102 protein-coding genes, 1 tRNA gene and 1 pseudogene (1 of these 104 cut by a window edge) are annotated in these 115,343 nt (G+C 35.8%); 9 read left to right on the top strand and 95 right to left on the bottom strand.

All coding sequences use genetic code 11. From position 1 onward, the window contains the following. The 23 genes from BLQ66_RS00965 to BLQ66_RS00855 form a co-directional block, all read right to left on the bottom strand. Positions 1-745, bottom strand: partial view of a sensor histidine kinase gene (locus BLQ66_RS00965; RefSeq protein ID WP_074520501.1) — the 5' portion only. It extends 278 nt beyond the left edge of the window; the window shows 745 of its 1,023 coding nt (coding positions 1-745); its start codon is at positions 743-745; its stop codon lies beyond the left edge, outside the window. A 31-nt stretch (positions 746-776) separates the two neighbouring features. Beyond that, positions 777-1,445, bottom strand: a complete 669-nt coding sequence (locus BLQ66_RS00960) for a response regulator transcription factor (protein WP_074520500.1) — start codon at positions 1,443-1,445, stop codon at positions 777-779. Positions 1,446-1,523: 78 nt separating this feature from the next. After that, positions 1,524-2,129: an ABC transporter ATP-binding protein gene (locus BLQ66_RS00955; protein ID WP_143452963.1), complete on the bottom strand. Its 606-nt coding sequence runs from the start codon at positions 2,127-2,129 to the stop codon at positions 1,524-1,526. Beyond that, a complete protein-coding gene (locus BLQ66_RS00950; RefSeq protein WP_074520498.1) occupies positions 2,126-4,030 on the bottom strand; it encodes a hypothetical protein in 1,905 nt (634 codons plus the stop codon). Before BLQ66_RS00950 ends, BLQ66_RS00955 begins: the two co-directional genes overlap by 4 nt. Then, complete coding sequence (locus BLQ66_RS00945; RefSeq protein WP_074520497.1) at positions 4,000-4,566, bottom strand: hypothetical protein; 567 nt, start codon at positions 4,564-4,566, stop codon at positions 4,000-4,002. The genes BLQ66_RS00950 and BLQ66_RS00945 overlap by 31 nt, the downstream gene beginning before the upstream one ends. A gap of 16 nt (positions 4,567-4,582) precedes the next feature. Further along, a complete protein-coding gene (locus tag BLQ66_RS00940; protein ID WP_456297720.1) occupies positions 4,583-4,900 on the bottom strand; it encodes a mediterrocin family bacteriocin in 318 nt (105 codons plus the stop codon). A 221-nt stretch (positions 4,901-5,121) separates the two neighbouring features. Next, positions 5,122-6,375, bottom strand: a complete 1,254-nt coding sequence (gene sstT, locus BLQ66_RS00935; protein WP_074520495.1) for a serine/threonine transporter SstT — start codon at positions 6,373-6,375, stop codon at positions 5,122-5,124. 184 nt (positions 6,376-6,559) lie between these two features. Continuing rightward, the gene (locus tag BLQ66_RS00930; protein WP_074520494.1) at positions 6,560-6,790 is read right to left on the bottom strand and encodes a hypothetical protein; all 231 of its coding nucleotides are present in this window, start codon (positions 6,788-6,790) and stop codon (positions 6,560-6,562) included. Between the two features lie 109 nt (positions 6,791-6,899). Continuing rightward, the gene (locus tag BLQ66_RS00925) at positions 6,900-7,745 is read right to left on the bottom strand and encodes a hypothetical protein (RefSeq protein WP_074520493.1); all 846 of its coding nucleotides are present in this window, start codon (positions 7,743-7,745) and stop codon (positions 6,900-6,902) included. Positions 7,746-8,530: 785 nt separating this feature from the next. After that, positions 8,531-10,489: a fructose-1,6-bisphosphatase gene (locus tag BLQ66_RS00920; RefSeq protein WP_074520492.1), complete on the bottom strand. Its 1,959-nt coding sequence runs from the start codon at positions 10,487-10,489 to the stop codon at positions 8,531-8,533. Between the two features lie 181 nt (positions 10,490-10,670). Beyond that, positions 10,671-11,840, bottom strand: coding sequence for a glycerate kinase family protein (locus BLQ66_RS00915; protein ID WP_074520491.1), 1,170 nt, complete (start codon positions 11,838-11,840; stop codon positions 10,671-10,673). Between the two features lie 112 nt (positions 11,841-11,952). Beyond that, positions 11,953-13,170 (bottom strand): NAD(P)-dependent oxidoreductase, encoded by a 1,218-nt coding sequence (locus BLQ66_RS00910; protein WP_074520490.1) that lies wholly within the window; start codon positions 13,168-13,170, stop codon positions 11,953-11,955. Between the two features lie 75 nt (positions 13,171-13,245). After that, positions 13,246-14,145: a dihydrodipicolinate synthase family protein gene (locus BLQ66_RS00905; RefSeq protein ID WP_074520489.1), complete on the bottom strand. Its 900-nt coding sequence runs from the start codon at positions 14,143-14,145 to the stop codon at positions 13,246-13,248. Positions 14,146-14,153: 8 nt separating this feature from the next. Next, a complete protein-coding gene (locus BLQ66_RS00900) occupies positions 14,154-15,485 on the bottom strand; it encodes an enolase C-terminal domain-like protein (RefSeq protein ID WP_074520488.1) in 1,332 nt (443 codons plus the stop codon). Between the two features lie 23 nt (positions 15,486-15,508). After that, positions 15,509-16,921: a GntP family permease gene (locus BLQ66_RS00895; RefSeq protein WP_074520487.1), complete on the bottom strand. Its 1,413-nt coding sequence runs from the start codon at positions 16,919-16,921 to the stop codon at positions 15,509-15,511. 48 nt (positions 16,922-16,969) lie between these two features. After that, on the bottom strand, positions 16,970-17,899 hold the full coding sequence (gene garR, locus BLQ66_RS00890; RefSeq protein ID WP_272867053.1) for a 2-hydroxy-3-oxopropionate reductase: 930 nt from the start codon (positions 17,897-17,899) through the stop codon (positions 16,970-16,972). 418 nt (positions 17,900-18,317) lie between these two features. Then, complete coding sequence (locus BLQ66_RS00885; protein WP_074520485.1) at positions 18,318-20,216, bottom strand: PrpR N-terminal domain-containing protein; 1,899 nt, start codon at positions 20,214-20,216, stop codon at positions 18,318-18,320. Between the two features lie 161 nt (positions 20,217-20,377). Then, positions 20,378-20,950: a hypothetical protein gene (locus BLQ66_RS00880; RefSeq protein WP_074520484.1), complete on the bottom strand. Its 573-nt coding sequence runs from the start codon at positions 20,948-20,950 to the stop codon at positions 20,378-20,380. 87 nt (positions 20,951-21,037) lie between these two features. Beyond that, the gene (locus tag BLQ66_RS00875; protein WP_074520483.1) at positions 21,038-21,652 is read right to left on the bottom strand and encodes a class D sortase; all 615 of its coding nucleotides are present in this window, start codon (positions 21,650-21,652) and stop codon (positions 21,038-21,040) included. After that, a complete protein-coding gene (locus BLQ66_RS00870) occupies positions 21,645-26,045 on the bottom strand; it encodes a prealbumin-like fold domain-containing protein (RefSeq protein ID WP_074520482.1) in 4,401 nt (1,466 codons plus the stop codon). Before BLQ66_RS00870 ends, BLQ66_RS00875 begins: the two co-directional genes overlap by 8 nt. A gap of 276 nt (positions 26,046-26,321) precedes the next feature. Then, on the bottom strand, positions 26,322-26,894 hold the full coding sequence (locus BLQ66_RS00865; RefSeq protein WP_074520481.1) for a hypothetical protein: 573 nt from the start codon (positions 26,892-26,894) through the stop codon (positions 26,322-26,324). Between the two features lie 87 nt (positions 26,895-26,981). Then, positions 26,982-29,198 (bottom strand): glycoside hydrolase family 2 protein, encoded by a 2,217-nt coding sequence (locus tag BLQ66_RS00860; RefSeq protein ID WP_074520480.1) that lies wholly within the window; start codon positions 29,196-29,198, stop codon positions 26,982-26,984. Beyond that, positions 29,191-30,708 (bottom strand): MFS transporter, encoded by a 1,518-nt coding sequence (locus BLQ66_RS00855; protein ID WP_074520479.1) that lies wholly within the window; start codon positions 30,706-30,708, stop codon positions 29,191-29,193. The genes BLQ66_RS00860 and BLQ66_RS00855 overlap by 8 nt, the downstream gene beginning before the upstream one ends. 234 nt (positions 30,709-30,942) lie before the next feature. Here BLQ66_RS00855 and BLQ66_RS00850 point away from each other — a divergent pair, with 234 nt between their 5' ends. Next, a complete protein-coding gene (locus BLQ66_RS00850) occupies positions 30,943-32,064 on the top strand; it encodes an AraC family transcriptional regulator (protein ID WP_180364673.1) in 1,122 nt (373 codons plus the stop codon). On the opposite strand, the gene BLQ66_RS00845 is transcribed toward BLQ66_RS00850, so the two are convergent. The 17 genes and pseudogenes from BLQ66_RS00845 to BLQ66_RS00765 form a co-directional block, all read right to left on the bottom strand. Continuing rightward, on the bottom strand, positions 32,065-34,296 hold the full coding sequence (locus BLQ66_RS00845; RefSeq protein ID WP_180364672.1) for an HD domain-containing phosphohydrolase: 2,232 nt from the start codon (positions 34,294-34,296) through the stop codon (positions 32,065-32,067). Between the two features lie 153 nt (positions 34,297-34,449). Continuing rightward, complete coding sequence (locus tag BLQ66_RS00840) at positions 34,450-35,052, bottom strand: manganese efflux pump MntP (RefSeq protein WP_074520476.1); 603 nt, start codon at positions 35,050-35,052, stop codon at positions 34,450-34,452. A gap of 306 nt (positions 35,053-35,358) precedes the next feature. After that, a complete protein-coding gene (locus BLQ66_RS00835; RefSeq protein WP_074520475.1) occupies positions 35,359-36,006 on the bottom strand; it encodes a glycosyltransferase family protein in 648 nt (215 codons plus the stop codon). Positions 36,007-36,009: 3 nt separating this feature from the next. Then, on the bottom strand, positions 36,010-36,708 hold the full coding sequence (locus BLQ66_RS00830) for a WbqC family protein (protein WP_074520474.1): 699 nt from the start codon (positions 36,706-36,708) through the stop codon (positions 36,010-36,012). Between the two features lie 36 nt (positions 36,709-36,744). Next, a complete protein-coding gene (locus BLQ66_RS00825) occupies positions 36,745-37,743 on the bottom strand; it encodes an NAD-dependent epimerase/dehydratase family protein (RefSeq protein ID WP_074520473.1) in 999 nt (332 codons plus the stop codon). After that, positions 37,740-38,720, bottom strand: coding sequence for a hypothetical protein (locus BLQ66_RS00820; protein WP_074520472.1), 981 nt, complete (start codon positions 38,718-38,720; stop codon positions 37,740-37,742). Before BLQ66_RS00820 ends, BLQ66_RS00825 begins: the two co-directional genes overlap by 4 nt. Positions 38,721-38,742: 22 nt before the next feature. Further along, entirely contained in the window at positions 38,743-40,692 is a 1,950-nt protein-coding gene (locus tag BLQ66_RS00815; RefSeq protein ID WP_074520471.1) for a glycosyltransferase family 2 protein, read from the bottom strand. Positions 40,693-40,701: 9 nt separating this feature from the next. Continuing rightward, positions 40,702-41,805, bottom strand: a complete 1,104-nt coding sequence (locus BLQ66_RS00810; protein WP_074520470.1) for a DegT/DnrJ/EryC1/StrS family aminotransferase — start codon at positions 41,803-41,805, stop codon at positions 40,702-40,704. A 21-nt stretch (positions 41,806-41,826) separates the two neighbouring features. Beyond that, positions 41,827-42,489 (bottom strand): hypothetical protein, encoded by a 663-nt coding sequence (locus tag BLQ66_RS00805; RefSeq protein WP_074520469.1) that lies wholly within the window; start codon positions 42,487-42,489, stop codon positions 41,827-41,829. Positions 42,490-42,503: 14 nt separating this feature from the next. Further along, positions 42,504-42,848 carry a DUF1622 domain-containing protein gene (locus BLQ66_RS00800; RefSeq protein WP_074520468.1) on the bottom strand — a complete coding sequence of 115 codons (345 nt, stop codon included), beginning with the start codon at positions 42,846-42,848 and terminating at the stop codon, positions 42,504-42,506. A gap of 201 nt (positions 42,849-43,049) precedes the next feature. Next, positions 43,050-43,700: a phosphate signaling complex protein PhoU gene (gene phoU / locus BLQ66_RS00795; RefSeq protein WP_074520467.1), complete on the bottom strand. Its 651-nt coding sequence runs from the start codon at positions 43,698-43,700 to the stop codon at positions 43,050-43,052. Between the two features lie 76 nt (positions 43,701-43,776). After that, positions 43,777-44,571, bottom strand: a complete 795-nt coding sequence (gene pstB / locus BLQ66_RS00790) for a phosphate ABC transporter ATP-binding protein PstB (RefSeq protein ID WP_074520466.1) — start codon at positions 44,569-44,571, stop codon at positions 43,777-43,779. Positions 44,572-44,583: 12 nt separating this feature from the next. Then, positions 44,584-45,480, bottom strand: coding sequence for a phosphate ABC transporter permease PstA (gene pstA, locus BLQ66_RS00785; protein ID WP_143452962.1), 897 nt, complete (start codon positions 45,478-45,480; stop codon positions 44,584-44,586). Positions 45,481-45,492: 12 nt separating this feature from the next. Then, positions 45,493-46,407 (bottom strand): phosphate ABC transporter permease subunit PstC, encoded by a 915-nt coding sequence (gene pstC / locus BLQ66_RS00780; protein WP_074520465.1) that lies wholly within the window; start codon positions 46,405-46,407, stop codon positions 45,493-45,495. Then, a complete protein-coding gene (locus BLQ66_RS00775; protein ID WP_074520464.1) occupies positions 46,394-47,299 on the bottom strand; it encodes a phosphate ABC transporter substrate-binding protein in 906 nt (301 codons plus the stop codon). Before BLQ66_RS00775 ends, pstC begins: the two co-directional genes overlap by 14 nt. Positions 47,300-47,472: 173 nt before the next feature. Next, positions 47,473-47,622: pseudogene (locus BLQ66_RS11835) on the bottom strand (ATP-binding cassette domain-containing protein); the annotation flags it as partial. After that, entirely contained in the window at positions 47,621-48,484 is an 864-nt protein-coding gene (locus tag BLQ66_RS00765) for an aldo/keto reductase (RefSeq protein WP_334292645.1), read from the bottom strand. The gene BLQ66_RS00765 and the pseudogene BLQ66_RS11835, both read right to left, overlap by 2 nt. 222 nt (positions 48,485-48,706) lie before the next feature. Here BLQ66_RS00765 and BLQ66_RS00760 point away from each other — a divergent pair, with 222 nt between their 5' ends. Beyond that, positions 48,707-49,786, top strand: coding sequence for a M24 family metallopeptidase (locus BLQ66_RS00760; protein ID WP_074520463.1), 1,080 nt, complete (start codon positions 48,707-48,709; stop codon positions 49,784-49,786). A 327-nt stretch (positions 49,787-50,113) separates the two neighbouring features. On the opposite strand, the gene BLQ66_RS00755 is transcribed toward BLQ66_RS00760, so the two are convergent. Next, positions 50,114-51,916, bottom strand: coding sequence for an S-4TM family putative pore-forming effector (locus tag BLQ66_RS00755; RefSeq protein ID WP_074520462.1), 1,803 nt, complete (start codon positions 51,914-51,916; stop codon positions 50,114-50,116). A 32-nt stretch (positions 51,917-51,948) separates the two neighbouring features. Here BLQ66_RS00755 and BLQ66_RS12325 point away from each other — a divergent pair, with 32 nt between their 5' ends. Beyond that, positions 51,949-52,182 (top strand): 4'-phosphopantetheinyl transferase superfamily protein, encoded by a 234-nt coding sequence (locus tag BLQ66_RS12325; protein WP_083330258.1) that lies wholly within the window; start codon positions 51,949-51,951, stop codon positions 52,180-52,182. Here the strand turns inward: BLQ66_RS12325 and BLQ66_RS00745 are convergent. The 21 genes from BLQ66_RS00745 to guaA form a co-directional block, all read right to left on the bottom strand. Continuing rightward, on the bottom strand, positions 52,179-52,625 hold the full coding sequence (locus tag BLQ66_RS00745) for a DUF6591 domain-containing protein (protein ID WP_074520461.1): 447 nt from the start codon (positions 52,623-52,625) through the stop codon (positions 52,179-52,181). The genes BLQ66_RS12325 and BLQ66_RS00745 overlap by 4 nt on opposite strands. A gap of 239 nt (positions 52,626-52,864) precedes the next feature. Next, entirely contained in the window at positions 52,865-53,326 is a 462-nt protein-coding gene (locus tag BLQ66_RS00740) for a hypothetical protein (protein WP_074520460.1), read from the bottom strand. 130 nt (positions 53,327-53,456) lie between these two features. Further along, positions 53,457-55,187, bottom strand: coding sequence for an ABC transporter ATP-binding protein (locus BLQ66_RS00735; RefSeq protein ID WP_074520459.1), 1,731 nt, complete (start codon positions 55,185-55,187; stop codon positions 53,457-53,459). After that, positions 55,184-56,089, bottom strand: a complete 906-nt coding sequence (locus BLQ66_RS00730; protein ID WP_074520458.1) for an ABC transporter ATP-binding protein — start codon at positions 56,087-56,089, stop codon at positions 55,184-55,186. The genes BLQ66_RS00735 and BLQ66_RS00730 overlap by 4 nt, the downstream gene beginning before the upstream one ends. A 31-nt stretch (positions 56,090-56,120) precedes the next feature. Continuing rightward, a complete protein-coding gene (locus BLQ66_RS00725; protein WP_083330210.1) occupies positions 56,121-56,561 on the bottom strand; it encodes an alpha/beta fold hydrolase in 441 nt (146 codons plus the stop codon). After that, positions 56,558-56,851, bottom strand: a complete 294-nt coding sequence (locus tag BLQ66_RS12375; RefSeq protein WP_330389740.1) for a hypothetical protein — start codon at positions 56,849-56,851, stop codon at positions 56,558-56,560. Before BLQ66_RS12375 ends, BLQ66_RS00725 begins: the two co-directional genes overlap by 4 nt. Before the next feature lie 155 nt (positions 56,852-57,006). Continuing rightward, positions 57,007-57,435, bottom strand: a complete 429-nt coding sequence (locus tag BLQ66_RS12370; protein ID WP_330389739.1) for a BRO-N domain-containing protein — start codon at positions 57,433-57,435, stop codon at positions 57,007-57,009. Positions 57,436-57,587: 152 nt separating this feature from the next. Next, positions 57,588-58,538, bottom strand: a complete 951-nt coding sequence (rhuM, locus tag BLQ66_RS00715; RefSeq protein WP_074520457.1) for a virulence RhuM family protein/type II toxin-antitoxin system death-on-curing family toxin — start codon at positions 58,536-58,538, stop codon at positions 57,588-57,590. 21 nt (positions 58,539-58,559) lie between these two features. Beyond that, positions 58,560-58,994 (bottom strand): helix-turn-helix domain-containing protein, encoded by a 435-nt coding sequence (locus BLQ66_RS12210; protein WP_330389738.1) that lies wholly within the window; start codon positions 58,992-58,994, stop codon positions 58,560-58,562. A 4-nt stretch (positions 58,995-58,998) separates the two neighbouring features. Beyond that, positions 58,999-59,343 (bottom strand): hypothetical protein, encoded by a 345-nt coding sequence (locus tag BLQ66_RS00705; protein ID WP_180364671.1) that lies wholly within the window; start codon positions 59,341-59,343, stop codon positions 58,999-59,001. Between the two features lie 219 nt (positions 59,344-59,562). Next, a complete protein-coding gene (locus BLQ66_RS11830; RefSeq protein ID WP_074520456.1) occupies positions 59,563-59,856 on the bottom strand; it encodes a hypothetical protein in 294 nt (97 codons plus the stop codon). 68 nt (positions 59,857-59,924) lie between these two features. Then, entirely contained in the window at positions 59,925-60,536 is a 612-nt protein-coding gene (locus BLQ66_RS11825) for an L-2-amino-thiazoline-4-carboxylic acid hydrolase (protein ID WP_074520455.1), read from the bottom strand. Between the two features lie 403 nt (positions 60,537-60,939). Beyond that, on the bottom strand, positions 60,940-61,248 hold the full coding sequence (locus BLQ66_RS12120) for a hypothetical protein (RefSeq protein ID WP_242869302.1): 309 nt from the start codon (positions 61,246-61,248) through the stop codon (positions 60,940-60,942). Next, the gene (locus tag BLQ66_RS12115) at positions 61,226-61,459 is read right to left on the bottom strand and encodes a BRO family protein (protein WP_074520453.1); all 234 of its coding nucleotides are present in this window, start codon (positions 61,457-61,459) and stop codon (positions 61,226-61,228) included. The genes BLQ66_RS12120 and BLQ66_RS12115 overlap by 23 nt, the downstream gene beginning before the upstream one ends. Positions 61,460-61,570: 111 nt before the next feature. Next, complete coding sequence (locus tag BLQ66_RS12110; protein WP_242869301.1) at positions 61,571-62,029, bottom strand: KilA-N domain-containing protein; 459 nt, start codon at positions 62,027-62,029, stop codon at positions 61,571-61,573. Position 62,030: 1 nt separating this feature from the next. Beyond that, the gene (locus BLQ66_RS12105; RefSeq protein WP_242869300.1) at positions 62,031-62,303 is read right to left on the bottom strand and encodes a KilA-N domain-containing protein; all 273 of its coding nucleotides are present in this window, start codon (positions 62,301-62,303) and stop codon (positions 62,031-62,033) included. Beyond that, positions 62,290-62,493 (bottom strand): helix-turn-helix domain-containing protein, encoded by a 204-nt coding sequence (locus BLQ66_RS00675; RefSeq protein ID WP_074520452.1) that lies wholly within the window; start codon positions 62,491-62,493, stop codon positions 62,290-62,292. Before BLQ66_RS00675 ends, BLQ66_RS12105 begins: the two co-directional genes overlap by 14 nt. 334 nt (positions 62,494-62,827) lie before the next feature. Further along, positions 62,828-63,595: a hypothetical protein gene (locus BLQ66_RS00670; RefSeq protein ID WP_074520451.1), complete on the bottom strand. Its 768-nt coding sequence runs from the start codon at positions 63,593-63,595 to the stop codon at positions 62,828-62,830. A gap of 1 nt (position 63,596) precedes the next feature. Then, positions 63,597-64,262 carry an ATP-binding cassette domain-containing protein gene (locus BLQ66_RS00665; protein WP_074520450.1) on the bottom strand — a complete coding sequence of 222 codons (666 nt, stop codon included), beginning with the start codon at positions 64,260-64,262 and terminating at the stop codon, positions 63,597-63,599. 182 nt (positions 64,263-64,444) lie between these two features. Then, positions 64,445-65,611 carry an MFS transporter gene (locus BLQ66_RS00660; protein WP_242869299.1) on the bottom strand — a complete coding sequence of 389 codons (1,167 nt, stop codon included), beginning with the start codon at positions 65,609-65,611 and terminating at the stop codon, positions 64,445-64,447. 263 nt (positions 65,612-65,874) lie between these two features. Next, a complete protein-coding gene (guaA, locus tag BLQ66_RS00655) occupies positions 65,875-67,416 on the bottom strand; it encodes a glutamine-hydrolyzing GMP synthase (protein ID WP_074520449.1) in 1,542 nt (513 codons plus the stop codon). Positions 67,417-67,661: 245 nt separating this feature from the next. On the opposite strand from guaA, the gene BLQ66_RS00650 reads away from it, so the two are divergent. Then, positions 67,662-68,405: a GTP pyrophosphokinase gene (locus BLQ66_RS00650; RefSeq protein WP_330389733.1), complete on the top strand. Its 744-nt coding sequence runs from the start codon at positions 67,662-67,664 to the stop codon at positions 68,403-68,405. Positions 68,406-68,514: 109 nt separating this feature from the next. On the opposite strand, the gene BLQ66_RS00645 is transcribed toward BLQ66_RS00650, so the two are convergent. The 9 genes from BLQ66_RS00645 to BLQ66_RS00605 all read right to left on the bottom strand — a co-directional run bounded on the left by BLQ66_RS00645 (position 68,515) and on the right by BLQ66_RS00605 (position 81,416). Next, on the bottom strand, positions 68,515-69,171 hold the full coding sequence (locus tag BLQ66_RS00645) for an HAD family hydrolase (protein WP_074520448.1): 657 nt from the start codon (positions 69,169-69,171) through the stop codon (positions 68,515-68,517). 22 nt (positions 69,172-69,193) lie between these two features. Next, complete coding sequence (gene uvrA, locus BLQ66_RS00640) at positions 69,194-72,052, bottom strand: excinuclease ABC subunit UvrA (RefSeq protein ID WP_180364670.1); 2,859 nt, start codon at positions 72,050-72,052, stop codon at positions 69,194-69,196. 15 nt (positions 72,053-72,067) lie between these two features. Beyond that, positions 72,068-74,059 carry an excinuclease ABC subunit UvrB gene (uvrB, locus tag BLQ66_RS00635; RefSeq protein ID WP_074520447.1) on the bottom strand — a complete coding sequence of 664 codons (1,992 nt, stop codon included), beginning with the start codon at positions 74,057-74,059 and terminating at the stop codon, positions 72,068-72,070. 216 nt (positions 74,060-74,275) lie between these two features. Continuing rightward, on the bottom strand, positions 74,276-75,562 hold the full coding sequence (locus BLQ66_RS00630) for a S41 family peptidase (RefSeq protein ID WP_074520446.1): 1,287 nt from the start codon (positions 75,560-75,562) through the stop codon (positions 74,276-74,278). A 20-nt stretch (positions 75,563-75,582) separates the two neighbouring features. After that, on the bottom strand, positions 75,583-76,818 hold the full coding sequence (locus BLQ66_RS00625) for a murein hydrolase activator EnvC family protein (RefSeq protein ID WP_083330209.1): 1,236 nt from the start codon (positions 76,816-76,818) through the stop codon (positions 75,583-75,585). Positions 76,819-77,058: 240 nt separating this feature from the next. Next, complete coding sequence (ftsX, locus tag BLQ66_RS00620) at positions 77,059-77,964, bottom strand: permease-like cell division protein FtsX (protein ID WP_074520445.1); 906 nt, start codon at positions 77,962-77,964, stop codon at positions 77,059-77,061. Continuing rightward, positions 77,954-78,640: a cell division ATP-binding protein FtsE gene (ftsE, locus tag BLQ66_RS00615; RefSeq protein ID WP_027431917.1), complete on the bottom strand. Its 687-nt coding sequence runs from the start codon at positions 78,638-78,640 to the stop codon at positions 77,954-77,956. The genes ftsX and ftsE overlap by 11 nt, the downstream gene beginning before the upstream one ends. A 32-nt stretch (positions 78,641-78,672) precedes the next feature. Next, positions 78,673-79,764, bottom strand: a complete 1,092-nt coding sequence (locus BLQ66_RS00610) for a PucR family transcriptional regulator (RefSeq protein ID WP_027431918.1) — start codon at positions 79,762-79,764, stop codon at positions 78,673-78,675. A gap of 536 nt (positions 79,765-80,300) precedes the next feature. Further along, positions 80,301-81,416 carry an ABC transporter ATP-binding protein gene (locus BLQ66_RS00605; protein WP_074520444.1) on the bottom strand — a complete coding sequence of 372 codons (1,116 nt, stop codon included), beginning with the start codon at positions 81,414-81,416 and terminating at the stop codon, positions 80,301-80,303. A gap of 406 nt (positions 81,417-81,822) precedes the next feature. Between BLQ66_RS00605 and BLQ66_RS00600 the strand changes: the two genes are divergently transcribed. Beyond that, positions 81,823-81,999, top strand: coding sequence for a YjfB family protein (locus BLQ66_RS00600; protein ID WP_074520443.1), 177 nt, complete (start codon positions 81,823-81,825; stop codon positions 81,997-81,999). 188 nt (positions 82,000-82,187) lie between these two features. Here BLQ66_RS00600 and BLQ66_RS00595 read toward each other — a convergent pair whose 3' ends face one another. The 8 genes from BLQ66_RS00595 to BLQ66_RS00560 all read right to left on the bottom strand — a co-directional run bounded on the left by BLQ66_RS00595 (position 82,188) and on the right by BLQ66_RS00560 (position 89,467). Further along, on the bottom strand, positions 82,188-83,246 hold the full coding sequence (locus BLQ66_RS00595; RefSeq protein ID WP_074520442.1) for a CPBP family glutamic-type intramembrane protease: 1,059 nt from the start codon (positions 83,244-83,246) through the stop codon (positions 82,188-82,190). Beyond that, positions 83,237-83,614, bottom strand: a complete 378-nt coding sequence (locus BLQ66_RS00590; protein WP_027431921.1) for a RidA family protein — start codon at positions 83,612-83,614, stop codon at positions 83,237-83,239. Before BLQ66_RS00590 ends, BLQ66_RS00595 begins: the two co-directional genes overlap by 10 nt. Before the next feature lie 152 nt (positions 83,615-83,766). Beyond that, positions 83,767-84,594 carry a CvfB family protein gene (locus BLQ66_RS00585; RefSeq protein ID WP_074520441.1) on the bottom strand — a complete coding sequence of 276 codons (828 nt, stop codon included), beginning with the start codon at positions 84,592-84,594 and terminating at the stop codon, positions 83,767-83,769. Between the two features lie 147 nt (positions 84,595-84,741). Continuing rightward, positions 84,742-84,814, bottom strand: a tRNA-Gln gene (locus tag BLQ66_RS00580). Positions 84,815-84,919: 105 nt separating this feature from the next. After that, complete coding sequence (locus BLQ66_RS00575; RefSeq protein WP_074520440.1) at positions 84,920-85,459, bottom strand: hypothetical protein; 540 nt, start codon at positions 85,457-85,459, stop codon at positions 84,920-84,922. Between the two features lie 231 nt (positions 85,460-85,690). After that, complete coding sequence (locus tag BLQ66_RS00570; RefSeq protein WP_074520439.1) at positions 85,691-87,163, bottom strand: DHHW family protein; 1,473 nt, start codon at positions 87,161-87,163, stop codon at positions 85,691-85,693. A 97-nt stretch (positions 87,164-87,260) separates the two neighbouring features. Further along, a complete protein-coding gene (locus BLQ66_RS00565) occupies positions 87,261-88,583 on the bottom strand; it encodes an MBOAT family O-acyltransferase (protein ID WP_242869298.1) in 1,323 nt (440 codons plus the stop codon). Between the two features lie 218 nt (positions 88,584-88,801). Continuing rightward, on the bottom strand, positions 88,802-89,467 hold the full coding sequence (locus tag BLQ66_RS00560; RefSeq protein ID WP_074520437.1) for a YesL family protein: 666 nt from the start codon (positions 89,465-89,467) through the stop codon (positions 88,802-88,804). A 222-nt stretch (positions 89,468-89,689) separates the two neighbouring features. Here BLQ66_RS00560 and BLQ66_RS00555 point away from each other — a divergent pair, with 222 nt between their 5' ends. After that, positions 89,690-90,382 (top strand): hypothetical protein, encoded by a 693-nt coding sequence (locus BLQ66_RS00555; protein WP_074520436.1) that lies wholly within the window; start codon positions 89,690-89,692, stop codon positions 90,380-90,382. Between the two features lie 132 nt (positions 90,383-90,514). On the opposite strand, the gene BLQ66_RS00550 is transcribed toward BLQ66_RS00555, so the two are convergent. Continuing rightward, positions 90,515-91,459, bottom strand: coding sequence for a GNAT family N-acetyltransferase (locus tag BLQ66_RS00550; protein ID WP_074520435.1), 945 nt, complete (start codon positions 91,457-91,459; stop codon positions 90,515-90,517). A 96-nt stretch (positions 91,460-91,555) separates the two neighbouring features. Here BLQ66_RS00550 and BLQ66_RS00545 point away from each other — a divergent pair, with 96 nt between their 5' ends. Continuing rightward, positions 91,556-92,077 carry a peptidylprolyl isomerase gene (locus BLQ66_RS00545; protein WP_027431928.1) on the top strand — a complete coding sequence of 174 codons (522 nt, stop codon included), beginning with the start codon at positions 91,556-91,558 and terminating at the stop codon, positions 92,075-92,077. A gap of 170 nt (positions 92,078-92,247) precedes the next feature. Here the strand turns inward: BLQ66_RS00545 and BLQ66_RS00540 are convergent, their stop codons facing one another. The 3 genes from BLQ66_RS00540 to BLQ66_RS00530 all read right to left on the bottom strand — a co-directional run bounded on the left by BLQ66_RS00540 (position 92,248) and on the right by BLQ66_RS00530 (position 95,024). Further along, positions 92,248-93,045 carry a TPM domain-containing protein gene (locus BLQ66_RS00540; protein WP_074520434.1) on the bottom strand — a complete coding sequence of 266 codons (798 nt, stop codon included), beginning with the start codon at positions 93,043-93,045 and terminating at the stop codon, positions 92,248-92,250. Beyond that, complete coding sequence (locus BLQ66_RS00535) at positions 93,039-94,115, bottom strand: TFIIB-type zinc ribbon-containing protein (protein ID WP_074520433.1); 1,077 nt, start codon at positions 94,113-94,115, stop codon at positions 93,039-93,041. The genes BLQ66_RS00540 and BLQ66_RS00535 overlap by 7 nt, the downstream gene beginning before the upstream one ends. Positions 94,116-94,724: 609 nt before the next feature. Further along, positions 94,725-95,024 carry a hypothetical protein gene (locus BLQ66_RS00530; RefSeq protein ID WP_074520432.1) on the bottom strand — a complete coding sequence of 100 codons (300 nt, stop codon included), beginning with the start codon at positions 95,022-95,024 and terminating at the stop codon, positions 94,725-94,727. A 515-nt stretch (positions 95,025-95,539) separates the two neighbouring features. Between BLQ66_RS00530 and fba the strand changes: the two genes are divergently transcribed. Together fba and BLQ66_RS00520 are read left to right on the top strand one after the other, a co-directional pair. Then, positions 95,540-96,406, top strand: a complete 867-nt coding sequence (fba, locus tag BLQ66_RS00525) for a class II fructose-1,6-bisphosphate aldolase (protein ID WP_027431932.1) — start codon at positions 95,540-95,542, stop codon at positions 96,404-96,406. A gap of 150 nt (positions 96,407-96,556) precedes the next feature. Then, positions 96,557-97,543: a class B sortase gene (locus tag BLQ66_RS00520; RefSeq protein WP_083330208.1), complete on the top strand. Its 987-nt coding sequence runs from the start codon at positions 96,557-96,559 to the stop codon at positions 97,541-97,543. A gap of 150 nt (positions 97,544-97,693) precedes the next feature. Here BLQ66_RS00520 and BLQ66_RS00515 read toward each other — a convergent pair whose 3' ends face one another. From BLQ66_RS00515 to BLQ66_RS00460, 12 genes are all read right to left on the bottom strand, one after another. After that, positions 97,694-99,805: a glutamine synthetase III family protein gene (locus BLQ66_RS00515; RefSeq protein ID WP_074520431.1), complete on the bottom strand. Its 2,112-nt coding sequence runs from the start codon at positions 99,803-99,805 to the stop codon at positions 97,694-97,696. A 487-nt stretch (positions 99,806-100,292) separates the two neighbouring features. Beyond that, the gene (locus BLQ66_RS00510) at positions 100,293-100,772 is read right to left on the bottom strand and encodes an S-ribosylhomocysteine lyase (protein WP_027431934.1); all 480 of its coding nucleotides are present in this window, start codon (positions 100,770-100,772) and stop codon (positions 100,293-100,295) included. 10 nt (positions 100,773-100,782) lie between these two features. Beyond that, positions 100,783-101,736, bottom strand: a complete 954-nt coding sequence (locus tag BLQ66_RS00505) for an NYN domain-containing protein (RefSeq protein WP_074521034.1) — start codon at positions 101,734-101,736, stop codon at positions 100,783-100,785. Between the two features lie 179 nt (positions 101,737-101,915). Continuing rightward, positions 101,916-102,098: a DUF6472 family protein gene (locus BLQ66_RS00500; RefSeq protein WP_027431936.1), complete on the bottom strand. Its 183-nt coding sequence runs from the start codon at positions 102,096-102,098 to the stop codon at positions 101,916-101,918. 45 nt (positions 102,099-102,143) lie between these two features. Beyond that, positions 102,144-106,031 (bottom strand): thiol reductant ABC exporter subunit CydD/CydC, encoded by a 3,888-nt coding sequence (locus tag BLQ66_RS12320; protein ID WP_074520430.1) that lies wholly within the window; start codon positions 106,029-106,031, stop codon positions 102,144-102,146. A gap of 57 nt (positions 106,032-106,088) precedes the next feature. Further along, positions 106,089-106,961, bottom strand: coding sequence for a tRNA 2-thiocytidine biosynthesis TtcA family protein (locus tag BLQ66_RS00490; RefSeq protein ID WP_074521033.1), 873 nt, complete (start codon positions 106,959-106,961; stop codon positions 106,089-106,091). 178 nt (positions 106,962-107,139) lie between these two features. Then, the gene (locus BLQ66_RS00485; RefSeq protein WP_074520429.1) at positions 107,140-109,050 is read right to left on the bottom strand and encodes an EAL domain-containing protein; all 1,911 of its coding nucleotides are present in this window, start codon (positions 109,048-109,050) and stop codon (positions 107,140-107,142) included. 114 nt (positions 109,051-109,164) lie between these two features. Next, on the bottom strand, positions 109,165-110,217 hold the full coding sequence (locus BLQ66_RS00480) for a cytidylate kinase-like family protein (protein ID WP_242869297.1): 1,053 nt from the start codon (positions 110,215-110,217) through the stop codon (positions 109,165-109,167). A 10-nt stretch (positions 110,218-110,227) separates the two neighbouring features. Next, a complete protein-coding gene (locus BLQ66_RS00475; RefSeq protein WP_074520428.1) occupies positions 110,228-111,574 on the bottom strand; it encodes a sodium:proton antiporter in 1,347 nt (448 codons plus the stop codon). A gap of 186 nt (positions 111,575-111,760) precedes the next feature. Further along, on the bottom strand, positions 111,761-113,242 hold the full coding sequence (locus BLQ66_RS00470) for a hypothetical protein (RefSeq protein ID WP_143452961.1): 1,482 nt from the start codon (positions 113,240-113,242) through the stop codon (positions 111,761-111,763). 144 nt (positions 113,243-113,386) lie between these two features. After that, positions 113,387-114,136 (bottom strand): glycosyltransferase family 2 protein, encoded by a 750-nt coding sequence (locus BLQ66_RS00465; RefSeq protein WP_074520426.1) that lies wholly within the window; start codon positions 114,134-114,136, stop codon positions 113,387-113,389. A gap of 90 nt (positions 114,137-114,226) precedes the next feature. Continuing rightward, positions 114,227-115,288 (bottom strand): DUF3048 domain-containing protein, encoded by a 1,062-nt coding sequence (locus BLQ66_RS00460; protein ID WP_074520425.1) that lies wholly within the window; start codon positions 115,286-115,288, stop codon positions 114,227-114,229. Positions 115,289-115,343 lie beyond the last annotated feature (55 nt).

Below are 115,343 nucleotides of genomic sequence, written 5' to 3'. Positions count from 1 at the left end.
TACCGCCAGCTTCTGTGTGTTCAAGGCAATTCTTAATTAGATTTGCAATGGCCTCAACGCTCCAATCCAAATCTAAGTTTAGGCTAAAATCTTCCTCTTTATAGTTTAGGGAAATGTCCTTTAGCTCCATAACAATCCTAAAATCCTCTAGAGATTTTTTGATTAAATCGGACATCCTAATTTCCTTTATTTCAAACTTAGCTGTCTTAGCATCGATTTTTGAAATCTTAAGAAGAGACTCAATGAGCCAATCGATTCTTTTAAGAGAGGACTTTAACTCCCTTACATGCTCATGTCGTTTTTCTTCAATCAAGTCATCAGATGACAACATATCTGTCACAATATTCATAGAAGTAAGAGGCGTTCTAAGCTGGTGGGAAATGTCATAAATACTGTTAGCTAGCTCCACCTTATCCTCAAGTAACTTATTGGACTTATCTCTTAAATTAGAAGTCATCTTGGAAATTTCGCTTGAAAGAATGGCAAGTTCCCCTTCATTACAGCTTGTAAAGTCGATGCCATCATCACCATTAAGCACTTTACTTATCATCTCCGATAATTTAGCAATTTCTCTATATCTTCTTTTTTCATAAAAATATGTCACTATATCAACTAGCAACAAAACTCCCAAAACTAAAACGAAAGATATTTTATTCACATCAAAGATAAAAAGTATCACAGTTATTAACACTATTGCAAAGCAATTCCACAATAACAATAATCTAAATTCTTTATTTCTTATCATAAGCAACTCCACCCTTTAAGCATTCTGTATACTAATCCATCCTATATCCTCTACCACGTACGGTCTTTATAATGCTAGGATTTGCCGGATCTTTCTCTATCTTCTCCCTAAGTCTTTTAATATAGACCGTTAGGGTGTTGTCATTTACAAAGTCTCCTGCAATATCCCAGATATCATCAAGTAGCTTATTTCTTGATAACAGTATTCCTCTGTTTTGAATAAAAATGACCAACAATCGATACTCTAGAGCAGAGAGATATATTTCTTCTCCTTCTCTAGATACCTGGCCCTTATCTAAATCCACCTTCAAATCCTCAATAAGAGTTACGTTGCTTTTCTTATTGTAACGCCTTAGTACATTTTTAATTCTAGAGACTAGCTCACGCGGGCGGAAAGGCTTAGGAATATAATCATCAGCCCCCATTTCAAAGCCAGCAACTACGCTACTTTCATCTCCAGAGGCAGTTAGAAAAATTACCGGTATGTCTAGCATTTTCTTAATCTCTAAACAAACCCCATAGCCGTTGCCATCCGCAAGGGAAAGGTCTAACAAAACTATATCAAAGGCCTCTTTATTTATAATTTCAATTGCATCTCTTTGGCCATTAACGCTTTTTAGCTGAAAGCCCTCACTTTCAAGGTACTGACCTAGAGAGGCAATGATGCTTGTATCATCTTCAACTAAAAGAATTTTTGACATAAAATTACCCTCTTTAAAAATGTTAAATCTTCTTTCATATTAACATCTATAAAGAGGGTATGCAATTCTTATTATCATTTATAAATAAATCACCTTACTAGCTTCTTTTAAATAGTCCTTATTATGACTTACCATAATCACAGTTTTCCCTTCCTCTGACAATTTTTTCAAAATATCTATTACTATTCTTGCATTTTCCTCATCAAGAGAACCGGTTGGTTCATCTGCAAGAACTATTTTACTTTTCTTTAATAAGACCCTAGCAAGAGCTACTCTTTGCTGCTCACCACCTGATAGCTTATAAACTTTAGTATTTAACTTATCGAGCATACCTACTCTTTCTAGTGCTTCTTTAATACTTATACCAGACCTATTCTTCTTTTTTATAATGCTAAGATTTTGCTTAACGGTCTTATTTTCTATTAAGGCAAAGTTTTGAAAAAGGAAGCTTACATAGTCTCTTAAATACCTGGCATGTCCAATTTTTTCAATTTCTTCATCATCTATTAGTATTCGTCCGGTGTCATGTTTTTCAAGATTTCCAAGGATATTTAAAAATGTAGACTTGCCACAACCACTTTTACCTGAAACCACTACAAAACTTCCATCCTCTATTGTCTCATTTAAACCTTCAAAAAGCTTTTTTTCTCCAAAAGACTTAGATAAGTTTTCTATTTTAATCACAAGCATCCCCCTTTCAAAGTCTTTACCATAGATATTTTCTCCTGCCTTATAATAAATAAAGCAATGATTACATTTTCAATAATATCTAATATAAGGCCTATAATAATTGTCGTAATTATACTAAAAATTCCTGTAGCAACTCCTATTCCTATAGCCACCAATATTGCCAAAACATTTCCAATATTCATCTTTAAAAGCAGATATTTATTTCTTTCAAAGAAACTTAAACCAAGCATTTCTTTTACTGCATGCTCCATTGCGTATTCTCTAAATTCAAGGCCTAACATTTGAATAATCATTACCAATTCCAAAATGATTACAAGCACACATAGCGATGCTAAAAATGAAACCAATCGCTTTATAAAGCTCATCTGATAATCGTAAATATCCCCTACTTTAGATATAATTAAGCTGTCTTTATACTGGCTATCCCCTAAAAGATTTTCTATCTCTTCTTTAGAATGTCCATAAATTACAGTCCTATTAGCAGCGTACATTTGCTTAGGAATATCAACAGTTCCCTTTAAATATATAATTGTAGGATTAGACACATTTTCAAAACGATTATATTGACTGTTGCCAATACAAAGCATAGAAATATTTTGGCTATACTCTAGCTCCTCTAAACTAAAGTCATCCAATTCGTTCATGGACATAATCCCTTCAACTTCAGGTATGAAAATTGTCTTTTTTTTACTATGAATAATCAAACAATCCGATTCCTCATTTTGATTTTCACTTATCAGTTGCTTTATATTATCTGGCAACAAATCTATTGCAGATTCATTTACAATAATATATGGGTATTTCCCATCATTTATTTTCATACATAATTTTATGTTTAAATCAGACTCATTTAACACATCCCATACATCATAATCAATAAAATTAAGTGATGTATCTGTAATGAAAACATCATCTTTTATGCTTTCTATCTGCTTCTTTTGTGCAGTTTTAAATGTATTTTTACCAATTGATGAAATGTTTGTTGCAAGGCTAAAAACTACTAACGAAAATGCTAACAATTTTATGAAATATAAAAACATAAGTGCATTTTTATTGTCATTTATATTAGAAAACACCGCCTTAATATTCATTTTTAACAAAAGGAAATTGCATAAAGCTGCTAATATAACACATATTTGATATATACAAAAAGCTAATATTGCCCTGTAATCACCTGATATAAATTTAAACACAAATAATTTTGCTACAATGTAAATCAATTCATATATTATTAAATCCAACAAAAAAGACTTAATAACTATTTCCTTTAAATTTTCACCATAAACTGCACGTAAAATAATGCTTTTCTTTCTTCTAAAAACTGTAATTAAACTTATTATTAATATCATAATACCAATTAAAGTCCAAACAATTATTATCATATCATTTTCATTAATTAGGCTTTTACCTTGGCTTATTGTTTCATATTTTTCTGATAAGATTTTTTTCGTTTCTTTGCTGTTATTTAAGATAAGAAAACTGTTGTTTGAACTAATTTCGTCTATAGATAGCTCATCCATATTTTTGTAAATAATGGACAAATTTCCATTCAACAATGACTTATATTTTCTTTCTTTTAAGGAGGTTTTCTTTATAAAATAATTTTTTGCTTCATCTGAATTAACATAGATTGAAAGCTTGGTCTCCAATTCGCTTTCTTTTTCAAAGACGGGATAACAAATCCAATTTCCCTCATTTGATAAATTAATCAAATCTTGCTTTAGTTCGCTTAATTGATCTTCATTGTAGTCAATTTTCATGCTTCCAAATTTGCTATATATAGAATCATAAATTGTTATATGAAACAATTCGCATCTCATAACAAATCCCAAACAAACTATCATAAAAATCAAAATGATATTTACTATTCTTTCCAAGGCATCTCTAATCCCCATAAGTCTTCCGCCTTTCTAAATAATATATCTATTTTATCTGTGTTTTCATCTACATAAGGTTGATACTCTTCATATCTTGCTGTTCTACTATCTTCTAGATATATTTGTCTGCCATCTAGTATTACCCCAAGTTCCTTTATATTTCCTGTAAAATCTTCTAGCCAAATTATCAAGCCATGATCTCCCATTACATACATCATCTTCCCAGGATTTTCTGGATCTGGTCCAACAAGTTCCATTGGTGAAGATATTGCTAAATTTCCATCGGCCCATAATAAATATGCTGGCATACATACACTTAAAGTATATTTTTCTCCATCCCAAACAGCATTATCTTTATTATAAGGTTGCCCCTTTGTTCCCGTAAAATAAGGACTCTTTTCCATCAATACATAATATTTATGAAATGGTTTATACTTTCCATAATACCAAGCTATACTTAATGTACTTAGTATCAAAAAAAGAAATGTAAAACATAAAATAAATGCTTTACTATGAAGTATTCTTTTAATTTTTTCTTTCCTATCTTTTTTCATACTACAGCCCCATTTCCTAATAAGTTACTCCATAATAGATGAAATTCCCTGCATGTGTAACTTCAATTTTAGACCATGTTGTTGTTAATGCCGCATTTGCCCTAAATGTTCCATTTGCGTTTATTAAATATGCTTGTGAATACTTACAATTTGAGTGTGAATAATCTTCATTTATTAAAAATGTATTATAGCCATAAACTAATTTACTTCCGTTTCCAAATAGTGCTTTCTCTTCCCATTTACCATTAAAATCATGTCCTGCACTTGAAACTCTAAAATCTCTTGCATAAATCATATTTGTTCCGCTAAATGACATAATTACTACTAATACAATTGCTAAAATTCTTTTTTCATATTGATACCCCCATTAAATAATATTTTCCTCACGCCCCAACATTGTTTATTACTTAACAATGTTTCTATCTAGCTTCATTGTAAGACTGTTAATATATAAAGTAAAGTAGTACTTTATACTTATATATAAAAATAAGCCAATGAAAAAGCATTTTTAAATTACAAAATACTTTTCATCGGCTTGTTTTTTACTATTTATTATTATATTTCTACCTGAGTTTCACCACCAAGGAATGTTGGAAGGGATTTACCTTCTCTTTTCCACTGGGCATATTCAGCTGTTGCAGCAAACATTACATCACCTGCAGAATTAAGGGCAGTTTCAACTGAATCCTGAATTACACCTATAATAAAACCAACTGCTACAACCTGCATTGCTACATCTGCACTTACTCCAAAAAGTGAACAAGCCATTGGTATTAATAATAGCGAACCTCCTGCTACTCCAGATGCACCACATGCTGCAAGAGTTGCAATAAAGGCTAAAATTAAGGCTGTAAAGATCGAAACATGAATTCCAACTGTATTAGCTGCAGCAAGGGACATAACAGCTATTGTAATAGCTGCACCATCCATATTAATTGTTGCACCTAGTGGAATAGAAACCGCATACATTTCTCTATCCATTCCAAGCTTTCTACATAATTCCATATTTACAGGAATATTAGCTGCTGAACTTCTTGTAAAGAAGGCTGTCATTCCTGACTCTCTTAAACATCTAATGATTAATGGATATGGATTAGTACGAAGAGCAATTGCTGCAATTAGCGGATCAACTACTAATGCAACTACTAACATACATCCAACTAAAAGAGCTAACAATCTACCATAATCTGTAAAGATTGAAAGTCCATTAGTCGAAACATTTGCATAAACAAGTCCCATAATTCCAAATGGCGCCATATTAATTATCCATCTAACCGCCATAGAAACTATGTTAGCAAAATCTTCCATCACCTTCTTAGTTTCTGCGCTTGCAACTTTCTTAGCCACAAGGCCTAAAAGTACAGCCCAGAAAAGAATTCCAATATAATTAGCATCCACAATTGATGCAATTGGATTGGAAACCATATTAGTTACTAAATTAGATAAAACTTCCCCTACTCCTGTAGGTACAAGTTCTGCCTCAGCTGCTTCGCTGAGCTTAATTGTCTGTGGGAAAATGTAACTTGCAACCACAGCTACCACTGATGCTAACAATGTACTTACAAGGTAAAATGCAATAACTAGTCCAAATCGTCTATCTAGTTTATCATTACCTCCTGCAAGAGCTGATATTACAAGTACGAATACAAGAATTGGTGCAATAGCCTTTAAGGCACTTACGAATACTGTACCTAGTAAAGTTACTACTGCCAAATTATCAAAGGCCAATCCTAGGATGACACCTAGCAATAAGCCGCAAAGAATTCTAATAATAAGACTTATCTTATTATATGCGTTAATAAGTTTCATGTGTTCCTCCAATCATTTTTACCTTCCTCAAGGTCTGATTAGTCACAATTTTAACAATTCAACCCATTAAAGTAAATAGAAAAAGTAAAATTTTTCTTTATAGGGAGCACACTTGTATTTCTCTAGCGGACTTTCCGCCTCTTTTGTAAGTCTACTACGGATATTTGTTTTTTTAGCGCGGACTCTAACTTAAATTATAAAGAGTCATGAGACCACCAATGAAACCTGCAAAGAATCCTGGATAACCTGTAAAGCACATCATCCAATCAATACCTTCTAAGCTATGACTAAATATTATCTTCCAAACTAAAAAACCAAGTAATGCCCACACTAGAACATTAATTGTTAGGAAAATATATGCCTTTTTTAGGCTATCCCATTGATTCTTGTCTACTAACTTATATAAGATTGTCATTTGTCTTCACCTTCCTTTCATCTATATAATAGAAAGGAAAAGTAAAATCTATAATCTTTGTAAAGTAAAGTTAATGTAAAATGCAAATGAAATTATTTTATTTCTCTTATCATAATAGATAACTTTCAATCATTTTCTCAACTGTCTTAACGTCAAGATTTACGCCTTCTGATTCCATACTAAGAATTAAATCCTTACCTGGAAATAAGTCGTTTCCTATATAGTCTTGTATCTTGGAAAAATTCTTAGTGGCATAATCATATTCTGAAATAAGACCTAAATGCTCCCAGTAATAAGTATGGCCTGTTCTTAGATTTAATGCTGCAAAATCGGGATAAACTGTAGAAAAATTAGATAGTTCTAGACGAGGTTCGTATGCATATGGAATATTATATTTGAAAAGTAAATCAGCTATTATCTTCTCTGACTTTGATCTTACGTACTCATTATTATTTGTCTTATACTGTCCATCTTGTGGATATGTATTTTGCATGGCTGGATGTAGTTTGTACCATTCCTCTATATATTCTTCTTTTGACTTTATTATAGGTACAACAATTTCCTTTTTACTTTTCTTTAAGCCTTCATATGTATTATAGATTTCTTCAATATCATAGATCTTTAGTAATCTTAATAAGCTATTCTGTATCTTTTTTAACTTATCATTAACAGCTAAATCATAATCTCTTTGAATATACTTCTTAAGATTCTTCTCATCTTCTCTTTTTACGTAGCTTTTCTTTTTTGTTCTCTTATCATATATGTAATAATTCTCTTTTCCTTTTATTGTAGAGCTATATACACATAGATTCTTATCATCTTTATCTTTATATCTAGCAATACTTTTATTGGATTCCTTCAACAATCTAGTAATATCACTAAGTTGCTCAGTTAATTCATTCTTGTAATTATAGATATGGTCTAGGTCATTGTTAACTTTACGTTTCTTTGCCATGTGGCTCCTTTCTTTTGTGAGGATAGTGGTCTGGGGGTTTTAGTGGTACGGGATGGGAGAACTTCCAGAAGGTGCTGAAATTCCTGTGGGTTTTAGTGGTACGGGAGGCTACAACAAACTAATTTCTACTGATTTCCGGCGGATTTTTCTATAAGGATTGAGAATTCTCTGAATATAGCACTTTTCCACTTATTTTTCAGAGATTTTCGAGCTCTTAGATTTTTAAGGATTGGGAATTCTCTGAATATAGCACTTTTCCGCTTATTTTTCAGAGATTTTCGGGCTCTTAAATTTTTAAGGATCAAGAATTCTCTGAATATTCCGCTATTTCATCGATTTTTCAGAGATTTTTCATTCCTTATTTTTTTACGACTCTTGATTTCTCTGAATATTCCACTATTTAGTCAATTTTTCAGAGATTTCGCGTTCCTTATTCTTTCGTGATTCTAAATTTCTCTGAATATTCCACCATTTAGTCAATTTTTCAGAGATTTCGCGTTCCTTATTCTTATTTCAGGACTCGCCCCACAAGTTTTTTATCATTATAGTGTTAAAAACAGTACAAACTATACATTAAACTCGCTTATTTGTAAAGTTCTAATTTTATTACTATTATAAAGTCCCAGAAACACTAGTTTCAAAGCCCATAACCCTCAAGCACAGTCCACAACTACAACCTCCAACACAACGTCACAAGTACGCCCCAACACCCCAATAGCGTCACAAGAGCGTCCCAGGCAGCTACAAAAAAGAACCACAGGCCTCTGGCCTGCGGTTCTTTCCCACTAGCTCTTCTCCACCAACTCACCTTTACGGTAGGCTTTTAATAGTTCTTCAAGCTCTTTTATTGTTTCTTTTATTTCTTTTCCTGTATCTGTATCAGCCACTGTTTTTCTTCGTTCTACATGTTGTATAAGTACTGTTTCTGAATGAATATCACTACCTGTTTCCACAGCCTTTTCTACTGATTCGAAAGGTTCATGGGCAGCAAGAAGAAATCCATAAGAATTATAGGTTAAAGTATAACCTGCAATTCCTGTTTTTGGTTGATATGCTTTAGAAAAGCCACCATCTATAACAATTAAACGGCCTCCACATCTTATAGGAAGTTCTCCCTTTTTAGTTTCAACTGGGACATGTCCATTAATTATTCGGCTTTCTTTTGAGCTTAATCCGAATTCATTAAGAATCATTGTAACTGTTTCATCCTTGTCATACCAAGTATAATATGGGTTTTTAACTTCCACATGGCTTTCTTTATCTTCAATAAAATAGCGCTCAAAAGTAGCCATCCTATCCTTACCAAAAACTGGGGAATTTTTATGGCACCATGTATACCAATGCATATCCATACCAAGCTGTTTTTCTTCTGGATCAATAGCGTAATAACCTTTTCGAAGTAGCTTTTCAAGTTCATCATATAAGGCTTTACCCTTATATTTATGGCCACAAAGCTCCACCTCTAAGAACTTACCCTTGTTATTAAGTGGTACACAGCCATGGAATAACAAGTTATTATTGTAAACCTTATAAAGACTACCCTTTCTATAAAGAAAGCGAACATGTTCTTGTAGCTTATCACAATTAATAAAAGCTACTCTTAGCTTCTCCACTACTTCGGCTTCTCTATCAGATAAGGCATATGGATCTTCTGGATTAATTGTTGGAAAATTAGTGTCTTTAAGCTTGTATTCTTTATCAGCTATTTTTATCTTTCCTTTATTAAAATCTATCTTATCAAGAAGTAATCTATCTTCCATCTTAAACTCAGGATGTTTTTTTATCATCTGACCCTCAAGTTTAAATTGAATAATAGCAATAGCTTTATGCATCTTTCTATCCATCAAGGCATTAGATAAGTCATATTCTCCTTCCCTATAATGTAGTTTAAAGCATTCACAAGGATCGTCCTTATATGTATCCATTGCTAGTTTAAATAAAGGTAATAGATTAATTCCATAACCATCCTCTAAAATATCTAGATTACCATATCTTGCAGAGAAACGAAGAACTGTTGCAATACAAGCCAATTGTCCTGTAGCTGCACCCATCCACACAATATCGTGATTTCCCCATTGGATATCCACACTGTGATAGTTCATAAGTGTATCCATGCAAATGTGTGGCCCCGGGCCTCTATCATAAATATCTCCAACAATATGAAGATGATCAATTACAAAACGACTAATAGTTTTAGAAAGAGCTATAATTAAATCAGGAGCTTTTCCAAGACGAATTACAGTCTTAATGATTTCATTAAAATAAGCCTCTTGGTCACAAAGGTCCCTTCTTCCTGTAATAAGTTCTTCTATTACATAAGCGAAGTCTTTAGGTAGTGCCTTTCTAACCTTAGAACGTGTGTATTTACTTGCTGAGGATTTACAAACTCTAATAAGCCTATTAATCATAACAAGATACCAATCATCCAAAGAACTAACCATATGATTTTCTTTAATCATACGAATTCTCTCTTCTGGATAATAAATTAATGTAGCTAATTCCTTCTTTTCCTTTTCAGATAAAATATTGCCAAATTCATCATCAATTTTACGTTTAACAGCCCCAGAACCATTTTTTAAAACATGAGCAAATTGCTCATGCTCACCATGTATATCTGAAAGAAAATGTTCTGTTCCCTTTGGCAAACTTAAAATAGACTGTAAGTTAATAATCTCTGTTGCCGTACTAGCAACATTAGTAAACTGTTTTGATAAAATCTTTAAATACTGTTTTTCATTGCTCATTATAGCGCTCCTCCCAAAGCTAATTACTCTCACCAATTTATACACTTTTTCTAGTTTTCATCAAGCATAGAATTAATTATAACTTATTTAAATTTTTATACAACTATTAGTTTTAGTCTTACTTTATCAAAAACAAAAAAGCTGCTGGTGGCCTAAATAAGCACCAGCAGTCATAAAAATATTAATTATTATAGCTTACATTGTAAATTAATCTAAAAATTTGCTCAACAGATTCTTCTAAGTTTTTTGTTGCATTTTGAGGCATCATAGCTTCATCAAGACTTGTTACACCTCTTACAATAGGGAAAAATGCGTCAATTCCCTCATGATTACAAGCAGTTGCATCTCTTGTAACACCACCGGCAATTGCTAATACTGTACAGCCATATTTCTTAGCTAATTTAGAAACACCAACCGGAACCTTACCCATGGCTGTCTGTCCATCTAACTGACCTTCACCTGTAACTACAATATCTGTATCATTTAATTCTTCTTCAAGACTAATAGCCTTAAGAACAATATCGATTCCTGGGTTTAAGTCTACATTTTTAAAGAAAGTCTTAAAGGCAAAACCTAATCCACCTGCTGCACCTGCACCTTCTAAAAGGTCATAGTTTGTAGACATTTCCTTATCAGCTACGCTAGCAAAATGCTTAACATAAGAATCCATTAATTCCTTTTCATCAGCCTTTACACCCTTTTGTGGTCCAAAGATATAAACAGCACCTCTTTCACCATAAAGTGGATTGTTTACATCACAAGCTATATTAAAATGGCAATCGTCAAAACGCTTATCTAAACCTGAAGCATCGATTTTTTCTACATTTGCCAAGTTTTCAAAATCATAAGATAATTCCTTATTATCCTTATCAAAGAACTTATATCCAATAGCTTGAAGCATACCAAAACCAACTTCTGTTGTGGCACTTCCCCCAATACCAATAATAAATTCTCTACAACCTCTATCTAAGGCATCTTTTAATATTTCACCAAGTCCAAATGTTGTTGCCTTCCAAGGATTAAGCTCTTCTCTTTTTACAAGAGTAATACCTGAAGACTCAGCCATTTCAATGACTGCAGTTTTATTGTCTGCTAAAATACCATATTGGGCAAAAACCTTCTTTTTATCTGGACCTGTAACTTCCAACTTAATTAATTTTCCTCCAAGACCTGTAATTAAGGCCTCTGTTGTTCCCTCTCCACCGTCTGCTAATGGTTTTACCACTATGTCTTCTTTTTTCAACTTATCAGTTTCTTCATAAGCTTTTAAAATACCGCGTTTACAAGCTTCTCCAGCCTCCATAGAAGTTAGACTGCCTTTAAAGGAATCAATTGCCACTAGTACTTTCATATCCTATTCTTCCTTTCTTTGTGTGTTAAAAATTTACTTAAATCATGTCAGTTTCTTTTTTCACTATTGGATTAAGTTGCATAAAGCTTACGCTTTTGAAGCGTGGGATTGCTTACACTGCGTTCAGATAATCCATAATAGCTTTTGCGGCTCTTTTAGATTCATCTACTGCATGAACTACTGTGTTAGAACCATGTACCACATCTCCTGCTGCAAAGACACCAGGAACACTAGTCATGCAATTATCATCAATTAATAATAAGCCTCTTTCACTAGGCTTTAAATCCTTAGTTGTAAGGATAATCTTGTTTTTTGCCACCTGGCTTACAGCTATAATTGTTGAATCAGCCTCAACTTGTACTGGCTCATCTTCATAGCCAACAACTTTGTCATCTTCATCAAACTTAGCAATGTTAAAGACTGGTCCAGCTTCTGTAATCTCCTTAATAGCATAACCAAATTTAAAGTCGGCTCCATCAAATCTTGCATATTCAAGCTCATCATTACTTGCTGCAATTCTTTTTGATCTAGCATATAATGTAACTTCCTTGGCACCATGTCTAATAGCAGTTCTTGCCACATCCATAGCTACATTACCCATGCCAATAATTGCCACCCTTTTGCCTAAATGAAATGCATCCGGATTGGCAAGGTATGCAATACCAAAATGTACATTATCTAAACTTTCGCCAACTATTCCCAAGGTTTTAGGGCGCCATACTCCAGTGCCTATAAATATAGCCTTATAGGAATCTCTAAATAAATCTTCAATCTTTAATGCTCCACCAAGAACTGTGTTTGGTCTTACCTTGATGTCTAATTTTTTCAAAATATCAGCGTACTTATCTACAAGATCATTAGATAATCTAAAGTCTGGGATGCCGTATCTTAACATTCCACCTATCTTATCTTTTTCTTCAAATATAGTCACTCTATATCCTTTTTTAGCAAGAATTATTGCAACTGTAAGGCCTGCGGGACCACTACCAATAACTGCTATTTTCTCATCTCTTTTTTCAATAGGATCAACTTCTATCTTATCTAAATAAGCATCACTAACATATTTTTCAATTTCATAGAATCTAATAGGACTGCCCTTTCTTGCCATGACACAATGTCCTGCACATTGTTCTTCATGGTTGCAAATAATTGCACATACTGCCGATAGTGGATTATTTTCAAAAAGCATCTCTTCGGCTTCATCCCTTTTTCCATTTTTAATTAAGTTAATGGCCACTGGAATATTTGTATGAATGGGACATCCTTCCATACACATTGGTTTCTTACACTGAAGACATCTATTTGCCTCAGTCATTAAATGTATTCCCATAATTTACCCCCGTGTAATAAGAAAGGCGGAAAGGTTTCCCCCTTCCACCTTATCCTTATAATGTTTCTTTAGAGATTATAATAATCCAGCTGTTGTCATCTCAGCTTTGATTTTATCAAGGACTGGACCTTCTGGTGTAGCTAAACTTGGCTTATAAGGAAGACCAATTGCATTGCCTCTTAAATTGGCCATATCCTTAGCTGCTACTGGGAAGCTAGCTCCATCCATTGATAATCTAACTGGATTTAGCTTAAACTGAGCTTCAAGTGAGCCTTTCAAATCTCCTGCTACGAACTTATTATAAACATCTGTTATAAGTTCTGGCATGAAATTTGCTGCAGTACAAACTCCACCTACAGCTCCATGACACATTGAAGCATAAAGGAGGGTATCTTTACCACCAAAGACCTTAAAGTCAACATCTCTTGTTCTTCTAATGAACTCAGATGTCTGAGTAATGTCACCGCTAGTATCCTTCATACCAACAATGTTATCTACCTCATGAGCTAATTTGTCTACTAAGTTGGCAGACATTGTATATCCAACTCTGCCCGGGTTGTTATATAAAAGAACTGGTGTAGAAGGTACTGCATCTGCAATGGCCTTGAAATGTGTAAACAACTCAGTCTCATTTGGTTTTAAGAACATAGGCTGTAAAACAGATACTCCCTTAGCTCCGTTTTCACTAGCCATACGTGCAAGACGAATACACTTCTTAGTGCTAATAGCTCCGATACCAAAGTATACTGGAACTCTTCCTGCAGCCTGGTCTACCATAATTTCAAGGCCACGCTTCATTTCGTCTTCTTCAATCATGTAGAATTCACCGTTACTACCAAAAGCAAGAATTCCTAAAACTCCGCCTTCAATAACGTAATCTACCTGGCGTCTTAACGCTTTTTCATCTATTAATTCATTTTCATCTATTGGTGTAATAATTGGTACAATTACACCCTTTAAAAAATCTGTATTCATATATACTCCTAACGAACTAAACAAGGTTTCTTATTATCGAATTTCCATCCTGGAATTAAATACTGCATTCCTACAGAATCATCTCTAGCTCCAAGATTGTTATCAACATAAAGCTTATTAGCAGCCTTAATCTGATCCATATCTACTTCGATACCAAGACCACCCTTCTTAGGAAGTTCGATACATCCATCAACAATTTCCATTGGCTTCTTAGTTAATCTTTCTAAGCCTTCCTGCCAAATCCAATGTGTATCGATACCATTCATCTTACCAGGGATAGCAGCAGCACACTGAACTACCATAGCAAGTGAAATATCAAAGTGGTTATTAGAATGGCAACCCCACATAAGACCGAAGTCATTACATAACTGACCTACACGTACAGAACCGTTCATTGTCCAGAAATGAGGATCAGCAAGTGGAATATCTACACTTCTAAGTGAGATACAATGACACATCTGTCTCCAGTCTGTGTTAATCATATTTGTTGCAGTTGGCATACCTGATTCACGCTTGAATTCTGACATGATTTCTCTACCTGAGAATCCGTCTTCTGCACCACATGGATCTTCACAATAAGCAAGAACCTTCTTTAATTCAGGTGCAATTTCAAGAGCCTGCTTTAAAGACCAGCAACCATTAGGATCAAGATCAACTCTTGCATCTGGGAATGCTTCCTTAATAGCCTGAACAGCCTTTAATTCTTCCTTAGGTTCTAAAACGCCACCCTTTAACTTAAAGTCTGTGAAACCATACTTTTCATGAGTAGCCTTAGCTTCAGCTAAAATAGCTTCTGGTGTTAAAGCTTCTTCATGACGAATTCTATACCATTCGCAATCTGAATCTTCTTCTGATGCATATGGTAATTCTGTCTTCTTTCTGTCACCTACATAGAATAAGTAGCTTAAGAATCTTACCTTTTCTCTCTGGATACCATCACCCATAAGAGCTGCTGCAGGAACATCTAAATACTTACCAAGTAAGTCAAGACATGGTGCTTCAATAGCTGTAACTACGTGTACACCTGTTCTTAAATCAAATGTCTGTAAACCTCTAACATCATCCTTAATGTTAGTATTTAACCATTCTCTTACCTTATTAAGTGTCTGCTTATAATCTGCAACACTTGTACCAACTACAAGATCTTTAACGCTTTCAAGAGCATCTGTGATTTTCTTTCCACCAGGTACTTCACCAACACCAGTTTCACCGTTATCTGCATATAATACAACAACATTTCTTGTGAAATATGGAGCGTGAGCACCACTTAAATTTAATTCCATACAGTCACGACCTGCTACAGGCCATACTTCCATCTTAGTAATAACTGGGACTGCCATTTTTATTCCTCCTAATAAAACATCTATTTCATAAATATACCAAGTATTAATAATTCAATAACACCGGCTGCTGCCATAATCAAGGACACGGCTGTTTTACATCTAACCTGATCCTTAATGTCATCAACTCCAAACATTCCATTCCATACCCAGAAACCACTATCATTAAAATATGAGAAGGAAATAGCTCCAACACAACATGATAAAGACATTAATAATGGGCTAACTGCAATGACTCCAACAAGTGGTGCTGAAAGTGATGCGGCTGTTGTAATAGCAACTGTTGCAGAACCTAATGCGATTCTCATTAAAGCTGCAATAATGAATGGAATAAGAATTACTGGAATTGGCCAAGCAAGTACTAAATTACCTAAAGCATCACCAATACCTGAAACCTTAATTACATTACCTAAAGATCCACCTGCACCTGTAATAAGCATGATAATACCTGTGCTCTTAATGGCATCATCCATAATGTTAAGTGTTTTTTTCTTATCTGCATGGCCCATAAGACCATAAATAGCAATTATTGTACCAACTGCTAAAGCGACTACTGGATCGCCAATAAATTCAAGAATCTGATTATCAAAACCAATTAATCCAAGAACAGTGTTTACTAAAATTAAAATTAAAGGAACAACAATTGGAGCAATTGAAATAAAAAGACCTGGAAGCTCTTTTTGAGCAATCATATTGTCTAATTCTTCCATAGACTTAATATATTCCTGTTTGAATTCCTTACGATCATATCCACCTTCATCATTAGGTACCTGATAAATCTTCTTACCAATGAATTTACAATATAAAACTGCAACAATAAGCATTGGAATTGAAATAAGTGCACCCAGGATAATCATCTGACCCACATCAACATGAAGCATACTTGCTGCTGTTGTAGGACCTGGTGTAGGTGGTACAAGACAGTGTGTAAGCTGTAAACCTGCTGCCATAGCAAGACCTAAGCCTACAATTGACTTACCTGTAACCTTAGAAATTGCCTTACAAAGTGGAGCAAAAATTACAACTGCAGAGTCAGCAAATACTGGTATAGATATAAACCAACCTGTGATTGCTAATGCCCACTCCTCTTTTTTCTTTCCTACTGCTTTAATGAAAGAATAGGCCATTCTTTCAGCAGCGCCTGATTTTTCAAGAATACCACCCATCATTACGCCTAAACCAATAATAATACCGGTACTCTTTAGTGTATTACCAAAACCATTTTTAATAGCAGTCATTAAACCTACTGTAGTCTGCTTAGTTCCATCATCTAATGTTTTGACAACATCTGCTAGTGGCATTCCACCAATAATACCTGTAACTACACAGGCAACAATTAAAGCAATAAATGTATGTATCTTAGTCTTAGATACTAAATAGATCATAACTATAATACCTATAGCTAAACCTAGTAACATTCTAGTCGATTCACTCATAAGAAAAATTTCCCCCAATACATCATAAAAAAAACTTATTAGAAACAATTACTTACGTTCTACTGATGTACTAGAAATCTTCTCATAGTAACGAACGATTGCACTATGATCTTCCTTTTCGCAACCATCATTCTTTAAGCCCTGCATGATTTCCATTACCTGTGATGTAAGTGGAAGAGCTGTGCTTGTTGCATGAGCTGCGTTAATAGCATTTGCTAAATCCTTAATATGAAGTTCAATTCTGAAACCTGGCTTGAAGTCATGAGCCATCATCATTGGAGCCTTAGCATCAAGTACTGTTGATCCAGCAAGACCACCTCTAATAGCCTGGTATACAAGTTCAGGATCTGCACCGTTCTTAACAGCAAGTGTTAAAGCTTCTGATACAGCTGCAATGTTAAGAGCAACGATAACCTGGTTAGCAAGCTTAGCAACGTTACCAGAACCAAGAGGTCCAACGTATACTACAGAACCAGCCATAGCCATTAATAAATCATAGTACTTATCGAAGCTTTCCTTGTTACCACCAACCATAACTGAGATAGTTCCGTCGATAGCCTTTGGTTCGCCACCACTTACAGGAGCATCCATTAATTCAATACCCTTCTTAGCAAGTTCAGCACCAATCTTCTTGCTTTCTACAGGATCAATTGAGCTCATATCAATAACGATTGTGCCTTCCTTAGCACCATCAATAACACCGTTTTCACCAAGACATACTTCTCTAACGTGTGGTGAGTTTGGAAGCATTGTAATAATAACGTCACACTGGCTAGCAACTTCCTTAGCGTTTGCTGCTGCTGTAGCACCAAGAGCTACTAATTCATCCATAGCTTCCTGACCCTTATTATTTACTACTAATTCATATCCAGCCTTTAATAAGTTCTTACTCATTGGCTTACCCATAATTCCTAATCCAATAAAACCGATTTTCATCTTCAAAATCCTCCTTAATTTCTCTTTAAAATTTTTCTTTATTATTTGGTAGTATGAAATTTAAATTTCATCAACTGACTTTATTCTAATTAGAAATAGCTTTTGATACTATTGACCAAAAGCCCAATGAAGATTTGTTAATTTTGTAACAGATTTACTAATTTTCAAAACTGAAATTTCATTATTGCAATCTCATTCATATTTTTTCATTTTAAAAGGCTTGTATACTATATATTTTATCTTTAAATTGTTTTTGAAATCATTTGAAAAAAAACGAAATATTAGCTGGAATGCTTTTATTCATTTTTGTAAATTTAGATAAATTACACAAAAAATAAGACTGGTTTTTGCATAAAATTACTGTAGAATATTTTTAATATAAAAAAAGCAGTAGCATTATAACTTTTGTTTTAGCTATACATAAATAGCTTTCAAAAGGTTAATACTACTGACTTTTTTCTTATTCTATAGCGTATTTTTTCAGCTTTCTCCAAAGAGTTGTGGTACTTATGCCAAGCTCTGCTGCAATCTTTTTACGATTGCCATTATATTTCATCATTAAATCTTCTAAATGCTTAGCCTCATGTTCTTTATAAACCACAAGAATGTTTTCATCATCATGTTTTAATATATCTGGATATAATTCCTGATATGTTTTAGTTATAGATCTATCATCTACTATTCTCTTATTAGTAACAATTACTAGCTTTTCTGCAAATGTGCGAAGTTGAATTAAGTTACCTGGCCATTCTAACTTCTTTAACCTAATCTTGGCATCTATTGATATCTTAACGAACTTGCTATATTTTCTTGAGAACTCTTTTATATAGCTATCAAAAAATTCCTCTAAGTCCTTAGGTCTTTCCTCTAAACTAGGTATGTTAAGTGTTAATCCGTGTAAATAGTAGAAAAGTTCCTTATTAAAGCAGCCCCTTTCAACACATTTTAAAAGCTGTTCTCTAGAAAGAGCTATGATTCTTACATCATACTCATCCATGGAAAGCATGTCTGTACTTAAGGTCTTTCTAAACATAAGAGTTCTAAGTAGCTGACTTTGTGCTAGTTTAGATAACTTGTCTATATTTCTTATAAATAAAGTACCATGGCTTGCTTTAGCTAGGGCTGACTCTGTTCTTTTAGTTATATCCCCTCCGTTTAAATCTCCAAAAAGGACCTCAACTTGTTGCTCATCTGTTAAGCCTTCCACATCAATACTTACAAAGCTTCCTGCCTTTCTATCACTATTATTATGAATGGCTTCTGCAAAACTCTCTGCCTGATTACCAACTTCTGAATAAATTAAAATGGGATTTGATGATAGGGCATAAACTTTAGCAATTCTAATCTGTTCTTTCATTCCTTCATCATTAGTTATAATATCCTTAAAAGTCCTTTGAGCTATAAATCCATTCTTCATTAACTCAAGATGTTTGTTAGCATCGCCCTTAGAATTCCTTTCTAGTTTTTGTAGAGAAATAATTGCCCCTGTGATTTTCTCATCATATTGTATAGGCGCAATTAATATTATCCATGACTGATTCTTTATATTAACTGATGTTGTATAGCTTTCACGCTCCCCTGTTAATACCTTATCTACTGATGTCTTCTCTATATCAGGAAAAGTTTCAAAAAGCTCTTGGCCAACTGCATCCTCAATTCCTGTCTTTATAAGTGTTTGTGCCCTTTCATTTATAGCTATTATCTTATGATTCTTATTTATCTTAATAATTCCACTAAAAGAATGATCTATTACTGTTGTAAACTGAGCAACATTTTGTTTTTCAATTTCAATAGCCTTAGATATTCTTCTAGCTTCTTCAATTGCTGTGTAAATTGACTCATAAGTAGTTTTATAAAGTAGTGTAAGTAGGCCCATTTTCTGAGCTTCTTCACATATTACCTTACCACCTATAATTAAGTCTACATTATACTTAGCAAGTTCCTTTAATGCTAAAGTACATTCTTCAATCTGAGTTATTGTTTCAACATGAAACTCCACATCAAAAAGCTCAGCCATCATATCAAGATTACCTAGTGTATTAGGAAAGGCAATAAAACCAATGCAAGGCTTTTTATCCTTAATCATAGTCTTAGCCTTCTTAACTAAAATACCAACTTCCTGGGCCTGAAACTTCACAGCTACTGTAGGTATATTAGTGTACTTATCTATTAGCAAATGTTGATATCCCCTGGCAACTATTATATCTGCACCTTCATTAATAGCCTTTCTTGCTTCGCTAATAGCATTCACTGTTTGTATGGCCTTTTTATAAATTATATCCTCTTGAACCTCTGCATCCATTTCAGACACAATATCAAGCATTTCCTCTTCTGGAAATAATACTGCAATATTTGACATAAACCCCTGACTCCATTTCATTATATTTCATACAATTTCACATTAGCATTTCATATTTTTTATGTCAAGGGGATGTGTCAAATTTATAACAATCTTTTTTCTTATAAAAAAGCAGCTAACTGACACTACAATTAGCTGCTCTTAATATATTAATCTATATCTTACTTTCTCTTAATTGTGTAGTGATAGATATCCTCCATCTCTACCATGAATCCTGTATTTTCAAGCATTCCATCCATTATAGATTTACGAAGAAGATAATAATAAGCTCCATCAATATCGCTCCAATACTGGGCATGAATATCCTGATTCATTTCCCAGCTAAGGCTATCCTCTTCTTCACTAGTCACCATATTTACGTGATCACAAGGCATGCCATTAACAAAGAAACCCTCAAAGGCCTTAAAGATTCCTGCTAGTTCTAAATCTGATGAAAGGGCATTGGCCTTACCAAATTCGTAGGCCATCTCCTTTAAATCATCGATATTGTCAGCAATATTAGAAATTAAACTAGCATATCTGTTTTCGGCATCTGCAATTTCTGCCTGTAGCCAACCATGAATGTTACTTTCATCAATAACTGATTCAAGGGCTGGCAATTCTTTAGTGTAGGCGCTTGCATTTTCAATCCAATTCTTTGCCTCGGCTGTAGTTGCCATAAGCTTTGTCAATTCTTCCTGCTTGCCAATTTTATTGTATAGCCAAAAATGTATAGGTCCTAAAAATGTACTCATATCTTTTCTCTCTTTCCTATTTTTGACCATTCTAACAAAAAAGGCCGGGAATTATGTGGTCTAAGCCACATTTTCTTTCTATAATGCTTAATTATTAACCCTAGTTGCTATAATAACTAATCTATGAGTTGCGATATAAATTGGTGTACAAGTATAAAGCGTTAAAGTTTCCTCATCCCCGATATTCTCAAGAATATAGGTATCCGTCGGCTCAACTACCTTAATTTCGGTAACTTCATAGCAATACTCCTCTGTCATAGTTTCTAGATAAAGTTCATCGCCTATTTGCACCTCATTAAGCCTGTTAAAATATTTTCCAAAGCTATAATTTCTGTGACCTGCAATCACGCAGTTACCCTGTTCTCCAGCATAAGCTGTTGAAGGATCATGGCCTAGAGAATCAGATAAAACATTTGATTCCACGCCCTCCTTTACTGGATTCTTTGAATCGATGGAAGGGATTTTTAAAATGTATAGCAATTCGCCTTCTTCATAGTCCTTGCTCTCTTCCTTTTCTTTGTAGGCTTCCTGCAAGTCACTATCATTTTCAATTTCCTCTTTAGTCTCTCTAAACTCCTTTAAGGTCTTAGCCGCCTCCCTGTACTGCCTTACGTTAAGTAAGACTGAAGCTAGGAAAAGGGCTAGACCTATAAAAACCAAGATTAAACCTAGGATTTTAAAAATAACATTTTTCTTAGTCATTATTATCTTCCTTTTTCTTAAATACCAAGGCAAGGCCTGTAAGCACGAGGCCGAGTGAAACTAGATAAGACCATGCTGTACCAATAAATCCACCTGTCTGCTTAAGTCTGTCTGCTTTTTGAGCGTCTACTTTGTTAGTGTCTGTCTCGTCTGCCCCAAGCTCTCCTAAGGCACCAAGATATGCATCCTCAGACTTAGCTACTTCTAGATTCATTATATCAAATTGATAGCTGTGAGTCTCGCCAATTCCATTATCATCGTAATCTCCTGCAACTTCAGCTTTCTTTAAAACTACAAGACTCTGAAGATTTTCTAATGTTGAAGTCACATAAGAATTTGTTGCTGCTGAATAAAGAAGTAATGTGTCTACAATATTTCCCTCTTCATCCACAGAGCCCATGATTTTAAAGCTAATTGCAGGAATTGCTTCGTAACCATCAATTGTATTTTGAGCTAATAAAATGTATTCATCCTGATAATTTAATGCGTAGCTGTATTCAAGATTTTCTTCATCTGCTGCCACCGCCTCAACTGTTATTAACTCTGATGTTTGACTATCTAAATCACCATCTGCATATGTCTTTACTACAAAGCTTAGGGCTGAAAATGTATCATCAGATAGCCCTAGTGTGCTTGGGCTTAGTGTAAAACTTGCTGTTTCGCTAGTGTTGTGCTTATCAATCATAGAGATTGTAAGACTTGTGCTTGAAGTTTCGTCAGAGTCTGAACTAGTCGATGCAGTTGTTTCCACAAGTGTGTTGTTGTCCTCTTCATCAGCCACATAAAGCTTTAAATCTGAATCAATCTTAAACTTTATTGTGTTGGCAACTTCAAAGCCTACTGGTGCACTTTCTTCAATTAAGTAGTACTCGCCTTCTGCAAGAGAAGTCTTATGAGCTGCGCCATTAGTTGTCCATCTTTCTACTAAGCTATCCTCTGTTAATTCAGAAGCAGTTGAGATTGCAAGAGTTGCGCCCTCAATTTCTGTTTCCTGACTATCTGAAAGCTTACTTACGCTAAAGGATAATCTATCCTTTGCCACGTTTACCATGTTGATGGCGTCTACATTTACATAAGAACCATCCACGAGCTGTGTAAGTTTAAGTTCGCCTGTTGTAGCATTCTGAACAAGCTTAAAGCTAATAGCCTCGCCTGATGTGTAGTCTGAAGGAGCTGTAGCTGTTAAACAATACTCGCTATCTAAGTAAATCGTTGCTTCATAAGCATTAGCATCTGTTGAATTCCAACTAGCAACCTCACTTCCGTCTTTAGTTAAAACTAAACTTGTAGCATCAAGCAAATCGCCATCTTCTGTATTTGCTCTATTGTAGATTTTAATAGTTGTTGAAAGCTTCTCATGTGTAAAGGTAAGGGTCTGGGCATTGGACTTACCAAGACCAACAGCCTCTGTTTCCTGACTTTCAACCTCCTTATATGTATCTGGTGTTTCAAGCTCTTCTACAATATAAGTCTTACCTTCAGTAAGCTTTGTAGAAATCGCTGTTGCCACACCATCTGTCTTAGTTGTAAGCACTAAAACTTCCTCGTTAGTATCAGGGTCGATTACTGCAAAGCTAACGCCTGAAAGAGCGTTACCCTTTGAATCAACTGCCTCAATGTAGAGGTAAGCAGCGCTTGTAAATTCTGCACCTGCCTTAAAGGATGTCTTTAAATTTTGGCTTGAACTTGCAAATGAAGATGAATCCTTATAGACAATGCTTATATTATTAGAACAATCTGCAAGGGTTACATCTACTAACTGTGCGCTATATGTAAGCTTGTAAACATAGTTAGTTTCTGGAAGTGTAACATCCATTACTGTCTTGTTCTCGCTATTAATTTCTACAGAAACTGTGTATTCAGATGAATCCACTAAAGTCTCTGCTGTAATATTTCCATCATCATCAGTATCGCACTGGTAAAGGGCGATGGATAACTGATCAAGTTCCATTGAGCTACCAAGTGTATCTCTTACTGTGAAATTGTTTGTTAAATCAAGTCTTGCTCTATTAATGTAAACTGTGTAATCAGCCTGACCTGTACTACTATCTGCCTGGCCTTCCTTCTTAATAATAGAGTTTGTAATTGTAATCTTTTCTGATGTCACCTCAACTGCATTTAAATCAGTAAGCTTTGTAATGTCATCAGTTGTAAGCTTTGCAGTATTGCAAATGCTAAAAGTTCCATTATTAATAGTCTCGTAATTATCACTATTTACCTTGGCCTTAAAGCTAATAGTCTTAATGCTTGAATCTCCCTCATCCTTTGAGATATCTCCAAGGGAAACTACTAGATTTCCCTCATCATTAAGGCTATGCTCTGTTTCTGTGCCATTTACATAAACTGTGTCATCTACGATTTCAAAGCTGTAATCGTCATAGTTTAAACTATCTACAACTACTGCATTTTCCATATCCATCTTATTAGTGTCCACAGTTACTGTCACGTCTACTGTGTGGTCGTTGTAGCTGTAGTTATCTATACTTGTCTTTAATACGTTACTTGTATAGCTAATCTTTGCAGTACTTGCCTGAGCCGATGCATTTTCAGCAATATCAAGGGATACTGTGTTTGAAAATGTAGTGCTTGTGTTATTTGTCCATGTGCTAGCAGCATCATCTGTTAATACAGTTTTAAGTGTGAAAACTGCTTCATAGCCCTTACTGCTATCCTCTGAATCTACTAAACTGCCAAGATTTATTAAAATGTTATTATTATCGCTTAAATCCTCTGTTGGAGTAGGAGTTACAGATAATGTAGAGACTGTCTCCCCATCACTATTTATAAGACTTACCTCGCTTATAGAAGAATCCACGTATGTCTGTTCACTTGGAATTAAATCAGTAATCTTAACCTCAGTAACTGGCTGATAACCCTGATTTACTAAGACCTTCCATGTAAGTTCATGAGTTGATGGATCGTAGCTTACGCCTCTAATCTCAATACCTGAACTTAAGTTAACAGAAGCTTCCTTTGTTACGCTAGGGCCCTTAAACTCTGAAGTGCCGTTGCCATCAAAATCGTATTCGTAAGTTACCCAAGCATCATTTTTAGGATTAGAACTATGATTCTGCTTTAAATAGTCAGCATAGTTAGTAATCTGTGTTGAATAGCTTATTACGATTGTTGTGTCTCCTGTCATGTTGCCAAGAAGAGCAGACCATGTATATTCACTTGAATTTGTCTCATTTAAACTTGCACTAAGACTTGATGTTGTTGTTTCCCCTGTTGAATTGTTTGTTGTTTCAACATTTACAACACCGTCTACTAGTGTCATATTTGCCCCGTCACCTGCAAATAAATCGTATAGTGTTACATTTTGTAACGAATAACCATTGTTGTTAACAGTAATCTTCCAGTTAATAATTCCATCTGTAGTTACACTTCCTGTAACTTCCTTATTAAGCCACTGCTTAACGGACTTTGTAAGTGTCTCTGTGTCAGAAACTGGCTCGCTATAAATGTAAGAATTATCGCTGTTATCAATTAAGTTGGCAGTATCTGTTAAAGCTACTTCCATCTCTGTTACATTGTTTGTAATGTCTGATTCTTTTAATGAAAATGCAGTCGTTGTATCATAAGTAATTTGTGTAACTGCTTTTGAATCTGTAGTAGGGCTATCAATTGAGAATGTTAATGTTTTGCTAGACTCGTCATATGTTGCTGTTTGACTCTCTTGATTTATTTTAAAACTGTCTGAAACGTAAGATTCATCGTCTGAAAGGTCTATTGATATTGTGTAACCATTTTCATATTCAGTAGGTGTCTCGGCATTAGTAATATCTACTTCCCAAGAAACCGTTGTGTCATCTTTTTTTGTAGCTTCGATAGATAAACTAGGAGGTGTTGTTACATATTCTTTAATAGTAAAGGTGTAAACGCTTCCGTCTGGAAATGTTATCTCTCTTCTCTCTGTTGTTAATGTCTCATTTAGGGCTAAAATAATGTCGAAATAAGCATTACTTAGAGTTCCTGCCTGGTCTGAGGTTAAAGTAAACTCTACAGTAGCTAAATCCTTATCTGTGTCAGGTGTAATAACTACTTCACCAAATTCAATAGTGTTTGTAGTGTCATAAACCTTTATAGTTTGTGCGGATAAATTAAACTGTGAAATTCCAGTTATACTTGGAAGTTCCAAAGTCTCTCCCTGCTGTATTGCTCCATCGTCTGTGGTATTAATTGCCACATCCTTAAATTTATAGCTAGCTTTAAACTGAGTTGACTTAGAAATAGTTCCACCAGCTAAAGCCTCATCTGTTTCTGCATTAGTAACTGTTACGGTTACTAAATCACTTGAATTTGAACTAGTATCAGCAAAGGCAATTAAATCCTGACTTAGGGTGCTAAAGATAAGTAAAAATGCCATCACACCCGCCAAAATCTTTCTCTTCATTGTATACTCCTTATTTAGTTTTTATATTTCCCATTTTTTGTCAGCTTTAGTATGATAACATGATGAAATCCAAGCAACAAGTTAATTTTTTGTAAACTGATAAAAGTATTTATATGAAATATATCGGAGTATTAATTTAGATATTTATATACTTTACTATTTTTATAGAAACTAAGTTTTTCTTATGACTATAAAAAAAGGACATAACAAAATTTGTTATGTCCTAAATTACTATTAAAAAATGTCTCTTTTTTACAAAAGTAAATAAGTCTTATCTTACTTTCTCTTAATTGTGTAGTGATAGATATCCTCCATCTCTACCATGAATCCTGTATTTTCAAGCATTCCATCCATTATAGATTTACGAAGAAGATAATAATAAGCTCCATCAATATCGTTCCAATACTGCTCATGAATATCCTGATTCATTTTCCAGCTAAGGCTATCCTCTTCTTCACTAGTAACCATATTTACGTGATCACAAGGCATGCCATTAACAAAGAAATCCTCAAAGGCCTTAAAGATTCCTGCTAGTTCTAAATCTGATGAAATGGCATTAGCCTTACCAAATTCATAGGCCATCTCCTTTAAATCATCAATATTATCTGCAATATTAGAAATTAAGCTAGCATATCTACTTTCAGCATCAGCAATTGCTGCCTGTAACCAGCCATGAATGTTACTTTCATCAATAACTGATTCAAGGGCAGGCAATTCCTTTGTGTAGGCGCTGGCATTTTCAATCCAATTCTTTGCCTCGGCTGTAGTTGCCATAAGCTTTGTCAATTCTTCCTGCTTGCCAATTTTATTGTATAGCCAAAAATGTATAGGTCCTAAAAATGTACTCATATCTTTTCTCTCTTTCCTATTTTTGACCATTCTAACAAAAAAGGGCAGGGAATTATGTGGTCTAAGCCACATTTCCCTACCTTTAGTTTAATATTCAGCTTTTATTCTATTTAATTCGCCATTAAATTTATTTATATCTAAATTCTTTGGCTTAGCCCTATTAATCACACTTTGAAGCGCAAGGCCCCTAGGGAAGTCTTCATTTGTAGTAATCATATTTAGAATATCTGGAATATAGTTATTTAAAATGTCTTTCGTCTCTCCATTATCTATTAAATCGCCCACGCAATCCTTAATAGAATAGTAGCCTTCTTTAATTAAGTCGTCCTCTATGAACCAGTTTTTAACGCTAGTTCCAGCCTCATTGTCTTCAAGTCTATAGGATTTTTCTTCCTTTTCAACCTTAATAAACTTAGCTGAATCTACGTAATTTCCTGATACAACCTTAATAAAACTCTCTTTATTCTCAAGTCTGATTTTTTCAAAAATGATTGTTCCATTACCATTATTATTGGCACTAGAAATCTCCTTATCATTTAAGATAAGATAGGCACTATCAAGGTTTGTATAAACCTTAATATCAATATATTCCTCCGCTCTTTTCTCAAATCTCTTCTGGCAAATGTGTAAAAATTTCTCCTCACTCCACTTAGCCTTATAATAATAAAAAGCGTCTTTCTTTATATCTCTATTAAAGCTTACAAGTCCCTTCGCATTGATTTTTTCAAGGCCTGCTTCTTTTCTAATAGCACTTGAGAAATCAAACATATTCCAAACATAGCTACCCCAAAGGTATGGCTTTGTCTCAAAAATTCTATAAACATTTTCATGATACAAAGCCTGATACTCTTCGGAATAATCTTTTACCACAGGATTGCTTGAATGAAGGGATACATTTGCATCCACACCATACTCACTAACTCCTATTGGTAACTGGGGACATTCAGCATGAAACTTGTCAAGAAATCTATCGTAATCATGCATTTTACCATAATACCAGCCAAAATAAACATTATAGCCAATCATATCTGTTGTTTGGTTAAGTTTACTCTTAAATTTAACTGTATAGAGATTAGCTGCGGTAACAAGTCTTGAACTATCCAAGTCCTTTACCAGTTTTCGGCTTTTTAACAAATCCTCATACATGAAGTCTTTGTCATTAAACATTCCTATTTCATTTTGAATGCCCCAACAATATATAGATGGATGATGAATATTTTGTAAAATTAACTCTTTTAATTGCTCTTTGGCATTGTCAAGAAGATTCTTATTATCTGTCATCTTAAGCATTGGAATCTCTGCCCAGACTAGATAACCTCTCTCATCTGCACAATCATATGTATAGCTGCTATGCTGATAATGGGATAATCGAATAGAATTTGCACCTATTTCGTCTATCAAGTCAAAATCTCTTTTTATATCATCATCACTAACGGCACTGTATTTGTCCCCTACATCCTGATGCTTTGAAACGCCCTTAATTCTAAAGGCTTTATCGTTAAGAAATAGACCTTTATTAGCATCAATGCCAATTTTTCTAAAACCAGTTCTTATAACTAATTTATCTATTTCCTTATCAGCTCTTAAAATTGATGTTTCAACTGTATAAAGATTAGCCTCTCCTTTAGCATTCCAAAGCTTAGGATTATCTATCTTTAAAGATAAGGATGTCTCATTATTACTAAAAGCTATTGCAACGTTTTCACCGCTGGAATCTTTTAATTCTGCTAAAAATGTATCTCCAATTTCAGTTTTAGCGTGAATTTCTAAATCTACCTGTCCTGATTTACCATCTGTAGAAGTCCTAACTATAACTCCATCTGTACCATAGTAAGTTGGATCAAAGTAAGACTCATTTTCTGTATAAAGGATGTTAACACCGCGATTTAAACCTCCAAATACAGTAAAATCTCCAGTAAGTGGTGAAATCTCACTATCCAATTTATTAGTTACATAGATTTTTAAGTCAACTTCCTTTTTATCTTTATATAAACTAGCTGGAATCTCGCATCTAAATCTGCTATATCCGCCCTTATGCTCCATGATTTTTACATCATCAGCAAACACTAGGGCATGTTGATCCGCAGCTAGAATATCTAAAAATAAGTGTCTCCATTTAGAATCTACCATCAACTTTTTTGAATATCTTGCTAACCCTCTATAATACTCATCCTTTTTATAAAATGTGTGTGGCAGATTTACATTTTCTTTAAAACTAACAATTTCATTACCATCTATTAATTCTAGGGGCTTATCTTCTAACTTCTCAAAAAGCCATCCTTCATTAAAAGAAATTTTATTCATTAGCTTTCCTCATTTCGTAGATTTTTTCCTTAACTTCCTTCATCTTTTCAGGAGTTAAATCATAATATTTCATGGCAATAATATTAAATACTGCACCAAGTAACTCTAAACCATAGTAGAATACAATAGCCATAACTAAAAGTTTTGTGCTATATGGTGTATTTAAATCAGGGAATACATCCTTAAAGCCAATAATTGCAAAACCAATACCTACAAATGTAGGGCCAAAAGAAGATAATAACTTATCCATAAATGAGAATACTGTTGCAATCATACCAGCCTTGTACTTTCCTGAACGAACTGCTTCGTAATCGTTAACATCAGCAATCATTGGATTAATAATTGAGCTAATAATCATCTGGAATCCACCACCAATAACAGTCACTATAAATAGACAAACTGTAAAGATTGTAAAGCCGCTAAATTCCTGACCGTAGCCATTTAGATAACCTGGTAGAGATAATGTTTTTGGATCCATAAAAATCCAAATTAAAATAGCAACAGTGTCAAGGATAACAACACCCCAAGAGCCCACCTGCATAGCCTTCTTTAAACCAAGCTTTGTACCAATTGCGCCAATACCTAAGGTCATCATTACAAGACCTACAATAGTTGTATAAAGTGTCCAACCACCTGATAAATTGTAGTTACCAACAACAATTCCATATAAAACTAATGTAATAGCACTTGTCTTACATGTATTTGAAAACTGATCAGTAGCTCTTGCTACAATCATCATCTGAAGTGGTTTATTGTGCTTTAAAATGTCAAAATACTCTCTAAACTTAACGCTATCTTCCTTGTTTTTCTTAATTGTAGAAAACTCAGGAATATCCTTAGGTAAAACACAAATATAAGAAATAACAATACCAATTACCGCTAAGATTGCTACAATGCCCCAATATTCATGGAAGAATGCAGCACTACGGATTGAACCATACTTAATAGCAAGAGAAGCTGTTACCATCTGCATAACCGCTCTCATAACTCTAACGAAGATTGTACCTGTGATTGATAAAATGTTTCTCTGTGCAGGGTCATTTGTAAGACAAACATAACCTACGTGATTTGAGATATTTAAAAATGTATAGCCTATATAATAAATTGCTGTAAAGAAAATGAAAAATATAGGTCTTATAATTCCTTCCGGTAATCTATCAGTTACATTAAACATAAGGTAACTGTTAATTAAAAGTAAACTACCACCTGCAATCAAACATAGTCTTGTTTTACCTATGTGATCATTTCCACTAAACTTATCAACAAAGAAGCCAACAATTGGATCAGTTATACCATCCCAAAGTCTTGTTATTGTTGAAAAACTAGATGCAATAATTACTGCCATTCCAACATATCCATTAAGATAAAACGACATAATCATTGTCAAACCCATAAAAAGATTACCGGCCATATTAGCACCTGAAAAACCAATAATTCTCCATAATGGCGCGTAATGTATTCCGCCCTCTTTCATGTATCTTTTTATTCTTGCCTCTCTTTTTGCGTCCATAAAAAACCTCCAATAGAATCTTTATTACGTAAAATAAATTATCACTTAAGCAAAAATAATAATAGAATTATCTTATCTTATATAGTAAAATATTACTCGAATTGATAAATCTTAAACGAATTCAAAAAGGATACGTATAATTTTATGAAAAATAACATTTTAAAAAGCAACATTGAACTTATTAAAAGCTTATACAACATTAACTTTTACAAAATAGAAAATTCAGAAGACGCTATGGAATTTAGTAAACACAACACTATTCATAGAATTCAGCTAATATTTAATTCAGACGCAATTCTAACTATGAAGAATAACATGAGCAAGGACTACATTTATTTACTTGCTGATATTTTTAACATATCCATTATTGTGTTTTTAATTGATGAGGAGCTCTATATTTTAGGACCATTTACACCACTTCTTCATACTAGAGAAGATGCTAACCAGATTTTTAGAGAGAATAATATTGATGATTTATCTATATCTGACTATTTGCGTTATAGAAATCTTTTTCCAACCATCAATGAAGATTTAGCCATACATATTGTGAACTCATTTTTAAAACAGATTGAAGCTGACAAGGCTACACGTAAGGTTAAGAGACCCAACTTTTCTTATAATAATGCTAATTATGACAACTACGAAAGCAGCAGGGATAACTATGTAGATTTACTTCAAATTAGATATGAAAATGAAAATCTCTTTATGGACTCTATTATAAGGGGTGACTCTGCTTCAGCCCTTAAATACTTAGGTAAAATGCAAAAGGATGTAAGTTACGTAAAAAAGATAGGTTCCACTCTTGAAAATGAACGTATCGGTAATGCCATAACTAGAACCACTCTAAGACTTGCAAGCCAGAAAGCAGGCTTATCTGCTTATATTATCGATCAAATTTCTTCAAAAAATACTAGAAGAACATTTTCAGAAAAGAATATTGATAAGATACTTGAATATAAAAAGGAAATGGTTATAGAGTTTTGTGATGCAATTCAAAAGCTTCATAAAAATAATTATAGCTCTATTATTAACAACTGCCTTAAATACCTTGAAGACCATTATTATGAGGACTTTTATCTTGATCTACTAGCTGATGAAATGTCCATTTCAAAGAGTTATCTTTTAAAGCTATTTAAAAAGGAGCTTGGCACAAGCCCAACTAAATATCTTAGAAAATTAAGAATTCAGAAAGCCTGCCAGCTCCTTGAAACTACAACTAATTCAATTCAAGAAATCAGCGAAGATATAGGTATAGTGGATAGCAATTATTTTGTTAAGCTCTTTAAAAGAGAAAAGGAAATGACTCCTAGCCAATATAGAAAAGCTCACAATTCCACCACTAAAAAGTTAATATAATTACCACCACAATATGTCATTGTTTTCTTCCTCTACCTTTTTAAGCTTGCCCTCTTTTACAAGTTCAATGAAAGCTTTCGCAAAATCAGGATTAAACTGACTTCCAGCTCCTTCCTGGATTTCATTTAAGCACTCCTCTAAGTCCATCTTCTTTCTATATGGTCTTGTGGAATACATGGCATCAAAGGCATCGGCAACAGAAATAATCTGAGCAATCTCTGGAATTTCATCACCCTTTAAACCTTCTGGGTATCCCTTACCATCAAAGCGTTCATGATGATAACCGGCACCATAGGAAATCTCTGGGATCAAGTCGATTTCCTGTAGAATTTCATTTCCATATTCAGGGTGCTTCTTGACCTGATTGTATTCATTTTCACTAAGCTCATCTTTCTTATGTAAAATGTCATTCGGTATTAAAATCTTACCAATATCGTGAAGAAGTGCCACATTGTAGACCTTCTCTGCTCTTTCAGGGCTATAGCCAATCTTTAGGGCTAAGCTTCTTGAATAGGTAGCCACTCTAAAGGAGTGTCCACTAGTGTACTCATCCTTCTTATCAATGATTTTAGCAAAGGCGCGAATCATTTGATTAAAGACCTTTTGAATTGCAATTCTCTGCTTTTTAGCCTTTTCAACCTTAGACCTCATGGAAATAATAATGCTTGTAGTTATAATCACAAAAATTGCAATTGATAAGCCAACAAATATAGCAAAGTGATCCCTTATTAAATCAAAAAAAGTGTAAGTATAAAGTTCATCTGTATAATGCGGTGTTAAACTGCTTGTATAATCTGGATTAAAGAGGGCAACACCACGATTTACTAACTTTAACAAGCCCTCGTTGCCAATCTTTATGCCAAAGCAAATATCTTCTCTAAGGCTAAGTGGAATTGCTGATAAAGAGTGATATTTGCTATTCTTTAAAATATCATAGGCTCTTAAGCTACTTAAAATAGTAGCATCTACCTGACCCTCTTTTACAGCTTTTAAGCATGCATCTATATCCGGATAGTAAACAATTTCTGCTTCTGGATAAGAACTTTTAGTATAGTAATACTGCATGCCATTATTTCTATTAACAGCTAGTGTGTGTACTTTACTAGCATCCTTGTCCTTCTTAAATACCAATTCGTTAGAAACTGATAAAATAGAATTTGAAGGATATATTTCATTTATTTCTGAATAAAAAAGACTGCCATTAACTGGAAAAGCTATATCTATTTTTTCATCACTAATATCCTGCATCATATCTTCATAAGATACGTATCCAACATAACTAACATCTAGATCATAAATAGATAAGTTACTTAACATCTGCGGGACAATATCCTTTATAATACCCGTAACATTTCCATCAGAATCCGTGTCACTAAGAGGTAATAAGTTCTCAAGATAACCCACAACTAACTTGTCATTATTCTCAAGCCAATCCTTCTCATAATTTGAAAATGATAAACTAGTTACACTACCTTGATAATACTTGTACTTTAAATTACTAATAAAGTTTGGTTCTTGATTAGTAATTGAAGTCTGTGCATTATCAAGTTCCTCTAATAAATCAGGTCTATCCTTACTAACACATAAATAATAGTCAGAAGAACCAAAAGTTCCTATAACCTCTGAATTAGTACGACTATATGTTCCGCTACCTTCAACAGCAGCGATATCTATTTCTCCGTCATCGAAATCATGCAATAAAGACTCGTAATCATCATATTTAACTACATTACAATCCACATCATATTCTAGAATATAATTATAAAAGACATCAATTATTGCACTATTTAGAATTCCAATTTTTTTATTAGAAAATGAAGTTGGATCGTTAGTTATATCTGTATCATATGTGTGTTTAATAAGATGGTAAATTTCGGTTCCCATAGGCATAGTAGGATAAGAAATCAGTTCTTCTCTTTCAGGTGTCTTTGCAAGACCTGCAAGTAAATCAATCTCTCCATCCAATAATTGTTCATAAAGTTCGTTGTATGTACCATAGACATACTCATACTTCCATCCGGTATATTCGGAAAGCTTACGATAATACTCGTAGGCGTAACCACTTTTTACAGCGCCATCTCTGGCCCCTTCCTGGAAGATTTCGTTCTCATAATAGCCAACATATACAACTTTTGAGTTGTCAGCCCTTACTTTCTCGCTTAAAAATACTCCTATTATAGTCCCAATCAATAAAGAGTAGATTAAAACGAGGCTCATCCATCTTTTTTTCATAAAAATTTTCATTTGCATTAAAGCTCCCTAAAGAATTTCACATTCTAGTAATCCTCACCTATAGACGCTTTTATTGTATAACATAATTATGCCCGAGTAAAGCGGACATTCGGAATCCGCTTCGCTACTTCCTCATGAACGCAGTGGCACTTCTTAAAATCCACCAATAAATACCTTTAAACCAATAAAAATCAATATAAGTCCACCTACAATTGTAGCCTTATCGGAGAGCTTCTCACCAAACTTCTTACCTGATATAAGTCCAAAGATGCATATGAAAAATGTAACAATAGCAATAATTAATGACGAGAATAGCGCTTCAAAAAAGCCGTAGCCTGAAATTGTAAATCCTACTGATAATGCATCAATAGATGTGGCAATTCCCTGTACAAAAAGGGCCATTCTCCCAAGACAGACTATTTCCTGCATCTTCTTATCATGTTCACTACAATCTGTAACACAAAGCATATCCTTAATACCCTCAATTAACATCTTTCCACCAATGTAGAGAAGTAAAATCAAGGCAATCCAAGGAATACATTTTTGAAAATCCTTAAAAAGCTCAGAAATTGTATGAACACAGGTCCAGCCTATTAAAGGCATTATAAACTGAAAGAAGGCGAAAGTTCCTGCAATAGCAACACTCTTTCTTCTTCTCATATTTGGTTCATTAAGTCCGTTTACAATAGATACGGAAAAGGCGTCCATGGCAAGGCCAACCCCTAACATGGCACTATCAACTAACAAATTTAACATAAAGTCCTCCGATTGATATAACTAGCTAAAACCCTGGCTTATATGTGATGTTTGCAATCCTCTGCCTGGATTTGATACATTTCACCCATAAAAAAAGCCGGATGCATATGCTGCATCCGGATAAGTTCAAATTAGATAAACTTCGCCCATGTACAGCCATACGCTCTACATGAGTCTCGCAATTTAAAATAAGCCAGGTTTTGACACCAGTATGTTGACTTATTACGACGAAGTCGCTTACTACTCCCTCACGGTTTTTTCAGTATATCAATGGAATATTTTGTTAGTCAAGACGAACTCCCCCTTTTAACCATAGAGTTCTCTAAAAATTTTCCTGTACTTATAATAATCCTTATAATTTATAAAGCCCTCATCATGAAAAGTCCAAGGAATATCTTGATGGGGGGTTACTATCTTATAGCCCCTCTTTCTAAATTCATAGGACTGACTAATATCATAAAAATCCCAACCTGTAAACACATCCTCCCTCCAAGGAATGTCCACTTGAGTCACCATTATGACCCCGTCTAAGGCCTCCACCTCCATGTATTTTTTCTTCTCGTTATCAAATATAGACATAAAGGTCTCGTAATTATTGCTGTGATACGAAGCCCCCACAGCTCTTGACTTCCACAATATCTTATTTTCTGGCATCTTAGGAGAGCCAACGCAGCCAAACATGCCAATTTTTGGATCTTTGAAAATGTCTAGCACCTCATAAAGAAATCGCTTATTTACAATCATCACATCCTGATGAAGATAAATCTTATACTTGGCATCACTAGCTTTCATGCCCTCATTATAGCCACTAGTCATTGAAGCTGCATCCACCACCTCAATATCCTCAAGGCTATAACCCTGTGGAATATCTAACCTTGAAATATAATAAAGGGCCTCTGCTGCCATGTCCTCATCATTTACACACATTATAAAGGCAAATTTCTTATCATCCATAAACTACTCCTCTAAAGTGTAACATTTTAACAATTCCTTAGTTCCTTCCCTACCATTAAACATTAGAAGGTCTATTATAGAAAGATTTGGCACAAAGTCCGAATCAAACTGCTTATATCTAATTTCCTTGGTCTTTAGAAAATGTAATCTAATCCCTTCACTTCTAAAGCTTTCCTGATCATACAAAGCCTTGCCACCAATAGCATTATAATAGTCACTAGCTCCAAGTCTTTTACATATATCAAGCAACTTTTCCTGCCCCTTAAGATGTCCGTTTTTTTCAATTTCTGAAGAGTAGACAAATTCAGTATTCATGGAAAGATAGCTTGATATTTCTTTTATGATTTTTCCATTCAACTTAGCTAAATTAGTCTCTTTGCTAGTTAAAAGTTCTTCTAGCAAAGGATAAGTCTCTTCATAATAAGGGGCCTTTTTATAAGCCATAGCAATCCTTTTTAAATTCTTCTGATTCCTAATCCCACTATCTATCTGAATTTCATTGATTTTCTTATTCGGACTAGCAAGGCTTAAATAAAGGTTTAAAAATGTAGCCTCCCCATTAATAAGAATCTTATTTCTATTAATCCATCCTCCCTTAATATAATTGACATCATCATAAATCACGTATTTATCTACCAAATTTATAAGCTGCCAATAGCCAATATAAGGGAAAAAATAAGGTTGCATAATTCCTAGTTTCATAAGCACCTCTAAGTTTTTTATTAATGTCAAAAAGTCCTAATTCTTACGCCTTAATTCATCAAAACGCTTAAGCTCCATTTCCTTTTTATATTCTCTAAAAAGGGCATGAACATCATACTTTGGCTCATAACCTAGCTCCCTTTTAGCATTTTCCACATCCATTAAAAAGCCCCCAGTTGCCTTCTTTTCCGGACGATATATAATCTTAGACTTCTTATTAGCTGGAGAAAATACATCTATTATTGCCTCAATCTGCTCCTTTAGTGTTACTGGAATTCCTGTACCCACGTTATAAAGCCCCGTCTCTTTATTAACTTCAATGGCCTTACATAACATCTGGGCGCAATCATTTACATAAACCATATCCTTAGAGTAATTAGGATTGCCCCAAAGCTCAATATCCTCGCCCTTCATGGCATTATTAATCATCCTGTAAACAGGCCTTAAAGTCTTAACGCCTCCCGGATAATAATACTGATAAGAGCTGTAGTTATAGATGGTTGGAAACCTAAATATAAAATACTTAAGGCCATATTCCTCGTGGTAATGCTTTAAAAGCTCAATAGTTGTGTTCTTACTAATTACATAAACTGCGTGATCCCCTTTATAACTAAAGTTTAGGGGAAGGTCTGGCTTTAAAACATAGCCCTCTTGCGCATAATTAGAAATATCAAAAACCGTTGTGGAGAAAAGGATTCTATCAGCCCCAACTTTTCTACAATATTCCAAGATATTAAAGCCTCCAATGATGTTGGAATTAATGTATTTTTCTGGGCTGTAATCATCCATATAAGAAGGTATCACTGCTGCTAGGTCAATTACTGCAAAAACCTCCTCTGTTGGCAGCTTATGAAAATCTTCCTTCTTAGCTATATCCACAGAAATGTATTTAATGCCCATTTTTTCAAAAAATCTAGTTTCTCTTTTACCGCAAGCAATAATTTCATAATCCTTATCTTTAAAATAATCAATGGCATATAAAAGCACATAAGAGCCTACATTTCCTGTGGCTCCAAAAAGAATTATCTTCTTCATAAGTCCCCCATTTCTCCCATTAAGAGTTCGCACATGTATTTCATATCTTCTAAATCATATCTTTGGTCGCAAACTAGGTTTAGCACTGAGTCTGCCATTTTATACTCAAAAGAATCCTCCGATGCTTCCACTAAAACATTAGGCCACAAAAGCGGTAGATATATATTTTTAAAGATCAATCTATCCCTTAATTTTTCTGCATCTTTTATCATTAAGGGATATGAAAATGCACCAAAGCCCACTACAATATCTAACTCATTAATCTTTCCTAGTTTTTCCTGTAAAAATCTAGCGTTATCCTGTCGTTTCCTGCCAACATTTTCATAATCAATTCCCTTCAAAAGATTTTTGCTAATTAAAGACATCTTCTTAATATCTGCCTTAGCCAATCTTTCTTCATTATGTCTAAAATCTTCAAAAAAATTCTTGGCACTATTTTCGAACCGTCCTAGTAAATGAGACATATTCTCCCTTACTTCTTCGTATTCTAGTTTTTCATATTCCTCTTTAAGGTCGGCATCTGTGTAAAGAAAAGCCCCATCTGCCACTCCAAAAAACTTTCTTGCAGAGTATATGCAATCACAATTCTCTATTCTTTTTTGAAAATATGCCTGCACATTATCTATGATTACTCTGTCGTATTTTTTCTTTAACTTATATAAGTAGTCCTCCTCTAACTGACCGTAATAATTTATGACATATAGCCATTCCTCGGGCTCTAATTTCATATCCTCTTCTAGGTAATTAGCGGGTCTAAGCCTATTATCGATTCTATATTCTTTTATGGCCAGACCATATTTTTTACAAGTGGCTTTAATAGATGAACAGGCATATATGGGAATTCTAATCTTTTTAATATGCCTCGCATTAATAAGAAAAGCTAGGCAATTTGAACCTGTGTTAAAGGCATAGGCCTCCTTGTGTAACATATCTAAATTATTAACCTCTAATTCAAAATAACCCCCAATTTCTTTCATATTTAACCCTCATCTAAAAATCTTATTTCTTCACTATAGTGTCTTTTTTATCCAAAAATTGCATAAAGCCTTTTTTAAGTTCATCCTGCATAAAATCAGCCTTTATGTAATTATATTTTTCCTTTAGACAGTCTATGATTTCTGAGTAATGTCTATGCATATAAAAAATTGCGCTGGTTTGCTGGGCTGTTTTTTCACTATCTAAAAGAAGAAAATATCGCTCACACATTAGCTCTTCCCTACTGATAGCCTCTTTTCTTCTAAATAAATCCTTAAAGGCAGCCACAAAAAGCGTATCCTCCATATCTTCTAAGACCTGCATCCAAACAAAGCCCTCCTCCACTGAAGTTCTATAAATATTATCATCTGTTGGAGCAGATTCATTTTTATTATCCCCTGTGTAGTGCACTCCAAGATAAGTTAGTGGAAGGCAAATAAGATGCAAATCATACTTACATAAATAATCTACCCACTTAAAGAAATCCGGCAATTGCCTGCAAGCAAGGCCATGCTTTTGCTCTTCTAAAAATATTTCTCTTGCCATAACTGAAGAAGGATTGCAAAAACAATTAGAATTCTCCCAAAGGTATTTTAGCCATTGAGTTCGACTTCGATTTTTTTCAAAAAATACTGCATCTCCTGTTGTTTCACCATCATCTCGCAAATAGTAGGCCCAAGTTAAAGAGATGCCTCCATTTTTCTCCAAATAATCTATCTGAATAGCTAGTTTATCCTTATCCCATACATCATCAGAATGCATAAGTGCAATATATTTTCCACTAGCTTCTTTAGCTAAAAAGGGAATTCTACCCCTTAGATTTTCTGTAAAGTAAAATTCTTTTTTGAAATATTTAGAATACTCCTTCATAATTTCAGGAGTCTTATCCGTTGAGGCATCATCGCATACAATAAATTCTATATTCTTATAGCTTTGATTAATTACACTCTCAATAGCCCTTCTTACATATTTCTCATGATTATAAGCTGGCATAATTACTGAAACTAGAGGACCATTTTCAATTAAATCCTTATTAATTACAGGTCTAAAGCCTTTATAGAAATCCTCTAACTTAGTCTTAGTCAAAACTGTTAATAGGCTAGAGCAAGCAAGTCCACTTTTTTCAAAATCATCTTGTCCAAAATATTCAACTCCAAGCTCCGTTAAATAGAAGTTAGCATTTAGACTAGCTATAATCTTTTCTGACATGCTAGAAATTTCTGGATTATCCGAATCTTCTAAATCCCCTAACTCTGCTAAAATTACTATCTCACCATCATCTTTTAAGATTCTTTTTAAGTTTTCTAATAATTCACCTTCAGATAATTTATCTATAGCAAGCTTTGAAAGAATAATTAAATCATAGCTTTTGTCCTCTTTTTGCTTTAGCTTTTCCATATCTTCTTTAAAGTTTAGATCTGTCTGAAATGCATTTAAACTTTCATATTTAATAAGTGAACACCACAAATTTATATAGGCATCAATTACAGGGGTTGGAGCAATTTGTAAGACACTAGTTTCTTCTGTCGCTGTAGATAGGGAAATCTTTTTTAAGAATAAACTTACAAGTCTATCTCTTCTTGAGCTCGTACAATTCTTGCATTGTCCATCCTTAGCACTATAGTAAACTTCCTTTCCACAACACGGACAAAAGCCCTGTAAACCCTCTATTCGCTCTTTAATCTCCTCTAGACCACTAGCTAAAAGATTTACAGAATCATACACGTCTTGAATGTTTTCCTTTAAAAATGTCTCATTTTTACAAGAATCAAAAAAGCCAACTATGAAATCAAAATATTCTAAATAATCCTCTAGAATCTCTGGAAAGACTAGCTTTTTCACCGCCTCTATTAGTGTAGGAATTGCTGCTATCTTCTCAGCTATAGACTCTAATTCAAATTCCCCCTCAAATTCATTTTTGACTTTTCCAAAATATTCAATTATTCCCTCTAATCCTGTGTCTCTTTTTTTCATAAATCCCCCTTAAGATAGCGCCTTAATAACCCTGTCCTGCTCTGCTCTTGTAATGCCTTCGTATAAAGGCAAGGTTAATATATGCTTAGATAAATCTCTTGCTACATGAAGATCAACTTCCTTATACTTGTTTCTAAAACAGTTTTGGTCTGCAGTAATGGGGTAGAAATATTTTCTTGCAAATATATCATCTGAGCGCAGCTTATCGTAAATCTCGTTTCTATTGCAGCTTGCCTCATCTGTAACTAAGATTGGGAAATAGGCATAATTATTGACTTCCCCAGGCTTAAGCACTCTAAAGGTGCTTATACCTTTTATTTTATCAAGGGCCTCACAGTAATAATCAAAGGCTTCCTTTCTAGACTTAATTGCTTCTGCTAGATGTCTTAAATTACATAGACCCATAATGGCACAAAATTCGTTCATCTTAGCATTTGCGCCAACCTCAGCTACTAAAGTTTCGCTGCGAATTCCGAAATTTTTAAGGTTATATAACTTCTCATAAATCCAATCATCATGAAAACATACTGCGCCGCCTTCTATACTATTAAAAACCTTTGTGGCGTGAAAACTTAGGATTGAGGCATCACCAAAGTTGCCAATTCCCACCTCATTAAGGCTTTCTCCAAAGGCATGGGCCGCATCATAAATGACTTTAAGATTGTAGTCCTTAGCTATTTTTTCTATTTTTTCTGTGGCGCATAAATTTCCATAAACATGAATTGGAAGGATTGCCACAGTTTTTTCCGTAATCAAATCCTCTATTTTTTCTTCGTCAATTGTTCCATCACTGGCCTTAACATCGCAAAATACCGGTTTACAGCCATTTCTAACAATTGCATGGGTTGTGGATATAAAGGTAAAAGGGCTAGTTATAATTTCACTGCCCTCTGGAAAAGAGAAAGCCTGAATTATCATTTCAAGAGACATATGTCCATTAACTAAAAGTGAGATTTTATCCACCTTTAAATAATCCTTCAGCTTCTCCTCTAATTCATTGTGATATCTACCCATATTGGTCATCCAATGCGAATCCCACAAAGGCTTAATCGCATCAATAAATTCCTCATAGGGTGGCATAGAAGAACGTGTTATATTTATTCTTTCCCCCATAGTATTTCTCCCCAGTTTCTATTATTTTGCCAACCTTGCTAAAGTTTCCTTTTCTAATTTCTCAAGCCCCAAAATTTTATATATGTTAGCCATCAGAAGAATGTTTTCTTCTATATTAGGCTTAATTTCATCACAAGCCTTTAACATAACTAACATATAAACTAGTTTATTATTTTCAAAAAATATATTAGATAGTTTCTTGTAAATCATGTATTTATCTACATTTACAAAAACTACCATTCGCTCCACACAAGTTTTAGATAGACCATTATTTAGAACAAATTCTGCAAAGAGCGAATCATTTTCATCCCCAGTAAATTCAAGACGGAATAAAAGCATTCTAAAAATCTTCAAAAGCTTAGATAACTCCTCATAATTCCTAGCGCAATCAAGGATAGTTCTCTCTTCCATACTATTTAACTCTTCCACGTAGAGATAAAGTAGAATAAAGAAATTCACATGCTTTTGATCTGATTTATATTCTGGAATGTCCTTTTTATTCAAATATTCCATTACTAGGAGTTGTCTTGCTTTGACGTCGTTTTTATCCAATAATTTTTTTATATAATTATAGTGGTCTTCTAATTCTTTCCCGTAAAGCTCCTGCCTTTCTATCCACTCTTTCTCAATCTTTAAAGCATGAGCCTCGCTTGCTAGATTTTCCTTATTCTTGTTAAATATCATAAAATCACCTATTTCTAGTTCTTTGGCTCCTCAAGTTCCTTCTTCTCATTTTTAATTTCCCAATGTATTAAAAATGTAAGGGCTGCCCTTAAAAGTATAATTGCACCAAGGATTCCAAGTTCCGCCCATTCACGAACAACTACAGTTCTTAAAACCTCACCGCCCAGCTTAAATTCTAAGGCAAGAGCAATTCCTTGAGCAAGAATCAATCTAATAGAATCATCCTTTTTTAGCCAATAAATAAAGCTCTTAATAGCAGTATAAACAAGGATACAAATACCAAAAAGCTCCAACAACAATGTTGAAAATTCAACTATATACCTAAGTATATTCTCTGCCTGCTGATAAATATTCTCCATAAATTATCCCCCAGTCATCAAAAGACAATTTTCACGATCTAATTTCATATATTTATATTCTAAAATAATTATACTAAAAATGCAAATATTAGCCTTATAATATATAAGAAAACTATGAAAATCTTGTATAAAAAAAGGCGTTAGCTATTAGCTAATGCCTTTCTAATTAATACGTTAAAATTTCAATTGTCTCTGCTAACTCTAGGATTTTTTTATTCCCTTATCATCTAGCGAAAAAATAACCCACTCTGCAATATTAGTAGCATGGTCGCCAATTCTTTCTAGGTACTTGTTAACCATTAAAAGATCTGCTGCATGTTCTTCATAGGCAGTATTATTTTGCATAACATCAATTAAATCTGACTTTACCTTGCAGAATAGCTCATCTACAACATCATCATGTTCAATGACTTCTCTTGCCATCTTCATGTCTGAGTCTACATAGGCAGTTACTGCCTGCTTTAACATATCTATGCTTTCTTTAGCCATATCCTTAATATTATCAATCTTTACCTGATAAGGCACATCTGAAAGCACTACTGTAAGTTCAGAAATATCTGCTGCATGATCTCCAATTCTTTCCATATCTGTTACCATCTTCATGGCCGCTGTTATATTTCTTAAATCCTTAGCCACTGGCTGTTGCTGGATTAGTAACTGAAAGCAAATATTCTCAATTCTTTTTTGCTCTTGATCTATATAGTCGTCATTTTCCATAATCTGTCTAGCCTTTGTGACGTCCTGCTTTAATAAAGCTTCTATGGCCTCTTTAATAGCATTTTCAATCATGCTAGACATGCGAATCATCTCTTCATTAAGACTTTTCAACTGCTCATCAAACTTTGATCTCATAATTCCCCTTCCTTTTTATTCGTCAAGACTCGCAAAGCGTTAAATTAGTCGGAGCTTGTACCCCGACTGAGTTAAATTAACCGAATCTACCAGTAATATAATCCTCAGTTCTTTTATCCATTGGATAAGAGAATAGCTTTTTAGTATCTCTAAATTCAATTAGCTCTCCTAATAAGAAAAATGCAGTATCATCCGCAACTCTTAAAGCCTGCTGCATGTTGTGAGTTACAATAACAATTGTGTATTTCTTCTTTAATTCGTTTGCTAATTCTTCTATCTTAGAAGTTGAAATTGGATCTAGGGCGGAAGTTGGCTCATCCATTAGTACTACCTCTGGCTCTACTGCCAAAGTTCTTGCTATACATAGTCTTTGCTGCTGTCCACCTGATAGTCCAAGGGCACTTTTATGTAATCTATCCTTTAACTCATCCCAGATAGCTGCCTGTCTTAGGCTTCGCTCCACGATTTCATCTAACTGGGCTTTCTTTTTTATACCATTAATTCTTGGACCATAAGCCACATTGTCATATATAGTCTTAGGAAAAGGATTCGGCTGCTGAAAAACCATACCCACTCTCTTTCTTAATTCAAGAGCATCCATTTCCTTATAGATGTCTGTATTATCAAGCTTTAACTCACCATTAATTGATACATTTTCTTCTAAATCATTCATTCTATTAAGAGTCTTTAAAAATGTAGACTTACCGCAACCTGATGGGCCAATTAGGGCTGTTATCTTATTAGCTTTTATATTCATGGAAATGTTATGTAATGCCTGAAATTGTCCGTAAAATAAGTTCAAGTTATTAACTTCAAGCTTAACATTTTCCTCTTTATTATCCTTATTGATATCCAATATTGTATCACTCATTTTAATTCACCTTTATTCCTTTAAACCAGTTTTTTTGCTATTTATTTTGTTGCTTAGAATTCTAGCTGTAAGTGAAAATAGCAATACCATTATCACCAAAACCATAGCAGAGAAGTTAGCAATTTGCTCAGAATGAGGATTTAGTGAACCCTCTGTTCTCATAAGCCAAATATGTAGAGAAAGAGTTTCTCCAGGTCTAAATGGATTAAGAGGGCAGGTCTTAGCTGTTAAGTCCCAATTGCTCCAATTAAGTCTTGTGCTTTGTCCTGCTGTATATAAAAGAGCTGCTGCCTCACCAAAGCCTCTACCTGCGGCAAGTATTATACCTGTAATAATTCTTTTAGATGCTGCGGGGAGTAACACCTTTACAATACTTGTCCACTGGGTTGCAGATAGGGCCATCGATGCTTGTTTATAACTCTTTGGAAGAGCTCTAATAGCATCCTCAGTTGTTGTTGTAATGGCTGGGAGACTAAGAATTGAAACTGTAATAGCACCAGCCATTAAATTCCAATTAGCTCCCGTCATTAAAATAAGTACTAAATAACCAAAAAGTCCAATTACTATTGATGGAAGTGAGGATAAAGATTCAATACATATTCTTAAGAATCTAGTTAGTTTATTTTCCTTGGCATATTCTGCCATATAAATTCCTGCTAACACGCCTAATGGAACACTAATTAAAAGGGAAAGAAAAACTAAATAGATTGTATTAAAAAGCTGATTTAAGATTCCATTTCTATCTGTAGATAAAATTCCCGGATAATAACTTAAAAGACCTTTAATTATTATATAAGCCGCTAATACAAAGATTAGCAAAAGAATTGAGCCACCAATTAAATAAAGTATCGCAGTCATTGCTGTATTTATTCTTTTAGCTCTTTGAATTCCTTTTCTTTTATCGTTCATAACTAAACCACCTTATGCTCTTTCATTTTTCTTAGCTCTTGCCCCGATTAAATGAATCAAGAAAATACATGTAACCGAAATAATTAAAAGCAATAAAGCCATTGACCATAAAGCAAGATTGTGTTCACCACCGCTTGCGGTATTACCCATATCTGAGGCAATAGCTGCTGTTAGATTATTTGTGGGAGAAAGGAGATCTTTAGGGAAGGCTCTAGTCTTTCCTATAACCATTGCAACAGCTAAGGCCTCACCAAATGCCCTTGATAGGCCAAGAATAATACCTGTCATAATACCTGATTTAGAAGCGGGTAGAACTATTTTATAAATCACCTGCCAACGAGTGGAAGCAAGTCCATAGGCTGCCCTTCTATAACTATCCGGAACACTTCTTATGGCATCCACAGATACTGTTGTGATTGTTGGGAAAATCATAACCGCAAGGACAATACTTGCTGCAAGAACTGAATAACCACCCATCTTTGCATGGAAAACATCCCTTATAAAAGGAACTAAAACTGTAAGACCGATCCAGCCATAAACTACCGAAGGAATTCCTACAAATATTTCTATTGCAGGCTGGAAAATTTTCTTTCCAGCCTTTGCAGATATTTCTGTCATAAAAATTGCTGCCCCTATTGAAAAAGGCAATACAATCAAAAGTGCAAGACCACAAGTAAGAAGAGAACCTGCTATGTAAATAGCTGCGCCTACATTTCCACCAGATGCCGTAGCTGAATCTGTTGGTGCCCAATTACTTGAGAATAAAAACTCTGTAATTGAATGATGGAATTTTACAAATGTTCCCATTCCTCTTATAACTAGGAACAATCCAATTGAAAGTGTTAAGGCAATTATTAATAAGCCTGCAATTCTTACAATTAATGGTCCTAATTTGTTGTCTTTAACAACGCTTTTACTTTGTCTCATGTGACTTCACCGCTTCATCTGTTAACTTAGAAGATGCGCCATAGCCCTTTGCTTCAATTGATTCTGCAAATGTATCACTCATCATATAATCAATGAATGCCTTAGCTATTTCACTACCTTCACCCTTTGTGTACATGTGCTCGTAGCCCCAAACCTTGTAGCTACCGTTATATGTGTTTTCAAGAGTTGGCTCAACACCATCAATTGCTACGCTCTTTACATCATCATTATTTACTAGGTAAGATAATGCTACATAACCAATTGCACCCTTGTTTTGTTCTACTGCCTGAAGAAGTGTACCTGAATCATCTGTTTCAAGGGCTGCATTAGAAGCTTCTTCTTCACCCTCAAGTGCCCAGCTCTTAAATACTGCTCTTGTTCCTGAAGAACTTGGTCTTGTTACAAGTAAGATGTCTAAATCTGGTCCACCTACTTCGCTCCAGTTAGTGATTTCTCCTGTGAAAATTCCCTTTAACTGTTCTGTTGTAAGATTGTCAATTCCAAGGCTCTTATTTACTACTGGTGCCATTGTAATTACACAAACTTCATGATCTACTAAATCTGCTGCTGTAGCTGCATCTAATTTCTGTTCTGCAAATACATCTGAGTTACCAATATCAACAGTGCCAGCAGCTACCTGTTTAAGTCCTTCACCAGAACCTCCGCCATTAACTGTAATTACACAATCCGGATTCGAGTCCATGAATTCTTCTGCTGCCATCTGTGCAAGTGGTAGAAGTGCTGATGAACCTGATGCTGTTAACTCTCCTGATATATTAGAGGCTGCTGTTGTATCTGCAGCATTTGCCTCCTTGGATTCTCCACAGCCTCCTAGTATTCCGACTGTAAGAGTTAGTACTGAAATTAATCCTAATAATTTGTTCTTTTTCATTTTTATATGCCTCCTAAAAATTATCTATCGCCATGACAGTTATTACTTTAAAGTCGGTGTGTAAAATCAAAAAGTCTATTCAAGTAAATAATTCGTAAAATTTATGTATAAAAAAACTGCCCACTAGGGGCAGTTTTAATAAAGGAATCTATAAATTATTATGCTTCTAAACCATCCTTTAAAAAGGCTCTAGCAATAGAAATTCTCTGACGTTCACCACCAGATAATTCTGAACCATTCTCACCAATCATAGTGTTATAGCCTTCCGGTAAATTTTTTACAAATTCATCACAGTTAGCAAGCCTTGCTGCTTTTAAAACTTTATGGCAACTTCTTCCCTGTTGCAAGATATAGTGAATACCACTCCTGTCTTGTAAGCTTAAGCTCAAAAGCCTTAGCCATCTCCTCAAGATGTGTTGGATTAACTGTTCCTGCAATTGGTAAAATATTTGCTGGATGGCGTAGTATCCAAGCCACTGCAATTGCAGACTTAGTAACCTTATACTTCTTTGAAAGTTCCTCTAACTTGTCGTTTAGTTCCTTATAATTTGGATGATCAATAAAGCAACCTTCTTCCCAACCTGCTTGAATAATAGACCAAGCCTGAAGGGACATGTTATGTTCATCTAAATAATCAAGTAAGCTACCATCTCTCATTACGGCCTGCTCATCCTTCATATTCACATAAATGCCCTGATCAATTAAACTAGAATGCACAATACTTAACTGCATCTGATCTGTAATTAAGGGTTGTCTAACACATTTTTGAATTCTTGAAATCTGACCTGGATTCATGTTGGAAACACCGAAATTTAGAACCTTTCCTGATAACTGTAATTCATCAAAAGCCTTGGCAATTTCCTCTGGCTCCATAAGGGCATCAGGTCTATGAAGAAGTAACACATCAATCTTTTCTAGATTCATTCTTGTTAAACTTTGCTCCACCGACTCCATAATATGCTCATAAGATAAGTCATAATAACCTTGGCAAATGCCACACTTAGTCTGGACAATAAACTTATCCTTTAATTCAGGTCTAGCCTTTACAAGCTCGCCATAAAGACTTTCTGCTGGTGTTCTCCATGCGTAAATATCTGCGTGATCAATAAAATTTATGTCTAACTCTAATGCCTTTTCTAACACTGCTTCTAATGCCTTAACATCAGCAGCTGAGCTTCTCATCATCCCCAAAACCATCTGAGAAACCTTTAAATCTGAAGAACCTAATCTAACCTTTTTCATCATTTCCCATCCTTTCAAATTCAATGATTATTATACAATTATACAAAAAAGTGTTTAGAAATTCATTATATTATAAACAAAATAGTTATTTAATATTAATTTGTATTTTTCTTATAAAGTGGTATCCTTATTTAATAGTTACAGATTGGAAAAGGAGTGAATAAAATGAAACAAAATCGTGTTGACCGTATTTTTGCGGCATTAAAAGAAATGAACGTACAGCAAATGCTTATTGTAGATCCTATGTCTATTTATTATCTTACTGGTATCTATCAGGAACCTTTCGAACGATTCTATGGATTACTAATTAGAGAAGATGGAAAGAATGTATTCTTCTTAAATAAATTATTCAACGCTCCAGGTGAGCTTGGAGTTGAAAAAGTTTGGTATTCAGATACTGACGATGTTGCCGAAGTTATTATGCCATATATAAATCCTGACTGGACTTTAGGCGTGGATAAGGATATTCGTGCAAGATTCCTTCTCCCACTTATGGAACGTAACGCGGCTAAGGGCTTTGTCAATTCATCAATTGCAGTCGATACTACTCGTGGCATTAAAGATGCAGAAGAGCAGGAAAAAATGCGTGTTGCCAGCCACATCAACGACCTTGCGATTGCAAAATTCAAAACTCTAGTGCATGAAGGTGTTACTGAAAAAGAAGTTGCTGATCAGACTCTTAAGATTTATCAGGACCTTGGGGCAGATGGATTTTCCTTTGAACCTTTAGTTGCCTTTGGTAAAAATGCAGCTGATCCACACCATTCACCAGATAATACAGTAATTAAGCCAGGAGACTGTGTACTCTTTGATGTAGGATGTATCAAGGATGGATACTGTTCTGATATGACAAGAACATTTTTCTATAAAGAAGTATCCGATAAGGACAGATTTATCTATGATACAACTCGTGCTGCAAATGAAGCTGCTATCGCAAAGATTAAGCCAGGCATTAAGCTAAAAGAGCTCGATAAAACTGCAAGAGATCTTATATCAAACGAAGGCTATGGCGAGAACTTCACTCACAGACTTGGTCATTTCATTGGTTTATCAGAACATGAATTTGGCGATGTTTCATCAACTAATGAGACAGAAGCAAAGGCTGGTATGATTTTCTCTATTGAACCAGGTATTTATGTTACTGATGAAGTGGGTGTTCGTGTAGAGGATCTCGTACTTGTAACACCTGAGGGAGTTGAGGTACTTAATAGCTATCCTAAGGAATTAGAGATTATTGGCAAGTAAGACTTAGACGTTACATTGTAAAAATATACTTTCCCTAATTGGGAATAGAAATAGAGACCAAAACACAGTTTTAACTCAATCGGAGTACAAGCTCCGACTGAGTTAAACGCTCCGCGAGGATGCGCACGGATTCGGACAGGAATTTGTCTGCAGTAGGAACATCAGCCATTAGAATTTTGCTTCGCAAAATTAGGCTGACGCTAAGTAGCAAACACTGCGTGTTTGCTACATTTGAAGCAGACCCGAATCCGGCGCGCAAGACTCGCGAGCGAGTCTTGACTAACTGTGCTATGGTCTCTTTATTTTTAACCTGCCTATCTAAATAAACTATTTCCTCATATTATCGAAGTAACTAATATGCTTCAAATTTGTAACGAAAAACTTTTTGTCGCTATATTTTTCTAGTTTTTCCAAAGGAATATAAGGACTAACATTCCAGTTTTTACCATAAAAAGCTTCTAATATTATTTCATGCTTAGTTGGAATAGTACAGTTCATACCTTCAAAATCTATAGTCTTCTTTTCGCCATATAAAGCATCGTGTTCTATATAAGGACCAGCTTTTGATAAATTGTAGATATAATTTGGAGTGTATGCATAATAAGCTGCATTTTTTGCATGCTTTAAATACCAATCTAACCTTCTTAAATATATTCTCTTATATTTCTTAAAGGCCTTCTCATACTTAGTTTTATTCTTCTTCCAATTCTTTTCTATATTAAACATTCTTTTATGAATCTTATGGAACCATAACTTTCGATGAATACCATCGATTAGTTTATTTACTAAAATTGGCGAATAAACATAAACATCTATAAATAAGCCTCTTTTTTCATATAATTCGTATAGTGCGCTATCATTTTCAGATACTATACTTTCCGTATTCTTTTCACGAATTCTTAAAGATGATAATCGTGGAGAGTAAAATGTATCATTATAATAATCTTGTAATTCATATTTATCTGATAATTTTTCTTTCAAGCATTTTTTTGCATGTTCAAAATCTTCATATTTAATTGCTATATCAATATCATCATCCCAAAAAATGTATTTACCATTTTCTCGCATTGCTCCGATTAAAGTTCCACCATCTAAAGTATAATGAATATTGTTTATATCAAAAACTTCCTTTACATCCTTCATCATAACACTTAATCTCGAATGAAGTTCTTCTAGGTTCGTACTAGTTTGTCCATCGCAAGATAAGGCTTCAATCTCTGTTGCATTAGAAGGCATATATACATTTTCATTAGCATAAAGCTTTTTCTTTATCTTTCCAAGCTTTTCATAATATAAATCCATGTTGTTTAAAAATTTTCTTCTAATATAATTTGGAATAAACTGTGCCCTATTACGTCCATAATATATTACATCCTGTATGATTCTAATATCTTCTTCATCATACTCCTCAACATCTTCATTTAAGACCTGTTTATAAACATACTCATATTCTTTAATCAAACTTTTAGCTGTCACTATATATTCTACATACCATTGCACAGCACCAAATAAAGCAATCATAATAAGAATTGCTGATTCTATATCGTAAAAGACTATAAGAACTATAAATACTATAACTACTATAACTAAAAAAACAAAGGCAAATATATTATATACTTTGTTTGTCTTTTTATATACGTTAGAGGTGTAAAGCACATTATCCATCTGGCAGCAGATAACATTTTTATTATGATTATCGCAAAATACTTCATCATACCACACCTGATATCTACTTGTTCCATTTACATATTTTAAAGCTTTATCTATATATTTATCAATTTTTTCCTGATTGTATAAATAATTATTTCGTCTTATATCAAATACTTGAACATCATACTCTTCTCTAAAAATATTAGAGATTTCCACATATTCTTCGATTTTTTTGTTTACAAATATAACAATTATGTATGAAACAATGGATACTATTCCAGTTACATAATCTCTAAATGTATCCATATGACAAACCTTAGATATAATAGGAATATAACTTAGTGCCAAAACAATAATTGGGATTAAGATAAAAACTCTTTTACCACGATTTATCCATCTTGCCTTATCAAAATAATAATCTCTAACTTTTAAATAATCGATATTCTCTTTTTTATGTGTCTCATATAATATTCTATTCATATTTTATCCTCACGTATTAATAAGATAGAAATATTATAGCATTTTATACCTTACATAAACAAACCGCCTTTAATTTTTCCCCTGATAAAGAAAGGGCATTTTTTGAAATTTGGACAAAAAAAGAGGCATATACAAAGTGTATTGGTACGGGGTTATCCGTCGATTTAAAATCTATAAACACTTTATCTGCCTCTATTAACAATAACATTATTACATTTACTAAGAATGAATATATGTGTTCGGTTTGTGTAATAAAAAATATTTAATATGCCACACTAAGTAATTTTTGACTACATCTACTTGTTACTTCTATGTAATAAGCAAGGTCTGCACTAGACATTTCGTTAGTATCATATTCTCCTATCTTTGTTTCAAAATCAGTAAGCTTAAGCATCATATCTGAGTAGTCATTTATCATCGAATAAATATCTTCTGGATTAGATGTATATTTTTGCATAAAAACGATATATTCATCTATAAAACTTTCATAACTATCAAGAAAAGCCTTTAATTCAGGAGTTACCTGGTCTTCCTTTGCTTGGCTACTAGCGTTGTTTTCTGCTGTACTAGCTGTTGTAAGATTTTCTACACTATTTGCACTTTCTGAATTTGCGCTTTCTGAATTTGTACTTTCTGATGAACAAGCACATGCTCCAACTAAAGTCATACAAGACAAAGCAACAACAATCCCCTTTGTAATTCTTCTCATAAAAAATCCTCCTATTTTTATTTATTCATATAGGGCTTAATAACATTTTCCCAAGCCCATAATAATCATAAATACAAACAAGAGGATTTATCCCCACCTAAATGGTGGCGTTTTATCAAGACTCGCTCGCGAGTCTTGAGCGCCGGATTCGGGTCTGCTACTGCAGACAAATTCCTGTCCGAATCCGTGCGCATCCTCGCGGAGCGTTTAACTCAGTCGGAGCTTGTACCCCGACTGAGTTAAATTTTTTCTTGTGGTCTAGACAAAATTCGCAAATGATATTTTTCTAAAAGATCATCAATAGTTGCAAAATCATAAACTCCGTTATTAATTGCGATTGCAATAACTGCATCTCGATTATCCTTTGAATACAGCTCATTAAAACCATATAACTTTAAAGCCTTATTAGTTTCCTTTTGGGTAAATCTACCTGCTATGCAAAATCTAATAATAACATCTCTATCTTTAGTATGCTTTTCCATGTTTATAATCTTGCTTGCATATGACTCCTTATAACCAGCAAAAGAATATAAATCCTTTAACATGATTCCTTTTGTTAAAAGTACATCCTTGAAATAGAAACTAAATTCCTTTTTATTCTTAATAAAAGCTTTTTGATTACTGTTTAAGAAATCCTGAATTTCATCTAATTTACTATTTTTTAGAATATCATCTAGGTATTTTGTAGATTTATTATCCATCTAGACCTGCCTTCCTTTATCTCATTATTGCAAATATCATATCTGCAACATATATTAAAATAATCATATCACATAATGATGCTGCATTTACAGTTACAGGATTAATCAATGATGAAATTCCCACATGAAACTATATCTTCCAATTTTCGGCTTCTTCTCTTCCAAGAATAAATCTACGATATAGTCCTTCTTTTGCAACAAGTTCTTCATGATTGCCTCTATCAACAATTCTTCCATCGTCAACAACAAGTATCTGATCAGCACCTCGAACAGTCTTTAATCTGTGTGCAATCATTATGATTGTTTTATTTTCTGTAAGTTTTGCTATAGCCTTTTGTAGTCTATCCTCATTTTCAGGATCAACATTGGCTGTTGCTTCATCTAAAATGATTACCGGTGAATCCTTAAGAATTGCTCTAGCAATAGATATTCTCTGCCTTTCTCCACCTGATAAAGAGGCGCCGCCCTCACCAATAATAGTATTGTAGCCATCTGGTAGAGATTCTATGAAATCATCGCAAGCTGCTTCCTTTGCTGCTCTTACCACATCTTCATGTGTAGCATTTGGCGAGCCAAATTTTATGTTATTCTCGATGGTATCTGCAAAGAGATATACATTTTGAAAAACCATACTTATCTGGGACATAAGAGCTTCTAAGGTGTAGTCCTTTATGTTTTTTCCACCCATTGTCACTTCTCCAGAATCCACATCCCAAAATCTTGATATTAGGTTACAAATAGTAGTTTTACCGGAACCGCTCGTTCCTACAATTGCAGTGCTTGTCTTATCTGGAATAGTAAAACTAATGTCCTTTAAAACTTGCTTCTTTTCATAAGAAAAATTAACATTCTTAAACTCTATATCATGCTTTAAAGAATTATAGCCCTCTCCGGCATCATCCATTTTTGCTATGCTCTCTGGCTTATTTGCCTTTTCCATAGAAGCTGTAAGAAGTCTAAGGATTGCCATAGCACTTCCTGCACTGCCTATATGAGCAAATACCATAAAAGACATAATTATCATCATTAAAGTGTAAGCAAGGGATAGAGTTCCATTTAAATAAAAAATTACACTTTCTAAAATAAGAGCAAAAGTTCCTATCTGCAGCACAATTTTTTGCGAAATTGTATATGGCACATATAAAGCTTCAAGTTTTGTATTGCTATCTCTGTTATATTCCAGTGCCTCCGCAATTGTTTTATCTCCCCTTCCTGTAAGATTGAAAGACTTAACAATGCTCATTCCCTGCACCCATTCAAGAACTGCAGAGACAAGTTTCACCTCAGAATCCTGTCGCAAAGGCGCGACTGCTTGTGACTTCTTTTCCATTCTTGAAGATATAATTAAATAAACACCTTCTACAATCAGCATTGTAAGGCCAAATCTAAAGTCAAATATAAAAACACAAGCCAACATAACAAAAGATGTAATGAGACCATCCATCAAGCGTACCATTACCATAGGTGCCAATGTTTCTATATTTTCAATAACAGTAGTCATTGTTCCCACAAGTTCACCAAGACTATTCTCATTAAAATATCCCATAGGTATTGTCTTAATGTGATCGGCAATTGCTATTCTTTTATTAGCTGCCATAAAATAACCAGCATGAGTCTGTTCCATTTGAGAATGCCCCTTCGCAAAGCAAGCAACTAGCACTCCTAAAAGGACTATTAAAAATGCTTGCCAAGCCGGAGCCCTTCCACCAACGGCAGTTATAATTGCAGTAATAATAAAATATATTCCTGCCATCTCTATCATTCTTCCAATACCAACAATAACTCCAAAGAAAATGGATTTATTTATGTTAGTCGACTCTACACCGGAAAAATCTATCATATCTTTTATTGCTTTAATCATGCTACCATCCTCTCCTTTACACCTATATGTGCCTCCCACATACTCTTGTAAAGAGGACTTGATTTTAGAAGTTCTTCCTGCTTTCCAATAGCCTCAATCTTTCCATCATTTACCAATACGATTTGATCAGAATCAGTGATTGTTGAAAGTCTATGAGCAATAACAATTAAAGTCTTACCCTTAACTAGCTTTCCAACGGCTTCCTGAATGACCGCCTCGTTTTCAGGGTCAATATAAGCTGTAGCTTCATCTAGAATGACAATCTTAGCATCCTTTAGCATTGCCCTAGCGATGGCAATACGCTGTCTTTCACCACCTGATAAATGTAAACCGCCTCCACCTACGCGGGTCTGATATCCATTTTCAAGATTTCTTATAAATTCATCACAGCCAGAGGCTTTTGCACATTCTACTACTTCCTCATCTGTTGCCGATAGTTTTCCCATTCTTATATTTTCCATAATCGTATCATCAAAGAGGAAATTATCCTGTGAGACGTAGGAAATTTTGTCATATAACTTATCCAAGGCTATATCTTTGCTATTAACATTTCCAAAATTTATTTGTCCTGCATCCACGTCCCAAAAACCTGCAATTAATTTAGCAATTGTTGACTTTCCGCTACCAGAAGGTCCTACAAGAGCTGTTTTACTTCCCTCTGGAATATGCAAAGACACGCCTTTTAGCACTGCCTCCTGACCTTCTTTATATGCAAATTCAACGTTCTTTAATTCAATGTCATTTCCTATTACAGATGCAGATTCCTTTGCAAAATGTTCCTGCTCTTTTGCATTCAATATTGTGTCTACATTTTCAACAACTGTACCCAGCTTGGCTAGGGTGTCTACAAAATCCATTACCGCAAGAAGTGGTCCTGTAACACAAAGGGCTAGAATCACCATAGTTACAAATTCCTCAAAACTAAGGCTTCCCTTACACTGGCTCCATTCGCTTCAATAGCCAAATTTCTGCGGCTGTCACGTACCTACGCTGTAAAGGTGCCGAATCCACAGAAACAAACCCCTTTAACTTTTCAGGATAAAGCTGTGCATACGCCTGTCCCACATAACCTCCCATGGACTGACCAATGATAACAGGATGGTCAAATCCTTCTTTTACCAAGATTTCGTCTAGCCAGCTTGCTTTATCCATCAAATTAAAATCAAAGCAAAATGGCCAAGAAGCAGCATGCCCAGGTGCATCCCATACAAAAATCGGATACTTACCTTCAAAATATTCAATTTGCTTTTCAAATAATCTATGATCTGCAGTAAGGCCCGGTAAGAAGACTAACTGAAAATCACTATTTACCGCCTCTTTATTTATCCAATAATGTATATTGCCACATGGAGTAGCATATATTTGTTCTGTCATAGTTCCCCTTCTTGATCATCGCTTTTGTCATTTATAGTTTCAATGAGACCTGTAACTAAATTTTGCAATTGGGCTGCATTTTTATTCGTAATTACAGGTTTTCCGGTCCTCTTTTCCACCGCCAATCGTGCTTCTCCAGCGGCTTCACCACCTTCAATTGCAACCATTCGGTTTTCCTCAAAGGACTCCGGTTGCTTTTGTTTTGATATTTCTGTAGTAGTAGCCTCAGCCAACATATTAAGCACTAGCTCCAATGTTGACATATTATCCCTTAGGTTTTCCTTTTTCAAACCTTTATGATTCTTATACTGCCTCGTCGTCATCCCGGACCAGGCTTTCGTAATCTCATCTGTCAGGATTGCATATTCTATGCCTTTCTTGACACCACGCTTATCCCACTCATCTGTAAGTTCTTTTCTTACTTGAATTGCCTGCAGGCGCTGATTTATCCATTCTCGCGAATAACCTTTTTTGCATAGGTCTCAAGGGCCCTCTCGATAGTCAATTCCGGATCTATTACTTCTTCAATCCGATCGCGACCAACCTGAGCAAGCCACAGCTTGAATGGCTCAGCTTTTTTCGAAGGAATAGATTGGATCAAGCGAAGCAATTGCTCGGTGTTTGCGACGTCAGTTAATCTTTTCTTGCCGTCTTGAGCAGTCATTTTCAAAGCGTGACAATTTGTCACGGTTTCATTCCCTTCTTCTTTCAATCTTTGCTTGAGTTTTCTCCAATAAGATGTTGGATTTTTGCTTTCAGAAAGCACACCAACAACATCCACAATTGAAAAATACCATTCTTCCTCTTCTTCAACCCATGCCGTCCTGATCGGCTGGTCTTCAAATAACTGAACTTTATCATTTGCCATCTGCATATTTTCCCCCTTATAAATTCTTCATCTTTTATTTTCGCGTTTTCCAAATCAGCTTATATATATACTTTGTCAACGTATACACTTCTCTTATCGGATACAACATTATTTCTACAAAATAAAACTGCAGGTAACCACAAGGATTAGCTGCTATTCTATTTCATATCAAGTAAATTCATCACCAGCTTAACCATGATATCCTTTTCGTCCGGATTCGATTCCGCAATCATAAGCGTAATAGCTACCAATTCACCGTCGCCAATACGTTTGCTACCATCTTTAAACAAAGCTTGGTTCCTCTCCAAGAATTCTATGAACAATGAAGCTGCGATTCTTTTGCAACCATCTGCAAACGGATGATCCTTAATCATAAAATAAAGTAAGTTAGCCGCCTTTTCTTCAATAGTCGGGTAGGCATCTTCACCAATTACACTTTGATAAATTGCAGAAATAATCCCATTCACTTTTCCAACTTCTTTTTCTACACCGAAGACATCCGTATCAAAAGAATCCCTCATATGAGAAACCATAGTCATACAATCATCATAAGTAATCCTATATACAGGAGCCTTTCCATCAGGTTTAACTATTGCTTGGTGATCATACTGATCTAACAACGTCAAGGCATCTGTATACAGATTTACGGCTTTCAAAATATCCTTTTCCTCGACATTTAATGCGTCTGCCAACATTCTGGTTTGAATATCAACTGTCTTTTGTAATGCTTTTAGGCGCTTCTCATTAATGGCATAGCCGTCGATGATGTATTGCTTCAATACTCTATTAGACCATCGTCTAAACTCTATTCCGCGTTTAGATTTAACCCTGTAACCTATCGACAAAATCATATCCAAATTATAGTGTTCAATGTTTCTTTTTACACTACGGCCCCCTTCTTTTTGAACTGTCGCAAATTTTGCGACAGTTGATTCGTCCACTTCTTCTTTTAAGGCATTAGAAATATGTTTTCCTATTGTTTTTATGTCTCTTCCAAATAGTTCCGCAATCTGCTCTCTATTTAACCAAACCGAATCTTGCCGTAATTGTACTTGTAGTTTTACTTCCTTATCCTCTGTCTCAAACAAAACTATTTCACTTTTCTTCATAATAACCTCCTCTCCTAATAATTATTTCTCCTTCCCCACAAGTTCTTCATATTTCAGCTGATACGCAATAAGTCTCGGTATATATTCCGGAGGGGTGCGTCGTCCTGCTTCCCAATCCTCCAGTGTTCGAACTGGGATTCCCGTATGTTCCGAAAACTCTTTTCGATTCATATTTACACTCTCGCGTAGTTCTCTTATCACCTTTGCAGTATCCATAGCATCCTCCTCGCATTGCGTTTTCTTCATTATATCACTCAGTACGCAAACACGCAATGTGTGGTTTGAATTTTCGTCAAAACAGTACTCCACCAGTACTTTTTTCAACCATATTGCAACCACAACGCGACTATAAAAAAAGGCAACCCGCAGAAACTCTGCGAATTGCCTTGTATTCTTTATAACTTGTAAACCACTAGGAACTACTCCATCTCGGTAGTTCCAAATATATTTACTCATGGCATTACTCCAAATAAATATCTATTTCCCAAAAAGTTCCCGCCTGGATAGCACATTCCAAAGAGTCTATAACTTTTTTAATAGCTTTTTCTGCAATGTCATTTTTTTGCTTATTTAACATTTTATTAGCAGACTGTAATGCCTCCTTCAAATTTTCATTAACGATTCGCTCTTCTTCGCAGACATCAATTATTGTTCCGAATCTTTCGTCAAACTCTTGAAATAGGCCTTTAGGTTGTCTTAAAATATCATATTCCTCTTGAGTAAGTTCAAATGTCTTAACATTTGACATTTCTTCATCATAACCTTCAAATTCTTCTATCCCTATTTTATTTAATGGAACATTCATATAATATACAAACATTTTCTCAACTCACATTCTCTTTTTAATCATATAATGAATCGCCTTCTAAAACTCCGACTTACTCCCATCCACACATAGTTTTGGATTCTGCGCGGTGTTACTTCCCATTTTTCTGCCGTCTGTTTAATTGTCATATATCCTTCCATGTGTACCTCAATAAAAATAAGATTCGTTTATAGTCCCTATTTTTGCAAATAAAATTTTTTACACTGACAAATGAATCATCTTAACCATATTAAAGCAGTCCGAAACAGCCATGCTGACCTTGGTTATTAATTGCAGTCCGCTTTTTTTGATGTGACTGTAATACTTTTCCTCTGTAAGTACTTTTGCGTTGCCTCCAATTTTATCAACCAATTCTTCAGCAGAGTCCACATAGAAAAACATTGCCGCATCTTCGTGGCCCACTGTCTTCATATGTTTCTTCTGCATCATTTTCATCCCGCTTTTATTTACGGTATCAAATAAAAGCTCGATATCTCCGTTTCCCTGAATCATACGAACAAGCCTTATAACCGCTTCCTCTTCAAAATAATAAAAGAGACCGCTTCTTGTCGTTTGTCATCCTATTTCTCCTTAACTCTTACCTTAAAATCACACACCCCGTCTCCACGTCCGATTGTCTTTGTTCTGTCCCAGGACAATCTTGGATGCATATTTCCATAGCAAATATCATCCGCATCGCAAAAGCCCTTCACAATCTCAGGGCAGCCATATCGGGTGCATATATCATAGTAAGGGCATCTGACCATATCAAAACGCATCTCGTTTTTTGACAAAAACTGATTTTCAGATGCAAACCCAGCCTGCGGTCCAAAGCTTTTCTCTGTCATGCTATAGAAAATTTTCGGAACAATCTTGTATATACCCGGAATTTTGAAAATAGCTTTTATCTTGGATGCCATTGTCCCGGATCTCCAACGATAATAATCTGTTACAAAGTCTTCAGCTTCCTTACGCGAAGCCCCCTCATCACAAAGAGCATAAAATACCGCAATAGACGGATAGATTCGCTCCCTCGTGTGCATATAATAAGCCTTGGGTTCATCCTTATTTTCATCAATCAATTTGTCGTAACGCCCTAGTGCATTCTGCAGAATCACCTGGGCTTTTTCTTTTCCGTACTTCTCTTCCAGATGTGGAACCACTTGCCTAAAATATCTGACCAACTTTGTCATATATACCCTCCTCATCAAATACTCTTTGTTCAGATAAAATCTGTAATCTATTTCATTTATGCTTCCGAATATCAGAATATTAGTCGCATATACAGAATTTCTTACTATATATTTTATACATTGTAACGAACAATATCAACAAAAAAGGCCTGAAATCATGTTTTCTTAACATGATTCCAAGCCTTGAAAATACTTAATTTGTTATACCAACATCTAAACCTCTTCAGGTCTATTCCATCTCCATAGTTCCAAATCCTTGAGCTATTTTCGTATATTTCCATTCATGTCAAACTTACGTTTCAATCCTTTTTCTACAATCACATACTCTATCAATGGTGCCGTACACTGCACTAAAACAACAACTCCGACTGCAAGCCATAGCTCATCCACTTTTATACCTTGTTTAAATAAGATGATATTTACAGTCGCGGAAATAATAGTATAAATTGGCAATCAATTCGGTACTGCCCATATAATCAAGAATCTTCTGCCCTACTTCAAGTTTTTTTCGCTTATGAATATCATCAACATCAAGGCCTCCATACAACCCCATATATCCCGCATTTTGAAAAATCGCAAACTCCTCATTTGATATAACTCCTACATCATGCGCCGTCTCTACAAGTAGCTGATTCCACTGCTTTATGTCTCCTCGTACAACTAATCGTCGTCTATCCTCGTCAAGTTGATTAAAATGGTCCGCCACCTTCAACCAAATTCCTGACCTCAGGAAATTGGTCAAGAATACTGCGTCCTGAGTTTTCACAAGAAATCATTGCTCTTTTTATTACTTTATGAAAATTCTCCCATTTAGAATACTCTAATACCGGTGCAAGTTCTCTGGCACTCCAATACTCGGTCCCATCATCTCTTACACGCTTAATGTCCTCAAATCTCTTATACTCACTTGCTTTTAGTTCCATTATTAACCCTCACTAATTATTCATATTTCAGCTGCCAAGTATCTCCTTCTAGTCTAAAGCTTATTCTCTATCTCTAGTTATTTGTAACCCCTCGAATTCGAGGGGGTTAACCTAATCATTTTTTTCAATTCTGTTACTAATATGCTGAGCCTCTTTTAGAATTCGAAGCTGATATTCTGCAATCTCTTTTAAAGCAGTAAATCTTTCTTCTTTTGTTTTTCCTTCTCGAATCATATGTGCATTATGAGTTTCAAGATTCGAAAGAACCGTAAGTTCATTAATTGTCGCATAATCTCGAACATTACTATTCTTTGCCAAATCCGGATTTGCGTTTCTCCAATCCTTCGCTGTAAAACCGAATAATGCTACATTGAGAAGATCGCCTTCCTCTGCATATGGTAACCATCTTAAGTCATCTCGATAATTGCAAGACGGAATAATATAGTTCTTTACTGCATCCGTTTGAATCAAATAATTATTCTTCGACAAAAAACGTTTTGCATTCCATTCTATTTTTTGAATGTCATTTTCCTGCGTCTTTAATCGCTGAAACTCCTTAATTAAATACAATTTAAAGACCGGACTGTGTAAATGTTACTAGACCAACATCCTTTTTAAAGTGTTCAGATTCGAACACTTTAAAATTGGGATTATAGATTTCCTCCCAAGTAGCTAAAAACTCTAATGTAGAACGGTTTCGCAACCAATTTCGTATAACATCTGCTGCTCTTGAATCATTAGATTTTGCCGCTGCCATATCCGTAATGCAAATATAATCCTGCTCATCCGATATAGAAACAGTTATTGGCACATCTTGTACAGTAATAATCTTATTCTTTGCCATCTTTACCCCTCACTAATTCTTCATATTTCAGTTGATATGCTATAAGTCTTGGAATATACTCCGGAGGGGTGCGTCTTCCTGCTTCCCAATCTTCCAGTGTTCGAACTGGGATTCCCGTATGTTCCGAAAACTCTTTTCGATTCATATTTACACTTTCGCGTAGTTCTCTTATCACCTTTGCAATATCCATAACATACTCCTCGCATTGCGTTTTTCTAATTATATCATGTAATGTGAGTCCACGCAATATGTGGTTTAAAACAAGTTTTATAGAATCATTTTAAAATCACCATACAAAAAGGGCCGGGAACGAACGCTCTCAGCCCTTGATATTAGTGGTTTTCTATACACTTGCAAACCGCATGGAACTACTTACCCGTTACTTCATCTCTATACCGACTACTATATATTGAATCTATAGAGTCTAATATGCAGTATATAAGGTATATCTTTTCTAATTATTCCACCTAATCCACAACTATTTTGTTGTTTTGGTAAACATTTTATGGACATGATTAACCATTTTATAAAGCTACATAATTATACTTCTTAGTTTTATACATAATCTTCGACAAAACATAAGAAACAAACCCAATTAAAATATTTGCATAAACAGTAATAATGTAAAATGATTCTACCACATTTCCTTCATTTTCATTTATAAAAGAGATTGGTAAAATACATGCATAACTATTTATTCCTTTTTTTCCATCGACCACGCCGATTATCCATGTGATGTCACTATTAGAAGTTATGTTGGCACATAAAAAATATGCTTCTAAACCTACTATCACTCCACCTATTATTAACAACGTAAGAAGGGCTAAGAACTTGTTATCAATATTTTTGATTAGCTGCAACAAAAAAATTAATAAAAATAAGAATGAAATTACTGCCACAATTTTACTAATAAAATAAATTCCGCAAATCTTCATCTTTAATGACATACTAAACTGATTTAATGCTAAATATCTTACTAATCCTAGCGTAAAATATAACATCATAAATCCAAAATAAATAACACCCTTTTTCTTAAGTATTTCATATTTTGATCTTGGACTTAGTAACAGCATTGTATCGTTACAAAGGTAAAAATATCCATAATAATCCCATATACAATATCCCACTATAAATATCCAGGATAACATTTGCCAAAATGAATAAATTGTATCAACACCATTTTCAACATGTATAACATTCAATAATTCCAACACATCTAATAATATTTCAATTACAATTATTGCTCCCATTAAATAACGTTTTTTGAACATTTCAAGTCTATATATATTCATACTATCTTAGCCTCTCCTTAAATAAAGTTTCCAATCCTTCTCCAGATTCCTTTTTCAATTTTTCGACACTATCATACAGTATTATTTCTCCATTTTTTATCATAATTACATCTGTAAAAAGTTGTTCAACGTCACTGATAAGATGTGTACTTATAAGAACTATACTTCCCGGCTTTTTTTCTTTTTCAATTATCTCCATAAGCCTATCTCTAGTTAATGGATCTACAGCTGCTAATGGTTCATCAAAGAAATAATAATCAACCTCTCGACTAATACTCATTATCATATGTATCTGCTCAAGCATTCCTTTTGAACAATCGATAATACGCATATTTTCATCTAATCCTAAATCATTGAGTAGTCTTCTTGCCTTCTGCACATTAAAACTACTGTACTCTCCATCAAAATAACTCAATACATTTTTCAGCTTTAAATCTTTATATATATATGGTTTATCAGGAAGGAATGAAAAATTTTCCTTATTTAATCCCTCTATACTTCCTTCGTATTTATTTATAATTCCTGCTAACACACTAAGCAATGTTGTCTTTCCTGCTCCATTTGGACCAAAAATTCCAATTATACTATCCTGTTTTTTTATCTCTAAATTAATATTTTTTAAAATTGTGTGTTTTCCACGTTTTACACTTAAATTTTTTATTATCATACTTTTCTCCTAAAACAAAAAGCTACTATATGGCTCTCGCACATATAGTAGCTTTGAATATTTATACTGAATTCTGTCTAACAAATTCTGCTGCTTTATGAAATAATTCACATATGTATCTTATTATATACCTAATAATTCTCTCTGTCCATTTCTTAACTCCATATATTATTTCTAATTCTCTATGAAAACAACCAGCCAAATATCGGTGACAAAATTATCATTACCACTGAAAATGTAAAGGAATTAATCGACATCAAAGTCGCTCTCTGGTTGGATGGAATCATATTGTTTAAAACAACATCAGTGCGAACCTCTAAAAAATCATCCGCAAATGCGCCAATGAATCCTCCGATAATCATGGCAATTACATTATGTATAAACATCGATGAAAAAGCTATCACCACACCGACAAAGCTAAAAATACAAATATTTCTATAACGCACATCAGGAAAAAATTCAATAGCCTTTGCCCCGACCGCGGCGCCTAGTCCCATGCCAAAAAGAGCAGGACCAAGAAGGATTGTGCCTAACCCCATCTCAGGCAATTTCGCCTGCAGGAAAAACAGTATAAGAATATCAACGGCTCCAATCAGCGCATTAAAAACAATTATAAGTCTTGCTCTACGATTCTCTCTTATGAATTCGATGCTGCTAGCGACTACCTCTTTAAAGCGTTTTCTTATGCTAGTTTCCTTGTGTATTTCTGTTTTGATTTCCATGAGAGAACTTGCCACAATAACTGCAAGCAGTCCAACTAAAGCATCTATAATATAGGCCTTTTTATATCCAAGCATTAATGCGACGCCTGCTAAAAGTGTAGCAGCTGAGCTTGTCACCTCATAAATCATCATATCGTTTGAGGCAAATTTATCATACTCATTCTCTATACCGGCGTCTTTTAAGCTATCGTAGGCCAGGGCTTCTCGTGTCCCCGATGCAAGATTATAGCTAAAAGCACTTGTAATCATTGCAAGTGCAATTGTAAAAAATGAATCTGAAAGCACCATGATAAGTGAAGAAATAATTGCCATCACGCTACTTGCCACCATGATTTTCTTTCTTCCAAAAACATCCGCCAGTGCTCCCGATGGCACCTCAAAAATCATGCTTGCAACATGAAATATGCTTTCAATGAATCCAATTTCAACAGTCGAATATCCCCTTGCAGCAAGAAGTGCCACCCAGGATGCTCCCGCAATCATCATGGCCCCTACTCCATCAAGTAAATATAGCTTTTTTATTTGCCCACGTGCTTTTGATATTTTCTTACATGTGTCCTTTACTATTGTATTGTCTACTGTTTCTATTTCTGTATTGTTCATTGTTTGTATATTATTTTTACTCATAAAAAAATCTCCTTAATATTTTTCATAAAAATTAAGGAGATAGTGTAATCTTTTTAGCATATACAAAGGTACATTATAACTGTATATGTCGCGTCATCAATCGCTTAAATTCCTAAAAAAGAGCGCACTATCCCCGTCAGCAGCAAAAATAGCACCTTTTTTAAGCTTTAAATTTACTGTTTTCCAGGACATTTATGCGCTCCTTTCTAGTCAAAAAATTTTTATTAAGTGTAGCATTGTCAGACTACATTTTCATTACGTTATTACTCAAACTCAATAGTAGCTGGTGGTTTACTTGTGCAATCATACATTACACGGTTTACACCCTTAACTTCGTTAACAATTCTGTTAGCTACCTTAGTTAATACATCCCAAGGAATCTGAGCACAATCAGCTGTCATGAAATCTGATGTCATAACGGCACGAAGTGCAATAGCATAATCATAAGTTCTGCCATCACCCATAACACCTACTGAACGCATGTTAGTAAGTGCTGCGAAGTACTGACCAAGATTCTTGTCAACGCCAGCCTTAGCAAGTTCTTCTCTGTAAATATAATCAGCATCCTGAACGATCTTAACCTTCTCAGCTGTTACTTCACCGATAATTCTAATTCCAAGACCAGGTCCTGGGAATGGCTGACGGAATACGAGATTTTCTGGAAGACCAAGTTCAAGACCAGCCTTACGAACCTCATCCTTAAATAACATACGAAGTGGTTCAATGATTTCTTTGAAATCAACGAAATCAGGAAGACCACCAACGTTGTGGTGAGACTTAATTACTGCTGACTTACCAAGACCTGATTCAATAACATCTGGATAAATAGTTCCCTGTGCAAGGAAATCAACAGCACCAATCTTCTTAGCTTCTTCTTCGAAGACTCTAATGAACTCTTCACCAATAATCTTACGCTTAGCCTCTGGTTCTGTAACACCAGCAAGCTTGCTATAATAACGCTCCTGAGCGTTAACACGAATAAAGTTAAGGTCGAAATTACCATTAGGACCAAATACAGCCTCAACCTCATCGCCTTCATTTTTTCTTAAAAGACCGTGATCTACGAATACGCATGTAAGCTGCTTTCCAATAGCACGAGCAAGTAAACCAGCTGCAACAGATGAATCAACACCACCTGATAGAGCAAGTAAAACCTTACCGTCGCCTACCTTCTCACGAATCTGCTTGATTGTAGTTTCAACGAAAGAATCCATCTTCCAATCACCGCTACATTCACAAACATTATATAAGAAGTTTCTAATCATCTTCTGTCCCTCAACAGAGTGCATAACCTCTGGATGGAACTGAACTGCATATAACTTCTCATCTTCATTCTCCATTGCTGCAACTGGGCAGTTTGGAGTATGACCGATTACCTTAAAGCCCTCTGGAGCCTTAGCAATGTAATCTGTATGACTCATCCAAGTTATTGTCTTAGGGCTAACGCCGTCAAATAACTTAGAATTAACATCTACTTCTACCTCTGTCTTACCATATTCACTAACTGGTGCAGTTAAAACCTGACCACCAAGCTTATGAGCCATAAGCTGTGAACCATAACAGATACCAAGAATAGGTATACCTGCTTCCATGATAGCCTTATCATAACTTGGTGATTCTTCCTCATAAACACTATTAGGACCACCTGTAAAAATGATACCCTTTGGCTTTCTTGCGATTATATCCTCTAACTTAGTAGTATAAGGGATAACTTCTGCGTATACATTGCACTCACGTACACGTCTTGCTATAAGCTGATTATACTGTCCACCGAAATCAAGTACTAATACTAACTCGCTGTTCAATTAATTGTCCTCCTATTCTTAATCTATATGAATTAGAAAATGTAACATTTTCCAATTACCATCAAAATGACGTCTTTTTATTATACATTTCAGATATAAAATTATCAACTAATATTATAACGCAAAGCAATAATTTTTACACTTATTATAAAATAATAAAGTTCATAGTAAATTCTAACAACTAACAGATAATTAATGTTATAATTTACTTAATAGAAATACATTGGAGGTTTTACTAAAGCGATATGGATATTAATGCGAACAATTTATACAGCAACTCAGCTTACAGCAAAGTAAGTGATGAATACAATGCCAAGCAAATTGCTAGAATGGTTAGCGATGGGGAAATTCCACTATCCGAACTTGAGAAAATTTTTAAAGAAACACAGCAGATGCTTGCTAATTATAAATGTGCCATGCTTGAGGTGGAGACTAAATTCAAGGTCTTAAACGAGCAATTTTCACTAGACCATGAAAGAAATCCAATTTCATCAATTTCTACAAGACTTAAGTCACCACAAAGTATTGCAGAAAAGCTTCGTCGTAAAAATATACCACTAGGACTTAAGTCCATCGAAGAGAATATGTATGACGTGGCCGGTGTTCGTGTGGTTTGCTCCTTTGTAGATGATGTATATTTTCTTGCGGACTGCCTTTTGCAACAGGACGATGTCCGTTTATTACAAAGAAAGGATTACATTAAAGAGCCAAAAAGCAACGGATATAGAAGTCTTCACTTAATTATTGAGACACCTATTTTCCTTGAAAATGAAAAGCGCTTCATGAAGGTTGAAGTTCAGCTCCGTACAATTGCCATGGAATTCTGGGCTAACCTTGATCACAAGATGCGCTACAAAAAGGACATGGATCCAGTTATGCTTACTCTTACTTCTAACGAGCTTTACGAATGCGCTTCTCTAAGTGCTGACTTAGATAGAAGAATGCAGGCTGTAAGAGACATGATTGAGGGCAGCAAGAATAAGGGATAGATTATTAACACTATAGCACAACGCAAAGAGTAGAATTAAGAAAATCTTAATTCTACTCTTCTTTATATGTACCAATGCCCCGGTTTATATTTATTAAATTATTGTAAAACTAATTATTAAGCTCTTTTATAACATCAATCACCTGGCTTAAGTCTTCTTTAATACTATAGCAAAGTTCCTTAATGTCATCTTTAATCATAATAGTATCTGGCACATGCACCACCTTCATATTAGCGGCATGCCCTGCCTTAATTCCATTGATACTATCCTCAATTACCACGCACTCTTCCGGCTTAGTATCAAGAAGGCCTGCTGCCTTTAAGAAAATATCAGGTGCCGGCTTACTATGCTTGATCTCATCACCATAAGCAATTCCATCAAGATAATCATAAGCTCCAATAGTTGTTAAGCTCTTATAAGCTGACTCTCTTCTAGTGGATGTTGCAACTGCACACTTAAGCCCAGACTCCTTAATATAATCTAGAAGCTCAAAAAGTCCCTTTTTTACAGGAACCCCTTCCGTCTCTCTAAGCTTATAGACAAACTGACTTCTTAATTCTCTCAATTCCCAGAAATCGGCTCTATCGCCAAAATATTCCTTAAACTTAAGAGCGCTATCACTAGGCGAAGCTCCCTTAAATTCATCCATAAGCCAATTAGGAAGCTCAATGCCCTTTTGCCCTGCAGCCCATTGCCATCCAAGGTTTGACTGACGTTCTGTATCAATCATAACCCCATCCATATCAAAAATTACTGCTTTAATCATTCTCAAACTCCATGTCTTATTTTTACAAATACTGCTTAAGATACTTACCTGTGTAAGACTTCTTAACCTTGCAAACCTCTTCTGGTGTACCCTTGGCAATAACTGTACCACCTCTGGCACCACCCTCAGGTCCCATATCAATAATATAATCCGCTGTCTTAATAACATCAAGATTATGCTCGATTACCACAACTGTATTTCCGCCTTCAGCAAGCTTTTGTAAAATGTCAACAAGCTTATGAACATCAGCAAAATGTAAGCCAGTTGTTGGCTCATCAAGGATATAAATTGTCTTACCTGTACTTCTCTTTGAAAGCTCAGTTGCAAGCTTAATTCTTTGAGCCTCACCACCTGAAAGTTCAGTAGAAGGCTGACCAAGCTTAATATATGAAAGACCTACGTCATTTAAAGTTTCGATTTTACGCTTAACTGATGGTACATTTTCAAAGAAATCCACAGCTTCCTCAACAGTCATATCAAGGACGTCATAGATAGACTTGCCCTTATACTTTACCTCGAGAGTTTCTCTGTTATAACGCTTGCCGTCACAAACCTCGCAAGGCACGTAAACATCTGGAAGAAAATGCATCTCAATCTTTATGATACCATCTCCCGAACAAGCCTCACAACGGCCGCCCTTTACATTAAAACTAAAACGGCCCTTATTATAACCTCTCTCCTTAGCATCTACAGTGCCTGCAAAAAGGTCACGAATCTGATCAAATACTCCAGTATATGTGGCAGGATTTGAACGAGGTGTTCTACCAATTGGACTCTGATCAATATCAATAATCTTATCAAGCTGCTCGATACCCTCAATGTCGTCGTGATCACCTGCAATGATTCTTGCTCTGTTAAGGGATTTTGCCAAATGTTTATGTAGAATTTCATTTACCAAAGAACTCTTACCTGAACCAGAAACACCAGTAACGCAAGTGATTACCCCAAGTGGGAAGTCCACATCAATATTCTTTAGGTTATTCTCTCTTGCACCCTTAACCTTAATCCAGCCTGTTGGCTTACGACGAGTCTTAGGTACAGGAATCTTAATACGACCACTAAGATATGCGCCCGTAAGGGAATTCTTGCATTCCATAATCTGCTTAGCAGTACCAGTGGCTACAACTTCTCCACCATTTTTACCAGCGCCAGGGCCGATATCCACAATGAAGTCTGCAGCTTTCATAGTATCCTCATCATGTTCAACTACAATTACTGAATTTCCAAGGTCTCGCAAATGTGTCAAAGTACCAAGGAGCTTGTCATTATCCCTCTGATGTAGACCAATACTTGGTTCATCAAGGATATAGGCAACACCTACTAAGCCAGAACCGATCTGAGTTGCAAGACGAATACGCTGTGCCTCACCACCAGATAGTGTTCCTGTAGCTCTTGAAAGAGAAAGATAATCAAGACCTACATCAATAAGGAACTTAACTCTAGCCTTAATTTCCTTAAGAAGTTCAGCACCGATAAAGAGCTGACGTTCTGTTAGATTCATATTTTCCAAAAAATCAGACAAGTCGCAAATTGGTAAATTAGTGATCTCGTAAATATTCTTATCTGCAATGGTTACAGCTAATGAGCTTTCCTTAAGTCGCTTACCCTTACAAGTCTTACAAGGTCTGATTCTCATAAACTCTTCATACTGCTGCTTAGCATTATCAGAACCAGCTTCCTTATATCTTCTCTCCATATTACTAATAAGTCCATCAAATACAATATCGTAAACGCCTTCGCCGCGCTGACCCTTATACTTAACCTTAACAGACTTACCCTTTGTACCATTAATAATAATATCCTTTACTTCATCTGAATAGTCCTTAAATGGTGTATCAAGGGAGAATTTAAACTCCTTAGCCACTGCGTTCATAATAGCACCTGTCCAGCTCTTAGAATCAGATACTGACTGCCAGCCATGTCCTGCAATAGCACCTTCATTAATTGAAAGACTCTCATCTGGAATAAGAAGTTCTGTATCAAAATTCATTGTATAACCAATACCTAAACAGTCTGGACACGCACCAAATGGATTATTGAAAGAGAAACTTCTTGGCTGAATCTCATCAATACTAATACCACAATCAGGGCAGGCAAAACTCTGAGAGAAGTTAATAGGCTCACCGCCAATAACATCTACCATCATTACACCTTCTGCAAGCTTAAGAGCAGTTTCTACAGAATCTGTAAGACGCTTATTAATGCCTTCCTTAACCACTAATCTATCTACAACGATTTCGATATTGTGCTTCTTATTCTTATCAAGCTTAATCTCTTCTGATAAATCATAAGTTTCACCATCTACATTAACTCTTACATAGCCCTGCTTTTTAGCCTGCTCAAATAACTTCACATGCTCCCCCTTACGGCCTCTTACAACAGGAGCAAGAATCTGAATCTTAGTTCTTTCTGGTAACTCTAAAATCTGGTCTACCATCTGATCTACTGTCTGCTTGTTGATTTCCTTACCACAATTTGGACAGTGAGGAATACCAATTCTTGCATATAAAAGTCTGAAATAATCATAAATTTCTGTAACTGTTCCCACTGTTGAACGTGGGTTTCTGTTAGTACTTTTCTGGTCGATAGAAATAGCTGGTGATAAGCCTTCAATTAACTCTACCTGTGGCTTTTCCATCTGACCGAGGAACTGTCTAGCATAAGAAGATAGAGATTCCATGTATCTTCTCTGACCTTCTGCATAGATAGTATCAAAAGCTAAACTTGACTTACCTGAACCTGAAAGTCCAGTTAAGACAACAAGTTTGTTTCTTGGAATATCTACATCGATACCCTTTAAGTTATGTTCACTTGCACCGCGAATTTTAATGTATTCCTTGAAGTTACCGCGATGAATATCTTTATTACTCAAATTACTCATTTATTCCTTCCTATCTTACTTATTTTCATAAATGTATTTATTAACTTCTATCATCTTATCACGAAGCTCTGCTGCCAACTCGAAGTTGAGCTCTGCTGCAGCCTTACGCATATTCTTCTCGATTTCCTTCTTAACCTTCTCAAGCTCCTTAATAGACATGGACTCGTAATCCACCTTAAGCTTATCTGAACCTGCATCTGGATCTGCTGCCCTTGTAATAGTAATAAGGTCACGAACCGCCTTCTTAATAGTCTGAGGGGTAATACCATGTTCCTTATTATAAGCTGCCTGAATCTCACGACGACGCTCTGTCTCTTTAATAGCCTTATCCATAGAATCTGTAATAGTATCTGCATACATAATTACATGACCCTCTGCATTTCTTGCGGCACGACCAATAGTCTGAATAAGGGAAGTCTCAGTTCTTAAGAAGCCTTCCTTATCTGCATCAAGAATAGCCACCAAGCTAATCTCAGGAATATCAAGACCTTCTCTAAGTAAGTTAATACCTACAAGAACATCAAAGCCATCAAGTCGCATATCACGAATAATTCTCTGACGCTCCATAGTATCAATATCTGCATGAAGATACTCAACCCTAATGCCCACTTCCTTAAGATACTCTGTCAAATCCTCAGCCATTCTCTTAGTAAGAGTTGTAACAAGAACCTTATTCTTCTTTGCTGTCTCTTTATTGATTTCTGAAATCAAGTCATCAATCTGTCCCTCAATTGGACGAACGCTAATCTCAGGATCAAGAAGTCCCGTAGGTCTAATAACCTGCTCAGTTCTTAATAGCTCGTGCTCCTCTTCGTACTTGCTAGGTGTAGCCGATACGAATAACATCTGGCTAATCTTAGACTCAAACTCAGGGAAATTAAGGGGTCTGTTATCCTTAGCTGAAGGAAGTCTAAAACCATAATCCACAAGGGTAGTCTTTCTAGACTGATCTCCGGCATACATACCACGAACCTGTGGAATTGTAATATGGCTCTCATCCACAATTATTAGAAAATCCTCTGGGAAATAATCCATTAAAGTATATGGTGGACAGCCAGCAGGTAGTCCTGCTAAATGTCTTGAGTAGTTCTCAATACCTGAGCAAAAGCCAGTTTCCTGCATCATCTCAATATCAAAGTTAGTTCTCTCCTCGATTCTTTGGGCCTCAAGAAGTCTATCCTCTGACTTAAAGTACTTGATTCTTTCTGCTAGCTCTATCTTAATATTTTCAATAGCCGCCATCATCTTCTCTTTCTCTACAACATAGTGAGAATTTGGGAAAATGGCTACGTGGTCTCTAATTGCCTTAACTTCGCCGGTTAGTGAGTCGATTTCGGAGATTCTATCTACCTCATCACCAAAGAATTCCACACGAATGGCATCCCCTGATGAAGCTGATGGGTAAATCTCCACCACATCACCACGAACTCTAAAAGTACCACGCTTAAAGTCCTGATCACTTCTCATATACTGCATATCAATAAGTCTACGAAGCATGTCATCTCTATCCTTCTCCATACCCGGACGAAGGGAAACTACCATATTCTGATAATCCACAGGGGCACCAAGTCCGTAAATACATGACACGGAAGCTACAATAATAACATCCTTTCTTTCTGAAAGAGCTGCTGTAGCTGAATGTCGCAACTTATCTATCTCATCATTAATAGCCGAATCCTTAGCAATATAGGTATCACTTTGAGGCACGTAAGCCTCTGGCTGATAGTAATCATAATAAGAAACGAAGTATTCCACCGCATTCTCAGGGAAGAACTCCTTCATCTCGCTATATAACTGAGCTGCCAAGGTCTTATTATGGGAAATAATAAGAGTTGGCTTTTGAACTTTCTCTATAATATTGGCCATTGTAAATGTTTTACCAGAGCCTGTTACACCTACTAAAGTCTCAAACTGGTTACCCATTTCAAAACCCTTGGCTAATTCTTCAATAGCGTGGGGCTGGTCGCCTGTAGGCTGATATTCTGAATGTAAAACGAATTTATCCATTTAGACCTCCTATATATTCATTGTACGCAATGCATTTTACTATTATACATCTCTAATGCAATTATTACTATAACACAAAAAGAATAAAAAAACTCATTCTAGGGGAACAAAAGTTTTGTTTTTCTAAAATACTAGGAAAAATCTCAACTTAAAGCCCCTAAAATGAGTCCTTAATTAATTTCTTAAACTTTTATAAAGCGATACATTTTCATCAATCTATTGATTAGTTAGCTGTTCTTTAATATAGTTTATGCCTGCTTCTAACTGATTATCCGTATCACTTTCCGTATCAAGCTCTACATTAATATCAGGTGTTACACCAACTCCGTGAATATCCTGACCCTTTGGTGTGAAGTACTTGGCGATTGTGTACTTAATTGCGCTACCATCTGTAAGTGGCTGAATTGTCTGAACAATTCCCTTACCAAAGGTCTGTGTACCAATGATTGCTCCAAGCTCGTAATCCTGAACTGCTCCAGCAAAAATCTCAGAAGCACTGGCACTGTTGCCATTTACTAAAACTGCCACTGGAATTGTAAGCTCGTTGTTATCATCGCCTGAATAGTTTGTTCTATTACCGTCAACGTCCTCTGTATAAACGATTAGGCCATCTGGTAAAATGTATTCAAGCATGTCAACTACTGTAGATAATACACCACCTGGGTTATCTCTAATGTCAATTACAAGTCCTACCATTCCCTGTGCCTCAAGGTCTTCAATAGCATCAATAAACTGGTCTGTAGTTACCTCGTCAAACTGACTAACGGCAATGTAACCAATGTTATCTTCCATCATCTGATATTCTACAGTCTTTACATTAATCTCATCACGAGTAGCTGTAATTTCAAGATTCTCGCTATTTCTAATAATTGAAAGCACTACATCAGTACCCTTGTCTCCCTTAATTAAAGAAACCGCTGTGGAAAGATCTAAATCTAAAACACTTTGTCCATCTACTGCTGTAATCTTATCTCCTGCCTGAAGGCCTGCAGCCTCAGCTGGGGAATCCTCAATAATAGCCACAATCTGAATTGTTCCATCTTCATTCTTCTGGCATGTAGCGCCGATTCCATAGAAGGTACCTGTTGTAGATTCAAGTAAAGACTGGTATTCTTCAGCAGTATAATAAACTGTATACTTATCACCATATGAAGAGAGATAAGCCTTATAGATAGCTTCTGCAGCTTCCTCTGAGTCTACATTTTCAAAATAAAACTTACTATCAAGAACGGATTCAATAGCGTTTAACTTAGCTTCTACTTCTGAGCCAATGCCTGAATCATCAGTAGTTGCATCGGACTGCACGTAAACCGAACCATCTGTAGAAATGTGTAAATATCCATTCTTTAAAAGTACCACTACAGTTACGCATAAAACTGCAACCATAACAAGTAGAGTTGATAAAACTCCAAGGAGCACACCACGAGCCATGGCGCCTTCATTAACTACTTTTACCTCAGGCCTAAGCTCTGACTTTGACTCTTCATTAAAATTCTCTTCCATTTTTTAACTTCCTAACTAATTTATTTGCTTAAATAATTCCATGGACTTACATAACTACCATTTAAACGTACATCAAAATGTAAATGCACACCTGTGGAGTTACCTGTTGTTCCCATAAGTCCAATCTTTTGTCCCTTAGTAACGTAATCACCTACGGATACTAAGAGGGATGAGCAGTGAAGATATCTAGTATATAGGCCATCGCCGTGGTAAATCATAATGTAATTACCAGCGGATGCACTATAAGTTGAGATAACTACCTTGCCATCATAGGCTGCGTAAATTGGATCACCAGCAACACCTGCTTTAACACCACCAATATCAATTCCCTTATGAGGAGCTGATCTTCCTTCTGTATCACCATAATCTGAAGTGATTCTTGTGGAAGTTGTTGGCCACTTAAATTTACCGCCATCATAACTTGTAACAGAAGACTTTGCTGCCTCCTCTGCTTTAATCCTTGCTTCCAACTGTCTTGTAGTTGCCTCTAAGGCCTCATTTTCAGCCTCAAGACGAGAATAATAACTCTCCTCTGCTGCTACTGTATTATTCAAGTTAGTAAGCTGTGTCATCTTAGTTGACTGAAGAAGACTAAGAGCGCTCATCTGATCCTGCAAATTTGTCTGCATGTTCACAAGCTCTCCCTTATCTGCCTCTAGGTCAGCCTTTGTCTGTGCGATATAGTCTATTGTAGCCTTATACTTTTCAAGCATCTCTCTATCGTACTTTGATAACTGATTAATATACTCAGCCTTACTTAACAAATCCGCCATATCCTCAGCCTTAAGTAACATTCCAAGATATGTCTCATCATTGTGTTCATACATAAACTTAATTCTAAGTTTCATCTGTTCATACTGAACCTTGGCATCTTCCTCCGCCTTTGCTAATTCCTCTTCTGTTGTCTTGATAGTAGTTTCCAAATCCTGTATCTGAAGGTCAAGCTCATACAAAGAACTGCTAATAGTCTCCATCTGACTATCTAGTGATGAGATATAGCTCTGAATATCACTTGCTTGTCCCTGAAGGTCTTCAATATATTTCTTGGTTTCCTCCAATTTAGATTGAACGTCCTCCTGCTGCTTTTTGGCATCTTCCAAATCTGACTTACTATCGCCCAAAATTATCTGCGTTGTTGCTATAAAAGGTGCAATTAACGCCAAAACCATTATAGCCAGTGCACATTTTTTACATATAAGACCCATCACTTTGAAAATGGATCTCTTCCCCGATAAAAACTTCATGCCTGCCATCATGTTACCTCCTCTCCTAAAGGTCTCATGCCTAAAACACTCTAACTATCCCCTTTATTTATTATTGTCCCATCCGTCTATCTCACTAACTAATTATAACATAAATATTATGATTTATTATTGTTTTTTTCATAAACTTTAATTTTTATTTTTACAATTTATATCTCATTGATTTTGTAAAAAAAGGACGCGTCTAAATTAATAAACGCGTCCAAAATATTCTTAAAAATTCTATTGAAAAAATTATACGTCAGCATGCTTTCTTACAGCGAAGAATGTACCAATGATACCAATAATGATTCCAAGGAATACTGACACTGGAACAAGTACGTTAAATACTGCATTAGCATCAAGGAAGTTAAGGATGTTCTTAAGTACTGAGAACTTACTTAATACATAATTAACTAATCCTGCGTAAATGTATCTAAGAATGATAGTTGGAATTAAAGCACCAACTAAACCAATTACAATACCTTCTACGAAGAATGGCGCATTAACGAAGGCATCCGTTGCACCGATATACTTCATAATTGAAATCTCGTCCTTACGAACTGTAATACCAATAACGATTGTATTAGTAATAAGGAAGATAGATACTGCAAGTAAGATTGCTACAATCGCAATTGCAATATAACTTACAAGTCTTGCAGCTGATGCAAGTCCTGTTGCTGTAGCTTCTGACTTATTAACCTGTCTTACACCTTCTAGATTCTCAAGGTACTCAACTAATGTTGACTGATCATCTGCACTGTTAAGATATACTTCATAAGAAGCTGACTTTGCAAGTGGGTTATCTGAGAAACCTTCTGCAAGTTCTGGATAATCAGCAAAATATTCTGACTTGAAGTTCTCCCAAGCCTCTTCAGCTGATGTATAGTGAATTCTACTAACTTCTGATCGCTGACTAATTGTATCGCCAAGCTTTAAAATTCCTGTTTCATCTAAGTCTTCATTAAAGAATACTGTTACACAAATCTCACTTTCGGCACTTTCAATCATATATTGGAAGTTTGCTATTAATGAGTAAAAAACTCCAAAAAGGAAAATACATGCTGCGATTGTTGCCATAGATGCTAATGAGAACAATCTATTACGATGGATATTCTTGAATCCATCAACTATATGATACCATAACGATCTAATCTTCATAGAAATAACCACCCTTTTCCATATCACTTATAATCTTACCTTCACTCATAGTAATTGTTCTCTTACGCATCTGTTGAACAATTTCCATGTTGTGAGTAACAACTAATACTGTTGTTCCCTGCTTGTTAACCTGGTCAAGAATTCTCATGATTTCATTAGAGTTCGCTGGATCAAGGTTACCAGTAGGCTCGTCACATAATAAGATTTCTGGATTATTTACAAGGGCTCTTGCAATAGCAACTCTCTGCTGCTCACCACCAGATAGCTCATTAGGGAAGGACTTATACTTATCAAGTAAGCCAACCATTGAAAGCATGGCAAGGACTCTACCCTTAATCTTACGGCTAGGTGCCTCAACTACTTTCTGAGCAAATGCAATGTTATCTGCAATGTTTCTATCAGGTAAAAGTCTGAAATCCTGGAATACAACTCCTATATCTCTTCTTAAATATGGAAGCTTCTTTCTAGTAATCTTATTAAGAAACTTCTTATTAATGTAAATCTTACCTGATGTAGGATCTAATTCCTTAAGCAATAGTTTAATAAGAGTAGATTTACCTGAACCACTCTTACCTACGATAAAGACAAACTCACCCTTCTGAATGTGAAGGTCGATACCATTAAGCGCAGGAACGCCAGTGGTATATGTCTTTGTGACATTTTCCATTATTATCATTGTTAAACTTCCTCCATTAATCCTCTACCATTCTAGTATTGGTCTTTACTCTCCATATATTTCATATACTTTACTACCATTAATGCAATCTTAAATGTAATTGCATCGTCAAATACTCTTAAATCAAGGCCTGTTGTCTTCTGGAGTTTATCAAGTCTATATACCAATGTGTTTCTATGGATATAGAGCTGTCTAGATGTCTCTGAAACATTCAAGCTGTTATCAAAGAACTTATTAATTGTAGACAATGTCTCTTCGTCAAAGTCATCTGGAGACTTTGCTTCAAAGATTTCCTTAATAAACATCTGACATAGTGGAATTGGTAACTGATAAATAAGACGTCCAATTCCTAATCTGTTATATGCAACAACATTCTTATCTTCGTAGAAAATCTTTCCTACATCAAGGGCCATCTTAGCTTCCTTGTAAGAACGCGATACTTCTCTAATATCATTAACGATTGTTCCGTAAGCAACATGAGCCATGCTCATAGCTTCTGTGTTAAGCATGTCGATAATAACTTCAGCTATCTTGTCTAATTCTTCATAGCTTTCATTACCCTTAACTTCCTTAACTAAAATAATACTCTTCTCATCAACTGCTGTAATAAAATCCTTAGCCTTTGATGCGTATAAGCTTCTTACTATCTCAAGTGCGTTAGTGTCTTTCTCATGCTTAGTTTCAATAATATATACAACTCTCTTAACGTCAGTTTCAATATGAAGCTTCTCAGCTCTAGTATACATATCAACTCTAAGTAAATTATCTAATAAAAGATTCTTGATAAAGTTATCCTTATCAAAGCGCTCTTTATAAGCTACTGTTAGGTTCTGAACCTGAAAAGCAGCCATCTTACCTATCATATAGATGTCATCACTTGTTCCCTTAGCAAGCACGATATACTCTAAAGTGATATCATCCATAACCTTAAAGAACTGATAACCATTAACCACTTGACTCTCAGCTGGTGAATCAATAAAGCTTATAGCATCTGCTATACAATCCGATACATCATCAAAAGTTTTAGCTGCAACCTTACCATCAGCATCAATGACGCATAGATCAACTCTTGATATTGCTTTAAGTCCATCTACTGTTGTCTGTAAAATTTGATTTGATACCATTCTTCACCTCGTAATCTTGATTTGGTTTATAAACTCTATGCCCTCTCTATCTCGGCAAACAATATATAAAAAATGTAATCATCATATATCAATTACCAACATCTAGGAAGTAGCTCTAAATCAGCCTTTTATCCCTATCCTAAATGCACACCTAATATTGTATAGCAAATTAACTAAAAATAAAAGTAAAAACAAGCAATTTTTACAATTTTTTCAATTATTTTTATTGATAAAGTATATTTTTTAGTAAAGAAAGTAAGAAGGATTTTATAAAAGTTTGAACGCAGTGTAAGCAATCCCCCGCTTCAAAAGCGTAAGCTTTAAGCGGGGGTATAAAGCTTACTAGTGTCAGAAGGGGTTAAAGCCCCTTCTGACAAGTGGCACAAAGTGCCACTGCGTTCATGAGGAAGTAGCGAAGCGGATTCCGAATGTCCGCTTTACTATTTAGACAAATAAAAAAGGTGTGTAACATAAGTTACACACCTTAGTAATCGTTACAACTTCTAATATATTAATCTCCCTAAATATAGCAATAATTAGTGAGTAATGATCTGCTCTGTTTCCTTATCGAATACGTGGATTCTTTCAACAGCCATAGCTAATGTAATTGTATCCTTAACTCTAGCGCTTGTTCTAGGGTTAACCTTAGCTGTACATGTCTGACCATTGATATCGTAGTGAAGGTTAACTTCAGCACCAAGTAATTCGTAAACCTTAACTACAGTCTGGAACTTACCATCTGCATGAGCTTCGATAAATTCTTCGTCATCCTTAATATCCTCTGGACGGATACCAGCTACAACTGTCTTACCAGCGTAACCGCCATCGATTAACTTCTTAGCCTTGTCAGCTGGAAGCTTAATAACAACGTCTTCAGCTAACTTAAGTGAAGCTTCTGAACCGTTAGCAACAACTTCTGCATCGATTAAGTTCATCTGAGGTGAACCAATGAAACCAGCAACGAATAAGTTCTCTGGTAAGTTGTAAAGGTTCTGTGGAGTATCAACCTGCTGAATTACACCATCCTTTAAAACTACGATTCTTGTACCAAGTGTCATAGCTTCTGTCTGGTCATGAGTTACGTAGATAATTGTTGTTTCAAGGCTCTGGTGAAGCTTTGAGATTTCTACTCTCATCTGTACTCTTAACTTAGCATCAAGGTTTGATAAAGGCTCATCCATAAGGAATACCTTAGGTGAACGAACGATAGCACGACCCATAGCAACTCTCTGTCTCTGACCACCTGATAAAGCCTTTGGCTTTCTGTCAAGTAAGTGCTCAAGATCAAGGATCTTAGCTGCCTTACGAACTGCTTCATCGATTTCTGCCTTAGGTGTCTTTCTTAACTTAAGAGCAAAAGCCATGTTATCATATACTGTCATATGTGGATATAAAGCGTAGTTCTGGAATACCATAGCGATATCTCTATCCTTAGGCTCTACATCATTTACTAACTTGTCATCAATCCATAATTCACCAGAACTGATTTCCTCAAGACCAGCGATCATACGGAGTGTTGTTGACTTACCACAACCTGAAGGACCAACGAAGATGATGAATTCCTTGTCAGCGATTTCAAGGTTGAAATCCTTAACAGCTACGAAGCCGTTAGAATATACTTTACAAACGTTCTTTAAAGATAAACTTGCCATTATTGTTTCCTCCCGAAATATCATAAATGTGGGCTACCCGCGCCCTCATGTTTAATAATATACAACAACTGCATTTTCAAAAGCTATATCAGATTTAGCCAAAGATTAAAGTTTTAATTTGACAAATATGTCAGTCGGTCAGTTTTACTGTTCATTTTTAACAAAACAATCAAGTCTCTATATGTTAACATTCACAAATAACACGAATTTTTTCTGTTATTTAGACCAACTTTTAGCAAGAAAAGGCATAAAATATCCATTAACAAATATCCGATTTTCTTGCATTTTCCTTATTCTAATGATATTATTTAAATACAAAAAGGCGATAACTTAATATTCGGACTTACAAAGGTCTTTTTAGCAAGAACAATGGAATGTTCTAAAGTAAGAAACGGAGGCGTTATAAATGGTTATTGGAGGCATCTCCACTAACATAAGTACCACAAACGTCCAAAGCGATGTATCCGTGCTTATGTTACGTAAACAGCTTGATACCGTAGAGCAAGGAGGCGTTGATCTTACAAAAATGATGGAGCAATCCGTCAACCCGGAAGTAGGTTCAAACATTGATTACTCGGTATAAAAGTAACAACTTAATAAAAGAATAATAATCAAATTCTAGACCGGTATGGAATTTGATATGATTAGAAGTAACCTTCCGGCATCTGGACATGTCTCATGCCTAGGGAAAGTTACAGAAGTAAAAAGCCCCGACTATTAGAACGTCACCTAATAGTCGGGGCACTTTTTTATATTTTTTTGAAAATGTATTTAAGCCGCAACTGCTACAAATACCATGTAAGCAAAGCAAACTATCATTCCCAAAACAAGAGGTAAGGTAATTAGTCTTTCTTTCTTCTCGTCCTGAGATACATTTTCAAGAGTTGCAGTTGATGCAGTAGCATCCATTGCACTAACCTCACCGTACTGAGCCTTAGTATCTAATGGGCTTACATTAGCGTACTGTTTGCTAGCATACTGAACATCAGAGCTTGCCTCTTTTTGGATAGCTTCTCTCTTTAATCTACTCTTCTCAAGATACTCAATTATAAGTAAAACAATGCCTAAGAAAAGCATACCAAGAACTAATAAAATAGCTAAACCAAGTAAAGTAACTCCTGCACTAGAATCTATGCTTGTCTGCTGGCTAGCCTCCTGAAGGGCTGATGCATTTGTACTAGCAAAGTAACTTACTGTTACAGAAAATGTATTAAATGCGAAATGCGCGCACATAGAGGAAAGGATTGAGCCCGTAGCCTCTGTGAGCTTTGCAAATACTACACCCATGAAAGTTGCATATACAAACTGGTCGAAATTCATATGGAAAAAGCCGAATAAGATGGCACTTAAAAGCATAGCCTGAAAGTATCTCTTAGTCTTTCTGTAAGTTCCATAATAAAGACCTCTAAATGTAAATTCCTCAACAATAGCCGGCATAACTGCGATTAAAATAATCTGAATTATTAAGGGATATGTTGAAACCTCTGAAACTGTCTGCTGTGCAGCATTTTCTACAAATAAACTAGTAATATTTGTAAGGAATAAAGACATAGGAATGATTAGGTAACCAATGATTATTGAAAGAATAATCTCCTTGATTCCTAGCATTTTAAATCTTAGATCCTTAATTCCTGTCTTTGTAATTAAGCAAAAGCCAAGAAGCATAATTACAATAATTAATTCATTTTGTATAAAAAGGACAGCGCTTGTCATTTTCCCAATAACGCCCATGCTAATAAGAGCGCGCTCAATTAATGCGATTGCGACATTCAAGAAAATATAGCCAAAGATGAAAATCGGAAAGAAAAGATTAACCTTTTTTATTTCCATGCAATAGCCTCAACCTCTAGTAAGACATCCTTTGGAAGTCTTGCAACCTCAACACAAGAACGTGCTGGGAATGGTTCCTTAAAGTAGTTTTTATATATTTCATTTATCTTTCCAAAATCGTTCATTTCCTTGATAAAGACTGTAGTCTTTACAATGTTCTCTGCCTTTGAGCCTGAAGCCTCAACTAAGTTAATTAAGTTCTTGAATGCCTGATTAGCCTGAGCTTCTACTCCTCCCTCAACTATCTGACCAGTTGGTGGATCAACTGGGATTACACCTGAAGTATAAACCATACCGTTTACTTCGATTGCCTGAGAATAAGGTCCGATTGCGCTTGGAGCCTTATCTGTGCTTATAACCTTCTGCATAATTGCCTCCTTTTGCCCCGCGGGGCTCATTTTTCTTGACCCTAGGTTCATGGGTCTGTGCTTATAAAGCATTGTATAAATTTTATAACAATTAAGCGGATTGTACAAGTTTACAATCCGCTTATCTTTTATCATATTAATTTGTTAACGCATTACTTTATTATATCAATTGTAGATTCGTTAATCTTAACCTTACCTTCTTTTAAGAGACGGCCAATAGCTCTCTTAAAGGCATTCTTACTCATATTAAAATGTTTCTTAATAATTTCAGGATCTGCCTTATCTGTAAATGGAATGCTACCGCCAAGCTTCTTCATCTTATTGTAGATAAAAGTTGAATCCTCATCCATCTGGATATAGGCCTTCTGCTTTAAGCTAAGAACAAGCTTACCATCTTCTCTAACTCTTGTAACACGACCAAATACTTCATCTCCTACATGAATCTCTTCAAAGACTTCATTCATAGGAATAAAGGCCTGATACTTATTATCTACAGCCACATAAACTCTGTAATCTGGTGCAATGCCTACTACTGTTCCTGAAACTGCTGAATCCTTAACGTAATTGCTATCAGTTGTTAAGTATTTATTAACCTTCATAGAAGCTGCAAGTCTGTTACTCTTATCAATATATAAGCTAACTAAATATTCCTTGCCCTTCTCTGCCTTAACAGGCTGCTCCTTAAAAGGCATAAGTAAGTCCTTCTCAAGACCCCAATCAAGGAAAGCACCAATGTTACTTACCTCTGATACCTTAAGTCTTGCAAGCTCACCAAGCTTAATCTTTGGTGTTCTTGTTGTAGCAATTAATCTATCTGAAGAATCTAGATAAACGAAAACTGTTAATGCATCGCCTTCCTCTAAATCTTCTGGCACTTCCTTCTTTGGAAGTAATACTTTCTCATCCTTAGTGCCTAAATAGACACCGAAATCCGTCCTATTCACAACATTAAGACACTGTACCTTACCTAACTTAATCATCTTAACCTCCTTTGGTTCTGCCTCATGAACCGCCTTACACAAACCCTAAAAGTAGCATAGATTTCTTATAGGGCATTAATCATAGTTTACTTGGCTTTAGTTAAAAAAAGCCATAAAAAAACCTCCGCAAAGCTGCGGAGGTTCTAGCTGGGCTTGAGGGATTCGAACCCCCGAAATGCTGGAATCAGAATCCAGTGCCTTACCACTTGGCGAAAGCCCATTATCGTTAGCGACGAAAAGAATTATATCACGCTAACAATATTAATGCAAGCACTTTTTTCATTTATTTTTTGATTTTTTCAAAAATGCTTGTTATTTGACAAAATTAGCACAACTGCTTGGCTGTATTCTTAATTGTTAAGCAAGAATACATAGCAACAATAACAATTAAAGCCTCTGTTACAGTAGACTGTAATGAAATTGTAGACATGAAGATAAAGTAGTGTGCAAATACAAGTGCTGCTACTACAAACCAGATTACCTGATAATTTCTTGTAGCGGCCTGTCTACCCTGTACCTTAGCTTCCATCATAAGTGCCTCTATAAAATAATAAGTGTAATAAATAGCAAATATTACAGAAATACCAATTGCAATTGAATGCATTGTATCCTCAATTGTAGAATCCCAAGCTAAGCAGTTAATTAGCTGTGAGGCAATAGCTCCAACAAATCCTAAAATTGCCACCACAAAAGACTTCTTAGCTAGTGAATTAAGCTTCTTAAAGTCCTTAGAGCCCAATATTATAAGTGCAAAACCTAGGATATCATTAGTTACATCAATTCTTATATCACCAATAGTAATTAAGAATCTCACTAAGATTAGGAATACACCTATTAAAATTAAATTCAAACTCTTCTTGTTCATATTATTCCCACTTTCCTTTTTAAACGGATTCCACCTAAGATAATCCGTCATGCTACTAGAAAACGTAGCTTTTGCGCCTACATTTTCACAAAGAATATTGTAATAGAATAAGTAATTACGGTCAATTGCAAATGATAACTATTAATTATTTTTATAAATATTTAATGCCCACCAAAAACTTGATGGGCATTAAACGTGGAAAAAAATTATGAAAAAAACATTTGGAAAAAATTATTGGCAAACATTTGCAAGATCATTAATTCTTGCAGATGTTGATGTCGCTGTAACATTGTTAATAAATAGCACTGTACCTATGTTGTACTGGTCTACAAGCTCTGATACTGTACCCTGATAATATCTGTAGTCGATTACGTAGACATTCTGGAAATTCTCTGTAAGGTAAGGAACAAGGGCATTACCAAAGGATTCCTTAATCACAAGGATGGAAGAACCATCATTAATATTAGAATTTGTGATTGTAGAATAAGAATTATCTCCTCCAATAAATGCACTGTATTTACTTGTGATATTCCAGCCTGTTACATCAGTTACGATATTGTAGTTAGTAAGCACATTGTCGCTATTAACAAACTGCATCTTATTAGTTGATGGTGGCACATAAGCCACGAAGTTGTCTGGCGAACTATAAAGGGATGTGGCCCTTGTCTGAGTATAAAAGCTACCAACAAAATTGCCGCAGTCAAGTCTTGTAAAGCTATCAAGGCTTGCAGGGCTCTTGCCAATCTGTGTCATGAAAGCACCATAGGCATAGTAAGCACCAAGGCTTGTCCAATGGTGATCTGTTCTAAAGTAAATGTATTCATTACGGTGTTCTCTAAGTAAATCGTAAATGTAACATTTTCCCACTTTGTTATTCATCTTGCTAAACATGTAGAGAATAGCCTTCTTTTGATTACTACTTGAGATGCTGTTTCTTGTGGCATCATCAAGAGTGATATCTATACTTGTAGGCACAATCATGTCGTAAACCTTAGCCTTGCCGTCCAAAGTATTAGCCAAGTTATTTACTATGTTTGCGTACCTATCTGATTCTGATTGTAAAAATGTATAGTAATTGTAGGCACTGTCTTCAACCACAAAGATTGAACCTAGAGACTCACCGGCCTTAGCCGCTGTAGTTCCATCGGTGTCCTCAACTTCCATACCAACATCACTTGCCGATATGCTTGCGCTATCATAAGAATAATCAGAGATATAAGTCTGATCTGATAGCACTTCTCTTGCAGTTTCTGTCTCAGGATCCTCTAAATCCTCTACAGCATCTGCATTAATTGTTAAATCATATTCTGTCAAATCAACATCAGGAATATCATCACCTACTATAACCTCGCCGTGAATGGAATTTGTCTGAATTCCGTACATATTCTCCAATGTCTCACTGCACACAATAAGATTATCTCTTCCTGGAAATGTGTCTGAGAACCAAGTGTCGATGGCTGTAAAATATTCGCCACTCCAGAAACTCTCAAAAGTAAATGTCGGAAATTTACTTAAAGTTCTTCTCTCAGTTATAGACTCTGTCGGTCTTAATGGTATCATTAAAGATACTGCTGCCCCAATGACAATCATGCTTAAAAAGACGACGATTTTCACGATTGCGGCTTTCTTAATAACGTACTCTCGGTACTTCGCAGTGGTCTTATCGATCCTGCCCTCCACTTCTTTTTTTCCTAACAATTTCATTACCTAGCCCTACTCAAAGATTTATGTCCGATTTAGTAAATCCACTTCCCTAAAAAGCCCCAGCTTCTCTCCCTAGAAAGACAAGTCCCCACTTGCCCTAGAATCTAAAGTAAATAAATGGATTGTAACTATTGCCAATCAAACATACAGTTGATAAGAATAAAAGAACCACAGGAATAACCACATTTAGCACATTATAGAAATATACAAATGCGACCTCCTTATTAACTCCAAAACTTCTTATCTTGTTAGCCAACATCTTAACTGCTGGTGTCACTGCAATAATCACTACAATAAAGAAGATGAAGTTGTTAAGAATGATTGTGTTAGTCTCAAGGTTTGTGAATGCATTTCCATTAAGACCAAACAAGCTCTTAACAAGCTCCTTAATAACTGCGAAATCTTCGAATCTAAATAAAATCCATCCAAAGAAAACCACAATTAAAGTATATATTCTACCGATTACTGCTTTTGCTATATTTCCAATTTTATCAAAAAGCTTCAAAAGAAACAACTTTTCTATACATAAAAATACAAAAAAATATAATCCCCATAGAATAAAGTTAAATGAAGCTCCATGCCAAAGACCTGTAAGGGCCCAAACTACGAACATATTAAAGATCTGTCTCTTGATTCCACGTCTATTTCCTCCAAGTGGAATGTAGAGATAATCTCTAAAGAAAGTACTTAAGGAAATGTGCCATCTTCTCCAAAATTCAGTAACTGACTTAGAGATGTATGGATAATTAAAGTTTTCCTTGTACTGGAAACCTGTCATTTTACCAAGACCAATGGCCATATCTGAATAAGCCGAGAAATCAAGGTAAATATAAATCATATATAAGATGCAAGTAATCCAAGCACCAAGCACTGTGACCTGACTTGCAAGGCTAGCTGTAGCCTCGTCTGGCAAGATGTCCTTTATAATGCTGGCGCAAGTATTAGCTAAAATAGTCTTCTTTGCAAGGCCTACGCAGAAACGAGAAATACCATCATTCATACTTGTGATGTTAGTCTTTCTCTCCTTTAAATCATCTGCAATATCCTTATATCTAACGATTGGACCTGCAATACACTGATGGAAAAGAGAGGCGTAAAGTAAAACTCTTCCATAATTATGCTCTGCCTCAATCTCACCCCTGTAAACATCTACAACATAAGATACTAACTGGAAGGTGTAAAATGAAATACCTACCGGTAAAATTATTTCAGGAATGACCTTTGGCAAACCTGTAAAGTAATTAAAAATCTCACAAAGGAATCCAGTGTATTTAAATACACTAAGAATTAATAGGTTTGCTGCAACTGTAAATCCAAGAGCGAGATTTCTATTCCTAAGATGTTTAGGATTCTCCACATCCTTTGTAAATTTATCAATTGCAACAGCTCCTATATAACTTACGAATGCTGAGACCATCATAATCAGCAAATATGCTGGTGATGACCACGCATAGAAAATCAATGAAAATAATAAAATACATAAATTCTTCTTTTTAATGTCTGAAATGACCGCATAACACAAAAGGTTAATTGGCAAAAAAATGTACACAAATAAAAGGCTTGAAAAAACCATAATCCCCTATAACTCCCTCTCTACTCTTATCTAGTTTTCTCTTACTTTCTGATCGACCGTCTTAATTAGTTCTCATCATCTAGCTGACTGTCTTCTTCCTCACCTTCATCACTTTCCTCTTTAGGGGGTTCCTCTAAAGCCTTAAAGATTCTTGCAAAGATATACGAATCCGCATATAGAATAATTGGTATAGTCAAAATCATTACAATAAAATATAAATATGTGAAATATAATAATACAACAGTGATAACTAACATAACAATTGTCTGTGGCAAATGATGTACGCAAATTATCAATGCATTCTTTATAGTTCCCATTATAGTATTATTGTATCTTGAAAGCAATGCAAAAGAATACAAAACCACAGCAACGTATATTAAAGCTATACCTATGACTAAGTAAATAAATCCAATTGCAACTGTTCCGCCGCCGTTATTGCCCCAGCTCTCAGCAGCCTTAAAATCAGCAAATAAAATAAGTCCGATTATTACAAAAATAAATTCAAGACCAATTCCCTGTATGATATTCTGCTTAAAAGACTTAAAAAAGTCCTTATAAACATAACTTTCCTCATCTAGCACTAACTTTCTTCCTGCATAGAAAGCCGCTGTAAGTGACGCTCCAACTGTCACAACAGGGATGCAGCATAGAACTGTTAATGCAGCCAAAATAATAAAATCACCCATCTTAACAAGGGCTCTAAAAATTCGACCATCTATAAACGAATTCATAACTTCCTCCAAATGTAAAACTCCTAAGCCTTTGGCTTAAATACTTCTCCTAAGCCAGCACGCGGCTTAACAGTTATGATTATACTTAATGTAATATTTAAATGCAAAGAATTTTTAGTGTAGTTTCTAAAATGTTTATAAAAGCAGTTTTTAATTAGAAATAATTATGCTAAACTTCAAAAGTAAATCAAAAAATACATTTTCAAAAAAGAGGAAGATTATATGGCAAAAGGAAATGGAGTGCGCGATGAAATTAAAGAGCAGCGCGCAAAGTTTAAAAGTTTATCTTTTACAAAGAAGATAGGTTATATCTGGACATACTATAGATTACCTATTTTCGCGGTAATATGTGCAATTCTAGTAGTTGTCTCATTTGTCTTTGCATACATTAGAAATAATTACGACACAGTCTGTACTATCGTTTCCTGCGATGGTTATATAACAGGCCACCGTACTGACGAAGACGCCCTAACAACAGGTTTTACTAACTATCTTGGAATTGATGGCAAGAAGACTCAGATTGACATCGACTATTCCTACAACATGCAGGGCGACGACCTAGACGGCGCAGTTACAGTAAGTATCAACAAGATTTATATACTAGCTAACACCGGCGATATGGACGGTTTCATGGCAAACGACGAGGATATCCTCTACTTCTGTACAGAAGCCGATACATTTTTCCTAGATCTAAGGGAAGTCCTTACAGATGAAGAACTTGACTACCTTTCAGACTACATCATCTACTATACTGATGCTAATGGTGAAAATGTTCCCGTGGCCGTGGACATTAGCGAAGCCCCTGAAATTACAGCTACTGACCTATCAGTAGAGCACCCATGTTACGGCATTGTAAACACATCGCCTAACTATGAAAATGCGGCAGACTTTATTAGATTTGTATTTGATATGTAGAATTGCTTCTTCATAATCAGGTAAATTTTTTACAAAACTAAATAAGACTTTAAAGCATAAGAAAAGCCCTAGACTTCGTGTCTGGGGCTGTTTTTGATTTAAATTTCTAATCTAACTAAATATCTCATCTATCTAAATTTCTAGTCTATAAAGGTTCATCTCACCTATATCTCTGGCATAAATCCTAAAGCCTAGCTTCTCCACCAAGGCGATGGATTTAAAGTTGTCTCTATGGATGCAGGCAAAGAGCTCATCAAGATTAAGCATAGTTCTAGCGTACTCAATAGTTGCCTCACAGGCCTCATAAGCATAGCCCTGCTCCTGATAGTCCTTACCAATAAGGTAGCCAATCTCCTGCTTTGTGGTGTTGTCTATTTCACGATTCTCAATACCCACGCGGCCAATTAGCTCCCCAGTTTCCTTTAGGAAAACCAGCCAAAGTCCGTAACCAAAGAAGGTATACATATTCTGGATGTAATTCTTTACAAACTCACACTCCTCCTCGTAAGGATAAAGCTCCTCCACGAAGTCGCATTCGTTTAAAGACTCGTAGAGCTTATAGTATTCTGGCATGTCCTCTAGGCACATCTCCCTAACAATCAATCTATCTGTAGTAAAGATTTCAAGAGGCTTTCCAATGCTTCTAAAAAATACGCTTTGGATATATTCCTCATTCAAATCGTTAACATCAAAAAGCACATATCTTGCAGTTCCGTAATAAGACATTCCAAGGCCGATGTCCGTTTTTTTCAAAATGTTCCCCTGCTTAAAGTCCTCTAACTCCAGGTCTAAATCATGCTTTCTAATAATGTCCTCTAAGTCATAATCGCTAATAAAACAAGACTTTTCCACATCTCTGTCCATAATTTTGCCAATTATCCCCGCGAGTTTGTGATTAGTCACATTTTCACAAAAAAGCTTAGCCCCGCTAATCTTGTAACAAGTCAATTCTTTGTCAGCGTTTATGCAAATGTTAACGTTATTCGCCCAGTTAGACATTTCCCTAAAGTCTGGTTCAAATTGAATATTAAAATTATCTTCTATATAAATATAGATGTTTTCTAAGTTTTCAATCATAATTGACTTTTCCTATCTTGTTATTTAGAATTAATATGTTTATACATATATTTTATCATTTATTAAACAAATAATAAATACATGGAGGAATATTCGATGGCACAGAATCCAATAGTTACAATCACTATGGAGAATGGCTCTGTTATGAAGGCTGAGCTTTATCCAGAAATTGCACCTAATACAGTAAATAACTTTATTAGCCTTGTTAAGAAGGGCTTTTATGACGGCGTTATCTTCCACAGAGTTATCGCTGGTTTCATGATTCAGGGTGGAGACCCAGATGGTACAGGCATGGGTGGCCCTGGATACAGCATTAAGGGTGAATTTTCAAACAATGGCTTTAAGAACGACTTAAAGCACACACCTGGCGTACTTTCAATGGCTAGAACAATGATCCCTGATTCAGCAGGTTCACAGTTCTTTATCATGCACAAGAATTCACCACATCTTGATGGCGAATACGCTGCCTTTGGTAAGTTAACAGAAGGCGAAGATGTATTAGAGGCAATCGCTACAACAGACGTTGACTGGAACGATAGACCACTTACACCACAGGTTATGAAGACTGTTACAGTTGAGACTTTCGGCGTTGACTATCCAGAGCCAGAGACTCTTTAATCATTTTTGAAAATGTTTTCTCAATAGAGAAATAATTTTTATAACAAAAAGAACATGCTTTAAGAAGGAATTTATCCTAATTAAAGCATGTCTTTTTTTACAATTTTTATTAGAACTGATGCCTAAGCCTTCAGCCTAAAACTAACAGCCATAAACTTTTAAAAGTCAGCTTAGAAGTGGCCGCCGGAGCTTCCAGAATTTCCACCACCGTGACCTCCGCTGCTATGGCCTCCGCCACCGTGGTTTGTCTCGATTCTTCTTGTTACCACCGTTGTATTTATAAAGAGATCTCTTCTATCATTCACCTTAAAATTGTGATTCTTTGCATAAGTCATCTCATTAGTTGTGGCCTTTGCCTTATTATTGCCCACCATAACAAAGATGGCAATAGCAGTAATTACCACTGATACAAAGAGCTTTATAAGAATTCCATCAAGGATTTTCTCTAGTAAAGTTGGGCTATATTCTCCGTTAATAATTGCCCTCTTTATGTTATTTACGTATTTTGAAAATGCAGTGTAATAGTCACTGTCTGATAAATACTCCTCAGAAATCTCTCTGATTTCATCTAAATCTGACTGACTAAAACTAGTTTTTGCAATACCTGAAGTTATGATTCTATCTGCTCTTGAACTCATATCTACAGCGTAGGCACAAGCATCAACTGTTGTAGATTCTTCATTATAACCATAGTCACTCTCTAAGATATCACGGATGTAGCTATCCATGTTGCTTCCATCATAACCCTTACTCATGGTAATAATCACAATGTCACACTGAGCTTCTTTAGAAGCCTTGGCACACAACTTCTCAAGCTTAGTCTCCTCACTATCTGAAAGGAGATTGGCATCATCTATGACATAATCTTTTGTAGTGTCTGCGTATACATTTTCAGCAGTAAAAATGCAACTAAATATAGAAACTAACAATGCTAGTAGAATTAAACTTACCTTAATCTTTTTTACCATAATAATAAGCCTCCTATGTTAATAATTACAAAGGCCAGTATAAATATAAGAAGGCTAAAAAATACGGTTCTCTTTGCGCTGATTGGTCTGTCGGCTACGATTTTACCTGTCTGTCCGTTTAGGAAGAAGCTGTAGTCCTTGCCGTTGAAGCTGTAATTTAGCATCCAAACTGGAAGGAGGACGTAGTCGTGACCTAGATTTCTAATATTTTCTCTTTTACCAAGTATGTTAACAGTTGTGTAGCCCTGAATTGTATCCCTTGCAATATCTGAAATATACTTACTTGCACGAACCTTGGCTCTATCCTTTAGTTCGTCGCTATTGTAGTTATATCTTTCAGATAAATAGCCCTGAAGGTAGCCGCCCTTAAAGTCCACAAGGTCAGCATAATTGTAGGGTTCAAGCATATCCATCTGCTCATCCGGCATCTTCTTTGAGGCATCCGCTGGCAACTTGTCAAACTCTGCAGTTACGTCGCGGTAAACCTGGAAATGATCTGTGTAAATGTATTCCGTATCCCCACGTCTAATTGTACGAACGCGAGTAGCTGCGGCATTTACCTGAGCATTGGCATCAAAGTCGTAGAGCCAGAAAGGAACGTAAACACCGCTGATTTTCTCAATCATGCTCTTTTTAGATAGAGTCTTTGGTGTAAGGGGTCCCTTCTTTAGCCAATCCTTATAGATAGAAACTGCTCTTTCCCTGTCTATCTTAAAAGGAATGACGTACTCTGGGCTAAACTCCCCTTCTAGTCTTTCCTCCACTAGAGTTGGATTGCCGCAATAAGAACAGAAAGTTGCTGATGTGTACTTATCTGTAACAAGTTCGGCGCCACAGCTCTGACAGTGGAAAATTTTCATGTTGGATTCTGAAGCTGTTTCATCTCTTTCTTCCTCTTTGAAATCTGCCTCATCTGCCTTTCCAAATTCCTTATCTAACTCTTTTATATAGTTATCATAGTCTGTCACTGATAGATTCGCGCCACAGCTAGGACAAGCTAGCTTTTGTGTCTTTGAATCAAAGGACATGGCCGCCCCGCAGTTGGGGCATTTATATGTTGTTACTGCCATAAATTTTCTCCCATTTCTTAGAAAAATGTTTCTTCTATATTTTTACCATTTTCCCACAAAAAGAATTCTACTTAACTTTAAAGAAATCGTCAATATTTGAGACTGCACGTTAAAAACCACTGTTTATCATATTTAGCACAGTTCATAGTTTATTCATATTGAATTAAATAAATCTTTACAGCGAACTCATAGCTTATTAATTTTTCTTCCGTATACTACAAGAGTAGAAGATTTATACAATACAAACGACATGAAAAACACTTTTTGTTTTTTCATAAATCGAGTTGCATGAGAATGCAGCTCTCCTCCCTCTTTTCATCGTCTGTCCCACGACAGACGATGTTTTTTGCGCCGGACTAGGTTCTATACTGGTGGTTAGATATTGTACCCGCTTTTATCTATCCATGAACCTAAGAGGCGGCTTACATAAATTACACTAATTAAGCCATTAGTTAGTGTAATTACCCGGCTTTCTCCCGGTCCCTCATTTAATCCCAATCCTTTTTGAGGGACTGAATTAAAATATATATGACGACTTTCAAAACAGAAAGATTCCTAAAAAAATAGAAAGGTTGCCAAGGGCAACCTTTCTATTTTTTTACACACACTTTACAATAGGAAAAAAGACGCTATTGTTAATATCGCTCCTACCACAATAAGAGCTATTCCTATATTAATATTCTTCTTGTTCTTTAACTTTGAAATTTCTACTTCATTTCTCTTATCAAAGAAGATGTGGAAATCTCTCTTGGCAGCAATTATCTTTACTGCTCCAAGAAATATTGCAACAATTCCTAATAAGAAACACATAAATCCTATAAAAGGAAGAAATGAATCTCCTGCATATTCTTCACTATTATAAAAATCTACATCTAGTAGAACTGTTTGTAATAATCCAAGTACGTTCATAATTATTCTCCTCTTAGATAGTGTATTAATCAGACTTATCTAGTCCACTTCGCTACTGCGATTAAGCTGTTAAGAAACACGTATACATCCCAACTAGCTTATTATCTTTTGGTATCTCAACGTATTTGTAAATATTCCTAACGCGTCAGTTAAGGAATTTCCTTGATTTTCTTCATTTCCTTAACTTATCCTTATTCTAACAAAGACAGGCTAGTATTTCAATTAACTAAAGATAAACTAATTTCTAAAAAATAATTAAATTCGAGCAAATTAATACATAAAATAAACACAAAATGGCAGCGAAAATATTTACAAAAGTCTTTTGCTATGCTAACATTATCTTGTTAAAAAATTGACAATTAAAAACTTAGGTAAATTACCACATTTTACTTTTCATTTCTAATTTTTTAGTTTATAATTAGCTTAGTTTATGGCGGTGCCAATAATTTAATATATAATCTATTTTCTTGGGGTGATTGCCTAACAGTTAACTAAATTTATGGAGGTAATATATTATGTTAGTTTCAGCAAAAGAAATGCTAGACAAAGCAGTAGCTGGTCACTACGCAGTTGGTCAGTTTAACATTAACAATCTTGAATGGACAAAGTCAATTCTTCTTACAGCTGAAGAATTAAAGGCTCCAGTTATCTTAGGTGTTTCTGAAGGTGCTGGTAAGTATATGACTGGATTTAAGACTGTTGCAGCTATGGTTAAGGCTATGGATGAATCTTTAGGAATTACAGTTCCTGTTGCACTTCACCTTGATCATGGTACATATGAAGGTTCATATAAGTGTATCGAAGCTGGTTTCTCTTCAATCATGTTTGATGGTTCACACTATCCAATCGAAGAGAACGTAGAAAAGACAAAGGAATTAGTTAAGGTTTGCCACGAAAAGGGTATCTCAATCGAAGCTGAAGTTGGTGGTATCGGTGGTGAAGAAGATGGTGTTGTTTCTCAGGGTGAGTGCGCTGATCCTAAGGAATGCAAGGCTATCGCAGACCTTGGTGTAGATATGTTAGCAGCTGGTATTGGTAATATCCATGGTAAGTATCCAGAAGGATGGCCAGGTCTTAGATTTGACGTATTAGAGTCAATCAAGGCTGAAATCGGTGATATGCCATTAGTTCTTCATGGTGGTACAGGTATCCCTGAAGACATGATTAAGAAGGCTATCTCACTTGGCGTTGCTAAGATCAACGTTAACACAGAGTGCCAGTTAGTATTTGCAGATGCTACAAGAAAGTATGTTGAAGCAGGTAAGGATTTAGAAGGTAAGGGTTATGACCCAAGAAAGCTTCTTGCTCCTGGTGCTCAGGCAATTAGAGATATCGTTGCTGAGAAGATTAAGCTTTTCGGTTCAGACGGTAAGGCTTGCTAATTTATTGAGAATTAATTTTGTACAATTGATTAGTTATCTATGATATAATTAACTCGGTCCAACAAGAGTTGGTCCGAGTTTTTTATAAAAGTGTAGGGATAGTAATACTTTACAATTATCTTTACAACTATATTCCTGGAGGAGATATTTATGGGAGACAACAATTTAAACGACAAGGACCCCTACAAGGATGACGACAACTTCAAGGATGACGACAACTTCAAGGATGACGACAACTTCAAGGATGACGACATTTATGTAGACGAGGAAGATACTTCTACTTCTTACACTAAGGTTAAAAGTGAGGAAGAAGAAGCGGCAGAATTGGAATTTGAAAAGAAAGAAGCTAAAAAGAAGCGCAATAGAATTATTAACAGAGTAATTCTAGTAGTTGCAGCTTGTGTGTTTGTATTTGCAGCCTATAACTTGATTAGCATTTTACTAGAGTATAAAAAGGGTACAGATACCTACAAGAACGTAGAGGATGATGTAATTCAAAGTGAAGACCAAACTATTGTAATCACTGATGAAAATGGTCAGGAAAGTACCGTAGACATTCCATTTGTTTACGATGAAGAAGCCCTAAAGGCAATAAATTCCTACGCTGTTGGTTATATCTACATTCCTTCAATAGACATAAGATTACCAATGGTGCAATACACAGATAATGATTATTATCTACATCACCTAATCGATGGAACTTACAATTCAAGCGGATGTCTTTTCGAGGATAGCCGAATTGAAGGTGGACTAGATGCAAGTCACGTTATTATTTATGGTCATAACATGAAGAATGGTAGCATGTTTGGTTTGTTAAGATATTACAACAGCGAAAGCTACTATAGATCAGGAAATAACGATAAGATTTACATTTACAAAGGTAACGAATTAAGAGAATACACAATCTTCTCTTGTTACGTTAGCGAACCTATTAGCAGCACTTACACATATAACTTCTCAACACTTAATGCTATGAGAACTTGGGCTAGCCAGATGCAGTCACAGTCACTATATGACACAGGTGTTGATATTAGCAATTCTCAACAGGTTATTACACTTTCTACATGTACTAACAACGGTAAGCAGAGATTTATCGTACACGCTACTTTAACAGGATCTGCTAAGATTGATAATTAATATGAAAATGTATCTCTTAATGCTATATAAATAAGCTAATTTATAAATCATTATATAATATACATTAAATAAGACCTGCAAGTTATCTTGCAGGTCTTATTCTTTATAATGGTTAAATCTAACTAGCTATATCATATTCATAGTCAATGATTAAACTTCAAAGATTAAATCCTCATACTGAGGGAATGGCCAGTATTCTTCATCAACAAGCATTTCAAGCTTATCAGCTGGCTTTCTAAGTTCATCCATTGCTGTCTTAACAACATCTCTGTAGAATACAGCCTGTTCCTTAGCGCACTCGATCATTGCAGCCTTGCAAACAGCTTCTGATAACTTAGCCTGAGCTTCCTTAACAGCCTTAAGCTCTGTTGTGATATCTGTTAATAATTCCTTCTGTACTGAGTTGTCGCAACCAACTTCTGCTACTGCAAGAGCTGAGTTAGCAACCTCTGTTGAGTAGGATACAACAGCTGGTACAATCTGCTTAGCAGCCATATCAAGCATTGTCTTAGCTTCGATGTTAATAGCCTTTGAATAAGCTTCATACTTAATTTCAGATCTTGATTCAAGCTCTGTCTTAGTAAATACACCGAATTCCTCGAATAACTTAACAGCCTTATCTGTTGTAAGAGCTGAAACTGCATCTACCATATTTCTGATGTTTGGAAGGCCACGCTTCTCAGCTTCAGCTACCCATTCATCTGAGTATCCGTTACCGTTGAATACGATTCTATGATACTTAGTGAAGAGTTCCTTAATCTTGTCATGGATAGCCATATCAAGATTCTCAGCCTTCTCTAATTCGTCGCAAACTTCCTTGAAGCTTTCTGCTACGATTGTATTTAAAACTACGTTAGCTGGAGCAATTGAATCTGCTGAGCCAACCATTCTGAATTCGAACTTGTTACCTGTGAAAGCAAATGGTGATGTTCTGTTTCTATCTGTTGCATCCTTAGCAAGGTCTGGTAAAGACTTAACACCAGTCTTTAACTTACCCTTCTGGATTGAGCTTGTAGCATCACCCTTATCAATAAGCTGCATAACAACATCTTCTAACTGCTCACCAAGGAACATAGAGATAATTGCTGGAGGTGCTTCGTTAGCGCCTAATCTGTGGTCGTTACCAACGTTAGATGCAGACTCTCTTAAAAGATCAGCATGTGTATCAACAGCCTTCATGATACAACCAAGAACTAATAAGAACTGAATGTTCTCATGAGGTGTCTTACCTGGATCAAGTAAGTTAACACCGTTATCTGTTGTCATAGACCAGTTGTTGTGCTTACCTGAACCGTTAACGCCTGCAAATGGCTTCTCATGTAAGAGGCAAACTAAACCATGTCTAAAAGCAACCTTCTTCATAACTTCCATTGTTAACTGGTTGTTATCTGTTGCAATGTTACACTCTGCATAGATTGGAGCAAGCTCGTGCTGTGCTGGTGCAACTTCGTTATGCTGAGTCTTAGCTGAAACGCCAAGCTTCCATAATTCCATGTTAACATCCTTCATGTATGCTGCAATTCTTTCACGAATAGCACCGAAGTAATGGTCATCTAATTCCTGACCCTTAGGTGGCATACCACCAAATAAAGTTCTTCCAGAGAATACTAAATCCTTTCTCTGTAAGTACTTTTCTCTATCTACGATGAAATACTCCTGCTCAGCACCAACTGATGGTGTAACCTTTGTAGCTTCAGTATTTCCAAATAATCTAACTAAACGTAATGCCTCTTTGTTGAGGGCATCCATTGAACGAAGAAGTGGAGTTTTCTGATCAAGAGCTTCTCCTGTGTAAGAACAGAAAGCTGTTGGAATAATTAATGTTGCACCTGCAGCATCTTCTCTAACGAAAGCTGGTGATGTACAATCCCAAGCTGTATAACCTCTTGCTTCAAATGTAGCTCTTAAGCCACCTGATGGGAATGATGAAGCATCTGGCTCACCCTTGATTAATTCCTTACCAGAGAATTCCATTAAAACCTTACCATTAGACTTTGGTGCAGAAATAAATGAATCATGCTTTTCAGCTGTAGCACCTGTAAGTGGCTGGAACCAATGAGTATAGTGTGTTGCACCCTTCTCGATAGCCCAATCCTTCATTGCGTTAGCAACTACATCGGCATCTTCCTTACTTAATTCTTGCTTACCATCCATTGTTAAACGTAAATTCTTATATACGTTCTTAGGTAAACGCTCCTTCATAACTGTGTCGTTAAATACGTTCTCGCCAAAGATATCGGCTACATTGAATCTCTCACTCATAACTTCTTCACCTTTCTTGCTAATATTCTTAATTAAAAATAAGAACCTTTGTCCTTACATAGTCTACAAAACTTTAGAAAATTAATCAACTATGAAATTTTACAATTTTTAGGAAGAATGCTATAGGTTTTTTTGCATTATTCCCTACATATTGTATACTTTATTTTCTTAACCTCATATCAGAAAATAAAAAGGCGCCACTAAACGAAAAATTTAAAAAACTTTTCGAAAAGTGAACGCCATTGTTCTTATATTCAATATATTAGAATCTTAAATTCCTTCTTGTAGTGCTTGTTGACTACATGTAATAAAATAACCTAAATCAGAAATCATTGCAAGTTATTTTCTAAAAAGCTTAGAATATTAATACATTTTCTTAAAAACCTTTTGATTCTTAATCAGTTTTTGAAAATGTGCTTAAGAAAATATAGTCAGTCAATGACCCGTAGCTTATCTTATTAGGCCTAACTTAATAATGTTAAGCAAACTACTGTGGATAGCTTAATCTATCGAGAGTTGGTCTATCTAAAACCTCAGACTTAAACTTTCTGATGTAGATTTTAGCTAGATTTAAGTTATTATCAAGATAGTTTCCGCAATCTCTAGGAGTAGCTCCTGGAATCTCATCATTGAAAGCCAATGCGAAATCTGCTGCTTCTCTTAAAACAGGAATAATATCCTCAGACTTTAAGTCGCCTGCAAAAATTACATAGAAACCTGTTCTACAACCCATTGGTCCAAAGTAAATTGTCTTAGGTCCCCATTCTTCGTGGTTTCTAAAGAAAGTTGCCCAAAGATGTTCGATTGTATGTAATCCAGGATTATCCATAGGTGGCTCTACATTTGGTCTTGTAAATCTTAAGTCAAATGTAGTAATTGTCTCTGCTCCTACATGATCCTTTCTTGAAACATAAACTCCTGTAAGTAAATCTAAGTGGTTAACCTTAAAACTTGCTATCTTTTCCATTTTTAAAAAATTATCCTTTCTGTCCAGTAATAAATACCAGTTTTCTTCCGTCTACGCTTGCAATCTTTAGCACCTTAATTCCGTTTATAAACTTTGAAAGGGTTGAGTAACCATACTCTTTTACCTTAAAGTTAGGGAATTTGCTATGTATTCTCTGGCCTAGAGCGCCAAGCTCCATGCCTGTCTTTCCTGTCTGTCCTACGCTATCAACTGCAAAATCGATGACCTGCTTAAGGGCGGAGTCATCCTCGCGAAGGCGTACTACTACTGTGTTATTAACATTTTTAACATCAAATGCTTCTATTTCCTCGAGGAACTTAGAAAGCGAACTATATCCATAATTTCTTACATCAAAATCTGAATACTTCTTCTGAAGACGACTACCAATCTCACCGAGACCTGTCTGGCGGCCCTTGTTATCATTTTCAGTAATAATCTCAATAATAGCGTTCTCAACCTTGTTCTGGGCAAGCACTATCTCTGGCTTCTTGGCCTTCTTCTTATCAATCTCAGTATCGTCGTCATCGTTTTGATCTAGCAACAATTCTAGATCTGTAAATACGGAGCAAGCAGCTCTAAAGGAACGTGGTGTCTTGTTCTCCCCCATTCCAATGACCTCCATGCCAGACTCGCGAAGTCGGCTGGCAAGTCTAGTGAAATCGCCGTCGCTACTTACAATACAAAAACCATCCACGCTGTGGGTATATAAAATGTCCATAGCGTCGATAATCAGTGTGGAATCCGTAGCGTTTTTACCCACTGTATTTCTAAACTGCTGAATTGGAGTGATTGAATTTTCCATAAGCTCCTTCTTCCACTTGCCAGCTTGTGTACTAGTCCAATCGCCGTAAATTCTCTTATAAGTTATAACTCCATATTTTGTCATTTCATCTAAAATGCTACCAATATATTTAGACGAAATATTGTCTGAATCAATTAAAACTGCAAATCTTTTATCGTCCATACCCTTACCTCTACATTCTACATTTAATGGAACATCAGCCATAAAAATCTTGCTTCGCAAGATGAGGCTGACGCTAGGTAGCACTTGCTAAAGCAAGTACTACATTTAATTGAACATCAAGCATTAGAATTGCCTTCGGCAATCAGCTTGACGCTAAGTAGCAACCCCTAAAGGGCTTGCTACATTTGGTGCCTAACCACCTTGTATTCATCATTGCTCTGATAATATGGACACTGCTTATATTTTGAGTTTAAGAGTCTTGCATAATCGTCTTCGTCCATATTAACATCACAGACATATTCTTCTAACTCGTCATCAAAGACGAGGTTATTACAATAATCACAACTATATTGCGATGCCATACTACCTCCTTCTGCGATAACCGTCTGCGACGCTTATCACACCAATTACATAACAATCACATTATCTGCTACATTCATTGTTGAGGCTCTATGAGAGACGATGACAACAGTCTTGTCATTACAAGTCTCTGATAAGGCCTTTAAGATGATTCCTTCGTTAAGGGAATCAAGGCTTGAAGTTGGTTCATCCATAAGGATGATTGGTGCGTCTGATAGGAAGGCTCTTGCCACGCCAAGGCGCTGCTTCTCACCTGTTGAGAGGCCTTCTCCTAACTCGCCAATCACTGTATCATAGCCCTTTTCAAGACTCATAATAAAGTCATGGATTGATGCCTTCTTGGCAGCTTCAATGACTTCCTCCATTGTAGCATTTGCCTTAGCCACCTTAATATTAGCGGCAATTGTATCATTAAAGAGCTCTGTCTCCTGACTTACAAAAGCAATGTGAGAACGCAAAGAGCTTGTGTTAATGTCCTTTAGCTCCTGTTTATTAAAATAAATGCCCCCGGCACTTATCTCATGGATTCTCATAATTGCCTTTAGAAGTGAAGATTTGCCACAACCGCTTTCGCCATGGATGCCAGTGATCTTTCCAGCTTCAAAAAATGCATTGTAGTCACGCAATATTTCCTTTTCATTATAAGCGAAACTAATATCCTTTACAAGGATAGAAATTCCACTATTCGTATTTTCTTTATTAAAGTCTAAGTCCTTAGCATCAGTAATTTCCTGAACTTCAGGCTCTTCCTCTAGGATATTTAGCACTCTGTCACCACTTGCAAAAGTCTGATTTAGATTATTTGAAAGAGATGAAAGGGCGAGCACAGGGCCGAAAGAACCCATAACTGCTACGGTGCACATTAAGCTTTCTGTAAATGTAAGGGCGTTATTTTCAGCAAGGAAAAGGGCCACAACAAATACGAGATATGAGCAAACTAAAATCACGAAATCTGACCACATGCGGGAATCTCCTGCAAATCTAGCAAGGATAAGCTGTGACTTAGATAACTTGTTGGATTTTTTCGCCATATTAAGTCTTCTAACTAAACCGCCGCTGTACTGAATTGTCTCATCGATACCACGAAGAGAATCAAGACAGTAGCTGTTTAATTCGCCAAGACCATTTCTAAACTCTAGCCCCGCCTTAGCTGTAAGCTTTGAGTTAATAAATGGAATAATCACACCGATTGTAAAGTATGCAAGGCCTGCAATCACCGCAATTACTGGAGAGAAATGTGCAAGGAACACAAGCATAACAATGCTTACTAAAAGGGCGATAAAAATTGGACTAATAGTGTGAGCATAGAAAACTTCTAGCTGCTCAATGTCTGAGGTAAGAATTGAAATTAAATTACCTCTGTCTTTTCTATCAAGTTTAGCTGGTGCCAAACGTCTTAAATTTTCAAAAACCTTATGTCTAATAATGGCAAGCAACTTAAAGGCAATGAAGTGATTACAGTACTGCTCTGCGTAGTGTAAGAAACCTCTTGCCACTGCAACAACTACAAGAAGCACTAGGGCTATCTGTCTTTGATTGGCTGAAAGTCCACAAACCACTGAACCTGCCATACCATTTGCCACATAATGAGAACCCCAGAACTCTGACACAATGCCCGTTGCAATGATTGTAAGGGAGATTGCGCAAAGATAACCGATAGTTCCAAGAAGCACTGCTGCCGCAATGATTCCAAGAAGTGGCTTAATTAGGCCAAGAAGCTTAAAGCTAATTACGAGGCCATTTCTTCTTTTATTTTCCTTGTCCTTTGAAAATGTAACATTTTCAGCAAAATGATGATGCTCTGTTGGCATCTCATTCTTTGAGTCTCTAAAGCCATCCACATAGTAGCTTGAACGAGTATACCCCTTAGTTTCGTAGAGATTATTCTTAACCTTAAGAAGGGCTCTCTTACTTCTCTCAGCCTCTTTCTTAGCCTCAAGCTCAGCCTCAAAGGCCTTACGCTCTTCTTCTCTTTGACGCTCAAGCTCTAGCTCCTCAGCTGTTGGCTCGGCCTTTAACTTATAAAGGCAAACACCTTCTCTAGCATCGTAAGTCTTCTGTGTTGATGTCTCATTTTTTCTAAAATTCTCTAACTTAGCCTGAGCATTATAGAGACTTGCGTAAGTTCCATAACCTTCCTCAGCCTTTGAATCTGCCTCATCTAGGTTGAGAATAAGCTCAGAATGCTTACCAGTCTCAACGATTCTGCCCTTCTCAAGGACGTAGATGCAGTCGGATTTTTCAACATTTTTCAATCTATGAGAAATTAAAACCACTGTCTTTGTCTTAGAAAGCTCAGTGATAAGCTTCATAATAATCTCTTCGCTTTCAGCATCAATGTTTGAAGTTGCCTCATCAAAGATGTACATCGGTGTGTCCGCAAGTAGGGCTCTTGCAATAGCAAGACGCTGTGCCTGACCTCCGGAAAGGTTAGTAGCTCTCTCTAGGATTTCAGTATCAAGGCCTTCTCTAGCCTCGAAAATTTCCTTAAGAGAAAGCTTCTCTAAGATATCCCAAAGCTCCTCATCACTAGCACTGGCCTTTCCAAGGTAGAGATTTTGTCTAACTGTACCTTTGAAAATGTGACTATTGTTCTTAACTAGTGTGATATTGCTAAGTAAGCTCTCACTTTTAATGTCCGAAATATTCAAACCGTTAACCTTAATGCTACCAGAGAAGTTTTTATGCTTTCCAGTTAGGAGGCTAGCAATTGTACTCTTTCCGCTACCTGACTCACCAACAATAGAAATAAAGCTAGCGCTTGGTATGTCAAGGTTTATGTTCTCTAGGACTTTTCTTGTATCATCATAAGCAAAAGATACATTTTCAAAAGTAACCGTAACTGAATCGGCCTTGGCTCCCTTCATGAAGGCAAGAGTTGATTCCTTGCCCTTAGCAAGCTCCCTTTCTCCCTTCTTGTCCACTTCCATATCAAGCAAGGCGAAAATCTTATCTGCTGCTGCCATTCCGTTCATAGCGATGTGGAAATATGAGCCAAGAAGTCTTAGAGGAATGAAAAATTCTGATGAAAGTAGAATAATTGATAAAGTTCCTGCAAGTCCGATATTTCCATTAAAATATTCAACTATTGTCACAAGCATGCCCACAGCTGCGCCGCCGTAAGCCACAATATCCATAACAGATGTAGAGTTTAACTGCATTGTGAGAACTTTCATTGTGATTTTTCTAAATCTGTTGGCCTCAATGTCCATCTCATCTGCCTTTAAATCATCTGTCTGATAAAGCTTAAGAGTTGTGAGACCGTTTAAGTTATCAAGGAAGGAATCCCCAAGTTCTGTGTAGATTCCCCAATATTTGCTTAGTAATCTCTTTGCGATCTTCTGCACCACCACGATGGAAATCGGAATAAGTGGCACACAGATAAGAAGGGTAATACTTGCCTTAAAGCTAATATTTACAAGGCAAAGAAAGAGAGTGAGGGGAGCAAGGAGGCTATAGAAGAGCTGAGGGATGTATTTGGCAAAATATACCTCTAACTGCTCAACGCCTTCAGTACTTAACTGAATAACCTCAGCGCTTGAAACCTTCTCCTTATAAGAAGGTCCAATCTGAAGGAGCTTCTCATAAATCTTGTCTCTTAAAAGCTTCTTAACGTCTGCGCTTGCAAGGTAGTTGATTCTTGCAAGGAGCTTGTCGCAAATCATTCTTATAATAATAAGTAAAGCCAATGTCACTAAAACTAGGGCAAGCATAGTCCAGTTGATGGTAACGCCTGTAACGTCAATAACCACCCAATCAATTGCGATGTTTTTTAGCAACGAAGGCACATTAGATTCAAAAATATCTGCTATAAAACTTGTGATGGTAAATATAGCTAACATCTGCGCTACTAAGGCAACCCATTGAATAATGATGTTAAGGTAAATGTATTTTTTTGAGTTAGATAGTAGCTTTACTAATCTTGTCTTAATCATTTAAATTTCCTGTCTTTCTACTATTATTGATATGTGGCATCGCCAACAATGATAACTCTACATATTGTAGTCATCAAGGAAGTGATGCTTCACACCCTTCTTTTTATAGGCCACTACCGTATCTACGTTAACATTTTCCACACTTCTAAAAATGTTCTTCTCGATAATAGGGTCTTTTTTTGCTAATTGTGCAATTAAGGCCTTAACCTCGGCTCTCTTTGAAGTGAGGTTAGAATTTTCATCTGCAAGTGCTTCTGTCATTCGGCAGGCACAGGCGATAAACTCAAGTTTATTGTAGCTGCACCAGTGCTTAATGTCTGCTTCTCTAATTAAGTACATAGGGCGAATCAGCTCCATGCCCTCAAAATTAGTGCTGTGAAGCTTTGGCATCATGGTCTGCACCTGGCCGCCGTATAACATTCCCATAAGAATTGTCTCAATGACGTCATCGAAGTGATGGCCAAGAGCAATCTTATTACAGCCTAATTCCTTCGCCTTTGAATATAAGTATCCTCTACGCATTCGCGCGCATAAATAACATGGACTCTCCACAATCTCAGCGACTGTGTCAAAAATCTCTGTCTTAAATACCGTAATTGGAATACCCATAAGCTTAGCATTCTCCTCAATGCGCTTGGCATTTTTCTCGTTATAGCCTGGGTTCATTACTAAAAATTCCAGCTCAAAATTATTCTTTCCGTGCTTCTTTAATTCCTGAAAAAGCTTGGCAAGTAGCATAGAATCCTTGCCGCCGGATATACAAACCGCGATCTTGTCGCCGTCCTGAATTAAATCATAATCATTAAGAGCCTTTGTAAATTGTCTCCAAATAGGTTTTCTAAATTTCTTAACGATGCTTCGCTCAATATACTTCGCATCAATTACAATGTCTTGATCTTCCACGTTATTATTGTTCTCGTTTAATTCCATAACAATAATCAACCTTTCATAAATATCCACATTATAATACCACCTTTAATAGGATATTAACAATTATTATTTTCTCCATATTAAGGTGGTATTCCTTTAAGTTTTTTAAATTTTAAAAATGTATCTTTGGCGCCCCATCACGCCCCCGCAGTTCTAATTTGCTAAGAACCACAACACATTAGTTTATTCCATTATACTTCTTCACATATTCCACGAACTCATCCTCAGGAATAGGTCTTGAGAAGTAAAAGCCCTGACAATAATCGCACTCAAGGGACTCCATGAGTTCCTTCTGTGCCTTTGTTTCTACACCCTCTTGAACAATCTTTCTGCCCATACGCTTACCCATCTCAATGGTATTCTTAAGCATAATCATTGCCTCTTCGTTCTCCTCTGCTCTCCAAAGAATCTCTCTATCAATCTTTAATAGCTTAAAATCAATATTAAAGACGCTACTCATACTAGCAAAGCCAGTACCAAAATCATCAATAGAAGTTGCAAAGCCAATTTCACGAAGCTTACTAATTGTCCGTTTCATAACCTCTGTATTCTCGACGGCTGCTGTCTCTGTAATTTCAAGGTTTAGCATGTTCACGTCGATGTTATATTTTCTCATAATATCAGTGAACTTATCGGTTAAGTCTCGCTGCATACACTGCACAGGAGATAAGTTAACCTCGATATAGTCAATTCCAAGACTCTTTAGGTCTCTTTCGCTTAAGAAGCGGCACACATCCTCAAAGACAAACTCGCCGATACCAATGATGGCGCCATTCTTCTCAGCAGTTCTAATAAACTCCTCTGGATTAATAGCTCCAATCTCTGGGTCGTAAAGTCTAAGTAAGGCCTCTGCCGACTTAATCTTGTTGTGTGCTCTATCCCAGATTGGCTGATAGTAAACCTTGAAATTATTAGAAATCAAAGCTCGTCTAACAGCCTGCTCAATCTTTAATCTACGCTTTAACTCCTCAAGTCCCTTTCCTGAGACAAAGGTTACTCTTGAACCATTACCTGTCTCAGAATAGCCAAGAAGTAAAAGCTCCTCCACGCGGTTAAGATTATCTGGCACATGAACCTCATAGACTATAGCATTATATTCTATATCAATGTCATTAACCTTCCAAGCCTCTCTAAATCTAGTGTTTAGCACGTAGGATACATATTCGGCTTTGTTATTCTCCTGACCTGTAAGGACAATGGCGAATACGCCTACATTTAAAGAATAAACCCTAGCCTGCCTATCCACAGTCTTTAGCCAAGTGGCGATATTAAATAAACTCTCGTTAATCTGGTCAATACCAAGAACAGACATGTAACCTTCTATATTAGTAAGCTTAAGCATTATAACGCTAAACTTGTTGTCACTATCAATTAAAAGCTTCACATCTCGCTTAAAGGTGTTGCGGCTATAGACATCATACTCTGATACCTTGTGACTCGCCTCATCATCAAGACTAATCATAACAGACATATAAACCACCGCCTGCACGAATAACTCGATTAAAAGATGTGGGTAAAAATACTGCACAATAACGGAAATTATTCCACTCCAGATAAAGAGAGACAACATAATCACCATCTTAAGCCTAATAGACTTAAAGTAGATAATCATGTGTACCAAAAAGAATATTAAATAAAATAATGTCACACCGTATATGCAAATCATAAGTATTTCTCTGTGATAGCCGTAATTACTATCAAAAGAGAATACTAGATTGTGGAATCTGTTAGTTATAAGAAGTACAAAATTTACAAAATAAGGAATGAGAAGTAGATTGTACTTCTTCTTATCTGTCTTATAAAAAGCGCCAGAAATCATGTTGGCGTAAATGTAATACTGATATGGCACGAAATTATGAATTAGCAAATATAAATTGTTGCAGGTATATAAAAGAGGGAGTGGTATGCAACCCTTATTATTTACTGCAAGCGAGAAAATGATATCTAAGACCGCACAAATAAGACCGTTAATAACGATCCAGAAAAACATCTTATTCTCATCTCTATCTCTGTCTTTAATGACAAACATGCAGCCCATTACAATTAAACTTATAATAATTGCACATATATCAAAATCAAAATTATACATATACTACCTCTAAGAACGCCCATAAATCAAAAGGTGATGCTAATAAAAGCATCACCTTATCACTAATATTATAACAAATAAATTGTATGGATTCTATAATTCTTTATCAAAATTTTAACAGTTTTCTGTTCTTGTAAGCATATCTGCAATCAAATCCACAGATCCTGCAATTCCGTATCTAGAACTATTTAAGCAGAAGTCATAGTTGTTAGCTTCGTCCCAATCTTTACTTGTGTAATACTTGTAATATTTGTTTCTAAACTTATCAACCTGTCTAAGATGCTTTCTTGCTGTCTTATAGTCAGTTCCGTTAATTTCCATCATTCTCTTAATACGCTCATCTTCTGGCGCTGTAATGTAGATACTAACGTGAGGGATGTGGTTATTAGTAAGAATGGCATCCGCACATCTACCCATAACAACGAAGTCCTCATTCTTTGAAATATCACAAAGAATTTCACTGATCTTAAAGAAAACTGCATCCTTTAATGGAAGACCATGATATCTGTTGAGATTCGTTAAAAGATATCTTAACTGATCTGAGTTCTTCTCATAGAAGACACTATGCTTCTTTCTATCATACTTGTAACCCTTATTCTTGGAATTCTGAATTTCGTTAACATTTCTTCCTTCCTCAAGGTTACTAATAACTTCCTGGAAGATTTCTGCATCGTAGAAGTTACATTTTAACTTATCAGCAAGCGCAAAACCGATTTCAGTACCTGCGCTACCATAAGTTCTGTTTATGCAAATGATACGATGATGCTTAACACCTGCATCAACCGCATTACTTACGTCACATAATTTAGCTGCTTCATAATCAAGAATTTCTACCTGACCAAAGCCTGGAGACATAGTTGAGATTTCTTTTAAAATGCTATCGTATTCCTTCATAATCTCTTTCCAAGTCTGGTGGTCTCTCTGCTTGATTGTACGAGCCATGTTACCAATTAAGGCTACCATACTTCTTAGGGCATGGGATTTGTTGCTTTCCTTCATTGTCTCCATGATCTCTTCCACAGCACTTGTTTTATCATCGCCAAAAAGACGACCAAGCTTAGAGCCTGTATGCTCGTAAACCTTTTTATCTAAGTCATAAATCTGCTCTGCTAACTTGGCAAAATCAGACTTAACATACTCTTTTTGTGTCATATTATTATCACTCATATTCTACCTCCTATAAGAAGAATACTAAAGTATCAAGAATGAACACTGGCACTAGAATACCAATAGACCATTTCATATAACCAAAGAAGCTTGGCATTCTGATACCGTTTTCGTCTGATATTGATTTGATCATAAAGTTAGGTGCATTACCGATGTATGTGTTAGCTCCCATAAATACGGCACCACAAGATATAGCAAGTAACATGTGTGCTGGAATTGTACCAACAGTTGTTACAATACCTGAAGTATATCCTAGAGTACCTGCGGCAGTTAAGAATACAAGGTAAGTTGGTGTGTTATCAAGGAAACTTGAAAGCGCACCGGTTGTCCAGAACATTTGCATAGGCTTTGTAAGGCCAAGGTCTGGGCCAACTGACTTAAGTAATGTAAGAGCTGGTGCCATAGTAATAAAGATACCAATGAAAAGAATTGCTACTTCTTCGATAGCGCCCCATGTGAAATGGTTTCTCTCTCTGATTTCCTTATTAGTAGTCTTAAATGAAAGGAAGGCTGCAAGTAAGATAATTACACACTCAATCATAGCTGGGAATGTAAATGTAACTTCGCCTAAAATGTGAATACCAAGTACAGCTCCCTCTGCATCCTGGAATGCAGGAAGTGTAGGTAAAACACCACTTAAGATAACCGCTACAACGATCATTACTAAGAAAATTAAATTGTGAAGTCCTGAGAACTTAATCTCTGTTCCGGCCTTTGAAAGGTCAGGTCTACGACCTCTTGCTAAATCTCTCTTATATCTCTTTCTATCAATAAAATAGAAGATAACAGAAAGAACTGTTAAATTAAATATGAAAACTGGGAATAGATTCAAGCTCCAAAAGAATGGTACACCACGCATAAAGCCCATTAAAAGTGGTGGATCACCCATAGGTGTTAAGGCGCCTCCAAGGTTACTGATCATGAAAATGAAGAAAATCATGATGTGTGCCTTATGACGTCTCCAAGAATTCATCTTGATTATAGGTCTAACCATAAGCATTGATGAACCTGTGGTACCGATGATACTTGAAAGAAATGTTCCAATTATAAGTAATATAACATTAACTCCTGGCGAACCGGCTAGGTCACCGTCAAAAGAAATATTACCTGCTACACAATAAAGTCCAAATAAAAGGACGATGAAAGTAAGATAGTCTCCGAAGAAACTCTCTAATACAGACTCAGCTGTCCCCACAATACTGTTACTGATTGTAAAAAGAATTGCAAATACAATAATCCAGAATGCGACAGCGATGGCCTTGTACTTTTCCCACCATTCTGCATTAAAAATAGGAAAAAGTGCTATACATAGCAATAATCCTACGAATGGTAAGCACAATACGATCGAATTAACCATAAAAATCCTCCTAAAGATCGATTACTAATCGTAATCTACTTTTTCTGGCTTACAATTGTTGTATTATCCTCTTATATAAAGATAAAGTCAACAAGTTTACTGATAATAATTTCCCCATATATATTTTTCACATAAACCCACAGTTGAATATTATATATTGTAAAACTTTTTCGTGTAAGTATCAATTTACAAAAATTTCTTTCCAAAGAATATACATTTGCATATCTTTTCCAGTATTTCTGGACTATTCTTAGTGAAATTTGCATCGTAAGGAGTGATAAAAAGCGCTATAGCCCCAAGTATTGTAATAATGCAAAGATAAGCTATAAATTGCCTTATATCATTCTTGTGTTTCTTACTAGCCGTGGCCTCAAGACTTGCAAGGCAGATAAAGGCATTGATTCCCATAAGGAATAGGAAATCTAGCTTGTATCTTTCAAGTAGGTAAGGGGTCCAGCACACAGAAAGCACTGTAATCACAATAGGCAAGGCAAAGAGCCAGAGACTAAAGCCGTAGAGCCCCTCCTTCTTTAATTTATAAGAAGCTCTTTTTGAAAATGCAGCAAAGACGGCAATTAGTATCGGAAATTCAAACAATACCCCCGAAAAGCCTACAAAAGGAAAGCTCTCCTTTATAGTCTTAAAGCTAATGAAGTTGTAAACAAGTCCGTTAAACACATCAATTAGATTGAAGCGTTTGAAAATGTTACCGTAGGCCGATTGGTCTGTCACTGTCATTTGATAAGACTGTCCAAATTCAAAAGGATTTTGGAAACGTAGGTAGTTGTATAGCATAAGAGCTATGGCTACAAGAAGGTATGGTAGGGCTGCTATGCAAAGGTTACGTATGATTGTAACCGGGCCGCGGCCTGCTGCCTTGTTTGCTGCGGGTGAAACTGAGTCGACATTCTCGCAGACAGCCGCGCCGCGGGCCTCATCGCCGCCGACTTCATAATCTCCTGCCCTAAACTTCTTTACATATATAATTATAAAAGGAATCACCGCAAGGCTTGCTAGCCCTATTGTTGGTCTTGAGCCCCAAACTAGGGCACCACAAAGGGAGCCAAGGATTGCGTCCTTTAAAACTTTCCAATTCTTTTTTTGTAAAAAAACGCCATGAATAAAGAAATAAAAACTCCAAATCTGAAAAGCTAAACCAGAAGAAATAGCTGTGCAGTAAAGCTCTGGTGCATCAAGAATATACCAGACACTAAGAACTGATATAGTAACAGATAATAGGGAAACTAGGCTTGCAGGAAGCTTTTTAAAGAAAAGCCTTTGTAACATTTTCAAAAGGAAGAAGATTCCTAAAACGATAAAGATTACAAAAATCCTAGTTGCTATGATTGTTGGCAGGCTAAAGCCTGTAATTAACTTAAAAGGTAGGAATAGAAGAAGCACTGGCACTACTCCAAAGTAGACATAGTAGTGGCCCTCAAAATAGGCGCTATCCCAGTGAACGGATATGTCGTTTAGCTTACGCACCTGATAGTCGTAAGGATTAGATAGGGCTTCTAGCTTTGGGTCCACGTCGTAATCTAGATATAAGTGGCCCTCAAGGAAGCTATTCGCCAAAAGCTCATACTGGTCGTGGTGATTATTATTAACCCCATTCCAGCTGTTGCTAAGCCCCATTGGGAGCTGGAGAACTAATATAGTTACTAGCATTATGGAAAGCTCCATTCCCTTTTTGAAAGTGGAATTGACGCTAACATTTTCTTTGAATAAAAACGACCTCTTGTTAAAGATTGCAAAAAGTCCTAATAGAATTCCCCAAAATAAAATACTAGTAACTATATACATAGGCGTCCCCTACCTTTTCTCATCATAATAATGCAAAAAATAAACCCTGTAAAAAATTTTCCAAGTATCTAGAAATACATGCCAAGTGTCCTTTAGACCGATTCGGTTGGCGTTCTTCTCTCTAACAAACACAACCTCTACTGGCATCTGCGCAATCTTTGCCCCTCTTCTGTGAACCGCCACTAAAAGCTCGATATCATAAGCAAAACCTGCGGTTCTAATTAAATGGCCTACAGGCTTGATTGCTGAAGCCTTAAAGACCTTGATTCCTGTCTGTGTATCCTTCACATTTAGGTGGAAAAGCACAAGCAGCATAAGGTAGTAACCCATGCTTATGACCTTTCGCTTGAAAGGATATTTTAGTTTAGAATCTTTATGAAATTTACAGCCAATGACTACGTCCTTGTTGTCTCTTAGCATCTTCTCTAAGTAGCCCTCAAGCTGCATTGGATTTAGCTCCAAATCCGCATCAAGAAATGCGATATATTCTCCATCGGACTGCATAACCCCCGCCATGATTGCATTACCCTTGCCTCTATTCTTACCGTATGAGACAGGTCTAATGCGGGAGTCTTCCTTTGCTGCCCTCTTTATCTCTTTTAATGTATTATCTTTGCTACCATCATTTACCACTACAATTTCAAAATCCTCTACAAAAGATGACACAATACTAATAGTCTTCATCAAGCTCTCATAGATTAGTTTTTCCTCATTATAGGCCGGCATTACAACTGATAACTTCGCGCCTAAATCTACCATATTAAATGTCCTTCTTAAAAAAATGAGTACTGCATATCGTACAGTACTCATTATATCAATTCTTAATTTATCTTGCTACAGTTTTTAAAACTATTCAATAGTCAAGCCTTCGCTAGTTGGATGAAGCTCAACATAAGTTCTACCATCGGAAAGCTCGATTTCTTCACCTGTTGCAGCATTAGTATAAACAGTCTGAGAATATCTATCAGCCTTAGACCAGTTGATTGGGATTGCGCTACCATTTGTAATATAATAGCCAGTTCCTGAGCCAGTTGTGTAAATGTCTAAGCAGTAGTTATCTGACATGTAGCCATAGCTTATGTTCTGAACGATAATGTTCTTTGCTGTGAAGCTCTCGCCTGTGCCATAGTCAGAGGCTGTTGTGCCATTATTGGCTCTTGTGTATTCCTTAGTTGTTTGGTCATATGAAAATGTAGTCGTCTGGGCGCCGCCAATAGTTACCTTGACGTTAGTTGCTGGAAGGGCGCCTTCCACTCCACTTAGATCCACATCTGAAACATTGTAGTTAAATACTAAAGTGTCCTCAGCAGAATCTGCTTCCATATTAAAGCCCTTAGTGTCCCTTGCATACTCAAGTAGCTTAAGAGTTGATGTATAAGCTGTATGCTCTGTTGCTAGGTTCTTTGGATTCTCTCTCCAGAAAGGAGAATCATACATGCCGTTAATGTCGTCAATGCCTGTTGAAGAAATCTGAGAAATAGCCCAGTCACTTCCACCAAAATGAACAAATATGGCATCTGACTCAAAACAGTAATCTAACATGTTGTGTCTCGCACTTCTTACAGTTCCTACCTGTAAGTCTTCCTCTACATCCTTAAAGAAGGCAAGAAGTCTTGTCTGACCACCTTCTACTGGAATCTCGTAAATCAAAAAGGCCTTGTTTAGGCCACGCTGTACTGTAGTAGCAGGATAGACGTTGTTAATAGAAATGGCAAATGGTCTTGTCTTTGAATTAACGTCTACTACATCCACTACTTCAGGCGCTTCTGTCTGCTCCTGTGTTGTCTCCTCTGTCTCTGTTTCACTTTCCGCTTCTTGTGCTTTTTTCTTACCGCAAGCTCCAAGATTTAAAATCATCATTGAAGAAAAAAGACATATTAGGAGTAAAGATAATAATCTCTTAACTTTCATAAAAGCCCTCCCCCTCTATTCATATTTTAATTTTACTATTAATATTATTTTCTGT

The organism is Lachnospira pectinoschiza (assembly GCF_900103815.1).
Classification (GTDB): domain Bacteria; phylum Bacillota; class Clostridia; order Lachnospirales; family Lachnospiraceae; genus Lachnospira; species Lachnospira pectinoschiza_B.
This window is presented reverse-complemented; position numbering and strand designations above follow the sequence as displayed.

Bases quoted from the DNA above. Each gene is read 5' to 3' on its own strand.
- BLQ66_RS00960 (WP_074520500.1), bottom strand. From the start codon at position 1,445: ATGTCAAAAATTCTTTTAGTTGAAGATGATACAAGCATCATTGCCTCT.
- BLQ66_RS00950 (WP_074520498.1), bottom strand. From the start codon at position 4,030: ATGGGGATTAGAGATGCCTTGGAAAGAATAGTAAATATCATTTTGATT.
- BLQ66_RS00945 (WP_074520497.1), bottom strand. From the start codon at position 4,566: ATGAAAAAAGATAGGAAAGAAAAAATTAAAAGAATACTTCATAGTAAA.
- sstT (WP_074520495.1), bottom strand. From the start codon at position 6,375: ATGAAACTTATTAACGCATATAATAAGATAAGTCTTATTATTAGAATT.
- BLQ66_RS00930 (WP_074520494.1), bottom strand. From the start codon at position 6,790: ATGACAATCTTATATAAGTTAGTAGACAAGAATCAATGGGATAGCCTA.
- BLQ66_RS00925 (WP_074520493.1), bottom strand. From the start codon at position 7,745: ATGGCAAAGAAACGTAAAGTTAACAATGACCTAGACCATATCTATAAT.
- BLQ66_RS00920 (WP_074520492.1), bottom strand. From the start codon at position 10,489: ATGAGCAATGAAAAACAGTATTTAAAGATTTTATCAAAACAGTTTACT.
- BLQ66_RS00915 (WP_074520491.1), bottom strand. From the start codon at position 11,840: ATGAAAGTACTAGTGGCAATTGATTCCTTTAAAGGCAGTCTAACTTCT.
- BLQ66_RS00910 (WP_074520490.1), bottom strand. From the start codon at position 13,170: ATGGGAATACATTTAATGACTGAGGCAAATAGATGTCTTCAGTGTAAG.
- BLQ66_RS00905 (WP_074520489.1), bottom strand. From the start codon at position 14,145: ATGAATACAGATTTTTTAAAGGGTGTAATTGTACCAATTATTACACCA.
- BLQ66_RS00900 (WP_074520488.1), bottom strand. From the start codon at position 15,485: ATGGCAGTCCCAGTTATTACTAAGATGGAAGTATGGCCTGTAGCAGGT.
- BLQ66_RS00895 (WP_074520487.1), bottom strand. From the start codon at position 16,921: ATGAGTGAATCGACTAGAATGTTACTAGGTTTAGCTATAGGTATTATA.
- BLQ66_RS00885 (WP_074520485.1), bottom strand. From the start codon at position 20,216: ATGTCAAATATTGCAGTATTATTTCCAGAAGAGGAAATGCTTGATATT.
- BLQ66_RS00880 (WP_074520484.1), bottom strand. From the start codon at position 20,950: ATGAGTACATTTTTAGGACCTATACATTTTTGGCTATACAATAAAATT.
- BLQ66_RS00875 (WP_074520483.1), bottom strand. From the start codon at position 21,652: ATGACTAAGAAAAATGTTATTTTTAAAATCCTAGGTTTAATCTTGGTT.
- BLQ66_RS00870 (WP_074520482.1), bottom strand. From the start codon at position 26,045: ATGAAGAGAAAGATTTTGGCGGGTGTGATGGCATTTTTACTTATCTTT.
- BLQ66_RS00865 (WP_074520481.1), bottom strand. From the start codon at position 26,894: ATGAGTACATTTTTAGGACCTATACATTTTTGGCTATACAATAAAATT.
- BLQ66_RS00860 (WP_074520480.1), bottom strand. From the start codon at position 29,198: ATGAATAAAATTTCTTTTAATGAAGGATGGCTTTTTGAGAAGTTAGAA.
- BLQ66_RS00855 (WP_074520479.1), bottom strand. From the start codon at position 30,708: ATGGACGCAAAAAGAGAGGCAAGAATAAAAAGATACATGAAAGAGGGC.
- BLQ66_RS00850 (WP_180364673.1), top strand. From the start codon at position 30,943: ATGGAATTTAGTAAACACAACACTATTCATAGAATTCAGCTAATATTT.
- BLQ66_RS00845 (WP_180364672.1), bottom strand. From the start codon at position 34,296: ATGAAAAAAAGATGGATGAGCCTCGTTTTAATCTACTCTTTATTGATT.
- BLQ66_RS00840 (WP_074520476.1), bottom strand. From the start codon at position 35,052: ATGTTAAATTTGTTAGTTGATAGTGCCATGTTAGGGGTTGGCCTTGCC.
- BLQ66_RS00835 (WP_074520475.1), bottom strand. From the start codon at position 36,006: ATGGATGATAAGAAATTTGCCTTTATAATGTGTGTAAATGATGAGGAC.
- BLQ66_RS00830 (WP_074520474.1), bottom strand. From the start codon at position 36,708: ATGAAACTAGGAATTATGCAACCTTATTTTTTCCCTTATATTGGCTAT.
- BLQ66_RS00825 (WP_074520473.1), bottom strand. From the start codon at position 37,743: ATGAAGAAGATAATTCTTTTTGGAGCCACAGGAAATGTAGGCTCTTAT.
- BLQ66_RS00820 (WP_074520472.1), bottom strand. From the start codon at position 38,720: ATGAAAGAAATTGGGGGTTATTTTGAATTAGAGGTTAATAATTTAGAT.
- BLQ66_RS00815 (WP_074520471.1), bottom strand. From the start codon at position 40,692: ATGAAAAAAAGAGACACAGGATTAGAGGGAATAATTGAATATTTTGGA.
- BLQ66_RS00810 (WP_074520470.1), bottom strand. From the start codon at position 41,805: ATGGGGGAAAGAATAAATATAACACGTTCTTCTATGCCACCCTATGAG.
- BLQ66_RS00805 (WP_074520469.1), bottom strand. From the start codon at position 42,489: ATGATATTTAACAAGAATAAGGAAAATCTAGCAAGCGAGGCTCATGCT.
- BLQ66_RS00800 (WP_074520468.1), bottom strand. From the start codon at position 42,848: ATGGAGAATATTTATCAGCAGGCAGAGAATATACTTAGGTATATAGTT.
- phoU (WP_074520467.1), bottom strand. From the start codon at position 43,700: ATGAGATCAAAGTTTGATGAGCAGTTGAAAAGTCTTAATGAAGAGATG.
- pstB (WP_074520466.1), bottom strand. From the start codon at position 44,571: ATGAGTGATACAATATTGGATATCAATAAGGATAATAAAGAGGAAAAT.
- pstA (WP_143452962.1), bottom strand. From the start codon at position 45,480: ATGAACGATAAAAGAAAAGGAATTCAAAGAGCTAAAAGAATAAATACA.
- pstC (WP_074520465.1), bottom strand. From the start codon at position 46,407: ATGAGACAAAGTAAAAGCGTTGTTAAAGACAACAAATTAGGACCATTA.
- BLQ66_RS00775 (WP_074520464.1), bottom strand. From the start codon at position 47,299: ATGAAAAAGAACAAATTATTAGGATTAATTTCAGTACTAACTCTTACA.
- BLQ66_RS00765 (WP_334292645.1), bottom strand. From the start codon at position 48,484: ATGATGAGAAGCTCAGCTGCTGATGTTAAGGCATTAGAAGCAGTGTTA.
- BLQ66_RS00760 (WP_074520463.1), top strand. From the start codon at position 48,707: ATGAAACAAAATCGTGTTGACCGTATTTTTGCGGCATTAAAAGAAATG.
- BLQ66_RS00755 (WP_074520462.1), bottom strand. From the start codon at position 51,916: ATGAATAGAATATTATATGAGACACATAAAAAAGAGAATATCGATTAT.
- BLQ66_RS00745 (WP_074520461.1), bottom strand. From the start codon at position 52,625: ATGAGAAGAATTACAAAGGGGATTGTTGTTGCTTTGTCTTGTATGACT.
- BLQ66_RS00740 (WP_074520460.1), bottom strand. From the start codon at position 53,326: ATGGATAATAAATCTACAAAATACCTAGATGATATTCTAAAAAATAGT.
- BLQ66_RS00735 (WP_074520459.1), bottom strand. From the start codon at position 55,187: ATGATTAAAGCAATAAAAGATATGATAGATTTTTCCGGTGTAGAGTCG.
- BLQ66_RS00730 (WP_074520458.1), bottom strand. From the start codon at position 56,089: ATGGTGATTCTAGCCCTTTGTGTTACAGGACCACTTCTTGCGGTAATG.
- BLQ66_RS00725 (WP_083330210.1), bottom strand. From the start codon at position 56,561: ATGACAGAACAAATATATGCTACTCCATGTGGCAATATACATTATTGG.
- BLQ66_RS12370 (WP_330389739.1), bottom strand. From the start codon at position 57,435: ATGCAGATGGCAAATGATAAAGTTCAGTTATTTGAAGACCAGCCGATC.
- rhuM (WP_074520457.1), bottom strand. From the start codon at position 58,538: ATGAAGAAAAGTGAAATAGTTTTGTTTGAGACAGAGGATAAGGAAGTA.
- BLQ66_RS12210 (WP_330389738.1), bottom strand. From the start codon at position 58,994: ATGAGTAAATATATTTGGAACTACCGAGATGGAGTAGTTCCTAGTGGT.
- BLQ66_RS00705 (WP_180364671.1), bottom strand. From the start codon at position 59,343: ATGAATGTTCCATTAAATAAAATAGGGATAGAAGAATTTGAAGGTTAT.
- BLQ66_RS11830 (WP_074520456.1), bottom strand. From the start codon at position 59,856: ATGATTCAGGGAAACGGAGATATCGAGCTTTTATTTGATACCGTAAAT.
- BLQ66_RS11825 (WP_074520455.1), bottom strand. From the start codon at position 60,536: ATGACAAAGTTGGTCAGATATTTTAGGCAAGTGGTTCCACATCTGGAA.
- BLQ66_RS12115 (WP_074520453.1), bottom strand. From the start codon at position 61,459: ATGGAACTAAAAGCAAGTGAGTATAAGAGATTTGAGGACATTAAGCGT.
- BLQ66_RS12105 (WP_242869300.1), bottom strand. From the start codon at position 62,303: ATGGCAAAGAATAAGATTATTACTGTACAAGATGTGCCAATAACTGTT.
- BLQ66_RS00675 (WP_074520452.1), bottom strand. From the start codon at position 62,493: ATGGATATTGCAAAGGTGATAAGAGAACTACGCGAAAGTGTAAATATG.
- BLQ66_RS00670 (WP_074520451.1), bottom strand. From the start codon at position 63,595: ATGAATATATATAGACTTGAAATGTTCAAAAAACGTTATTTAATGGGA.
- BLQ66_RS00665 (WP_074520450.1), bottom strand. From the start codon at position 64,262: ATGATAATAAAAAATTTAAGTGTAAAACGTGGAAAACACACAATTTTA.
- BLQ66_RS00660 (WP_242869299.1), bottom strand. From the start codon at position 65,611: ATGAGTAAAAATAATATACAAACAATGAACAATACAGAAATAGAAACA.
- BLQ66_RS00650 (WP_330389733.1), top strand. From the start codon at position 67,662: ATGGATATTAATGCGAACAATTTATACAGCAACTCAGCTTACAGCAAA.
- BLQ66_RS00645 (WP_074520448.1), bottom strand. From the start codon at position 69,171: ATGATTAAAGCAGTAATTTTTGATATGGATGGGGTTATGATTGATACA.
- uvrA (WP_180364670.1), bottom strand. From the start codon at position 72,052: ATGAGTAATTTGAGTAATAAAGATATTCATCGCGGTAACTTCAAGGAA.
- uvrB (WP_074520447.1), bottom strand. From the start codon at position 74,059: ATGGATAAATTCGTTTTACATTCAGAATATCAGCCTACAGGCGACCAG.
- BLQ66_RS00630 (WP_074520446.1), bottom strand. From the start codon at position 75,562: ATGGAAGAGAATTTTAATGAAGAGTCAAAGTCAGAGCTTAGGCCTGAG.
- BLQ66_RS00625 (WP_083330209.1), bottom strand. From the start codon at position 76,818: ATGATGGCAGGCATGAAGTTTTTATCGGGGAAGAGATCCATTTTCAAA.
- ftsX (WP_074520445.1), bottom strand. From the start codon at position 77,964: ATGAAGATTAGATCGTTATGGTATCATATAGTTGATGGATTCAAGAAT.
- ftsE (WP_027431917.1), bottom strand. From the start codon at position 78,640: ATGATAATAATGGAAAATGTCACAAAGACATATACCACTGGCGTTCCT.
- BLQ66_RS00610 (WP_027431918.1), bottom strand. From the start codon at position 79,764: ATGGTATCAAATCAAATTTTACAGACAACAGTAGATGGACTTAAAGCA.
- BLQ66_RS00605 (WP_074520444.1), bottom strand. From the start codon at position 81,416: ATGGCAAGTTTATCTTTAAAGAACGTTTGTAAAGTATATTCTAACGGC.
- BLQ66_RS00600 (WP_074520443.1), top strand. From the start codon at position 81,823: ATGGTTATTGGAGGCATCTCCACTAACATAAGTACCACAAACGTCCAA.
- BLQ66_RS00595 (WP_074520442.1), bottom strand. From the start codon at position 83,246: ATGGAAATAAAAAAGGTTAATCTTTTCTTTCCGATTTTCATCTTTGGC.
- BLQ66_RS00590 (WP_027431921.1), bottom strand. From the start codon at position 83,614: ATGCAGAAGGTTATAAGCACAGATAAGGCTCCAAGCGCAATCGGACCT.
- BLQ66_RS00585 (WP_074520441.1), bottom strand. From the start codon at position 84,594: ATGATTAAGTTAGGTAAGGTACAGTGTCTTAATGTTGTGAATAGGACG.
- BLQ66_RS00575 (WP_074520440.1), bottom strand. From the start codon at position 85,459: ATGAACAAGAAGAGTTTGAATTTAATTTTAATAGGTGTATTCCTAATC.
- BLQ66_RS00570 (WP_074520439.1), bottom strand. From the start codon at position 87,163: ATGAAATTGTTAGGAAAAAAAGAAGTGGAGGGCAGGATCGATAAGACC.
- BLQ66_RS00565 (WP_242869298.1), bottom strand. From the start codon at position 88,583: ATGATGGTCTCAGCATTCGTAAGTTATATAGGAGCTGTTGCAATTGAT.
- BLQ66_RS00560 (WP_074520437.1), bottom strand. From the start codon at position 89,467: ATGAATTCGTTTATAGATGGTCGAATTTTTAGAGCCCTTGTTAAGATG.
- BLQ66_RS00555 (WP_074520436.1), top strand. From the start codon at position 89,690: ATGGCAAAAGGAAATGGAGTGCGCGATGAAATTAAAGAGCAGCGCGCA.
- BLQ66_RS00550 (WP_074520435.1), bottom strand. From the start codon at position 91,459: ATGATTGAAAACTTAGAAAACATCTATATTTATATAGAAGATAATTTT.
- BLQ66_RS00545 (WP_027431928.1), top strand. From the start codon at position 91,556: ATGGCACAGAATCCAATAGTTACAATCACTATGGAGAATGGCTCTGTT.
- BLQ66_RS00540 (WP_074520434.1), bottom strand. From the start codon at position 93,045: ATGGTAAAAAAGATTAAGGTAAGTTTAATTCTACTAGCATTGTTAGTT.
- BLQ66_RS00535 (WP_074520433.1), bottom strand. From the start codon at position 94,115: ATGGCAGTAACAACATATAAATGCCCCAACTGCGGGGCGGCCATGTCC.
- BLQ66_RS00530 (WP_074520432.1), bottom strand. From the start codon at position 95,024: ATGAACGTACTTGGATTATTACAAACAGTTCTACTAGATGTAGATTTT.
- fba (WP_027431932.1), top strand. From the start codon at position 95,540: ATGTTAGTTTCAGCAAAAGAAATGCTAGACAAAGCAGTAGCTGGTCAC.
- BLQ66_RS00520 (WP_083330208.1), top strand. From the start codon at position 96,557: ATGGGAGACAACAATTTAAACGACAAGGACCCCTACAAGGATGACGAC.
- BLQ66_RS00515 (WP_074520431.1), bottom strand. From the start codon at position 99,805: ATGAGTGAGAGATTCAATGTAGCCGATATCTTTGGCGAGAACGTATTT.
- BLQ66_RS00510 (WP_027431934.1), bottom strand. From the start codon at position 100,772: ATGGAAAAGATAGCAAGTTTTAAGGTTAACCACTTAGATTTACTTACA.
- BLQ66_RS00505 (WP_074521034.1), bottom strand. From the start codon at position 101,736: ATGGACGATAAAAGATTTGCAGTTTTAATTGATTCAGACAATATTTCG.
- BLQ66_RS00500 (WP_027431936.1), bottom strand. From the start codon at position 102,098: ATGGCATCGCAATATAGTTGTGATTATTGTAATAACCTCGTCTTTGAT.
- BLQ66_RS12320 (WP_074520430.1), bottom strand. From the start codon at position 106,031: ATGATTAAGACAAGATTAGTAAAGCTACTATCTAACTCAAAAAAATAC.
- BLQ66_RS00490 (WP_074521033.1), bottom strand. From the start codon at position 106,961: ATGGAATTAAACGAGAACAATAATAACGTGGAAGATCAAGACATTGTA.
- BLQ66_RS00485 (WP_074520429.1), bottom strand. From the start codon at position 109,050: ATGTATAATTTTGATTTTGATATATGTGCAATTATTATAAGTTTAATT.
- BLQ66_RS00480 (WP_242869297.1), bottom strand. From the start codon at position 110,217: ATGAGTGATAATAATATGACACAAAAAGAGTATGTTAAGTCTGATTTT.
- BLQ66_RS00475 (WP_074520428.1), bottom strand. From the start codon at position 111,574: ATGGTTAATTCGATCGTATTGTGCTTACCATTCGTAGGATTATTGCTA.
- BLQ66_RS00470 (WP_143452961.1), bottom strand. From the start codon at position 113,242: ATGCTAGTAACTATATTAGTTCTCCAGCTCCCAATGGGGCTTAGCAAC.
- BLQ66_RS00465 (WP_074520426.1), bottom strand. From the start codon at position 114,136: ATGGTAGATTTAGGCGCGAAGTTATCAGTTGTAATGCCGGCCTATAAT.
- BLQ66_RS00460 (WP_074520425.1), bottom strand. From the start codon at position 115,288: ATGAAAGTTAAGAGATTATTATCTTTACTCCTAATATGTCTTTTTTCT.